Source organism: Acinetobacter pittii ANC 4050 (assembly GCF_000399685.1).
GTDB lineage: Bacteria > Pseudomonadota > Gammaproteobacteria > Pseudomonadales > Moraxellaceae > Acinetobacter > Acinetobacter pittii_E.
Window position 1 is genome coordinate 740,538 of sequence record NZ_KB976987.1, and the last position, 115,343, is coordinate 855,880.

Annotated in this window: 110 protein-coding genes (2 of these 110 cut by a window edge); 70 read left to right on the forward strand and 40 right to left on the reverse strand. The window is 39.0% G+C overall.

Features of this window, described 5'->3' with window-relative positions; translation table 11 throughout:
* Positions 1–550, forward strand: partial view of a type I methionyl aminopeptidase gene (map, locus tag F931_RS07390; RefSeq protein WP_016140765.1) — the 3' portion only. 245 nt of this gene lie to the left of the window's left edge; only the last 550 of its 795 coding nucleotides appear in the window; its start codon lies beyond the left edge, outside the window; the stop codon is at positions 548–550.
* 49 nt (positions 551–599) lie between these two features.
* On the opposite strand, the gene ltrA is transcribed toward map, so the two are convergent.
* Positions 600–1,499 (reverse strand): LysR family transcriptional regulator, encoded by a 900-nt coding sequence (ltrA, locus tag F931_RS07395; RefSeq protein WP_016140766.1) that lies wholly within the window; start codon positions 1,497–1,499, stop codon positions 600–602.
* 234 nt (positions 1,500–1,733) lie between these two features.
* On the opposite strand from ltrA, the gene F931_RS07400 reads away from it, so the two are divergent.
* Complete coding sequence (locus tag F931_RS07400) at positions 1,734–2,057, forward strand: hypothetical protein (protein WP_016140767.1); 324 nt, start codon at positions 1,734–1,736, stop codon at positions 2,055–2,057.
* Positions 2,058–2,105: 48 nt separating this feature from the next.
* On the opposite strand, the gene grxD is transcribed toward F931_RS07400, so the two are convergent.
* A complete protein-coding gene (gene grxD / locus F931_RS07405) occupies positions 2,106–2,447 on the reverse strand; it encodes a Grx4 family monothiol glutaredoxin (RefSeq protein ID WP_002120913.1) in 342 nt (113 codons plus the stop codon).
* A 227-nt stretch (positions 2,448–2,674) separates the two neighbouring features.
* Here grxD and argD point away from each other — a divergent pair, with 227 nt between their 5' ends.
* Complete coding sequence (gene argD, locus F931_RS07410) at positions 2,675–3,883, forward strand: aspartate aminotransferase family protein (protein ID WP_016140768.1); 1,209 nt, start codon at positions 2,675–2,677, stop codon at positions 3,881–3,883.
* A 56-nt stretch (positions 3,884–3,939) separates the two neighbouring features.
* On the opposite strand, the gene F931_RS07415 is transcribed toward argD, so the two are convergent.
* From F931_RS07415 to F931_RS07425, 3 genes are all read right to left on the reverse strand, one after another.
* A complete protein-coding gene (locus tag F931_RS07415; RefSeq protein WP_016140769.1) occupies positions 3,940–4,371 on the reverse strand; it encodes a CBS domain-containing protein in 432 nt (143 codons plus the stop codon).
* A gap of 147 nt (positions 4,372–4,518) precedes the next feature.
* Positions 4,519–4,893 carry a DUF2750 domain-containing protein gene (locus F931_RS07420; RefSeq protein ID WP_025470290.1) on the reverse strand — a complete coding sequence of 125 codons (375 nt, stop codon included), beginning with the start codon at positions 4,891–4,893 and terminating at the stop codon, positions 4,519–4,521.
* A 288-nt stretch (positions 4,894–5,181) separates the two neighbouring features.
* Complete coding sequence (locus tag F931_RS07425) at positions 5,182–5,415, reverse strand: SEL1-like repeat protein (protein ID WP_002121063.1); 234 nt, start codon at positions 5,413–5,415, stop codon at positions 5,182–5,184.
* 216 nt (positions 5,416–5,631) lie between these two features.
* Here F931_RS07425 and F931_RS07430 point away from each other — a divergent pair, with 216 nt between their 5' ends.
* From F931_RS07430 to F931_RS07450, 5 genes are all read left to right on the forward strand, one after another.
* Positions 5,632–5,991, forward strand: coding sequence for a hypothetical protein (locus tag F931_RS07430; protein ID WP_016140771.1), 360 nt, complete (start codon positions 5,632–5,634; stop codon positions 5,989–5,991).
* 99 nt (positions 5,992–6,090) lie between these two features.
* Positions 6,091–6,417: a hypothetical protein gene (locus F931_RS07435; RefSeq protein WP_016140772.1), complete on the forward strand. Its 327-nt coding sequence runs from the start codon at positions 6,091–6,093 to the stop codon at positions 6,415–6,417.
* Between the two features lie 119 nt (positions 6,418–6,536).
* Positions 6,537–7,649, forward strand: coding sequence for a signal recognition particle-docking protein FtsY (gene ftsY / locus F931_RS07440; RefSeq protein WP_016140773.1), 1,113 nt, complete (start codon positions 6,537–6,539; stop codon positions 7,647–7,649).
* 188 nt (positions 7,650–7,837) lie between these two features.
* A complete protein-coding gene (locus tag F931_RS07445; RefSeq protein WP_016140774.1) occupies positions 7,838–8,434 on the forward strand; it encodes a nitroreductase family protein in 597 nt (198 codons plus the stop codon).
* Positions 8,435–8,647: 213 nt separating this feature from the next.
* Positions 8,648–9,319, forward strand: coding sequence for a YccT family protein (locus F931_RS07450; protein WP_016140775.1), 672 nt, complete (start codon positions 8,648–8,650; stop codon positions 9,317–9,319).
* Between the two features lie 65 nt (positions 9,320–9,384).
* Here the strand turns inward: F931_RS07450 and F931_RS07455 are convergent, their stop codons facing one another.
* The 8 genes from F931_RS07455 to F931_RS07490 all read right to left on the reverse strand — a co-directional run bounded on the left by F931_RS07455 (position 9,385) and on the right by F931_RS07490 (position 15,062).
* Positions 9,385–9,684, reverse strand: coding sequence for a cyd operon YbgE family protein (locus tag F931_RS07455; RefSeq protein WP_080649446.1), 300 nt, complete (start codon positions 9,682–9,684; stop codon positions 9,385–9,387).
* On the reverse strand, positions 9,685–9,786 hold the full coding sequence (gene cydX, locus F931_RS07460) for a cytochrome bd-I oxidase subunit CydX (protein WP_000270276.1): 102 nt from the start codon (positions 9,784–9,786) through the stop codon (positions 9,685–9,687).
* A 10-nt stretch (positions 9,787–9,796) separates the two neighbouring features.
* Positions 9,797–10,942, reverse strand: a complete 1,146-nt coding sequence (gene cydB, locus F931_RS07465; protein ID WP_016140777.1) for a cytochrome d ubiquinol oxidase subunit II — start codon at positions 10,940–10,942, stop codon at positions 9,797–9,799.
* Positions 10,939–12,525, reverse strand: coding sequence for a cytochrome ubiquinol oxidase subunit I (cydA, locus tag F931_RS07470; RefSeq protein ID WP_016140778.1), 1,587 nt, complete (start codon positions 12,523–12,525; stop codon positions 10,939–10,941). The genes cydB and cydA overlap by 4 nt, the downstream gene beginning before the upstream one ends.
* Positions 12,525–12,719, reverse strand: coding sequence for a cytochrome oxidase putative small subunit CydP (gene cydP, locus F931_RS07475; RefSeq protein ID WP_016140779.1), 195 nt, complete (start codon positions 12,717–12,719; stop codon positions 12,525–12,527). The genes cydA and cydP overlap by 1 nt, the downstream gene beginning before the upstream one ends.
* Positions 12,720–13,098: 379 nt before the next feature.
* Entirely contained in the window at positions 13,099–13,707 is a 609-nt protein-coding gene (locus F931_RS07480; protein WP_016140780.1) for an OB-fold-containig protein, read from the reverse strand.
* Between the two features lie 25 nt (positions 13,708–13,732).
* The gene (locus F931_RS07485) at positions 13,733–14,041 is read right to left on the reverse strand and encodes a Rieske (2Fe-2S) protein (RefSeq protein ID WP_002121079.1); all 309 of its coding nucleotides are present in this window, start codon (positions 14,039–14,041) and stop codon (positions 13,733–13,735) included.
* Positions 14,042–14,057: 16 nt separating this feature from the next.
* Positions 14,058–15,062: an adenosine kinase gene (locus F931_RS07490; RefSeq protein WP_016140781.1), complete on the reverse strand. Its 1,005-nt coding sequence runs from the start codon at positions 15,060–15,062 to the stop codon at positions 14,058–14,060.
* Positions 15,063–15,431: 369 nt separating this feature from the next.
* Here F931_RS07490 and F931_RS07495 point away from each other — a divergent pair, with 369 nt between their 5' ends.
* Both F931_RS07495 and pldA read left to right on the forward strand, forming a co-directional pair.
* Complete coding sequence (locus F931_RS07495) at positions 15,432–18,371, forward strand: insulinase family protein (RefSeq protein WP_016140782.1); 2,940 nt, start codon at positions 15,432–15,434, stop codon at positions 18,369–18,371.
* Positions 18,372–18,391: 20 nt separating this feature from the next.
* Positions 18,392–19,543: a phospholipase A gene (gene pldA / locus F931_RS07500; RefSeq protein WP_016140783.1), complete on the forward strand. Its 1,152-nt coding sequence runs from the start codon at positions 18,392–18,394 to the stop codon at positions 19,541–19,543.
* A 37-nt stretch (positions 19,544–19,580) separates the two neighbouring features.
* On the opposite strand, the gene ntpJ is transcribed toward pldA, so the two are convergent.
* The 3 genes from ntpJ to ilvA all read right to left on the reverse strand — a co-directional run bounded on the left by ntpJ (position 19,581) and on the right by ilvA (position 23,279).
* Complete coding sequence (gene ntpJ, locus F931_RS07505; protein WP_016140784.1) at positions 19,581–20,918, reverse strand: TrkH family potassium uptake protein; 1,338 nt, start codon at positions 20,916–20,918, stop codon at positions 19,581–19,583.
* Between the two features lie 18 nt (positions 20,919–20,936).
* On the reverse strand, positions 20,937–21,587 hold the full coding sequence (trkA, locus tag F931_RS07510) for a potassium channel family protein (RefSeq protein WP_016140785.1): 651 nt from the start codon (positions 21,585–21,587) through the stop codon (positions 20,937–20,939).
* Between the two features lie 144 nt (positions 21,588–21,731).
* A complete protein-coding gene (ilvA, locus tag F931_RS07515) occupies positions 21,732–23,279 on the reverse strand; it encodes a threonine ammonia-lyase, biosynthetic (RefSeq protein WP_171067912.1) in 1,548 nt (515 codons plus the stop codon).
* Between the two features lie 101 nt (positions 23,280–23,380).
* Between ilvA and rpiA the strand changes: the two genes are divergently transcribed.
* Complete coding sequence (rpiA, locus tag F931_RS07520) at positions 23,381–24,052, forward strand: ribose-5-phosphate isomerase RpiA (RefSeq protein WP_002046900.1); 672 nt, start codon at positions 23,381–23,383, stop codon at positions 24,050–24,052.
* A complete protein-coding gene (locus tag F931_RS07525) occupies positions 24,052–24,732 on the forward strand; it encodes a M48 family metallopeptidase (RefSeq protein WP_016140787.1) in 681 nt (226 codons plus the stop codon). The genes rpiA and F931_RS07525 overlap by 1 nt, the downstream gene beginning before the upstream one ends.
* Here the strand turns inward: F931_RS07525 and F931_RS07530 are convergent.
* Entirely contained in the window at positions 24,729–26,249 is a 1,521-nt protein-coding gene (locus F931_RS07530) for a hypothetical protein (RefSeq protein WP_016140788.1), read from the reverse strand. The two genes, F931_RS07525 and F931_RS07530, sit on opposite strands and share 4 nt — an antisense overlap.
* 183 nt (positions 26,250–26,432) lie before the next feature.
* On the opposite strand from F931_RS07530, the gene argC reads away from it, so the two are divergent.
* The 6 genes from argC (at position 26,433) to aroF (ending at position 32,876) form a co-directional block, all read left to right on the forward strand.
* Positions 26,433–27,488, forward strand: coding sequence for an N-acetyl-gamma-glutamyl-phosphate reductase (argC, locus tag F931_RS07535; RefSeq protein ID WP_080649447.1), 1,056 nt, complete (start codon positions 26,433–26,435; stop codon positions 27,486–27,488).
* Positions 27,489–27,563: 75 nt separating this feature from the next.
* A complete protein-coding gene (locus tag F931_RS07540) occupies positions 27,564–28,322 on the forward strand; it encodes a DUF6776 family protein (protein ID WP_079284188.1) in 759 nt (252 codons plus the stop codon).
* A 9-nt stretch (positions 28,323–28,331) separates the two neighbouring features.
* Positions 28,332–28,745, forward strand: a complete 414-nt coding sequence (clpS, locus tag F931_RS07545; RefSeq protein ID WP_002121129.1) for an ATP-dependent Clp protease adapter ClpS — start codon at positions 28,332–28,334, stop codon at positions 28,743–28,745.
* Between the two features lie 9 nt (positions 28,746–28,754).
* A complete protein-coding gene (clpA, locus tag F931_RS07550) occupies positions 28,755–31,031 on the forward strand; it encodes an ATP-dependent Clp protease ATP-binding subunit ClpA (protein WP_016140791.1) in 2,277 nt (758 codons plus the stop codon).
* A 3-nt stretch (positions 31,032–31,034) separates the two neighbouring features.
* Positions 31,035–31,397, forward strand: a complete 363-nt coding sequence (locus tag F931_RS07555) for a YnfA family protein (RefSeq protein ID WP_016140792.1) — start codon at positions 31,035–31,037, stop codon at positions 31,395–31,397.
* A gap of 423 nt (positions 31,398–31,820) precedes the next feature.
* Positions 31,821–32,876, forward strand: a complete 1,056-nt coding sequence (aroF, locus tag F931_RS07560; protein ID WP_016140793.1) for a 3-deoxy-7-phosphoheptulonate synthase — start codon at positions 31,821–31,823, stop codon at positions 32,874–32,876.
* 48 nt (positions 32,877–32,924) lie between these two features.
* On the opposite strand, the gene bioH is transcribed toward aroF, so the two are convergent.
* Positions 32,925–33,842 carry an alpha/beta fold hydrolase gene (bioH, locus tag F931_RS07565; RefSeq protein ID WP_016140794.1) on the reverse strand — a complete coding sequence of 306 codons (918 nt, stop codon included), beginning with the start codon at positions 33,840–33,842 and terminating at the stop codon, positions 32,925–32,927.
* A 2-nt stretch (positions 33,843–33,844) separates the two neighbouring features.
* Complete coding sequence (locus F931_RS07570; protein WP_016140795.1) at positions 33,845–34,405, reverse strand: PadR family transcriptional regulator; 561 nt, start codon at positions 34,403–34,405, stop codon at positions 33,845–33,847.
* 135 nt (positions 34,406–34,540) lie between these two features.
* Here F931_RS07570 and fadH point away from each other — a divergent pair, with 135 nt between their 5' ends.
* The 4 genes from fadH (at position 34,541) to F931_RS07590 (ending at position 38,914) form a co-directional block, all read left to right on the forward strand.
* Positions 34,541–36,565, forward strand: a complete 2,025-nt coding sequence (fadH, locus tag F931_RS07575) for an NADPH-dependent 2,4-dienoyl-CoA reductase (protein WP_016140796.1) — start codon at positions 34,541–34,543, stop codon at positions 36,563–36,565.
* Between the two features lie 72 nt (positions 36,566–36,637).
* Complete coding sequence (locus F931_RS07580; RefSeq protein ID WP_016140797.1) at positions 36,638–37,045, forward strand: nuclear transport factor 2 family protein; 408 nt, start codon at positions 36,638–36,640, stop codon at positions 37,043–37,045.
* 38 nt (positions 37,046–37,083) lie between these two features.
* The gene (locus F931_RS07585) at positions 37,084–37,800 is read left to right on the forward strand and encodes an SGNH/GDSL hydrolase family protein (RefSeq protein WP_016140798.1); all 717 of its coding nucleotides are present in this window, start codon (positions 37,084–37,086) and stop codon (positions 37,798–37,800) included.
* 19 nt (positions 37,801–37,819) lie between these two features.
* The gene (locus F931_RS07590; RefSeq protein WP_016140799.1) at positions 37,820–38,914 is read left to right on the forward strand and encodes a YheT family hydrolase; all 1,095 of its coding nucleotides are present in this window, start codon (positions 37,820–37,822) and stop codon (positions 38,912–38,914) included.
* A gap of 63 nt (positions 38,915–38,977) precedes the next feature.
* Here F931_RS07590 and F931_RS07595 read toward each other — a convergent pair whose 3' ends face one another.
* The gene (locus F931_RS07595) at positions 38,978–39,823 is read right to left on the reverse strand and encodes a metal-dependent hydrolase (protein ID WP_016140800.1); all 846 of its coding nucleotides are present in this window, start codon (positions 39,821–39,823) and stop codon (positions 38,978–38,980) included.
* A gap of 242 nt (positions 39,824–40,065) precedes the next feature.
* Positions 40,066–40,542: a hypothetical protein gene (locus tag F931_RS07600; RefSeq protein WP_016140801.1), complete on the reverse strand. Its 477-nt coding sequence runs from the start codon at positions 40,540–40,542 to the stop codon at positions 40,066–40,068.
* Positions 40,543–40,765: 223 nt separating this feature from the next.
* Here F931_RS07600 and pyrG point away from each other — a divergent pair, with 223 nt between their 5' ends.
* The 3 genes from pyrG to eno all read left to right on the forward strand — a co-directional run bounded on the left by pyrG (position 40,766) and on the right by eno (position 44,644).
* Positions 40,766–42,403, forward strand: a complete 1,638-nt coding sequence (gene pyrG, locus F931_RS07605; RefSeq protein ID WP_016140802.1) for a CTP synthase — start codon at positions 40,766–40,768, stop codon at positions 42,401–42,403.
* A gap of 30 nt (positions 42,404–42,433) precedes the next feature.
* On the forward strand, positions 42,434–43,291 hold the full coding sequence (kdsA, locus tag F931_RS07610) for a 3-deoxy-8-phosphooctulonate synthase (protein WP_016140803.1): 858 nt from the start codon (positions 42,434–42,436) through the stop codon (positions 43,289–43,291).
* Between the two features lie 63 nt (positions 43,292–43,354).
* Entirely contained in the window at positions 43,355–44,644 is a 1,290-nt protein-coding gene (gene eno / locus F931_RS07615; RefSeq protein WP_002121066.1) for a phosphopyruvate hydratase, read from the forward strand.
* A gap of 83 nt (positions 44,645–44,727) precedes the next feature.
* On the opposite strand, the gene F931_RS07620 is transcribed toward eno, so the two are convergent.
* Positions 44,728–45,405: a DUF421 domain-containing protein gene (locus F931_RS07620; protein ID WP_016140804.1), complete on the reverse strand. Its 678-nt coding sequence runs from the start codon at positions 45,403–45,405 to the stop codon at positions 44,728–44,730.
* Positions 45,406–45,712: 307 nt separating this feature from the next.
* Entirely contained in the window at positions 45,713–46,393 is a 681-nt protein-coding gene (locus F931_RS07625; RefSeq protein ID WP_016140805.1) for a hypothetical protein, read from the reverse strand.
* 369 nt (positions 46,394–46,762) lie between these two features.
* On the opposite strand from F931_RS07625, the gene chuA reads away from it, so the two are divergent.
* From chuA to F931_RS07725, 20 genes are all read left to right on the forward strand, one after another.
* Entirely contained in the window at positions 46,763–48,943 is a 2,181-nt protein-coding gene (gene chuA, locus F931_RS07630) for a TonB-dependent siderophore receptor (RefSeq protein WP_016140806.1), read from the forward strand.
* Between the two features lie 315 nt (positions 48,944–49,258).
* Complete coding sequence (ftsB, locus tag F931_RS07635; RefSeq protein WP_005069056.1) at positions 49,259–49,648, forward strand: cell division protein FtsB; 390 nt, start codon at positions 49,259–49,261, stop codon at positions 49,646–49,648.
* Positions 49,614–50,330: a 2-C-methyl-D-erythritol 4-phosphate cytidylyltransferase gene (ispD, locus tag F931_RS07640; protein ID WP_016140807.1), complete on the forward strand. Its 717-nt coding sequence runs from the start codon at positions 49,614–49,616 to the stop codon at positions 50,328–50,330. The genes ftsB and ispD overlap by 35 nt, the downstream gene beginning before the upstream one ends.
* 342 nt (positions 50,331–50,672) lie before the next feature.
* On the forward strand, positions 50,673–51,344 hold the full coding sequence (locus F931_RS07645) for a 3-oxoacid CoA-transferase subunit A (protein ID WP_016140808.1): 672 nt from the start codon (positions 50,673–50,675) through the stop codon (positions 51,342–51,344).
* Positions 51,345–51,362: 18 nt separating this feature from the next.
* The gene (gene pcaJ / locus F931_RS07650) at positions 51,363–52,016 is read left to right on the forward strand and encodes a 3-oxoacid CoA-transferase subunit B (RefSeq protein WP_016140809.1); all 654 of its coding nucleotides are present in this window, start codon (positions 51,363–51,365) and stop codon (positions 52,014–52,016) included.
* 12 nt (positions 52,017–52,028) lie between these two features.
* Positions 52,029–53,240, forward strand: a complete 1,212-nt coding sequence (gene pcaF / locus F931_RS07655) for a 3-oxoadipyl-CoA thiolase (RefSeq protein WP_016140810.1) — start codon at positions 52,029–52,031, stop codon at positions 53,238–53,240.
* Between the two features lie 2 nt (positions 53,241–53,242).
* Positions 53,243–54,601 (forward strand): 3-carboxy-cis,cis-muconate cycloisomerase, encoded by a 1,359-nt coding sequence (gene pcaB / locus F931_RS07660; protein ID WP_016140811.1) that lies wholly within the window; start codon positions 53,243–53,245, stop codon positions 54,599–54,601.
* Positions 54,598–55,383 (forward strand): 3-oxoadipate enol-lactonase, encoded by a 786-nt coding sequence (gene pcaD, locus F931_RS07665; RefSeq protein WP_016140812.1) that lies wholly within the window; start codon positions 54,598–54,600, stop codon positions 55,381–55,383. The genes pcaB and pcaD (F931_RS07665) overlap by 4 nt, the downstream gene beginning before the upstream one ends.
* Before the next feature lie 42 nt (positions 55,384–55,425).
* Positions 55,426–56,781, forward strand: a complete 1,356-nt coding sequence (gene pcaK, locus F931_RS07670; protein ID WP_016140813.1) for a 4-hydroxybenzoate transporter PcaK — start codon at positions 55,426–55,428, stop codon at positions 56,779–56,781.
* Between the two features lie 15 nt (positions 56,782–56,796).
* The gene (gene pcaC, locus F931_RS07675) at positions 56,797–57,210 is read left to right on the forward strand and encodes a 4-carboxymuconolactone decarboxylase (RefSeq protein ID WP_016140814.1); all 414 of its coding nucleotides are present in this window, start codon (positions 56,797–56,799) and stop codon (positions 57,208–57,210) included.
* Positions 57,211–57,220: 10 nt separating this feature from the next.
* Entirely contained in the window at positions 57,221–57,946 is a 726-nt protein-coding gene (pcaH, locus tag F931_RS07680; protein WP_000077913.1) for a protocatechuate 3,4-dioxygenase subunit beta, read from the forward strand.
* Between the two features lie 14 nt (positions 57,947–57,960).
* Complete coding sequence (gene pcaG / locus F931_RS07685; RefSeq protein WP_016140815.1) at positions 57,961–58,590, forward strand: protocatechuate 3,4-dioxygenase subunit alpha; 630 nt, start codon at positions 57,961–57,963, stop codon at positions 58,588–58,590.
* A gap of 69 nt (positions 58,591–58,659) precedes the next feature.
* Positions 58,660–59,487, forward strand: coding sequence for a type I 3-dehydroquinate dehydratase (gene aroD, locus F931_RS07690; protein WP_080649625.1), 828 nt, complete (start codon positions 58,660–58,662; stop codon positions 59,485–59,487).
* 19 nt (positions 59,488–59,506) lie between these two features.
* Entirely contained in the window at positions 59,507–60,961 is a 1,455-nt protein-coding gene (gene quiC / locus F931_RS07695) for a right-handed parallel beta-helix repeat-containing protein (protein ID WP_016140817.1), read from the forward strand.
* A gap of 61 nt (positions 60,962–61,022) precedes the next feature.
* Positions 61,023–62,342: a carbohydrate porin gene (quiX, locus tag F931_RS07700; protein ID WP_016140818.1), complete on the forward strand. Its 1,320-nt coding sequence runs from the start codon at positions 61,023–61,025 to the stop codon at positions 62,340–62,342.
* An 82-nt stretch (positions 62,343–62,424) separates the two neighbouring features.
* Complete coding sequence (quiA, locus tag F931_RS07705; RefSeq protein ID WP_016140819.1) at positions 62,425–64,854, forward strand: glucose/quinate/shikimate family membrane-bound PQQ-dependent dehydrogenase; 2,430 nt, start codon at positions 62,425–62,427, stop codon at positions 64,852–64,854.
* A 653-nt stretch (positions 64,855–65,507) separates the two neighbouring features.
* Positions 65,508–65,966 (forward strand): DUF6438 domain-containing protein, encoded by a 459-nt coding sequence (locus tag F931_RS07710; RefSeq protein ID WP_080649628.1) that lies wholly within the window; start codon positions 65,508–65,510, stop codon positions 65,964–65,966.
* Between the two features lie 135 nt (positions 65,967–66,101).
* Positions 66,102–66,515 carry a YeeE/YedE family protein gene (locus F931_RS07715; RefSeq protein ID WP_016140821.1) on the forward strand — a complete coding sequence of 138 codons (414 nt, stop codon included), beginning with the start codon at positions 66,102–66,104 and terminating at the stop codon, positions 66,513–66,515.
* 4 nt (positions 66,516–66,519) lie between these two features.
* Positions 66,520–66,933 (forward strand): DUF6691 family protein, encoded by a 414-nt coding sequence (locus tag F931_RS07720; RefSeq protein ID WP_025470291.1) that lies wholly within the window; start codon positions 66,520–66,522, stop codon positions 66,931–66,933.
* Positions 66,934–66,937: 4 nt separating this feature from the next.
* Positions 66,938–67,804 (forward strand): MBL fold metallo-hydrolase, encoded by an 867-nt coding sequence (locus F931_RS07725; protein ID WP_016140823.1) that lies wholly within the window; start codon positions 66,938–66,940, stop codon positions 67,802–67,804.
* A gap of 93 nt (positions 67,805–67,897) precedes the next feature.
* Here F931_RS07725 and pcaU read toward each other — a convergent pair whose 3' ends face one another.
* The gene (pcaU, locus tag F931_RS07730) at positions 67,898–68,710 is read right to left on the reverse strand and encodes an IclR family transcriptional regulator PcaU (RefSeq protein ID WP_004701378.1); all 813 of its coding nucleotides are present in this window, start codon (positions 68,708–68,710) and stop codon (positions 67,898–67,900) included.
* A 42-nt stretch (positions 68,711–68,752) separates the two neighbouring features.
* Complete coding sequence (leuO, locus tag F931_RS07735; RefSeq protein ID WP_016140824.1) at positions 68,753–69,673, reverse strand: LysR family transcriptional regulator; 921 nt, start codon at positions 69,671–69,673, stop codon at positions 68,753–68,755.
* Positions 69,674–69,761: 88 nt separating this feature from the next.
* Here leuO and F931_RS07740 point away from each other — a divergent pair, with 88 nt between their 5' ends.
* The 4 genes from F931_RS07740 to F931_RS07755 are packed head-to-tail and all read left to right on the forward strand — an operon-like array spanning position 69,762 to position 73,597.
* Complete coding sequence (locus F931_RS07740) at positions 69,762–71,003, forward strand: acyl-CoA dehydrogenase family protein (protein ID WP_016140825.1); 1,242 nt, start codon at positions 69,762–69,764, stop codon at positions 71,001–71,003.
* 17 nt (positions 71,004–71,020) lie between these two features.
* Entirely contained in the window at positions 71,021–72,142 is a 1,122-nt protein-coding gene (locus F931_RS07745) for a phosphotransferase family protein (RefSeq protein ID WP_016140826.1), read from the forward strand.
* A complete protein-coding gene (locus tag F931_RS07750; RefSeq protein ID WP_016140827.1) occupies positions 72,139–72,837 on the forward strand; it encodes a histidine phosphatase family protein in 699 nt (232 codons plus the stop codon). The genes F931_RS07745 and F931_RS07750 overlap by 4 nt, the downstream gene beginning before the upstream one ends.
* A 16-nt stretch (positions 72,838–72,853) precedes the next feature.
* The gene (locus tag F931_RS07755) at positions 72,854–73,597 is read left to right on the forward strand and encodes an SDR family oxidoreductase (protein WP_016140828.1); all 744 of its coding nucleotides are present in this window, start codon (positions 72,854–72,856) and stop codon (positions 73,595–73,597) included.
* A 35-nt stretch (positions 73,598–73,632) separates the two neighbouring features.
* Here F931_RS07755 and F931_RS07760 read toward each other — a convergent pair whose 3' ends face one another.
* The 3 genes from F931_RS07760 to F931_RS07770 form a co-directional block, all read right to left on the reverse strand.
* Positions 73,633–74,889 (reverse strand): OprD family outer membrane porin, encoded by a 1,257-nt coding sequence (locus tag F931_RS07760; RefSeq protein ID WP_016140829.1) that lies wholly within the window; start codon positions 74,887–74,889, stop codon positions 73,633–73,635.
* 109 nt (positions 74,890–74,998) lie between these two features.
* Entirely contained in the window at positions 74,999–76,348 is a 1,350-nt protein-coding gene (locus F931_RS07765; protein ID WP_016140830.1) for a spinster family MFS transporter, read from the reverse strand.
* 390 nt (positions 76,349–76,738) lie between these two features.
* The gene (locus tag F931_RS07770) at positions 76,739–77,206 is read right to left on the reverse strand and encodes a MarR family winged helix-turn-helix transcriptional regulator (RefSeq protein WP_025470292.1); all 468 of its coding nucleotides are present in this window, start codon (positions 77,204–77,206) and stop codon (positions 76,739–76,741) included.
* A 149-nt stretch (positions 77,207–77,355) separates the two neighbouring features.
* On the opposite strand from F931_RS07770, the gene F931_RS07775 reads away from it, so the two are divergent.
* From F931_RS07775 to pad, 14 genes are all read left to right on the forward strand, one after another.
* A complete protein-coding gene (locus tag F931_RS07775; protein WP_016140832.1) occupies positions 77,356–78,465 on the forward strand; it encodes an amidase in 1,110 nt (369 codons plus the stop codon).
* A 36-nt stretch (positions 78,466–78,501) separates the two neighbouring features.
* Entirely contained in the window at positions 78,502–79,650 is a 1,149-nt protein-coding gene (locus F931_RS07780) for an acyl-CoA dehydrogenase family protein (protein ID WP_080593013.1), read from the forward strand.
* 27 nt (positions 79,651–79,677) lie between these two features.
* Positions 79,678–80,037, forward strand: a complete 360-nt coding sequence (locus tag F931_RS07785; protein ID WP_016140834.1) for a hypothetical protein — start codon at positions 79,678–79,680, stop codon at positions 80,035–80,037.
* A gap of 10 nt (positions 80,038–80,047) precedes the next feature.
* A complete protein-coding gene (locus tag F931_RS07790) occupies positions 80,048–80,575 on the forward strand; it encodes a nuclear transport factor 2 family protein (protein ID WP_016140835.1) in 528 nt (175 codons plus the stop codon).
* Between the two features lie 29 nt (positions 80,576–80,604).
* The gene (locus F931_RS07795; RefSeq protein WP_005069110.1) at positions 80,605–81,882 is read left to right on the forward strand and encodes an aromatic ring-hydroxylating oxygenase subunit alpha; all 1,278 of its coding nucleotides are present in this window, start codon (positions 80,605–80,607) and stop codon (positions 81,880–81,882) included.
* Positions 81,883–81,892: 10 nt separating this feature from the next.
* Positions 81,893–82,378, forward strand: coding sequence for an aromatic-ring-hydroxylating dioxygenase subunit beta (locus F931_RS07800; protein WP_016140836.1), 486 nt, complete (start codon positions 81,893–81,895; stop codon positions 82,376–82,378).
* Positions 82,379–82,388: 10 nt separating this feature from the next.
* Entirely contained in the window at positions 82,389–83,126 is a 738-nt protein-coding gene (locus tag F931_RS07805) for an SDR family NAD(P)-dependent oxidoreductase (protein ID WP_016140837.1), read from the forward strand.
* 34 nt (positions 83,127–83,160) lie between these two features.
* Positions 83,161–84,114 (forward strand): PDR/VanB family oxidoreductase, encoded by a 954-nt coding sequence (locus F931_RS07810; RefSeq protein ID WP_016140838.1) that lies wholly within the window; start codon positions 83,161–83,163, stop codon positions 84,112–84,114.
* Positions 84,115–84,159: 45 nt separating this feature from the next.
* Positions 84,160–85,116, forward strand: coding sequence for a p-hydroxyphenylacetate 3-hydroxylase reductase component (locus F931_RS07815; protein WP_080649450.1), 957 nt, complete (start codon positions 84,160–84,162; stop codon positions 85,114–85,116).
* A 198-nt stretch (positions 85,117–85,314) separates the two neighbouring features.
* A complete protein-coding gene (feaR, locus tag F931_RS07820; protein ID WP_016140840.1) occupies positions 85,315–86,229 on the forward strand; it encodes a transcriptional regulator FeaR in 915 nt (304 codons plus the stop codon).
* A 207-nt stretch (positions 86,230–86,436) separates the two neighbouring features.
* Positions 86,437–88,752 (forward strand): primary-amine oxidase, encoded by a 2,316-nt coding sequence (tynA, locus tag F931_RS07825; RefSeq protein ID WP_080649451.1) that lies wholly within the window; start codon positions 86,437–86,439, stop codon positions 88,750–88,752.
* Between the two features lie 143 nt (positions 88,753–88,895).
* Complete coding sequence (locus F931_RS07830; protein ID WP_080649630.1) at positions 88,896–90,113, forward strand: hypothetical protein; 1,218 nt, start codon at positions 88,896–88,898, stop codon at positions 90,111–90,113.
* A gap of 65 nt (positions 90,114–90,178) precedes the next feature.
* On the forward strand, positions 90,179–91,786 hold the full coding sequence (gene alkJ / locus F931_RS07835; RefSeq protein WP_016140843.1) for a GMC family oxidoreductase: 1,608 nt from the start codon (positions 90,179–90,181) through the stop codon (positions 91,784–91,786).
* 43 nt (positions 91,787–91,829) lie between these two features.
* The gene (gene pad / locus F931_RS07840) at positions 91,830–93,317 is read left to right on the forward strand and encodes an NAD-dependent phenylacetaldehyde dehydrogenase (RefSeq protein ID WP_016140844.1); all 1,488 of its coding nucleotides are present in this window, start codon (positions 91,830–91,832) and stop codon (positions 93,315–93,317) included.
* Between the two features lie 70 nt (positions 93,318–93,387).
* Here the strand turns inward: pad and pac are convergent, their stop codons facing one another.
* From pac to catB, 8 genes are all read right to left on the reverse strand, one after another.
* A complete protein-coding gene (pac, locus tag F931_RS07845) occupies positions 93,388–95,850 on the reverse strand; it encodes a penicillin acylase family protein (protein WP_016140845.1) in 2,463 nt (820 codons plus the stop codon).
* 260 nt (positions 95,851–96,110) lie between these two features.
* The gene (pcaD, locus tag F931_RS07850) at positions 96,111–96,890 is read right to left on the reverse strand and encodes a 3-oxoadipate enol-lactonase (RefSeq protein WP_016140846.1); all 780 of its coding nucleotides are present in this window, start codon (positions 96,888–96,890) and stop codon (positions 96,111–96,113) included.
* 10 nt (positions 96,891–96,900) lie between these two features.
* A complete protein-coding gene (gene pcaF, locus F931_RS07855) occupies positions 96,901–98,115 on the reverse strand; it encodes a 3-oxoadipyl-CoA thiolase (RefSeq protein ID WP_016140847.1) in 1,215 nt (404 codons plus the stop codon).
* Between the two features lie 417 nt (positions 98,116–98,532).
* Positions 98,533–99,186: a 3-oxoacid CoA-transferase subunit B gene (catJ, locus tag F931_RS07860; protein ID WP_016140848.1), complete on the reverse strand. Its 654-nt coding sequence runs from the start codon at positions 99,184–99,186 to the stop codon at positions 98,533–98,535.
* Between the two features lie 18 nt (positions 99,187–99,204).
* Positions 99,205–99,876 (reverse strand): 3-oxoacid CoA-transferase subunit A, encoded by a 672-nt coding sequence (gene catI, locus F931_RS07865; protein WP_016140849.1) that lies wholly within the window; start codon positions 99,874–99,876, stop codon positions 99,205–99,207.
* Between the two features lie 135 nt (positions 99,877–100,011).
* Positions 100,012–100,932 carry a catechol 1,2-dioxygenase gene (gene catA, locus F931_RS07870; RefSeq protein ID WP_016140850.1) on the reverse strand — a complete coding sequence of 307 codons (921 nt, stop codon included), beginning with the start codon at positions 100,930–100,932 and terminating at the stop codon, positions 100,012–100,014.
* A gap of 161 nt (positions 100,933–101,093) precedes the next feature.
* Positions 101,094–101,384 carry a muconolactone Delta-isomerase gene (gene catC / locus F931_RS07875; protein WP_000897236.1) on the reverse strand — a complete coding sequence of 97 codons (291 nt, stop codon included), beginning with the start codon at positions 101,382–101,384 and terminating at the stop codon, positions 101,094–101,096.
* Between the two features lie 23 nt (positions 101,385–101,407).
* On the reverse strand, positions 101,408–102,514 hold the full coding sequence (catB, locus tag F931_RS07880; RefSeq protein ID WP_016140851.1) for a muconate/chloromuconate family cycloisomerase: 1,107 nt from the start codon (positions 102,512–102,514) through the stop codon (positions 101,408–101,410).
* Positions 102,515–102,614: 100 nt separating this feature from the next.
* Between catB and catM the strand changes: the two genes are divergently transcribed.
* Together catM and F931_RS07890 are read left to right on the forward strand one after the other, a co-directional pair.
* Positions 102,615–103,529 (forward strand): LysR family transcriptional regulator, encoded by a 915-nt coding sequence (gene catM, locus F931_RS07885; protein ID WP_016140852.1) that lies wholly within the window; start codon positions 102,615–102,617, stop codon positions 103,527–103,529.
* A gap of 81 nt (positions 103,530–103,610) precedes the next feature.
* Complete coding sequence (locus tag F931_RS07890; RefSeq protein WP_016140853.1) at positions 103,611–104,405, forward strand: TorF family putative porin; 795 nt, start codon at positions 103,611–103,613, stop codon at positions 104,403–104,405.
* A 71-nt stretch (positions 104,406–104,476) separates the two neighbouring features.
* Here F931_RS07890 and pdhR read toward each other — a convergent pair whose 3' ends face one another.
* Complete coding sequence (gene pdhR / locus F931_RS07895; protein ID WP_016140854.1) at positions 104,477–105,193, reverse strand: FadR/GntR family transcriptional regulator; 717 nt, start codon at positions 105,191–105,193, stop codon at positions 104,477–104,479.
* 83 nt (positions 105,194–105,276) lie between these two features.
* The gene (gene ilvD / locus F931_RS07900) at positions 105,277–107,010 is read right to left on the reverse strand and encodes an IlvD/Edd family dehydratase (RefSeq protein ID WP_016140855.1); all 1,734 of its coding nucleotides are present in this window, start codon (positions 107,008–107,010) and stop codon (positions 105,277–105,279) included.
* Positions 107,011–107,179: 169 nt separating this feature from the next.
* Here ilvD and abaQ point away from each other — a divergent pair, with 169 nt between their 5' ends.
* From abaQ to F931_RS07915, 3 genes are read left to right on the forward strand one after another with little or no spacing between them, the layout of a single operon-like run.
* Complete coding sequence (gene abaQ / locus F931_RS07905; RefSeq protein ID WP_016140856.1) at positions 107,180–108,484, forward strand: multidrug efflux MFS transporter AbaQ; 1,305 nt, start codon at positions 107,180–107,182, stop codon at positions 108,482–108,484.
* Between the two features lie 10 nt (positions 108,485–108,494).
* Entirely contained in the window at positions 108,495–109,493 is a 999-nt protein-coding gene (araD1, locus tag F931_RS07910) for an AraD1 family protein (RefSeq protein WP_016140857.1), read from the forward strand.
* Between the two features lie 10 nt (positions 109,494–109,503).
* On the forward strand, positions 109,504–111,078 hold the full coding sequence (locus tag F931_RS07915) for an aldehyde dehydrogenase (NADP(+)) (protein ID WP_016140858.1): 1,575 nt from the start codon (positions 109,504–109,506) through the stop codon (positions 111,076–111,078).
* Positions 111,079–111,307: 229 nt separating this feature from the next.
* Here F931_RS07915 and F931_RS07920 read toward each other — a convergent pair whose 3' ends face one another.
* Together F931_RS07920 and gcvA are read right to left on the reverse strand one after the other, a co-directional pair.
* On the reverse strand, positions 111,308–112,219 hold the full coding sequence (locus F931_RS07920) for a LysR family transcriptional regulator (RefSeq protein WP_016140859.1): 912 nt from the start codon (positions 112,217–112,219) through the stop codon (positions 111,308–111,310).
* A gap of 153 nt (positions 112,220–112,372) precedes the next feature.
* Positions 112,373–113,257, reverse strand: a complete 885-nt coding sequence (gene gcvA, locus F931_RS07925) for a transcriptional regulator GcvA (protein ID WP_016140860.1) — start codon at positions 113,255–113,257, stop codon at positions 112,373–112,375.
* A 120-nt stretch (positions 113,258–113,377) separates the two neighbouring features.
* Here gcvA and F931_RS07930 point away from each other — a divergent pair, with 120 nt between their 5' ends.
* Positions 113,378–114,082: an SDR family oxidoreductase gene (locus F931_RS07930; RefSeq protein WP_016140861.1), complete on the forward strand. Its 705-nt coding sequence runs from the start codon at positions 113,378–113,380 to the stop codon at positions 114,080–114,082.
* Positions 114,083–114,153: 71 nt separating this feature from the next.
* A protein-coding gene (locus F931_RS07935) for an MFS transporter (protein WP_016140862.1) crosses the window boundary here: on the forward strand, positions 114,154–115,343 show its 5' portion. It continues 16 nt past the right edge of the window; 1,190 of the gene's 1,206 nt are visible here — the first part of the coding sequence; its start codon is at positions 114,154–114,156; its stop codon lies beyond the right edge, outside the window.

Genomic DNA, 115,343 nt, shown 5'->3' on the forward strand with positions numbered 1-115,343 from the left:
TGGAATTCCATCGCCGAATAAAATTTTAAAAGATGGCGATATTATCAATATTGATGTCGCAATTATTAAAGACGGCTACTTTGGTGACACGAGCCGTATGTATTTTGTGGGTAATGTAAATCCACAAGCAAAAAAACTTGTCGAAACAACTTATGAGGCGATGGTTGCTGGTATTCATACCGTTAAACCGGGAGCTACATTAGGTGATATCGGTTACGCTATTCAGACAGTTGCCCACCGAGAAGGGTATAGCATTGTTCGAGAATATTGTGGGCATGGGATTGGTAAGGTTTATCATGAACAACCCAATGTTCTACATTATGGACAGCGTGGCCAAGGTTTGGTTTTAAAGAAAGGGATGGTCTTTACCATTGAGCCGATGATTAATGCGGGCAGACCGCAAGTGAAAGAGTTGAATGATGGATGGACTGTCATTACCCAAGATCTTTCGTTATCTGCTCAATGGGAACATATGGTGGCTGTAACTGATACAGGCTTTGAGCTATTAACACCTTGGCCTGAAGGTGTAGGAAATTATCCTGCAATTTGAAAATAAAAAAAGTTCGATAATTATCGAACTTTTTTTATTTTAATTTATTTTAATGCTCAGAAAGATGTTCTACCAAATAATCGATAAATACTCGTACAGCAGGTAGCAACCCTCGGCGTGATGGATATACGGCATGTAATATACCGTGAGGCGCTTTCCATTCTGGTAATATTTGTACAAGTTGTCCAGATTTTAGAAAATCTTCTGCTGCGCTTTCTGGGAGTAAAGCGATACCACAGTTTTGACTCGCCAATTGCGCCAACATGTGTATGTTTGTACCCATTATGGTAGGGCTGACTTTGATTTTCTTTTGCTGATTGTCTGGTCCATGCAAAAGAAATTGCTGATCAAGGTGCTCTTCAGAAAGACTTAAAATACGATGTTCGCTTAGCTGCTCAGGGGTTTTTATATCACCAAACTCATTTAAATAGGCCTGACTTGCAAATAGACTCTGTTCTATCAGAGCAAATTGTCTAAGAACTAAACTTGGGTCATCATCTAGTTTTGAGCGAACTCGTAGAGCAATATCAATTCCTTCATTAATCACATCTACTCGACGATTGCTGACCATAAGTTGCAAACGAATTTCTGGATATTTTTTTAGGAAAGCAGGCAAAATTTTAGGAAGTTGATTTTGAGCAACATCAACTGGAACACTAACTTTAACAACGCCTCTGGGTTGAATACTTAGGTGATCAACCAGATCATGTGCGGCTTGTGCAGCATTCATCATGACTTGAGCATGTCTATAAATATCCATCCCAATATCTGTAACAGCAAAATGACGTGAACTACGTTGAATGAGGCGAACCCCTAAGTTTTCTTCTAAACTATACACGCGACGACTTAGTTTTGATTTTGGTATATCCGTTACACGTTCAGCAGCACTAAAGCCACCATGCTCAACAACGAGAGCAAAACAATAAAAATCATCAAGATCAGTGAGCATTAAAATATCCTATTTCTGCAACACCAACGATTTTACATTATTATTTTTGCAACAATAATTCTTAAACTAAATTATTTGTAATTAATTAGCCCTCTAAATAAAAATAGAATTTTGAAATTATATTGTAATTACGTTGTAATTTTAACGTGTATTGTTTTAACTAATGTTCTAGCCTCTTATAGAAGTTTTAATTAATTTCTTTTAAACTATAATTTTTCTCTACTCTCAAATTTCATGCCTTATCAACTGATCGAACTTAACGATGCCTCTGCAAATATTGAATGTCCATTTTGTAAACAAGCGATAATTGACTGGGCGCAAGAACAATATATTCAGCCGTGTGAACATACTTTATTTATTGCTATGGATTTAGGATTTGAATTTGTTGCTGATCGATTTGAAGAAGGTATGAATCAGAATGTAGATGAGTTGCACGAAGATCCGAATATGAATGTATTTGAAGCTTTAACGACAACTAGTTATGAAAATCTAATTATTTTGAAGTCTGATTTAGGCGTAGAAAATTTATTTCGCTATGTTGGGGTGAGTGATCGTTAAATTCGAGAGTAATAAAAAAGCCAATCTTTTGATTGGCTTTTTTATTATTTACGCTTCTGGCGCTGCGCTGTATTGTTCAACTAATGGTTTTAATTCGCCATTTTGGAACATTTCAAGCATGATATCGCTACCGCCAATAAGTTCACCATTTACCCAAAGTTGCGGGAATGTAGGCCAGTTCGCAATTTTTGGTAATGTTGCACGAATATCAGGGTTTTCCAAAATATTTACATATGCAAATGGACGACCAATTTGACTGAGCGCCTCTACAGCACGTGCAGAGAAACCACATTGTGGAAACTGTGGAGTGCCTTTCATGTAAAGTAAAACGGGATGCTTCGCAATTTGATCGCGGATTAACGCTTCAGTATCACGTGCTTGTTCAGTCATAAATAGATCCTCAACTAATCTAGCAGCATTATAGGGGGTGTTTACATCGCTTTGCAAACCACCTGATTACTTAAAGTTGCATTGAATATTCAATATTTTATTGTATAAACCGAAGTGATAGCAAAAAGCGGACGAAATTTTAGATAAATGAATGATGAGACTTTTCATCAGAGCCAGTTTTTGCTTATATAAACCCTTCTAACAATCTCATACAGACAGAGTTCGTCATGACTGATATTACCCTAGCCCCAATACAACCTGATCAACCATCACATTTAATGGCTACTTATGGCCGCCAAGCGATCAGTTTTGTACGAGGCCGAGGGGCATATTTATATACCGAAGATGGCACAGAGTATCTAGATGCTTTAACGGGTATTGCTGTATGTGGTTTAGGTCATGCACATCCAGTCATTGCAGAAGCGATTGCAGAACAAGCTGCAACACTTGTCCATACGAGTAACTTATTTGAGATCCCTTGGCAAACTGCTGCTGCTCAGAAGCTTGCTGAAGTTTCAGGAATGGAAGAGATCTTCTTTTCAAACAGTGGTGCTGAGTCAAATGAAGGAGCGATTAAAATTGCTCGTAAATTTGGTACTCAACAAGGCATAAGTTCACCAAAGATTATTGTGGCAGAGCAATCATTTCATGGCCGTACTTTAGCAACACTTTCAGCCACTGGTAATAAGAAAGTACAAGATGGTTTTGCTCCCTTAACTCATGATTTTATTCGTGTGCCATTTGGTGATGTAGAAGCAATTCAAGAAGCTGCTTTACAGCATCCAGATATTGTTGCGATTTTGATTGAGCCAATTCAAGGTGAAGGTGGTATTAATACAGCACCTCAAGGTTTTAGCTATCTTGAAGAAGTCCGTATCCTATGTAATCAGCATAACTGGCTCATGATGCTAGATGAAATCCAAACTGGTAATGGCCGTACAGGTAAGTATTTTGCGTATCAACACACAAATATTGTGCCCGATGTTCTTACGACTGCGAAAGGTCTTGGTAATGGCTTTCCAGTAGGAGCGGTCATGACACAAGGTAAAGCTGTAGGTTTATTAGGACCTGGTAGTCACGGTTCTACTTACGGTGGAACTGTGTTGGGTTCTCGTGTGGTTTATACGGTAATTGATACAATCCAAAAAGAGAATGCTGTAGAAAATGCAGCTATAGTCGGTGGTTATATTGTTGATCAATTACGTGCTCAATTGGCAGATAAAAATGTACAAGTACGTGGCTTTGGGATGATGATTGGTATTCAATTACCTAAAGACTGTGCTGAGCTCGTTGCAATTGCTCGTGATCAACATAAGCTGATTATTAACGTTACAGCAGGTTCTGTAGTGCGTTTATTACCCCCAATTAATATGACTCAAACACAGGCTGATGACTTGCTAGAGCGCTTAGTCTCTTTAATTAATAACTACCTTTAAGTTTTGGTATTAATAAAAAATGGGCATATAAATGCCCATTTTTTTATGTGAAGTAATTATCCAGAAATGTACTGTTTTAACTGCTCAATGAGGTTTTTCTGGTCTTCCATTGCAGCTTTTACTAAGTCACCAATAGAGATAAATCCAACTAATTTTTCATTGTCTAGTACAGGTAAGTGACGTAAGTGGCGGTCTGTCATGAGTTGTAAACACTCTTCAACCGTATTGTTTAGGCTTACCGTAATGACTTTTGATGTCATAATTTCAGCAACTGTGGTGCTATATGAAGAACGTTCCATCAGTGTCACTTTTCGCGTGTAGTCACGTTCAGATAAAATTCCGACAACTTTTCCGCCGTCTGCTACGACAAGTGCACCAATCCCTTTATCTGCCATGATCTTAATTGCTTCAAGGACAGTGGCTTCTGGAGAAATTGTAAAAATATCTTGCTCTGATTTGTTTTTGATTACTTGTGCAACGATTGTCATTTCTTCTGTCCTGTGTTTTATCATTTTGTTTTAAATTAGCTTGATTTTATAAAAATGCAAAGACTTGATAGTCATTCAAATATAAGTTTTGCATTCAAGCGTTCAAAAAGCATTCTATATTGATTGCTAAAAAGCTAAAGAAAAAGTTTAAGCTCCTTGCCAATGGGGATGTTTAAAAAAGAAATGATGCATTTGCTGAGTAGATAGCTTTAATTTTCTATGAGATGAATTAAACAAAGCAGGAGTGACGTTAAGTCGAGTTAAGGTGGGTAATAAAGACTCATGGAAATCTTTAGGGGTAATTCTTCTAGGTTTGTAATGTGGCCAATGCTCTTTTGCATAGCGATGTGCCTGCAATCCGTTAAGCCAAAAAGGGAAAATAAAATCTTCCTGATCTGATTTAATTGCCCATCCTTGATGAAATAAACCCCAAAGAACCCCGCAGTACATCATGGTTCTTAAAATATAAATCTTAATCATCAAGTCTCTTGAAACCGGTTGTAGATTACTTAAACTATTCATTGTGAATTTAATGGTTCTTAACTTGTCTTGCTTATTATAAAAAAATCAGATGACATTTCAGTTTAAACAGGTATCAAATCGTAAACAAATATTCCAGCTATGAAATTCTGTTCATTTACTTATAGTGTCTGAAGTTTTAAATCAATTGATAACTTTGGTTTTTTATAGGTATAAAAATGCCACCTGAGTAAGACAAAGCGATTAAAGCTTTGGTGAAGCGCAAGAAGAGATAAGTTGATAAATTTGGATTTTACAGGCATAAAAAAACGCCACCTAAGTGACGTCTCTTTATGCTTGCATTGTGGCTAACTTTTGCCAATATTGTGCTTTAAGTGAGTCACGTTCAACCCGGAAACCTTGATAATACAATTCTGCTAAAAACAGAGCGGCTTTACCGTGCCCAGCGCGAGCAACTTCTTCTAACTGTGCAACTGCATCCTGAAAATTCATTTGAGAGTGAATTGTGTTTACTGCAGTTGCGTATACATGTTCTAAATCATGATGAGAGATACGTTGAATCATATAAAACTCCTTATTGTAATTATGATTACTTTTTCTAAAGGCCTGTGCCTTTAAATTAATTTAACTTAGTATTGTTAAACTAATATTACAAATTAATGGATTTGTCAACTATTGGTGCAAACCACTTTATTCACTATTAGGATACATGATTAAACATTATTCACAAATAATTTTGAGTAAAATCAATATGAGAATAAAAGACAAGGAGAATAAAATATGACAAATACTATCGACGGCTTTGTTTTTGATACTCCACCTAGAGAGGAACAAATCATAGAACTAGCCCATTATCATCGTAAACTATTAGATGAAGCGATCTTTCATCAAGAGATCCATTTAGGGGATTATTGTCTTGCTCAGCGCAAAAGAGTATTTGATTTTGCTCGGCATTTGGAACCAGCACAAAAAAACTGGTTTTATCAAGTGTATGATGGCGAATTGAGAAAAATTGCTGATGAAGACGAGTTGCATCCAGCAGATGCAGAAGAAGGATTAAGTGTCTTTGCCATGTTTTTAGTCTTGGTGATTATTGCGGCAATTTTATACTTTTCTGTCATTCGTTCACTAATAAGCTAAGTATTATTATCCAGTAAGGTACGATTCTTGGCCTTACTGGATGTTTGATCTTGTGCTTATGAGTATTGAACCCTACACTACACTAATTCGAGGTAGGTCATGCTCATATTCAAACAAAATTTCCTTAAATTAAAGTCTGAGTTAAAAATTGATCAATGTTTTAACCTATTTGTGGTTATTGTCATTGGCTGTATTTTTGTGCTGTCATATTTAGCATTACTTCGGCCTATTAGTCCGAATCAATATCAACGAATTGTACAACTCTCTCATCAGGCAACTTATCCAAGAACTCAAGATATGGCTGAGTTACTTATGACTCAATCTGAAATTCATAGAGCAGAGTATTTAAAGTTAATGCATGCATACCAATTTGAAGGTGCTCATATTAAGCAATACCCAGCACTAGCCCAGGAAGATATGCAATAAATTGGTTATCGAGATAAATCTTGGTTTCCAAAGCTTTTTGAGCACTATTGTGGCAGGCAAAAGTTTGAATTTATGCTAAACTTTATCTTTTTTAACACGCTGCTTTTCAAGGAATCCGCATGGAGCAACAATCGAATATGCAAAATAAATTCTTGATAGATGCTGAGATCGGTGATGACGATGTCACATTACCTAATTTACCTGCTATCGATGTTCCCATCGTTGAATCTCCTGTTAAATCACAAGAAAATATTGAAGTAGCCAAAGTTGAATTAGCTCCTTCAGAAACAGCGGTCGAACAACCAAAAACTGGTTTCTTTGGCCGAATGAAAGAGGGTTTAACCAAAACTCGTCGTAATTTCGCTGATGGTATGGTCAATATCTTGATTGGCGGAAAGGAAATTGACGATGAATTACTTGAAGAAGTTGAAGAGCAATTACTGGTTGCAGACATTGGTGTCGAAGCAACTAAAACGATCATTACCAATTTAACAGAGCGTACAGCTCGTGGCGATTTGATCTATTCTCATTCTTTATATAAAGCCTTACAAGAAGAGCTGGTTGCTTTGTTGGCTCCCCGTGTGAAACCTTTGCATATTGACCCTAATAAATCACCGTATGTAATTTTGATGGTTGGGGTAAATGGTGTTGGTAAAACTACTACTATTGGTAAGTTAGCTAAACGTTTGCAAGGGGAAGGTAAAAAAGTGATGTTGGCTGCTGGGGATACGTTCCGTGCCGCAGCGACTGAACAATTACAGATATGGGGTGAACGTAATGATATCTCAGTAGTGGCGCAAGGCCACGGGGCTGATAGTGCTTCTGTTATTTTTGATGCTTTTGAAAGTGCTCGTGCTAAAGGAATTGACGTATTAATTGCAGATACGGCAGGTCGTTTACATAATAAGAGCAATTTAATGGAAGAGCTCAAAAAAGTTAAACGTGTTATGAAAAAAATTGATGCCACTGCACCTCATGAAATTATGTTGGTGGTAGATGCGGGTACAGGGCAAAATGCGATTAACCAAGTACAAGAGTTTGATCAAGCTGTAGGTTTAACGGGTATTACCATTACTAAGTTAGATGGAACTGCGAAAGGTGGTGTGCTCTTTAATATTGCCAGTCGTACCCATGTGCCAATTCGTTTTATTGGTGTAGGTGAAAAAATTGATGATTTAAGACCATTCTCGGCTAAATCTTTTGTTGCAGCACTATTTGAAACTGATAAGTAAATTGTTTATTAATCTTAAAAAGCTTCACTAAATCGTGAAGCTTTTTTTATATCTATATCTTTTTTTATTGTTGCGAAAATAAAACGAACTGTCATATTTTTAATGCTGATTATAAAAAATGACTTTAATACACTATATTCATTCCCAAACAACGACTCTTGGTCAACCAATAGATAGGAAATAACAAAATGTCTACTTTCTTAGATAAAATTAAAAACCGTCGTACTATTTATGCAATTGGTAAAAATGTTGCATTAGACCGCACAAAAATTGAAGAAACAATTCGTGAAGCGGTTAAACATAGTCCTTCATCATTCAACTCACAATCTTCACGTGTCGTGACTCTATATGGTGAGTCACATGCTAAATTTTGGAATTTAGTTCGTGAAGCATTACGTAAAATTGTTCCTGCAGATTCTTTTGCGGGCACAAATGCAAAAATTGATAGCTTTGTTGCTGGTGTTGGTACGGTTTTATTTTACGAAGACCAAGCTGTTATTAAAAGCTTACAAGAGCAATTTGAATTATATGCAGACAACTTCCCAGTTTGGTCTGAGCATTCAACGGCAATTGCACAGTTTGCGACTTGGACAGCACTTTCAGAGCTAGGCCTAGGGGCATCTTTACAGCACTATAACCCGATTGTTGATGCAGACGCAGCTGAAGCATTTGATATTCCTGCAACTTGGAAATTACGTGCTCAATTAGTATTTGGTTCAGTTGAAGCACCAGCAGGCGAAAAAGCATTTATTAATGATGCTGATCGTTTCAAAACTTTTAATTAATTAAAAGTTAAAAAGAGCACCTATTTAGGTGCTTTTTTATTTTTTAGAATGAGTAGATAGGTTAACCAAATTAAAAGCTAATAAAATGCAGGTAGATATTTCAAAATAAAAAAACAAGAAATTAGCCTATCACTGTACTGTCATAAAATAGTCACAATCATATTGCATATTGCTCATGATTTAATAGCTTATCAAACACAGAGAAAGAGACAGATGACTTTAAGATTAGGTGTTGCTGCAATTGGTTTATTACTCAGCGGTTCGGTATTTTCAGCAGTTACAATTACAGCACCAGAGGAAATTGTAATCCTTGCGGTGAATGGTCAGGAAGTCAACTCTGGATTATTTCGTTCATCTAAAAATAATTATAAAGTTGATGCAGGGGAAACGAGCTTAAGTGTGCGCTATCAAGAATACTTTGAGCATTTAAATGGTGAACATGACATTATTAAATCTGGAGTAGTTACGATTCAAACTCCAGCACTCCAAGATGGGCAAACTTATAAGCTTGCAATGGTAGATGCACCAAAACAATTTGAACAAGCTAAGAAATATGCGGAGCAGCCAACAGTGGCTTTGTATAGTGCAAATAATGAATTAATCGTAAAACAAACTGGTGCAAACAATGAGGCAAAACCTTGGTTTGCAACGGGTTTATTAGGTAAAGTTACTGACTTTACGACTAAATCATCAAAATCACAGCCTGAGGCAGTGTATGTATCTGCTAAGCCTACTTCCGCTCAAGTTGTTGTGCCAACTGCAACGTCTATGCCAGTAATGGGTGTAGCGCAAACGAATGATCAACGTTTAGTTGAAACTTGGCAGAAAGCTTCTAAAGCTGAGCGTCAAAAATTTATGGCGTGGTTAGCTGAACAATCGCATTAATTTAATATTAGTACCCATTACATTAGTTGAAATGAAAAAGGACCTCAGATGAGGTCCTTTTGGATTTAGGTTAGAAACCAGATGTAATAACCTAGAAGCATGAGAGGCCAAGCCACCCATGGGCTAAATAGCCATTTCCATAACCAGAAGTTGGGTACGAAACCCACTCCATAAATAAAGCCACCAGAAATACCAATCATCACCAGCATAAGCTGGCTATGATTGTAGTGTCCATTAGCATCTAGCATGAGTGAAGGATAAACCAACAAAATTGCAGCAAGAGGCAATGCCAACAGAAAAGAAAGGGCTATTGCAAATGCTTGAGCTTTTCGATGATTTGATGCTGTCATTGCTTTTGCCATCAATTATTCCTCATCTAAATTTTGATGGTGTTCGATATACAGCGCGCTGAGTACACCCGCAAAACATGCCATCAAAATGCCTAGGATCCATGCGAAATACCACATAGTTTTCTCCTTAATACAAGCTATGCGAGTTTGACTCGATATGTTTGTTAGTGATGACTCCCCACATTTTGTAATAAGACCAACTGGTATAGATCAAAATGAGAGGAACAAAAAGGCAGGCAGCGACAGTCATAACGCCTAAAGTCAGATGACTTGAGACAGCATCCCACATCGTCAAACTGGAGTTAGGGTTGATACTAGAGGGAAGCAGAAATGGAAATAGAGCAAAGCCAGCAGTTAAAATTGCTCCTACAATCATTAAACTTGTGCCAGTAAAACCTAAACCTGCTTTTGCTTTTGAAGATGCAAAAATTGCAATAATTGCACCTAATATGGCAATAACTGGAGCAACTTTAGTCATTGGATAGGTGCTGTAATTGTTCATCCAACCCGGGTTACCATTGGTAATTACTTCTTTAGCTAAGGGGTTAAGCGCAGCATTTGGATCTATGGCAACAGCATAGCTATAACCGGGCACTTGTCCAAAATAGAGCCATGCTCCAATCACAAGGAAGCAAATTAAAAATACAATTGCCATAATTTGAGTGGCTTTGGCAGAGCGTTGTTTTAAAGCTTCATCTGTACGCAACATGAGCCATGCACCACCATGTGCACAAAGCATAGATAGACTCACAACTCCGCAAACTAAGGCAAATGGGTTGAGAAGCGCAAAAAAGCTACCTGAATATTCAGAGCGTAATGTGCTATCTAAACTAAAAGGAATGCCTAAGAACAAATTACCAAATGCCACACCAAATACAAGCGCTGGAACGGCACCGCCAATGCAAAGCCCCCAATCCCAAGAATTACGCCACTTGGTATTGTCTAGTTTAGAACGATAATCGAAGCCGACTGGTCTTAGGAAGAGTGCGAATAAAACCAACAACAGTGCCCAGTACATACCAGAGAAGGCAACGGAATAGACCATTGGCCACGCAGCAAATAGTGCACCACCTGCGGTGATAAACCAGACCTGATTACCATCCCAATGCGGGGCAATGGTATTGATTGCAGCACGGCGCTCGCTATCAGTTTTTCCAACGAAAGGCATAAGAGCCATAGAACCCATATCGAAGCCATCAGTTAGAGCAAAGCCGATCAGTAGTACGCCAACTAATACCCACCAAATGATTTTTAATAATTCATATTCAATCATGATAAGGCCTCCCCATTAACAGCTGCTTTCGATTCTTGCTTTTCAAAATGATATTTGCCAGTGTGCAGGGAACTTGGCCCTAAACGAGCAAATTTGATCATTAAATACATTTCAATAATTAAAAGAGCGGTATAGAACGCTGCTAAAGCAAGGATTGAACCCCATACATCTCCAGTACTTAAACTAGAAGTAGAGAGATGAGTTGGTAAAATCTCACCAATGGACCATGGTTGACGGCCACCTTCAGCTACATACCAACCAGTTTGTGCAGCAATCCAAGGAAGCGGCAGCGCAAACAATGCGTATTTAAGTAACCAAGGTTTGTTTTCAGCATTTCTTTTGGCTACCGCCCAAGTTGCTAAAATGAAAAGTAATAGCATTAAAAAGCCAGAGGCAACCATTGCGCGGAAAGAGAAAAATAGTGCTGTAACATTTGGAACTGTATCTTTTACAGCGGCTTTAATATTTTGCTCACTTGCATCAACTACATTGGGTGCATATTTCTTAAGAAGTAGGCCATAACCTAAATCTTTTTGATTTTTTTCAAAAGAAGCCAATAACTCTGGTGAGCGATCACCTGCACGCAACTTTTCAAGGTCGGCATAGGCAAGCATACCGTTGCGAATACGAACTTCATGTTGTTGCATGAGATCTTTAAGGCCAGTAACTTCTTTAGTTGTTGAACGAGTTGCAATTAAACCTAACGCATATGGAATTTTAACTGCGTAATCTGTCCGCATTTCTTCATGGTTTGGGACACCAAATAAAGTAAATGGAGCAGGAGCAGGGTGAGTATCCCATTCGGCTTCAATCGCAGCGAGTTTAGTTTTTTGAACATCTCCTAACTCGTAGCCAGATTCATCGCCTAACAAAATTACTGAAAGTGTAGATGCAAGACCGAAAATTGCAGCAATTGCAAATGAACGACGCGCGAATGGTAGATCGCGTTTCTTAAGTAAGTAATAACTTGAGATAGCCAGTACAAAAATTGCACCAGTTACATAACCCGCAGATACAGTGTGGACAAATTTCACTTGAGCTACTGGGTTAAAGATAAGCGCGCCGAAATCAACTAATTCCATACGCATCGTTTCAAAGTTAAATGCAGCACCTACCGGGTTTTGCATCCATCCATTAGCCACTAAAATCCAAAGCGCTGACATATTAGAACCTAGAGCGACTAACCATGTTACGCCTAGATGCTGAACCTTACTTAAACGATCCCATCCAAAAAAGAATAACCCAATAAATGTAGACTCAAGGAAGAATGCCATAAGGCCTTCAATTGCTAATGGTGCACCAAAAATATCACCTACATAATGTGAGTAATAAGCCCAGTTTGTTCCAAACTGAAACTCCATTGTTAAACCAGTGGTTACCCCTAAAGCAAAGTTAATACCAAATAATTTTCCCCAAAATTTAGTCATATCCTTGTAAATTTCTTTACCCGAAATGACATAGGTGGTTTCCATAATGGCAAGGATAAATGCCAAACCTAAAGTTAAAGGGACGAAAAGAAAGTGATACATTGCGGTCATCGCAAATTGAAACCGCGAAAGATCAACCACGCTTTCAGAAATCATCAACGTGTCTCCTTAATGTGGGAAATGTTATCGCCAGCAATATGCTCGGCGACCTGATTGTCAAAATTTTTGGGGATGGTGGGAGCATCAAACCAAATATGTTTAATCGTTAAAAGAAGCACTATTTTTATTATTAGAATAATAGTGATTTCTTTAATTAAACGGCTGTTAAGTTTTTTAAAATTAAGGCTCATAAATTAAACCTCATTTGATATTAATTTTATTATTAAACAAAATATAATAAAAATAAACATTAAATATATTTTAAATAAATATTTAAATAATTAAATTAAATAAAACAATGGCTTAATATTTGAAAATAAATACTTTACTAAAATAGTTTGAATTAATTATTAATTCCTACTAAAACACTTATAAATAAATTTTTTAAGTTGATTAAAATAGTTTGTTTTAAATTAATACCAACTAAAATGGTCTTGTATAATATTTGTAAATTTTATTTCAAACTAAATTAGTCAGGATAGTAAATAATTAATTAAAAAGGAAAATAATAAAATGCAGGCGTAATAAACCCTGCAAAAAATAATAAGGAAATAGAAAGTTGATTAGGGATTAATCGGGTGCAAAAAGATCGTTTGATACAGAAATTTTCTTAGCCACATAATGACTTTTATGGACTCTAACAAGAATCACCTGAGAGTATAGTTCGAGTTCGCCATACTCTGGTTCGACTTGAACGTAATGGAGCTGTCCAAATTCATCACGGACACGGGCTTGGGCAGAGAATCCAGGTCTGGCATTGCCGCTGGAAATCGTCGCTAATCGCCCTAAAAGATTATAGTTGGTATGGGTGAGCTTTGGTTTAATCACTTGGTCCAGACAGTGAATCATGAACACGGTAAAAAAGATGGCGATGACAAGCGCTGGGACGATTAAATAAAATGGTGTAATAAAATAATGCTGTATAGCAAAGAAAGAAAGCTGTAAAAAATAACCAGCAAAACTAAAATTGATGAGTAGAAAAACGAAAATTAAAGCTTTAGAAAATTTAACGTTAAGTAGTGGTGAGTTAGAAAGCCAAACAGGCGCAATTTTTTTGAGTAATTGACTTGGACGAAGTCCAATATACATACCAATGGTTTCTACCACGCTGAGTAATATCAAAGCCACTACACTTAGGTGAAATGGCATAAGATAATAATTGAAAAAGAAATCAGCCATGGCAGAAACTCTAATGTTGATCGCTTCAGTCTACGATGTAGATACCGCCATCTGAATGTACTTTAATCTCAACTTTATTTAAAAAATCACCTAAACATGGACCTGAGATACATTCACCTGTTTCCACAGTAAATAAAGCACCATGGGTAGAACATTGGATGTATTCTTGGTCTTGATCAAGAAATTGATTTTCTAAATATTCAAGCTCTGTTTGCAAGTGAGGGCATAAGTTTTGATAAGCATAGAATGCGCCGTCACGTTGCGTAATGAAAATAGTCGTTCCTTGTAGAGTGTCAAAAGCTCTAGCTTCACGCTCAGGAACTTCTTCCGTCATACAGATCCTTTCCATTTCAAGCACATTCCTTCTGAAAATTTTCAAGAAGTTTAGCATAATCATTAATCGCTAAACGTGGACCAAATTGAGAAACAACTTCACTCGAAATTAACACGGCTAACTGTGCAGCAGCATTCAAATCTTGATGATGATTTAGGGCATAAAGGAATGCGCCTGCAAATGCATCGCCAGCACCATTGGTATCAACTGCTTCTACGTGGCGACCTGCAACATGGAAATGTTGCGTAGGGCTAGAAACTAAAGCACCTTTAGCACTTTGTGTAATCACTACTGTATGATTTTTAAAACGTAATTGAGCAAGAGCATCTTCTACAGAAGTAGTATTTGTATACATTAAGGCTTCTTGTTCATTACAAAACAGTAAATCTACACCATCATCCATGAGTTCTTCTAAGCCCTCGCGAGCGTATTGAACCATTGCAGGATCTGAAAGAGATAAAGCAATTTTAACACCATTTGCTTTTGCAATTTCTCTCGCTTGTTTTACAGCTTTACGCGCTGTTTCACTTGTAGAGAGATAACCTTCAATATAAAGCCATTTTGATGTTTTTAATGGTTCAAAGTCGATTTGATCTTGAGAGAGTTCAGCAGTGATACCTAAATAGGTGTGCATGGTACGTTCAGAGTCAGGACTAATGAGTACCATGCAAGTACCTGTCACGCCTTCACTGATCGATTTTGGAGTAGTCTGGATCCCAGCTTCATTTAGACCTTGTAGATAAATTGAACCTAAATCATCATTACCAACACGGCAACCATAAAAAGCGCTTCCGCCTAATGCACTAAAGGCCACAGTTGTGTTTGCCGCTGAGCCGCCACTCGCTTGACCTTTGTAGTCTTGATGCTGTTTCAACTCTGCATAAAGAGCAGATTGAGTGTCACCATCGGACAACTGCATTGTGCCTTTTTGCAAGCCTTGCTGATTAAGAAAATCATCAGACACTTTAAATTCTTGGTCGATTAATGCATTACCAATTGCAAAAAGATCTACAGTTGCCATATGTGTTGTCACAAATAAAAAAATCAGGTAGGTAAGTTTACACCATTGCTTGGATTTGCTGTAGTTTGTTGAATAAAATTCAGTTAAATCAAAAATTAGTGGAAAGATATTGTTGTTAGAAGATTCTTTATATTAGAGAAATAAAATTAATAAGCTTTTTTATTCAATATCTATCTCATTCATAGAATTAAAAGCTTTTGTTCTGTTAGGATAAAACATCGATAGCTATGTGCTTGATATCAAAGCCGTGCTAACGAAAACTAATACTCAACAAAAACATAGTATTTTACTTGGCTTTTGTTCGCCAATCTCAAGCTGACTCAGGCTATAATGAGATTTATTGACTTATCCGATATGTTAGGAGATCACATGACTGTAGATGTCACTGAAACCATTTCTCAAACTGTTCACCCTGCGTTTCAGTTGCTACGTCAGCACCATGTTGAAGCATTAGATATTTTAGTGTCTGAATATAAGCATAAAGTCACAGGTGCGGTGCATTATCACTTGGCAACTGATTATGATGAAAATGTATTTCTTGTTGCTTTTAGAACACAACCTATGGACTCTAAAGGTACGGCACATATTTTAGAACATACGGCTTTGTGTGGATCTGAAAAGTTTCCGGTACGTGATCCATTCTTTTTAATGATTCGTCGTTCTTTAAATACATTCATGAACGCATTTACAGCGGCAGATTGGACTGCATATCCATTTGCTACTCAAAACAAAAAAGATTTCCAAAATTTACTTTCTGTTTATCTTGATGCGGCATTTGCTGCAAACTTGAATCCACTTGATTTTGCTCAAGAAGGTATTCGTATTGAACTTGAAAATGGACAACCTGTTTATAAAGGTGTTGTTTTTAATGAAATGAAAGGTGCGATGAGTGCGCCGTCTGACCAACTTTATCATCAGTTGGCTCATCATTTATTCCCTGAAACAACCTATCATTACAACTCAGGTGGTGATCCTAAAGATATTCCTGACCTAACTTATGAACAGTTAGTCGATTTTTATAAAGTACATTACCACCCAAGTAATGCTGTGTTTATGACCTTTGGTAATCAAACGGCATATGAGCTGCAAGAGCAATTTGAAAAACTAGCTCTACATAAGTTTTCTGCGGGTACAACTTTATATTCTAAGCCTGAAAAACGTTTAGCAGCGCCAATTGAAGTAATAGAGAACTATGGTGTTGATAGCGATGATTTAAAAGATAAGACTTATCATGTTTTATCTTGGTTATTACCCGAAGCAAATGACATTAAATTGCGTTTAGGAATGCGTTTAGTAGAAGGGATTTTATTAGAAAATTCAGCTTCACCTCTACGTCATTACTTAGAAACTTGTGGTTACGCTCAATCAACAGGTCCATTAATGGGCGTAGACGATAGTAATTTTGAAATGACTTTCTACTGTGGCGTTCAAGGCTCAAATCCTGAACATGCACAAAGCTTTAGAGAGGGCGTTTTAAATATTCTACGTGATGTTGCTGCAAAACCAATTGACAGTAATTTAGTCGATGCAATTTTGCATCAGATTGAGTTGCATCAACGTGAAATTAATGGTGATGGTACACCATATGGTTTAAGTCTAATTTTAAATGGTTTAAGTGGTGCGATTCACCATAGTGATCCAATCCAAATTTGGGATGTCGACAGCGCAATTGCACAGGTTAAAGAAGAGTTGAAGGACCCAATGTGGTTATCAAATCTGATTCAAACGCACTTACTTGACAATCCTCATCGTGTACAGATGACTTTAGTTCCAGACCCAACCAAGTCTGTAAAAGAGCAAGAAGCGGAAAAAGCACGCTTGGCAGCTATTGGTGAAAAACTAACAGACGCTGATAAGGCTGAAATTATTGCTAAGACCAAGGCTCTAGAAGAACGTCAGGATACGCCTGATAACCTTGAGTTATTACCGAAAGTAGGTTTGGAAGACGTACCGGCTGACTTGCATATTGTGCAGGGCCAGTTACGCGAAATTATTTGTAATCGTATGGATACACCGCTGAACTTATACCATGCGGGTACGAACGGTATTTATTATCAACAAGTACTTATTCAGATTCCTGAAGATATTGTGAAGTCACCTTACTTCAATTTGCTTTCTATTTTAATGGGTGAAGTAGGTGCAGGTGAGTATGACTATCTTGAACTGCAAAACTTACAAACAGCTGTAAGTGGTGGTTTAGGAATGGGTGCTTCATTACGTAGTAAAGTTGATGATAAAGATAAAATTAGTGCTTGGTTAACGTTAACGACCAAATCTTTGACTCAGAAATTTGATGCAATTCATTTATTAAAATTAGCATTTGAACAGCTTCGATTTGATGAAAAAGAACGAATTATTGAGTTATTACAACAACGTAAGACACGTTGGCAATCTCGTTTATCTGGAGCGGGCCATAGTTATGCAATGCAAATCGCATCGCGCAATATGAGTGCTTTGGCTCAACGTGACTATCAAAATACTGGTTTAGGCGCTTTGAACTGGTTAGGCGAACTTGTCGCTAAGATTACTCAAGATGATGCCGCTTATGACGAATTAATTGCGGAATTAAAACGTATTCATAGTAAGTTGTTGCAAGCCCCTAAACAGTTCTTACTTGTCTGTGAAGAACATCAATCTGAACGTTTGGTTGAAGAAATCCAGAATGTTTGGGATAAATTGAACGTTGATACAGCTACAGCTGAGTTAACTCAAGTAGAACAAGCTAATGATAATAATCATGAAGCATGGTTAATTCAGGCAAACGTTCAATTCTGTGCGTCTGCATATCAAGCCGTAGAAGTGTCGCATCCGGATGCAGCTCCATTAATGGTCTTGGCAGCTTATTTACGTAACGGATTCTTGCACAGTGCTATTCGTGAAAAAGGTGGTGCTTATGGTGGCGGCGCTAGTTATGATGGAAATGCGTGTTCATTCCGTTTCTTTAGCTACCGTGACCCACGTTTAGCAGAGACTTTTAAAGACTTTGAAGCAAGCGTGCAATGGTTATTAAATACAGAGCAACAACCTCATCAGCTTGAAGAAGCGATTCTTGGTTTAGTGGCAAGTATGGATAAACCAGGTTCTCCGGCAGGTGAAGCGATTACGGCATGTTATGCATTGTTGCATGCAAGAACACCAGCTTTCCGCCGTACTTTGCGTGAAAGATTGTTGCATGTGACATTAGACGATTTACAACGCGTTGCTCGTCAATATTTAGTTGAGCAAACTCCTGTAAAAGCTGTAGTTGCACCATTTGCAAAACGCGATGAATTGCAACAATTAGGTTTTACCATTCAACAAGTGAATTAAAATAAAAATTGGAGATGAACATGGCGTTCAGACAATTTGAACGCACATCTTTACAGCTAAGCATAGTAACTGTGCTTAGCTGTTTATGTGCGTCTGTGACATATGCTGACACCTTAACACCCGTAAACCCTGCGACAGTGAATGCATGTGTTGCACTTACTTCGAACGCCGACCGTCTGGCTTGTTACGATTCTTTATTTAACACATCAGCTCTACCTGCTGTGCAAGCCGCAGCAGCACCAGAGCCTGTTAAAAAAATCGATCAGCCTGCTGTTCAACCAGAAACATTTAAAGAAAAAGTTACTGATACAGTAAGTAATATCAAACTTATTGGAAAAGCACCTAAGCTTGAACCTACTACTTCTTTACTTGATCAACGTTGGGAATTGTCTGAAGAAAGTAAATTGGGTGTATGGAACATTCGTGCTTATCAACCCGTCTATTTACTACCTGTATTTTGGACCAGTGACAAAAATGAGTTGCCACATAGTCCCAACCTAAATAATACGGTGACAAAAGATCAAAATCTGAAATCAACAGAAAGTAAATTTCAGATTTCTTTGAAAACCAAAGCTTGGGAAAATATTTTTGGCAATAATGGCGATTTGTGGCTAGGGTATACGCAATCTTCACGTTGGCAGACCTTCAATGCTGACGAGTCTCGTCCATTCCGTGAAACAAACTATGAACCAGAAGCAAGTTTAATGTTTAGAACAAACTATGAGTTGCTTGGTTTAGATGGGCGTTTGCTGGGGGTTACCTTAAACCATCAATCAAATGGTCGCTCAGACCCATTATCTCGTAGCTGGAACCGTGTAATCTTTAACGTTGGATTAGAGCGCGGTAACTTTGCTTTAATGCTTCGTCCATGGATTCGTCTCGAAGAAGATAGTAAAGATGATAATAACCCTGATATTGAAGACTACATCGGTCGTGGTGATTTAACAGCTTTTTATAAGTGGAAGCAGAATGACTTCTCTTTAATGCTCCGTCATTCATTGAAAGGTGGTGATGACTCTCATGGCGCTGTTCAATTTGATTGGGCTTTCCCAATCAGTGGAAAGTTACGCGGCCATTTCCAATTATTTAATGGTTATGGTGAAAGCTTGATTGATTATAACCATCGAGCGACTTATGCCGGTTTGGGTGTGTCACTCTTAAATTGGTACTAAGATTCTATAAAAAGCCGCTTTTAAAGCGGCTTTTTTATTATCCAATTTGAATGTTGGCTTGAGGGTGTTTGAGCCGGCTCTTTTTAGGAGTAGCGATTAAATAGGCGAGTGTTAAAGGTCCGAGACGTCCAGCAAACATAAGTAGGCTTAAAATAAATAAACTACCATTATGTAAATCTGGTGTGATACCACGAGAGAGACCCACAGTACATGCTGCTGAAACAACTTCGAAAAGTAAATTCATAAAATCTGCTTTAGGCTCTAAAAGTAAAAGAATAAAGAATCCCATGAAGATGAGTATGCTTGTAATAGCAGTCACTGCTAATGCTTTGTAAGTCGTTTCGTGAGATACCGAATGATTGAATATTCTAATTTCATCCGTACGGCGTAAAAATGAAATTACACTCAGCACTAAGATGACAAAGGTTCCAACTTTGATTCCACCTGCTGTACTCAGTGAGCCACCACCAATAAACATCAATAACATCATTAGTAAGGAGCTACTGTTGGTCATTGCGCCAGTATCAATGGTATTAAAGCCGGAAGATCGAGGAACTGTTGCCTGAAACCATGCATTTAAAGCTTGATCACCTACATTTAACATGCCTAGAGTATGAGGATTTTGAGCTTCTAAGGCCCATATTAAAATAAAGGCAACAAGGTTGATAATTGCAATTGTTGTTAGAATAAGCTTGCTATTGGGCGTTAGTTTTTTCCATTTTTTGTTTTGTTTAATATCCATGAGTACTAAAAAACCAAGGCCACCTAAAGTGTAAAGTATGCTAATGGTTATACAAATAATATAGTTGCTTTGAAAGTTCATTAAACTGTTGGAAAATAATGAAAAACCCGCATTATTAAATGAAGAAATGCTGTAAAAAGCCGCATAGTACAAACCACGTGCAAACCCATATATTGGTGTAAAAGCAGTGGTGAGAATAATTGTACCAACCAGCTCAAAAATAAGAGTGTAAGTAACAACGCCCTTAGCAACAAAGGTAACCTTCGATAAGCTCGTTTGTCCGAGGCTATCCTGAGCCATCATTTGCTGTTTAAGACCAACTTTGGGAGACAAACTTAATGCGGCCAATATTGCAAAAGTCATAAAACCCAAACCGCCAGACTGAATCAGCAATAAAATAATAGTTTGCCCAAAGAGGGTAAAAGACTCATGAATATTCAAAACAGATAGGCCGGTAATTGTAACTGCTGAGGTGGCTGTAAAGAGCGCATCCATCCAGCTAACATTGCCTGTATTCGCAAATGGCAATTTAAGCAATAAAGTGCCAAAGGCAATAAAGCCTAAAAACCCTAGCGCTAAAAGTGAAGGAGGGCTTAAATTTAACGTTTTATGAGGCTTGGGATATATAGACATATTCTAGATTTCGTTTTCTTATAAGAAGCAATTAGAAAGTTTCTTTAACTGTGGTAAATGACCTTCTAGAATAAGAATATCATGTGTTTGCAAAGTGAAATTTTCTTCAGTTTCAAACAAAATCTGCTGTTGTCTTTTAACGAGCAAGGTTTTGACCTGTGGCGCTTGCTGCATAATGCCATATAGGTTAATACCATGCAGTTTTTCAGGGATTTCAATTTTTATAATGTAGTGATCATCTTCTAAAGACATATAGCGACTTACCATCGGATAGTTGAGGGCTTGAGCTACTCTTACTCCCATATCTTCTTCAGGATGAATAATTTTATTGATATTAAGGTGTGACAAAATGGTGTGATGAGCTTTGGTTTTTGCTTTTACCCAAATTTTATCAATTCCCAAATTTTTTAAGTTCAGCACACACAAAATACTGGCTTCAATATCTTCACCAATTGCGACCACAACTGCGTCACAATTTTGAATATTTAGTTCGTCAAGCACATGTTCATCGGTAGCATCAGCAATGACGGCATGCGTTAAAACGTCGGCAAGATTTTCGACATTCTTTTTTACCGTATCGATGCCAATAACATCATGATTTAATTTTGTGAGTTCTTGAGCTACCGTTGCTCCAAAACTACCTAAGCCAATGACTGCGAACTGTGCCATGTTGGTCCTTTTTTCCGATTTAGATCATTATTTTTAAGGATATTTTCTTTAAGATAAAGAGATGCAATGTAAAGATGGTAGAAATATAAAAAGATTGTATAAAAAAGCCGACAACTTTGTCGGCTTCTTCATCAAAATTAAAGATTATTTCAAGAAGCGTTTATAGCCGACGTTATCAGTAATTTCTGCATACGGATAATTAATCTGCTCAAGCGTTTCAATCAATCCATCAGGGTTTTGTTTCGCATCGGTTGCTTGTAAGCCAACTAAAACACGTCCTTCTGCTGCACCATGGTTACGATAATGGAAGAGGGTAATGTTGTGAGTTGGACCTAAACGAGTTAAGAATGTTAAGAGGGCACCTGGACGTTCAGGGAACTCAACGCGGAACAATCTTTCATCATCTAGATTTGCGTGGCCACCAATTAAATAACGAATATGTAGTTTGGCAACTTCATCGTCAGAAAGGTCATCTACAATATAATCTTGCTGTTTTAATTGTTCCAAAATTTCATGGCGCTCTGCATCTCCACCTTTCAAACTAATACCGACAAATACTTGCGCTTCCTCTGTATTGTTTGCTCGGTAGTTAAACTCAGTGATATTGCGACCTTGTAATGCACGGCAGAAGCCTAAGAATGCACCTTTTTCTTCAGATAGGGTAACCGCATAAATCGCTTCGCGTTGCTCACCTAACTCGGTACGTTCAGCAATATAACGTAGGCGGTCAAAATTCATATTGGCGCCGCAAACAATCGACACCATATTTTTATTGCTGATTTTGTGTTCGTGAATATATTTTTTAATACCCGCTAAAGCCATCGCACCAGAAGGTTCGACAATACTGCGGTTTTCATCAAAAGTATCTTTAATTGCTGCACAGATTTCATCTGTATTCACCGTGACAATATCAGGATCAACAATCGGGCCTGAATTATCAGATTTGCGCAAACGAATAATATCAAAAGGTAAAGCACCAATTTGGGCAACAGCCGTACCGTCTGCAAATAACCCTACATGTGGCAAAATTACACGTTCATTTGCTTCTAAGGCTGCTTTTAAACAAGCAGACTCTTCATATTCAACGCCAATAACTTTTACGTGCGGTGCAACTTCTCCAAGGTAAGCTGCTACGCCTGAAATAAGGCCACCACCACCTACAGCAACAAACACATATTCTACATCACGCCATTGACGTAAAATTTCATTTGCAATTGTGCCTTGACCTGCAATGACAAGTTCATCGTCATAAGGTGGAATAAATACAAGACCTTCAACTTCAGCACGTTGTTGAGCATATTTATTTGCGATATCAAAGCTATCACCATGTAACACAACTTGGCCGCCTAAGCGTTTAACTGCCTGAACTTTAATGTCAGGTGTTGTGCTTGGCATAACAATAATAGCGGGAATTCCTAGTCTTTGACCTGACAATGCTACGCCTTGAGCATGGTTGCCCGCAGAAGCACAAATCACCCCACGTTCAAGTTGATCTTTAGGTAATTGACTAATACGGTTATAGGCACCGCGTAATTTAAAAGAAAAAACGGGTTGTAAATCTTCACGCTTAAAACGAATTGTATTATTTAATTTTTGACTAATTCGTGGAGCTGCTTCGAGAGGTGTTTCAATTGCAACATCATAAACCGTTGCTTGTAAAATTTGTCGTACCACACGAGACAGCATGTTCATCTTCCCTATAACAGTTTAAAATAGGAAATTATTGTAGCAAACCCTTGTGCATTTGCGCCGTTTATTGGTGCATAAATGTCAAAAAATAGTTGAGTGATGTCATGAGTCTATATGCAACCCAAGATGAAAAGAAACAAGCTGCTGCGAAAGCTGCTTTAAAACACTTACCCAAAGGTGGCATTTTGGGGGTTGGGACTGGAAGTACCGTAAATTTTCTAATTGATTTATTACCTGAATTACAATTAGAAGCAGCTGTGGCAAGTTCTCAAGCAACTGCTGATCGTCTTAAAAAGCTTGGTATTGAAGTTGTAGACATGAATCATGTGGGTAGCCTAGATGCCTATGTTGATGGTGCAGATGAGATCGACCGTCATATGCATATGATTAAAGGTGGTGGTGCTGCATTAACACGTGAAAAAATTGTGGCATCAATTGCTAAGAAATTTGTGTGTATTGTTGATGATTCAAAATGGGTTGATCAACTTGGACGTGATTTCCCACTTCCTGTAGAAGTTATTCCAATGGCGCGTTCGGCTGTAGCTCGTAAATTGGTAAGTTTAGGTGGTGACCCAGTTTATCGTGAAGGTGTAGTTACAGATAACGGTAATGTAATTTTGGATGTTTTCAATCTTAATATTTTAAATGCTATTGAGCTCGAAAAAACAATTAATAATATTCCAGGTGTGGTAACTAACGGGATCTTTGCCTTAAATCCCGCAACGATTGCAATTGTTGCAACAAATAATGGTATTGAAGAGCGTACCGCACAGTAATGTCTGCAAAAATGCCAGAGATTAAAATCGTTCGACATGTAAGGGCAAGAAAATTGCGCTTACGTGTTGAGCCTGCTTCAATCCGCCTTACAGTTCCTTTATTTTGTAGTAAGAAGCAAATTCAGCATTTTTTAGCACAATCTGAACAATGGTTGACCGAGACGTGGAATAAACAACAAAACGTCCAATCGGCATCGATTGATATTCCTTCCGAAATTTATTTCTTTAATAAAGAACATCCGTTTCAAGTCATTGTTCAAAAACAGCACCGTATTTTTCAATTTGATTGGGAAACTAGTTGTTTATTTATTAAAGAAACGCAGCCATATTTGGCATTACAAAGTGCAGTTATTGCCTATGCGAAGCAAGAATTACCCGAGCTTTTAAAAGAGTTAAGTGAGCAGACTCATTTAGCCTATAGGGAGTGCACAATTCGCCGTCCGAAAACTCGGTGGGGAAGTTGTAGTAGTCAGCATAATATTATGCTACACGCGGGGTTGGTGCTCATGTCACATGAAATTGCTCGGTATGTGGCTATTCATGAGTTGGCGCATACCAAACATTTTGACCATAGTCCTGCATTTTGGGCAGAAGTTGAAAAATATGATCCATATTTTCAAAAACACCGCAGACAACTTAAATCAAATCCATTGCCTGCATGGTGGTATGTTTCAGCTTAACTAAAACTACATTCTAGTTGAGGTGTTTGTAAGTTATCGGGTGCTTTTCGGCTATCTAATCCTGCTTTGGCGCTGATAATTTTATTTGCTTTAATAGATAACTGTATAAAGTTGTATTGTTGCGTCGAGTTATTTGGTTCAGCTGAACTTGAATTGAGTAAATAACTTGAGCTCGCAGCATCTGTTTGCAATAAATTATCGGTACTATCAGCACTTAGAGCCACACGATAAATTTGTGAGCCTTTACTCATATCGATTTGACCATTCGCACGAAAATTAAGCTGACATCCAGTCGAGGTGTCTTCATAGTGACCAATTAAATAGTCTGTAGCTGGTAGGTTTGGATCTGATAGGTTAATGCTAGTTAAGCCTTGTTTGCATGGATAGGTTGATCCATTACAAGTCGCTGTGGTGGTAAACCCTACAGCTCTACGGTAATCTCCAGCACCGTCAATGCGAATAAATGTTGTTGAATTTACAGTAGGAACAATACCTGTATATTGTTTCTTTTGTAGAAGTTCATAGCCCGTTTGATCTAAAGACTGTTGTGAATTAGCCTGAGCCAATTGCAAAGTAGATGCTTTTAGGTTGGTTCCAAAGTAATCGCGCGTTACCTTTTGGTTGGCTGCAATATCTAACAGCGTATTTTTGATTGGATCAATATTATCTGGAGCAGGAGTGAAAATAGGGGTAAAGGATGTTTGATCCCCATGAAGTTTTTTCCCATCCAAAAAGCCATCTTTTAAATCGGTTGCTAAACTTTTAACGAGTTCTTGGTAGGTGCTTGCTCCACCGTGAATTGCTGACCAATATTGTAAATAGCCAAAGCTAAGGTAGCTATCCACATATGTGGTAGGTTGTTTGGTTGAATACTGCTGTAAATTTAAAATTGTTAATGGATTCGCTGGACTTAAACTAGGAATAGCGGGATCTTTAAATGCATTCATTAACGATTTGTAAACATCTTGAGAAGCTAAATCCACATGTAATTGTTCAATACGGGTTGGATCAACAGTCTCTTGGGGGAGTTGGCCTGAGCGTATGACCGCTCGTTGGTAAACCGCTTCACTACTTGGGCTAATGAATTGGGTTCTGCTACTTGCCGTATTCGGCGTAATAAATGCATGATAAATACCTGACAGATTTTGATACTGTGAAGTAAGTGGGTCAAACACTTGAGATGAGCTTTGAGTTGTAATTTCTACGCGATATAAACGATTCAATTTTGCAGTAGGAATTTTGACATTAAAACTATTTAAACTTGCAATTGAAGTATCCACTAAAACAGCGTTGTTGGTGTTGTCATATACCTTCAGTTGGATATTACGCATCTCTACAGGGGTTTTTAAAGTCACATCAGTTGTTGCTTCAGGTGTAGGGTCAACAGGCGTTGGAGTAGTTGGTGAGCTGCCTCCACTACTACCTCCACCTCCGCAACCAGTAAGGGCTACACTTAAAATTAATGTGCTCAAGCCAAGGTACGTGCGTAATTTTGTTTCTTTTGATTGTTGAAGCATCCTAGCTCTCCAAAAATTAATCTGGTATTTATTTGCTGATATTTATGTGGGTATGACAGTCCAGTAAGTGCTATCTGATTGTCACTAAAATTAAAAAATTAAAATTACCAAGCATGAAATGGTTTTGTAAGCTTGGACATCCTGTCATACTACTGCCCAAGTATAGATTCAAAAATTGAGGTAATGCACGTGATTTCTGTCGGAATTGTTGGTGGAACGGGTTATACAGGCGTTGAACTATTACGTATTTTATTACGACATCCTAAAGCGCAGGTTCGAGTTCTTACTTCACGTACAGAAGCGGGCAAACCAGTTGCAGATATGTTCCCTAATTTACGTGGACATACTGATCTTCAATTTTCAGATTTAAACATTGATGCATTAAAAGAATGTGATGTTGTATTTTTTGCAACTCCACATGGCGTTGCGATGCAGCATGCCAAAGAGTTGATTGCAGCTGGAACTAAAGTTATTGATTTAGCAGCCGACTTTCGCTTACAAAATCTTGAACAGTTTGAAAAATGGTATGGCATGGAGCATGCTTGCCCAGATGTATTAAAAGATTCTGTATATGGTCTAACTGAGTTAAACCGTGAAAAAATTAAACAAGCTCAAGTTATTGGTAACCCGGGTTGCTATCCGACGACTGTTCAATTAGGTTTAGCGCCACTGTTAAAATCAGCACAAACACTGATTGAAACTAAAAATATTATCATTGATGCGAAATCTGGTGTTTCTGGTGCTGGCCGTAAAGCAAGCTTAGGCATGATTTATAGTGAAAATGCAGATAACTTTAAAGCATATGGTGTTGCAGGCCATCGCCATCATCCGGAAATCGTAGAAGCTTTAGAAAATATTGCAGGACAAAAAGGTGGATTTGAAGGACTCTTGTTTGTTCCGCATTTAGTACCGATGATTCGCGGTATGTTGAGTACAATTTATGTAGATTTAACGGAAGCGGGTAAACAGACAGACTTACAATCTTTATATGAAAACTTCTATGCTAATGAAAAATTCGTAGATGTCATGCCTGCGAATAGTTCACCTGAAACACGTAGTGTACGCGGTGCAAATGAGCTTCGTATTGCTTTGTATAAACCACAACCAAATAAACTGATTATTTTGGCTGCTCAAGATAACCTTGTAAAAGGCGCATCTGGTCAGGCTGTACAAAATATGAACCTTATGTTTGGCTTTAGTGAAGATGAAGGCTTACAAGGGATTGGTTTATTACCATAAAAAACTCTTTTTTGCTTCACACACATTTAAATTTCGATTTAAATGTGTGTCTTGACTCTGATCTTGAACACTGAGATGACGATGCAAAACTCTGGACAGACGACTTCGGCAGAAAGTTCGTTGCAAAAGAAAAATTTTTTAAACACCAATAAGCCTTTATTTATTGGTGCTGCCATTTTAATGAGTGGTTGTTTTGCGCTCGGCTATACAATTGGGCACCGTCAAGGTTTAACTGTTGTTGGTTACGATGCAGATGCAGAGCAATTGGTTGAAGTAGTGCAAAAGCAAAAAACAGCTTTAGATGCAGTTAACAAAAGCTTAAACGCGGCAGTACAAGAGCGTGATGTGGCTGTGACCAATGCAAATGATCTGTTTGAAGCGCTTAATCAAGCGAATGCCGATAAAACTCAGCAAGAAGGTATGAGTAATATCTACCGTGAGATTTTGAGACAGCGTGGTGGTTTAAGCTTAACGATTCAAAATCTGGCCATTAAGCCTTTACCTGAAAATGCTTATGAATATCAGCTAGATTTAGTGCAAGTAAGTCCAAGTAAGCGCCGTGCTTTAGGATCGGTTGAAATAAGATTGATCAAAGATACTGAAGTTTTAGTGGTACCACTTGAAGCGAAGAACTTTAACTTTACTGACTTTGAACGTTTAACAGGTCGTTGGACGATGCCTAAAGGTTTTACGCCTCAATTTATTGAAGTGCGTTTAACAGGCGGCTCTGAAACACCAGTTATTAAACGTTTTAGTTGGCAGCGTGGTAAACCTGTCGAAACATCTTCTGCTTTTGTAGCAGAAATTCCTCAAGCTGAAGCAAATTCACAATAGTAACATCCTATGCGAACAAATAAGCGTCAAACAAACTTAAAAGATATCAAGGCTTCTTTTCAGCAGTCTGGCTATGTCGATTGGCACTTCCATCCACGCTTAAGTGATTCGCAAAACGAAGATCATGACGGAGAGGTTGTTGTACAAACAGCCCCTCCAGAACTCAAGCGTCCCCCATTATATGCAGTCGTATTAATGAATGACGATTACACCCCAATGGACTTTGTAATTGAAATTTTACAACAATACTTTGCAATGAATCTTGACCAAGCAACTCAAGTAATGCTAACAGTACACTATGAAGGTAAAGGTATTGCCGGAGTATATCCAAGAGACATCGCGGAAACTAAGGCAAACCTTGTTAATAATTACGCTCGATCGCAAGGTCATCCATTACTTTGCCAGATTGAGCCTAAAGCATAAGGGGGTTACATGCTCAGTCGTCAATTAGAAGTATCATTACGTTTGGCTGTTAGCATGGCTCGTCAAAAGAGACATGAGTTTCTTACAGTCGAACACTTATTATTAGCATTACTCGACAACGATTCAGCCGTGAATGCACTCAAAGCATGTGGGGCTGATATAGTTTCTTTGCGTAAAGAATTAGAAGAATATGTAGAACAACATACTCCTAAGCTTGGCGAAAATAGCGAGCAAGCTCCACATCCAACAGAAAGTTTCGACCGCATTTTGCAACGTGCTATTTTCCACGTGCAATCAAGTGGCGGCGATCGTACTGTTGAAGGTGCGGATGTTTTGGTCGCAATGTACTCAGAGCGTGATTCTTTTGCTGTGTATTTACTTAAACGTCATCAGATCAATCGCTTGACATTAACTCAATACTTGTCTCATGGGACACGTAAAGACGAAGTGCAGGTTGAAGAAGAAGTTGAAGATATTGAAGGTGAAACCAGCGCAGGCAATGCAGGGCCATTAGAGCTTTATACGCTGAACTTAAATGTTGAAGCGCAAAAAGGCAAAACTGACCCACTGATTGGTCGTGAAAAAGAAATTGAGCGTACAGCACAAATTTTGTGCCGCCGTCGCAAAAATAACCCATTACTTGTAGGTGATCCAGGTGTTGGTAAAACCTCGATTGCTGAAGGTCTGGCATGGTTAATTGTGAATGGTAAAGCACCTAAACCTTTAAGTCAGGCTGAAATCTATAGTCTGGACATTGGTGCATTGGTTGCTGGAACGAAATATCGTGGCGACTTTGAAAAACGTTTAAAACAACTGCTTAATGCATTGAAGAAAAATCCAAATGCGATTTTATTCATTGATGAGATTCATATGATCATTGGTGCAGGCTCAAGTATGGGCAGCACAATGGATGCTTCAAATCTCATTAAGCCAGCTTTAGCTAATGGTACTTTACGTTGTATTGGTTCAACGACTTTCCAAGAATATCGTCAGGTTTTTGAAAAAGACCATGCGTTATCACGTCGTTTCCAAAAAATTGACGTTAATGAGCCAAGTATTTCGGAAACGATTGATATTTTGCGTGGATTGAAAACTAAGTTTGAAGATTTCCACCACGTACAATATGACGATAAAGCCTTGGTATCAGCTGTAGAACTTTCTGCTAAATTTATTAATGATCGTTTCTTGCCTGATAAAGCGATTGATGTCATTGATGAAGCAGGTGCTCAGCGTCGTCTGAAAGCTGAAAGTGATGATAGCTTGATTACGGTAGAGAATATCGAGGATATCGTTTCTAAGATCGCTCGTATTCCGCCAAAAACTGTATCTAAAGATGATAAGTCAGTGCTTGAAAATCTTGAGCGTGATTTGAAACGTGTGGTGTTTGGTCAAGATGAAGCAATCACTGCATTAGGTTCAGCGATCAAATTATCTCGCGCTGGATTGAAATCACCAGATAAACCAGTGGGTAGTTTTGTTTTTGCTGGCCCAACTGGGGTGGGTAAAACCGAGGTTACTAAACAGCTGGCGAAATTGTTAGGTGTGGAGCTTGTACGTTTCGATATGTCTGAATATATGGAACGTCATGCAGTTTCACGTTTAATTGGTGCACCTCCGGGGTATGTGGGTTATGACCAAGGTGGTTTGCTCACTGATGCGATTCATAAAAATCCGCATTGCGTCTTGTTGCTTGATGAAATTGAGAAAGCACATCCAGATGTGTTTAATCTCTTGCTACAAATCATGGACCATGGTGCGTTGACGGATAACAATGGACGCAAGTCAGACTTTAGAAATGTGATTATTGTTTTGACTACGAATATTGGTGCGGAAAGTATTTCACGTGCGAGCATTGGTTTTACAGAACAAGATCATAGTTCTGATAACCAAGAGGCGATGAAACGTGCTTTCTCACCAGAGTTCCGTAACCGTCTAGATGGCGTTATTCAATTCAAAGCATTACCAACTACTGTGATTGAGTCTGTAGTCGACAAATTCTTAACTGAACTGCAAGCACAATTGGATGAAAAACAAGTTGTTCTTGATGTCGATCAAAGTGCACGAGATTGGTTAGCAACAAACGGTTATGATCGTTTAATGGGTGCTCGTCCAATGCAACGTCTCATTCAGGAACATTTGAAGAAACCACTCGCTGAAATGATTCTGTTTGGTGAACTTGCAGATCATGGTGGTAATGTGGCTGTATCAGTGAAAAAAGAAGATGGCAAAGCTGTCGGCTTGAAACTTGAAGTGTTTGAAGATCATCATACGGCAGAACCAGCGTAACTTATGTTAATTGATAGTCTTGCTATAACCCGAATACTTAGTGTATTCGGGTTATTTATTATCACAGCAATTGCTGAAATTCTGGGTTGTTATTTTCCTTATCTGATTTTAAAAGAAGGTAAGTCAGCTTGGTTGTGGATACCTACAGCCTTAAGTCTAGCTATCTTCGTATGGTTGTTGACCCTACATCCAGCAGCTTCTGGACGCATTTATGCTGCATATGGCGGTATCTATATTTTTACTGCGCTCATGTGGTTACGCTTTGTTGATCAGGTTGGATTAACCAGATGGGATCTATTAGGTGGTCTAATTGTGCTTTGTGGAGCGAGCTTAATTATTTTGCAGCCTCAAGGATTGATTCGCTAATAGGTAATTGAATCAAATCTTAAGCGAAAAAATAAGAAGTTTTTTCAAAAAAAAGACTTGTCAAACTCATCAACAATGCGTATTTTAGATTCAAGGAACATTTTTTAATATTTGAGATAAAGATGTTAAATCTATCTGTGAACACTAACGCTTACTATTATTTTTGGCAATTTAGATAGTTGCCTGAGCGTATTCGGGCATGAGAAAGTTGCCCATCATAGTTAATACCTGATCGGCAACCCCGATCAGGTTTTTTTATGCTTTATCTTTTTTGAATCGAGGAACTTAAAATGAACAACATGACTTATTCGTACTTTAGCAACTTTTATTGGTTTTACTTTTGCTTACCTTTACCAACGAATAGATCCAAAACGCTCAAATAAATGATCGGACTGAGTAGATTGCAGTCCCAAGGAAAAACCAATGAATGCCCTAAATACTTTACTGACTCAAACCAATACAAAAGAAACACCAGTTAGTTTACCTATCCAGTTAAAAGCGAAATATCCGCTTGCACACACTTTCGCACGTCAAATTGCCGAACACCGTCAAATTATTCAAAATATTCTTAACGGCAAAGATCATCGTCTAATGGTAATTACAGGGCCTTGTTCAATTCATGATCCAGTCGCGGTACTTGAATACGCTGAAAAACTGCAAAAACTACAAGAAAAAATAAAAGATCAAATTTTTATCATAATGCGCACATACATTGAAAAGCCACGCACAACTGTGGGCTGGAAGGGCTTCATGTATGATCCAAATTTAGATGGTTCATCAAATTTACAACTTGGTTTAGAAAAGTCTCGTGAACTGTACCTACAAATTATTGAAAAAGGTTTGCCAATTGCCAGTGAAATTTTAAGCCCAATGGCAACTGGGTATTTTGATGATTTATTAGCATGGGGGGCAATTGGTGCTCGTACCAGTGAGTCTCAGATTCATCGTGAGATCTCAAGTCATATGCCATACAGTATTGGTTTTAAGAATGGTACTGATGGTTCTATTCAGATTGCATTAGATGCGATACAGTCAGCACAAAATGAACATCAATTTTTAGGTATGAACCAACAAGGCTTGCCTTCGGTGATTCAGAGTGCTGGCAACCCATTACCGCACTTGATCTTGCGTGGAGCAAATCATGGTCCAAACTATGATTTAGCTTCAATTCAGGCGATACGCGAAAAGTACAAACAAAATCTACCTGCACTGGTGATAGATTGTAGTCATGGTAATAGTGGCAAAGATCCGTTGCGTCAGCCGGAAGTATTACAGCAAATCGTTGCTGAACGTTTAAAAACACAAGTTAGAGGGGTCATGATTGAAAGTCATTTGGTTGATGGTAATCAAAAGATTTCTTGTGATATGACTTATGGCCAGTCAGTAACCGATGGTTGCTTAGGGTGGGAAAAAACAGAGCAACTTTTGTTAAGTGTATCTGAGCAATTAAAAGCGAAAGTGTTAGCCCATTCCGCTTAATTATTTATTGATGTAAAAAAGGGATCTGTAAGTAGATCCCTTTATTTTTTAAGAAGCATGCTTGAGTTCGGATAAGAATGTAGTGATTTCATGTCCAAACTTTTTAGGCTCGGTTAATAGAGGTGTATGGCCTGAGCGTTCAAAATATATTGCTTTTGCATGTTCAACACTATGGGCAATCAGTGTTTGCCCAGTTTCTGGATAAAGTGTCGAATTGCGACCAATAAAGAAGGTGGTTGGACATGCTAATTGCTGAATCGCTTCGCGATAATCTTCATTGTGATAAAGATAATTTTCCACATACCAAAACAAGTAATCCAAACGTTGAATGGGTAATAAATATTTTTGTAGAAAAGGCTGTTTCAAAGCTGTTTTAAAAACTAAAGGACTAAATGGGTTACTACTTTGTAGTTCAATAAAATCTACCCAAAGACGGACCAGTTCTTGCCGATCTGGAAGCGATAGCTCATAAAGATATTTGGCATTTTTATGCTTTGCTAATAATTGATAGATATCATTTAATAATTGTTTGAACTGAGTGTGAAGAGGGCCAAATAAACCATATTCCCAAGTTGAATCTACTGATATCTTTGGTGTCTGGTCAATATGTAAATAAGCTTTTAACTGCTGAGCTAGTTGAGCGTGTTTCATGCCGTGCATGGCAGTTGTCGCGCCCATTGAATAACCCATCAAGATAAAGTTATTAAGTTTTAATTGATCTATTAAATGAGCAACGTCTTGCCAATGGCTAGAAATGGCATCTTGCTGGGGAATCGCACAATTTTTTGAACCACCGAATCCGCGCCAGTCTGGAATAATAAATTCATATTCTTTGCGGTTTGCATAAATAAAAGGTAGCCACTGCCAACTTTGCATGCCAAGGCCAGATAAAACCAAAACAGGCTCACCACGACCAACACGGCGTACAAATAAATTTTCCCGATCGGGCATGGTGTAATACGGCATGGCTATTCTCCAGATGCGTTATCTTGGGCAAAGCGTTTTAATTGAGGGATGACTTGTTCCAACCATTTGATCCATTCACTTTCCATCGTAATCCCAAGTTCTAAGATCATTTTGTGGATATATAACACACGGTCATTTAGATCATCGCTGTCTTTAAAATCTTTATCATAAATACTTTGATAAAGTTTAAGCTTCTCTTGATGTAAACCAAGATGTCTTAACAGTTCAGGTAATATCTGATTATTGCTCAATTGTGCTTCAGCACGCAATCTAACCATTAAATCATCACGAAGCTGGGCAGGTTCACTTTGTTGAGTCATCCATGAAGCCAGTTCGATGCGTCCCAGTTGTTCAACCTGATAGGTTTTTTTTCGACCATTATCCATTTCATTTTCTAAAGTGGAAACCCAACCTTTTTTTAGCATGTTATTGAGTTCACGATAAATTTGCTGGTGAGTGGCATTCCAGAAAAAGCCCATTGAGCGGTCAAAGCGGCGGGCGAGTTCAAACCCTGTACTTGGACGTTCAAGCAAGCTGGTCAATAAAACATGAGGAAGTGGCATGGCAATCCAGTTTGTAAGCAAAAGTAAAGTGTGACTCATGAGATTATGCAACATGTTGCATAAAAGTCAAAATTTGATTATAAATTTATGCAACAAGTTGCATTAGCAAGCTTATTGCTAGCCAGAGGAGAAAATATGTCAGCTTATCCACATTTATTAAAGCCACTTGATTTAGGCTTTACGACTTTAAAAAACCGTGTGCTTATGGGGTCTATGCATATTGGGTTAGAGGAAGCACCGCAAGGATATGAGCGCATGGCTGCGTTTTATGCTGAGCGTGCAAAAGGTGATGTGGGTTTAATTGTAACTGGCGGTGTTTCTCCAAATGATGATGGTGTTGTATTTAGCCACGGGACCAAACTAGATACAGTTGAAGAAGCTGAAAAACATAAAGTGATTACCCAAGCTGTCCACGAGGCTGGGGGCAAAATTGCTATGCAGATTTTACATACGGGTCGTTATTCTTATCAGCCAAACAATGTTGCTCCTTCAGCAATTCAAGCACCGATTAACCCGATTAAGCCTAAAGCTTTAAGTTCTGCCGAAGTACAACAAACAATTGATGACTTTGCCAACTGTGCCAAACTTGCTCAGTATGCGGGCTATGATGGCGTAGAAATCATGGGCTCTGAAGGTTATTTAATTAATGAGTTTATTGCAGCTCGTACGAATCATCGTGATGATGAATGGGGCGGTAGTTACGAAAATCGTATTCGCTTTCCTATCGAAATTGTAAAGCGTACCCGTGAATTAGTAGGTGAAAACTTTATCATCATTTATCGTCTATCTATGCTTGATTTAGTTGAAGGCGGCTCAAGTTTTGATGAAGTGATTCAGCTGGCAAAAGAAATTGAAAAAGCTGGTGCAACAATTATCAATACTGGTATTGGTTGGCATGAGGCGCGTATCCCAACTATTGCAACTAAAGTTCCTCGTGCTGCATTTACTTGGGTGACTGAAAAGCTTAAAGGTGAAGTTTCTATTCCTTTAATTACTTCTAACCGAATCAATACGCCTGAAATGGCTGAGCATGTATTGGCATCGGGTCATGCTGATATGGTGTCTATGGCACGACCAATGCTAGCTGATGCTGAGTTTGTTTTGAAAGCAAGTGAAGGCCGTAGTGATGAAATTAATACTTGTATTGGGTGCAACCAAGCTTGTTTAGATCATATTTTCTCAATGAAAATTGCAACCTGTTTAGTCAACCCTCGTGCGTGTTATGAAACTGAACTGATTTTTAAAGAAGCTCAGGTTAAAAAGAATATCGCTGTGATTGGTGCGGGGCCTGCGGGCTTAAGTTTTGCAGTATATGCAGCCGATCGCGGGCATCAAGTTAAAGTTTTTGAAGCAAGTCATCAAATTGGTGGTCAATTTAATATCGCAAAAACAGTTCCTGGAAAAGAAGAATTCTACGAAACTTTACGCTACTTTAGCCGTCAAATTGAATTGCGACCAAACATTGAACTTGTATTAAATCATCAAGCGACTTATGACGAATTAAGCCAAGCAAGTTTTGATGAAATTGTAGTTGCAACAGGCGTGACGCCTCGTCAATTACAATTTGAGGGAATTGATCATCCTAAAGTGCTGAGCTATTTACAAGTTTTAAAAGAGCGTGTGCCAGTAGGACAACGTGTTGCCATTATTGGCGCAGGTGGTATTGGTTTCGACACAGCTGAATACCTTACTCACGAAGGTGAAAGTGGCAGTTTAAATCCAGAAAAGTTCTATGAAGAGTGGGGAATCGATACTCAATATGAACATGTGGGTGGTTTAAAGCAGCCAAAAGTTGAGGCATCTGAACGAGAAATTTATTTACTGCAACGTAAAACTGCTGCTGTAGGTGCTGGTTTAGGTAAAACAACAGGTTGGATTCATCGCACAGGACTTAAAAACCGTCAGGTCAAAATGTTTGCTGGTGTGCAATATGACAAAGTAGATGACCAAGGTTTACATATAACGATAGACGGACAACCAAGTGTACTTGAGGTCGATCATGTTGTGATTTGTGCGGGGCAAGAGTCATTTACTGCAATGTATGATCAATTAAAAACAGATGGAAAAAATGTTCATTTAATTGGTGGTGCTAAAGAGGCAGGAGAGCTAGATGCAAAACGTGCAATACGCCAAGGCGCTGAATTAGCAGCAGTACTCTAAATTTTAAATGGGCATTTCTTTTAAAGAGAAATGTCCATTAATTCACTCGTCAAATTATAGGATAGAAATACAATGACACTTGAACCTACAAAACAGTCTTTAGAAAAATGGCATCAAATGGTTCAAGCCGGTAATTTGTCAGATCTAAATGATTTGCTGGCAGATGAGGTAGTTTTTCGCTCACCAGTTGCTTACAAACCTTATGAAGGAAAACAGGTTGTTTTCTTCATTCTTACCAATGTCATCCAAGTGTTCGAAAACTTTACCTATCATCGGGAGTTCTATACAGAAGATGGTGAAAATGTAGTACTTGAGTTTAGTGCCAATGTCAGTGGTAAATCATTAAAAGGTATTGATATGATCCGTTTTAATAACGAGGGCAAGATTATTGATTTTGAAGTAATGATCCGTCCAATGAGTGGCTTAGCAGCATTGGCTGAACAAATGGGTATAAGAATTGCCAAGTTTCAACCCCAATAATTTTAGTAAATAGCCTAAGTAATATAGAGATCAATAAAATGTGGTTAAAGCTTTCAACTGTTGCATTGTTGCCTGTCCTTTTTGTGCAGGGAACAAAGGTTCGTAAGAATACACCACGCTTGCTAGAAGCCAGTGGCGAAAGAGAAGGCATAGTGGGTAAGGGTAAACCCTTATCATTACTTATTTTGGGAGATTCTGCTGCTGCAGGTGTTGGAGTTGAAACCCAAAAAGATGCTTTATCTGGTGCGATTATTTCTGAATTGCAAAATCAATATTCAATACGCTGGAAACTGCATGCAAAAACAGGTAATACAACCAAGCAAGTTTTCCAAGCGGTACAGCATTTAGAGCAACAAAGTTACGATGTGGTTATTACGTCGATAGGGGTTAATGATGTCACAAAACTAACTTCAGCAAGTTCATGGATAAAACAACAAAAACAATTATTTCAATATATACAGGCACGTTTTCAGCCTAAACTCATTATTGTGTCTGGTGTTCCGCCAATGCAACATTTTCCAGTTTTACCCAATCCATTGGCTTGGTTGTTTGGAAAATATGCGGAAAAAATGAATCAGACACTAGATAAATGGTTAGAATCACAAAACCAATTTAGATTCATTCAATATGATATTGAGAGTTTTCAAGCGATGAATTTGCCTATGGCAAGCGATGGCTTTCATCCGAGTAAAGAAATTTATGCAATTTGGGGACAGCAGGTTGCAGCATTAGTGCGGCAATCATTTAACTCATAATCAGAGGTCGTGATTGGAAATGGGCATATCTACTTTAAATAAAATTAAAGCTTTCGGTTCGGAATTGTTTGATTCAGTATTAGGTGCTGAACAACCAAAAATCTATTATGACCCAAATGGGAAAATAAAAGATATTCTAGATAAATTGCCCCAGCTCAAGCAAAAATATCGTCCTACACCGTGGTTAAGCAATAACCATGTTCATCTTTTGTACTTTGATATTATTAGAAAAAAAACCATTAAACTTAAATATGATCGAATTGATCAGCTCACCATGAAAGATGGTGGCGTAACTGCCATCGCATGGTATGGGTATGATCTCCCTGCAGATACTCCAACAGTTGTTATTATGCATACCATTACAGGAACACCTGAAAGTATGCGTGAACTTGTGAAAGATATACATCATTATACGGGATGGAGAATAGCACTATGTTTACGCCGTGGGCATGCTGGTTTACCTATGCCTGTACCACAGATTTCTCTTTTTGGGTCAACGAGCGATCTTAAAGAGCAACTTGCACATATCCAAAACCTGTTTCCAAAATCAGATTTATACGCCGTAGGTTCCTCTGCGGGAACAGGATTATTGGTTCGTTATTTGGGTGAGCAAGGCGCAGATACACCATTTAAAGCTGCTTTTGCAATGTGTCCAGGCTACAACACGGAGATTGGCTTTAAGAATGTTCATCCGTTTTATAGCAAAATGATGACTAAAAAGTTATTTAAATATTTTATTCATCCTTATCAAAATACATGGAACCAACTATCTTCTATAGAAAAAGTTCTAGCGACCACAAGTCTAGAAGAGTTTGAAAAAGAATATTTTGAAATGGCTGGCTTTGAGGATTATCAAAGTTATTGCCAAGCTATTAATCCAATTTATGTATTTGAGAATGTCAAAATTCCATTGATGATTCTTAATGCTGAGGATGATCCTGTCTGTTCTATTAAAAATTTGGAACCTTATAAAGAAACGATTCAGCAAATGAGTAATATTGCGGTAATCACTACAAAAAAAGGAAGTCATTGTGGCTTCTATGAAGGTTGGAAAAGCACCTCCTGGGCTGCCAAATTAATATCAAATTATTTTATGGTCGAACATAAGCAATAACGGTAAATTTGCAATAAATTAAATAAAGCCCATTCAATAGATGGGCTTTATGATTTTATTTGGTCAAGATAAAAGTAAATTGGGATCTTTTAGTCCAATTTTGATTTTCGTGCTAGCAACGAGGTCTTTTTCGTCTGTCTGATTAGGATGAAAATCAAAGCGATAATAATCAAAAAATTTAGGGGTCAATGCTCTATATTGTTTACTAGCAAAACTAAAGAACTTACGCCAAGATTTAAAATTGAGAAGCTGATGATCTCGCTTCATTAAAATAAATTGATAAATTGTTGAAAAGCCCGTAATTAAAAATAGACTTAAAGTAAAAACTGTAATGCGCGGAAGGTAGGCGCTTAAGCCGCTTCCATATAAATGTTGATAGAGATCAAAGGCAACAGCTTTATGTTCTGTTTCTTCAATACTGTGCCATAGCCACAAATTACGTATAGTTGAGTCGGTCATTAACTCATTAACAGATTCCATCATGCTAACCACGAGTACTGCTGTGTAGTGTTCTAGACCTACGGTTACAAGCAAATTCCATTTTTTACTAAAAACTTTTTCAATCGTTTTTAAAACGATGCCAGTTACTTTTTCTAAAGATTGAGGATCTAAGCCATATTGCTGTGCACTTACATGAAAAGCATGATGTTCTTTAGAGTGCATAGCTTCTTGGCCAATAAAAGCACTGATTTCACGATCTAAGATTTCATTCGACTTTGCTTTTGCGCGTAAAGCTCGAACAGAGCGAACGAAATATGATTCACCTTCAGGAAACAACGTAGATAAACCCGTAAAATAGTGGGTGAAAGTTGGTTCGTTATTACACCAATAACGAGGTGTATTTTCAAAATTATAGTCCATACGACGGACCGGAAACGAGGCAGGCACACGGTTTAATACAGTATTCATTTTAAGCTCCAATCTTCTTTTAATTAGAGTTCCAAAAAGGAACTTGATAAAAAACTACATCGCTCTATATCTATCGTCAATGCTTTTTGGGGTCGAAAAAGTAGATTGTCCCTAATTGATATCTAAGGAAACTTTAAAGATAAATAGAAAGAAAAATTAAAACTTATTACTGAATTGATAATTTGAATAATAATTAAAAAGCCCAAACCGATAGTTCAATTTGGGCATATTCGAGAACGAACTTAGTTTTTAAGCGCTGGAGTAGCAGCAGCAATTGCAGCGGCAACAGCATCATCTTCAGTTTGAGATGGTTCAGCAGGCTTAGCTGGTTTTGACTGAACCTTTTCAGGTTTTGGCTCTGCTTTTGGCTCAGGCTTAGGTTCAGGTTTTGGTTTCGGCTCTACTTTAGGTTGCTCAGAAACTGTTGTTTGTGAACCTTGATCAGGTTGGGCAGGGCGAGTTTCACGGCGAATTTCAGTTGTCGTATTCGCTGTTTCTTCACGGTGAACTTCAACTTGCGGTGGTTCCTGAGTTTGAGCTTCTTCAGTTTGCACACTTTCTAAAGACTCAAATTTTGCAGGTTCAGCAGGTTTAGGTTCTGAAACAGCAGTTTCAACCTTTTCTTGCTCTTCTTCTTTAGGTGTTTCTTTTTTGACACATGCGGTTAACAATAGTCCAGCAGCAATTGCAGCACAGATTAAAAGTTTTTTATTTGCCATTGTCCTAAACAACATTTAATTGAGGAGCTGGCATTATAACAGCAAAAGAGAATGAAAAAATCATGTGAGATTGACCTAATTTTTTATTAAAAATGCTGATAGAATAGCCAGTTGTTTAATGATCTTTGAATTGATGCGGTTTGACTTTGCTTTATAGGGGCAGAGTACAGTAAAATTGCCAAACATTGTAGGCCGATTTCGGCTTGATTGTACGAGAAACTTAATGACCCATTTTATTTTTGTCACTGGTGGTGTAGTTTCATCGCTAGGTAAAGGTATTTCTGCTGCTTCAGTTGCTGCACTTTTGGAAGCCCGTGGCTTAAAAGTCACAATGGTTAAAATGGATCCCTACATTAATGTCGATCCAGGGACAATGAGCCCTTTCCAACATGGTGAAGTTTTTGTCACAGAGGATGGTGCCGAAACTGATCTAGACTTGGGTTATTACGAACGTTTCTTACGTCGTGCGAAAATGACCAAACTTAATAACTTTACTAGTGGTCGTGTATATCAGGACGTTTTAAACAAAGAACGTCGTGGTGACTATCTTGGTGGTACAGTTCAAGTTATTCCACATATTACTGACAACATTAAAGAACGCGTACTTCGCGCAGGTGAAGGCTACGATGTTGCTATCGTAGAAATTGGCGGTACGGTAGGTGATATCGAATCATTACCGTTTATGGAATCAGTTCGTCAGTTAATGGTTGAGCTTGGTCATAAAAGAACCATGCTTATGCATTTAACTTTGTTGCCATATATCAAATCTGCAGCAGAGCTTAAGACAAAACCAACTCAACACTCTGTAAAAGAGTTGCTTTCAATTGGTATTCAGCCAGATATTCTTATCTGCCGTACTGAATATGATGTTGATGCAGACACGAAACGTAAAATTGCTCTATTCACTAACGTAGAAGCACGTGCTGTTGTGGTATGTAAAGATGCGAAAACCATCTATCAAATTCCACGTGGTTTCTATGAGCAAAATGTAGATGACCTCATTTGTGAACGTTTTGGTTTCAATGATTTACCAGAAGCTGACCTAACTGATTGGGATAATGTAGTAGAAGCATTACTTAATCCAGAATACACGGTACGTGTAGCAATGGTTGGTAAATATGTTGAATTACCAGATGCTTATAAATCTGTGAATGAAGCATTATTACATGCTGGTATCAAAAATCGTGTGAAAGTACAGATTGACTATGTCAATGCTGAAGAGCTTGAAAGCCAAGATGTTTCTATTTTGCAAACAGCTGACGCAATCTTAGTCCCAGGTGGCTTTGGTGAACGTGGTACTGAAGGCAAAATGAAAGCTATTCAATACGCACGTGAAAACAAAATCCCATTTTTGGGTATTTGTTTAGGTATGCAATTGGCTGTAATCGAATATGCCCGTCATGTTGCTGCTATGCCAGAAGCATCTTCTACTGAGTTCAACCGTTCTACAAAATATCCATTGATTGGTTTAATTACTGAATGGTTAGATGAGCGCGGTGAATTACAACAACGTAGCCTTGAGTCTGACTTAGGTGGAACAATGCGTTTAGGTGCACAAAAATCAGAATTGGTTGAAGGCACAAAAACACGTGAAGTCTACGGTAAAGCTGAAATTACTGAGCGTCATCGTCACCGCTATGAAATGAATAACCGTTTCATCGAGTCGATTGAACAAGCTGGTATGAAGATTTCAGGTTACTCTTCAGCACAACATTTAGTTGAAACTGTAGAAATTCCTGAACATCCTTGGTTTATTGCTGTACAATTCCACCCGGAATTTACAAGTTCACCACGTGATGGACATCCATTATTTGCTAGTTTTATTGACGCTGCAAAAACACAGCATCAAAAAAGTAAATAATGCGATTTTAAATAAACTGGGAAAGTTTAAATGTCACAATTAAAACCACAAGAAGTTGTACGTTTAGGCGATATACAAATGGCAAATCATTTGCCATTTGTATTATTTGGCGGAATGAACGTACTTGAATCAAAAGATTTAGCTTTTGAAATTGCAGAAACTTATGTTGATATTTGCAAACGCTTAGATATTCCTTATGTATTTAAAGCGAGTTTCGATAAAGCAAATCGTTCTAGTCTGCATTCATTCCGTGGTCCTGGACTTGAAAAAGGTATCGAATGGTTAGGTGATATTAAAAAACATTTTAATGTTCCTATCATTACTGATGTGCATGAGCCATATCAAGCTGCACCTGTTGCAGAAGTAGCCGATATTATTCAGTTACCCGCATTCTTAAGTCGTCAAACTGATCTTGTTGAAGCGATGGCGAAAACACAGGCTATTATTAACATTAAGAAAGCCCAGTTTTTAGCACCTCATGAAATGCGTCATATCCTGCATAAATGTTTAGAAGCAGGAAACGACAAACTTATTCTTTGTGAACGTGGTTCGGCATTCGGGTATAACAATCTTGTTGTAGATATGCTCGGCTTTGACACCATGAAAGAAATGAATGTGCCAGTTTTCTTTGACGTGACACATGCGTTACAAACCCCTGGTGGTCGTTCTGACTCAGCAGGTGGTCGTCGTGCTCAAATTACAACTTTAGCACGCGCAGGAATGGCAACTGGTTTGGCTGGATTGTTCTTGGAAGCTCATCCAGACCCAGAACATGCAAAATGCGATGGACCTTGTGCATTACGTATGTCGCAACTTGAACCATTCTTGGCACAAATAAAAGAATTGGATACTTTAGTTAAAGGATTCAAAAAGTTAGACACCCATTGAGTTGTTTTATAACCCTTACGCTGCTTTAACCGCAGCTCATATTCATTCAAAGAGGAATTGTTCATGAGCCAAATCGTTGACATTCGTGCACGTGAAATTTTGGACTCTCGTGGTAACCCAACCATCGAAGCAGACGTAATTTTAGAATCTGGGGTTGTTGGTCGTGCATGTGCACCATCTGGTGCTTCAACTGGTTCTCGTGAAGCTTTAGAACTTCGTGACGGTGATAAATCACGTTACTTAGGTAAAGGCGTTCGTACAGCAGTTAACAATGTAAACACATTGATTCGTGATGCTTTGTTGGGTAAATCAGTTTTTGAGCAAAAAGACATTGATAACACAATGATTGCGCTTGACGGTACTGAAAACAAAGAAAAATTAGGTGCTAACGCAACTTTGGCTGTTTCATTGGCTGCGGCGCGTGCTGCTGCTGAAGAAAAGAAACTTCCTCTTTTCCAATACATTGCAGATCTTCGCGGTCAAACAATTTTGACAATGCCTGTACCGATGATGAACATCTTAAATGGTGGTGAGCATGCGGACAACACTGTTGATATTCAAGAGTTCATGATCGAGCCTGTAGGTTTTACTTCATTTGCTGAAGCTTTACGTGCGGGTGCTGAAGTATTCCATTCTTTAAAATCAGTTTTAAAGAAACAAGGTTTGAATACTGCTGTAGGTGATGAAGGTGGTTTTGCTCCTAACTTGCGTTCTAACGAAGAAGCAATTCAAATCATTTTACAAGCAATTGAATTGACTGGTTATAAAGCTGGTTCAGATATGATGCTTGCATTAGACTGCGCATCTTCAGAATTCTACAAAAACGGTCAATACGTTTTAGAAGGTGAAGGTAATCGTGCATTTACAAGCCATCAGTTTGCAGATTACTTGGCTGGTCTTGTAAATCAATATCCAATTATCTCGATCGAAGATGGTTTGGATGAGTCTGATTGGGAAGGCTGGAGCTACTTGACTTCAATCCTTGGTGATAAAATCCAATTGGTTGGTGATGACTTGTTCGTAACTAATCCTAAGATTTTACAACGTGGTATTGATGAGAAGGTTGGTAACTCAATCTTAATCAAATACAACCAGATCGGTACTTTAACTGAAACTTTAGATGCGATCTATCTTGCTAAAGCAAATGGTTATTCGACTGTTATTTCTCACCGTTCTGGTGAAACAGAAGATTCTACTATTGCTGATTTAGCAGTAGGTACAGCAGCTGGTCAAATCAAGACTGGTTCACTTTGCCGTTCTGACCGTGTTTCTAAGTACAACCAATTACTTCGTATTGAAGAATTGACTAAAGCTGCTTACCGCGGTAAAGCTGAGTTTAAAGGTTTAAACTAATCTTTAAATAAAAAGTTAAAATTAATTTTTTAACATTTTAAGGTGCTTTCTTCTGTTTTTAATAGGGAATAGCACCTTTTTTATTATCCTAATCGGCGTGTTTTCAAAGATTCAGCCCAACTATGATGTTTGCAGCGGGTACATTCTTGATCAATCTTATTTAAAATTTTAGTTTCACCACATTTCATACATGAATAGAAAGTATTAAGTTTTAGTACATCGGCTTTACAGTAGGCGTCAGGGAATAATGGCAGGCCCCATCTGACATCTTCATCCTCATAATAAAGTAAGCTCAAAATGCCGTCGGATTCCAACAAAGCTGTTCTCACTTGCCCAAGATGTTCAACATTTTGCTGACGCATTTCCGAGAAAAATTCATCATGTGAATATGTTTGTTTCTGGAAATCTTTGTAGACTAAAAGACCTTCTTTAACTACACATAAAGCTTTCCCTTCCAATAAATCCTCAATTTTTTTATTCTTCACCATGGCCCAGGTTACAAGTCGGTATAGAAAAAGAATAGCCATAAAAGCTACTAAAGCATGGGCAATAGGTAAGTCCTTAGTGAACATCGGGTCACCAGCGGCTGAACCTAAACATAAAATAATGGCAAGTTCAAAAAGTGAAAGCTGCCGAATTCCTCTTTTACCCGATAACCTTAAAAAACTGATAATAATAATAAACATCACAAAACAGCGAACTAAAATTTCTAAAACAAACTTCCAAGTCGTATCGCCGATGAAAATATTAAAAAAATCCATTTTTTTCTCCTTATTAAAATAGTTAGAAGAAATCCTTGTAAAATTTTTACCAAAGTAAAAAATAAAAAAATATACATTTTAAGTAGTTATTAGTTAAAAATTAGAAATATATGTGATTTTGTATGAATCTCACGTTTAAAAAAGATTTATAAAGGAGGCTGTAAAGTTGTGCGAGATAATAGTTGCAATAGAGTGGGAGACGCATTAGAAACTATATTCCAAGGCGTGCTTTCTTATTGTTAAATAAATTAAGCGGAATAACGGTGCAGGCTATAAATATGGTAGATCATAAGAATAAGAAGATCGATTAATGACAATCAGAGGTATAAGGGATCGCGTCTAAACGTGTCTGAAAAATAGAAGAGTTCATAACGTTTTCATACATTTGCTGATATGTTTTTTTGTGATCTTCTATGTTGTGATAATCGATAATTTCTTGGAGTTTATCTTTATATTCTATATGTCCAGCATGGAACATTGCTGCGTAGTGGCCCCATAAAGCATATTGATATCTCAAAGCAGCTTTGGGGATTAAATTTATCTCATTTAAGTAACTATTAGCGGTTTTTTCATAACATGCTTTTATTTCATGAGCATCTTTTTTCATTTTACTCAAGAAAATACATTGCATCTCTTGTAGCTTTGAACTTTCTGTTTTAGTGAGTATTTTTTCTGTGACGATATAAGCCTCATTTAGACAACCTAAATGTACAAGTATTTTACGTTTAGTTTTTAAAATATTTAAGTTGTCATCACTAGATGGCATCTTTTTTAATAAAGTTTTTAGTTTTAAATGAGCAGTGGCTTGGTCTTGTTTAGTATTTAGTCCATAAATAATATCATTATATTCATATATATAAGTGTTAATTGGTTTATATTGCTTTTGAATATCCTCCCTATAAATTATTTTTGATGGACTATCATCTGTAGGATTATTACAAGCGCTTAAACCTATGCTTACTAAAGAAAATACTAAAACTTTATACACTACAACTTATACCTTTATTCTCTTTTATGAGATTTGAGAAGAATAATAAAATATAAAAGAAAATACTGTTTAGTTTGTTATTTTTGAGTTAGTCCTAAGACTATTCTTAACATTGTATTCATTAATCTGAGGAGTAATAAATTTAAAAGATCTGGGGATTAAGCAAGTTTGGTAGGGAATGAGGGATATAAATAATTAGAAATATTGATAATTTTTTCTACATAAATAGGAATAATTATTAATATATTGTTGATAACAATTATCATTCGTGTTAGTTTTTGTGCCGAACTTTTGCTGTTATGTAACAAATAAAAAGCAGTAAAAGACTAGGGATCTCGCACAGCACACTCGTTATTATGGAATTTTCTTATGTACACTTCGCCCTTTGGAAAAGTATTTAGAGCTCATCCTTTAGCATTTGCTATGGCTTTAACTGTTCCTTCATTTGTTTATGCAGATGAGAAAAATGGTACAGCCACTTTAGAAACGATAAAAGTACAAGCAGAACAAGAAAATTCCGCTGTTACCGAAGGTTCGGGCAGTTACACAGCTAAAAGCGCAAATACTTCTACAAAATTAAATTTATCACTTCGTGAAACACCTCAATCGATCAAAGTTTTAACTCGTGAATATTTAGATGATCGAAAAATCGATTCTTTTCAAGATTTAATGAACAATATTACGGGTGTTTCAACTTCACGTACCGATGAGCGTCAAAGAGTTTATGCACGTGGTTTTGAGGTTGATTATTACTTAATTGATGGAATACCTAGTACTACGAACTTAGGCACTGGAGATTTAGATTTAGATATTTATGATCGTATTGAAGTCGTAAAGGGTGCCAATGGCCTAACCATAGGTGCTGGTAATCCAGCAATGGCGCTAAACATGATTCGGAAACATGCAAATTCAAAAGAACTAACTGGTAATGTCAGCACATCTTTAGGTTCGTGGAACTCTTGGAGTAGCTCAGCAGATGTTTCTACGCCACTTAATGCAGATGGATCATTGCGTGGCCGCATGTTTGTAAAACATTCTGATGAAAAATCATTTATGGATTTTTATGAGAAAGAACGCAATGTATTTTATGGTGCCCTTGATTATGATCTGAGCGATAAAACCAGTATGTCACTTGGGGCTACATATCAAGAGTTACATCGTGACGGTATCCGTTGGGGCGGAACACCTGCTTTTTATACTGATGGGACTCGTACCAATTTTTCTAGAAGCTTAACAGTAAGTGCACCTTGGACTTACTGGGATGTAAATACAACGGCAGTATTTGCAAACTTAAAGCAGAATTTATTTAATGACGTTAATTTAAATATTGCTTATACCTTCCGTAAGGAAGACACAGCTTCTATGTTGTTATATACAGCTGGAAAAGTAGACAAGGCAACCAATACCAGTCCATTAAAAAATGAAGATGGTAAGGATAATGTCTCAGTATATGGCGCAAAAGCTGCAAATGAAGAAAACAATATTGATATTTTTATCAATGCACCATTTACGCTTTTTAATCGTCCGCAAGAAATCATTATTGGTGGATCTTGGAATAAAAATGAGAAAACAAAGGATATTTTTGGTGGATCTAACACAAACCAAGACATTGAACAGTATTTAGGTGGACCACTTAACTATAATGATATGGCTCAAGAGTTGCTTCAGCCTGTTGTTTTAAACGGTAAAAATGCGCTGAATGAAACCACACAAACTGCTGCTTATGTTGCTGGTAAATTTCAGATTCTGGATCCTTTGAAAATTATTGCTGGGGCACGTTTATCTAACTGGGAATATAAGTCTGAAAATGATAAAGGTAACCGTGAATTTAACAATGAATTAGCACCATATGTTGGCGCTATTTATGATTTTGCCCAAGATCATTCTGTGTATGCGAGTTATACAGAAATTTTCAAACCTCAAGAACGTAAAGATGTAAATGATCAATATATTGATCCGATTACAGGTAAGAGTTATGAGGCCGGTTTAAAGAGTGAATGGTTTGGAGGGCGGTTAAATACGGCATTGTCAGTATTCCGAATAGAACAATCTAATTTTGCTGAGTTGATACCGGGAGTATTTATTGTCCGCAATGGTACACAAACTACAGAGCAGGCCTATCGCGCTGTAGATGGTGTTGAAAGTAAAGGTTTTGAGTTTGAAGTTGATGGCGAGATTAATGACAATTGGGGTATTAACTTTGGTATTGCTAATTTTGAAGCAAAAGATGCACAAGGCACAAAAGTTAATACGACAAACTCTCGAACAACCTCGAATCTATTTGTTAAGTACAAACTTGATCAATGGAGTGCAGGACTAGGTTTAAATTATAAGAGTAAATACTATACGGGTAGTGGAAGCTCTCGTATTGAGCAAGATGCGTATGTTTTAGCAAGTGCGATGCTTGGCTATCAAGTAGATAAAAATATCAAACTTCAATTTAATATCGACAATATTTTTGATGAAAAATATTATGAAGGTATTGGTGACAACTCAATGAATTGGGGCACACCACGAAATGCAACGGTGAGTGTTCGTTATAACTTCTAATTACTGGTTCTTTTAAATCTTTATTGATAAGTCCTCTTCGGAGGGCTTTTTTCTATTTATTCAACATAATTTCTTGATACACAGAATAGCTTTTATATACATAGAGTGATTTATAAGCAGTTGTACTTATAAATATGATTTCCCTTTCAAATTCCATTCATTTTTGACAAAATGAAACATGTCACAATGGTCAATTTAAAGTAACATGCGCATTAATAGTTTTGCACTGATTTTGCAGGAATTTTGCATGCTCTTTTTAAATTGTTATACAATACAAAAGCTTAATCAAAGTTTTTAATTAAAACTCTTAATGATATGTTAGAAGTATTTCGATCCACTTCAAGCAAACTGATATTGCTACTTGTTATTGTTTTAGTAGCTATACTGCAATATCAATTTTGGTTAGGTGAGGGTGGCTATCTCCCTCATCAGGCTCTCATGCAACAAATTCAGCAACAAGCTGAAGTTAATGAAGAGCTTAAAGAACGAAACCGTATTTTGGCAGCAGAGGTTTTTGACCTGAAAAATGGTACAGAAGCAATAGAAGAACATGCACGCCTTGATCTAGGTTTAGTTAAACCACATGAGACATTTGTTCAAATGAGTACAATTAGTACCCATTACAAGCCTATTTATATTGACCCGAACGCTAAAGTTGATTTGGAAACGAATGAGACACCTGCATCCCCAGATATCCCAGACTAAATTATGGGCAGTTATTCCCGCTGCAGGATCAGGAAGTCGTTTTTCTAAAACTGAATTGAAGCAGTATCAATATATTCAGAATACGACTGTTTTAGAGCATACTGTTCGGCGTATAAGTCAACTTCCATTAGATGGTTATATTTTGGCAATTGGTGCCCAAGATACCTTTGCCCAAACTCTTGCATTTCAAAATATAGATAAGGCGCAATTTTGTGCGGGTGGGGCGGAACGAGTTCATTCGGTATTAAATGCGTTAAATCATCTTTTAACTTTTGCCGATGAAAATGATTGGGTACTTGTTCATGATGCTGCACGACCTTGTGTAACAATTGACTGTTTAAATACCCTTGTTCAAACAGCAGTTGAGTCAAATCATAGTGCTATTTTAGCGATTCCTGTTCGTGACACGTTAAAGCAGGTCGAAGTAAATAATCATATTAACAAAACGGTAAGCCGTGATTTCTTATGGCAAGCACAAACCCCTCAAATTGCGAAAATCGGTAAACTTAAAAAAGCAATTGAATATGCTTTAGAAAATAACGTCGCTATTACCGATGAGGCAAGTGCACTTGAGTATATGGGTGAAACTGTACAAGTCGTAATGGGACGATCGGATAATATAAAAATTACCTATCCCGATGACTTAGAGCTTGCACGTTTAATTCTTCAGTCTCAATCTTAATTGCCTCTTTTTGTATTTGCTTAGAAGACAAAATATCTAAGCAAATCCATCTACATATCTCTTTATAAGATCTCATATTCTTTTACATTGATCAGTCCTACCATCTAGCAAGATGATACGAGTACTTTAGATAATGTTCGATCATCGAACAAAAAACATTTATACCGAACAAAACTATGGTCTGATAACTAGATCAAATTATAAAAATTATCAAGAATGTTTAGAAAGGGAAATCTAAGGGAAACACTCGGGATTGAGTGAAATATTTATCTATTCTTCTTGCCTCAGTGTGCCTACCTCTCTTACCTATCTCTTCTTCAATGAGCACAATGGAGTTGTCTAATGATTGACAAAAGTAAGTCCTCACTAAGCGAGGCACTATCGCAGATTAAAGATGGTGCAACCATTCTGATTGGTGGTTTTGGTACCGCAGGACAACCCGCTGAACTCATTGACGGACTGATTGAACTGGGTGTAAAAGATTTAACCATTGTCAGCAACAATGCCGGTAACGGTGATTACGGTCTAGCGAAACTGCTTAAAGCCGGTTCGGTTAAAAAAGTGATTTGTTCTTTCCCACGTCAGGCAGACTCTTATGTGTTTGATGAGTTGTACCGTGCCGGAAAGGTTGAACTTGAAGTGGTGCCGCAAGGCAATCTGGCTTGTCGTATTCAGGCAGCAGGTATGGGGTTAGGTGCTGTGTTTACCCCAACAGGCTTTGGAACACTTTTAGCTGAAGGTAAAGAAACCCGTGAGATTGATGGGAAAGATTACGTACTTGAATATCCGATCAAGGCGGACTTTGCCTTGATTAAGGCTTACAAGGGCGACCGCTGGGGCAATCTGGTTTACCGTAAATCTGCACGTAACTTTGGCCCGATCATGGCGATGGCTGCTGATGTCACCATTGCTCAGGTGTCTGAGGTGGTTGAGCTAGGTGGATTAGATCCGGAACACATCATCACCCCAGGTATCTTTGTACAGCATGTTGTACAAGTCTCACCCGCACAGTAAGCAATAAGGAGAAATAACATGAGCTACCAGAAACTCAGCCGTGACCAGATTGCAAAACGTGTGGCACAAGATATTCCAGATGGCGCCTATGTGAACTTAGGCATTGGTTTACCGACCAAGATCGCCAGCTACCTACCGAATGACAAAGACATTTTTCTTCATTCTGAAAATGGCCTATTGGCTTTTGGCCCACCACCAGCAGCAGGTGAAGAAGACCCTGAACTGATTAATGCGGGTAAAGAGTTTGTGACCATGCTTGAAGGTGGCAGCTTTTTCCATCATGGCGACTCATTTGCCATGATGCGTGGTGGTCACCTTGATATTGCCGTGCTTGGCGCCTTTCAGGTTGCAGCCAATGGTGACTTGGCCAACTGGCACACCGGTGCACCGGATGCAATTCCTGCGGTAGGTGGTGCAATGGATTTGGCTGTAGGTGCCAAGAAAGTCTTTATCACCACAGACCATGTGACCAAGCAAGGTGAACCAAAGATTGTCGCTGAGCTCACTTATCCGGTAACGGGTAAAAAATGTGTTGACCGTATTTACACGGATCTTTGCGTGATTGATGTGACCAAAGAGGGTTTAAAGGTGCTTGAGAAAGTTGAAGGTCTTAGCTTTGATGAGTTGCAGGCTTTAACGGGTGCAACTTTGATTGATGCGACTCAAGGGTAAGGAAGTAGGGAAATGACATTAAAAAACGCTTATATCATCGATGCCATCCGTACTCCATTCGGCCGTTATGCCGGTGGTCTTGCACCTGTCCGTGCCGATGACCTTGGCGCTGTGCCGATTAAAGCACTTATGCAACGCAATCCAAATGTAGATTGGGAACAGGTCGATGATGTGATCTACGGCTGTGCCAACCAAGCCGGTGAAGATAACCGTAATGTCGGTCGTATGTCAGCTCTCCTTGCAGGTTTACCATATCAAGTACCAGCAACCACCATTAACCGTTTGTGCGGTTCTTCACTCGATGCCATTGCCATTGCTGCCCGTGCCATTAAGGCAGGTGAAGCGAACTTGGTGATTGCGGGTGGTGTGGAAAGTATGAGCCGTGCACCCTATGTGATGGGCAAGTCTGACAGTGCTTTTGGCCGTAGCCAGAAGATCGAGGACACCACCATGGGATGGCGCTTTATCAACCCAAAACTTAAAGAATTGTATGGTGTAGACACCATGCCTCAGACTGCCGAAAACGTGGCTGAACAGTTTAACGTGAATCGTGCAGATCAGGACCAGTTTGCCTTGGCGAGCCAACAACGCACCGCAAGCGCGCAAGCCAAAGGCTTTTTTTCTAACGAAATCGTGACAGTTGAAATCCCTCAGCGTAAGGGTGATGCTGTTGTGATTGATACCGATGAGCACCCACGTGCATCAACTACCCTTGAAGGTTTAAGCAAACTTAAACCTGTTGTAAAAGCAGACGGTTCAGTTACTGCGGGTAATGCTTCAGGCATTAACGATGGTGCAGCAGCTTTATTGATTGCTTCTGATAAAGCTGTTCAAGCTTACAACTTAAAACCACGTGCCAAGATCATTGCTTCAACAGCTGTGGGTGTAGAACCACGCATTATGGGTTTTGCTCCGGCACCAGCCATTAAAAAACTACTTAAACAAGCCAACCTGACTTTAGAGCAGATGGATGTGATTGAACTGAATGAAGCGTTTGCTGCACAAGCTTTAGCAGTGACCCGTGATGTAGGTTTGCCAGATGATTCTGACAAAGTGAATCCAAACGGTGGTGCAATTGCATTGGGTCATCCACTTGGTGCATCAGGTGCACGCCTCGTGACCACAGCCTTAAACCAGCTTGAGCAAACAGGTGGTCGTTATGGCTTGTGTTCAATGTGTATTGGTGTAGGTCAAGGCATCGCTTTGATTATTGAGAGAGTCTAATTATGAGCCAGTTATATGCCAGCTTATTTTATCAAAAAGACGTCACTGACATCTTTAGTGACTCATCTTTAATCACATACATGATTCAGGTTGAAGTTGCGTTAACGCAAGCACAGGCAAAAGTTGGCGTGATTCCTCAAAATGCAGCTAATACCATTGCCCAAGTAGCTGAGCAGGCATTAGATAAGTTTGATTTTTCAGCTTTGGCTGTGGCAACTGGCTTAGCTGGAAATATCGCAATTCCATTTGTAAAACAACTTACAGCAATTGTTAAAGATGTTGATGAAGATGCTTCGCGTTATGTGCATTGGGGTGCAACCAGTCAGGATATTTTAGACACAGCTTGTATTTTGCAATGCCGTGATGCGTTGAACATTGTGGAAGTTCAACTTAAACAATGCTATGCGAGTGCGTTAGAACAAGCCAAGCAATATCGTCATCAAGTCATGATTGGACGTACATGGTTACAGCAAGCTTTGCCAATCACTCTAGGGCATAAACTCGCTCGTTGGGCTTCTGCATTTAAGCGTGACTTAGATCGTATCCAAACTATGAAATCACGTGTACTCACTGCTCAGTTAGGTGGTGCTGTGGGTTCATTAGCTTCTTTGCAAGATCAAGGTTCGCTTGTAGTAAATGCATTTGCTCAGCAGCTGAATCTAATCACACCGACAAGCACATGGCATGGTGAGCGCGACCGTATTGTAGAAATTGCAAGCGTACTTGGCATGATTGTTGGGAATACGGGCAAGATGGCACGTGATTGGTCTCTTATGATGCAAACCGAAATTGCAGAATTGTTTGAACCAACTGCAAAGGGTCGTGGTGGTTCATCAACTATGCCGCATAAACGTAATCCAGTGGCAGCAGCTTCAGTACTTGCAGCAGCAAATCGTGTACCAGCGCTGATGTCTAGTATCTATCAAAGCATGGTACAGGAACATGAGCGTAGTCTAGGTGCGTGGCATGCAGAATGGTTAGCAATTCCTGAAATTTTTCAACTTTGTGCTGGAGCATTAAGTCGTACTGGTGAAGTTTTACAAGGTTTCGAAGTTAATGCTGAGCATATGCAACGTAACCTTGAATGTACCAACGGATTGATTATGGCGGAAGCTGTAATGATGGCGCTTGCTCCAAAAATTGGACGTTTAAATGCTCATCATGTTGTTGAAGCAGCTTGTAAAACAGCAGTCGCACAAAATCAGCATTTATCTGAAGTTGTTAGTCAGTTAGATGGAGTAAAAGAACATTTTTCCCTAGCAGAAATTTTGGAAATTTTTAAAGCAGAAAACTATTTGGGCAACATTCAAGCTCAAATTGATGCTGTTTTACAAGAAGCACAAGGAGGAGACATAAAGTGAAACAGACTATTAGCAATCGCCAAGGAAAACAGCTCGCTGTCTATACCGAAGGTTTAAAAGATGCTCCAGCACTTGTGCTATCTAACTCATTGGGAACAGATCATGGAATGTGGCAGCCGCAAATAGATGAGCTAAAAAGTCATTTTAATGTCATTACATACGACACACGTGGTCATGGTGAAAGTGATGTAATTAGTGATACTACATTGCAAAACTTAGCGGAAGATGTTGTTGATATTTTAGATACCTTAAATATTGAAAAAGCTCATTTTTGTGGAATTTCCATGGGCGGAATTACAGGACTTTGGTTAGGTATTCATCATCCAGAGCGCTTTCTAACCATTACTGTCGCTAACTCTGCAGCCAAAATTGGACAGGCTGAGGCTTGGCTAATTCGAGCTGAGTCGGTAGAACAAAATGGTTTAGCTGAGTTGGTTAAAACTACGCATACACGTTGGTTTAGCGAAAAATTCGACTATCAGCATAATGTGGTTGCACAAACAACTATTCAAAGTCTAGCAAACACACCAGTACAAGGTTATGCCAATGCATGTCGTGCTTTAGCACATGCTGATTTAAGAGATGAGCTTGCACAAATCCAAATTCCGGTATTACTGATTGCAGGAACAGAAGATCCAGTGACGACAGTAGCAGATGCTGAGTTTATACAGAATGCAGTCAAGAACAGTCAACTTGCTAAATTGGAAGCATCACATCTTTCTAATATCGAGCAACCGCAAAGATTTACTCAGGAATTGACTAGGTTTATTCAGCAAATCTAATAGCTCAGTAGTTTAAAAGGAATTGGCCTTAAGGAGGCAAATATGGCGTCTCAGGATTACGCTGCACCAAATAAAAGTATCGATGCTCAAGCGCTGATTAATGATGCTCCACTTAGTAAATATCAATGGATGATCGCAATCATCTGTTTCTTAATTATTTTTACTGATGGTATCGATACTGCTGCGATGGGTTTTATCGCTCCAGCATTGGCTCAGGACTGGGGTGTTGATCGCTCTCAGTTAGGACCAGTAATGAGTGCTGCACTTGGTGGAATGATTATTGGAGCTTTGGTTTCTGGACCGACAGCTGACCGCTTTGGTCGAAAAATCGTTTTAGCTTTTTCGATGCTTGTGTTTGGTGGATTTACCTTGGCATCTGCTTATGCAACCAATTTAGATAGCCTTGTCGTTTTACGCTTTTTGACAGGTATTGGACTTGGTGCAGCTATGCCGAATGCCACCACATTATTTTCTGAGTATTGTCCAACCCGCATTCGGTCATTGCTCGTGACATGTATGTTTTGTGGATACAACTTGGGTATGGCTACAGGTGGTTTTATTAGTAGTTGGCTTATCCCGACCTACGGCTGGCACAGTTTATTTTTGCTCGGCGGCTGGTCACCTTTAATTTTAATGGTTTTAGTGATTGTGGTGTTACCTGAGTCTTACCGCTTTTTAATTGTGAAAGGTAAGAATCCTGAAAAAGTACGCAAAATCTTAAATCATATCGCGCCTGCTCAAATTCAAAATGCGACTGCGTTTCACGTGCCAGAAGAGAAAACCGAAACAGCTCAAAAGAAAAATGTCTTTGGAATTATGTTTTCTAAGCCATATGCGAAAGGAACACTTTTACTTTGGTTGACCTACTTCATGGGCTTAGTGGTTGTTTACTTGCTGACAAGCTGGCTACCAACGCTTATGCGTGAAACAGGTGCTTCCATGGAGCGTGCTGCGTTTATTGGCGGTTTGTTCCAGTTCGGCGGTGTAGTGAGTGCGCTGTTCATTGGTTGGGCGATGGATAAATTTAATCCGAACCGAGTCATTGCCATTTTCTACTTTGCCGCAGGTCTATTTGCGATTGCTGTTGGTCAAAGCTTAGGAAACTCAACATTACTTGCAGTATTGGTGCTTTGCGCGGGTATCGCAATTAATGGTGCGCAATCTTCAATGCCAGCGTTAAGCGCTCGTTTCTATCCAACACAGTGCCGTGCAACGGGTGTGTCTTGGATGACAGGTATTGGACGTTTCGGTGCAGTCTTTGGTGCTTGGATTGGTGCCGTACTACTCGGCAATGATTGGTCGTTTACCGCCATTCTCAGTTTATTACTAATTCCAGCGACCGCTGCGGCTGTTGCTGTATTTGTTAAATCACTTGTTGCGCATACCGATGCAACTTAATAGAGGTCTATCACAATGAATGATGAACAACGCTATAAACAAGGCATTGAAGTGCGGACTGAAGTTTTGGGTGAAAAGCATGTTGGTCGGTCTTTGCAAAACCTAAATGACTTTAACCAAGATTTCCAAAATTTTATTAGCCGTTACGCATGGGGTGAGGTGTGGTCTCGTCCGGGCTTATCACGCCATACCCGTAGTTTAGTCACTATCGCAATCTTATTGGCACTTGGCCGTGAAGACGAACTACGTATGCATTTACGTGCTTGCTTCAACAATGGCGTAACCAAAGAAGATTTAAAAGAGTTGATCTTACATAGCTCACTTTATGCAGGTTTACCTGCTGCAAACGCTGCAATGCATATGGCTGAAGAAGTCTTTAAAGAGTTGGGAATAGAAGTCAACTCAGTTGCAGCGAAAGAACAGGATTAAGGAGATAAAGATGTCACAACATAGCTGGGGTGCTTACGCCCAACGTAATACAGATGATCATCCACCAGCGTATACGCCAGGTTATAAAACAAGTGTATTACGTTCGCCAAAAAATGCATTGATCTCTATTAACGAGACTTTAACTGAAGTTACTGCGCCGCATTTTTCTTCAAATTTGTTTGGTCCAAAAGATAACGATCTGATTTTGAATTATGCCAAAGATGGTTTGCCAATTGGTGAGCGTGTCATAGTTCATGGTTATGTTCGTGATCAATTTGGTCGTCCTGTAAAAAATGCACTTTTAGAAGTATGGCAAGCCAATGCTTCTGGTCGTTACCGTCATCCAAACGATAAGTTTATTGGTGCAATGGACCCTAACTTTGGTGGTTGTGGTCGTACCTTAACTGACGAAAACGGGTTTTATATTTTCCGAACCATTAAACCGGGCCCATACCCATGGCGTAACCGTATTAATGAATGGCGTCCAGCTCATATTCATTTTTCTTTAATTGCTGATGGTTGGGCTCAGCGTCTGATTTCACAGTTTTACTTTGAAGGCGACACGCTCATCGATACTTGCCCGATCTTAAAAACGATTCCTTCTGAAGATCAACGTCGTGCATTGATTGCACTAGAAGATAAAAACAACTTTATCGAAGCTGATAGCCGTTGTTACCGTTTTGATATCACTTTACGTGGTCGTCGAGCGACTTACTTCGAAAATGAATTGACTTAATCGGGAGCACGAGCATGAATAACTGGAATTTTCAGGAATTAAAAGAAACTCCATCTCAAACGGGTGGACCTTACGTTCACATTGGTTTGTTACCGCAACAAGCAAATATCGAAGTTTTTGAAAACAACTTTAATAACCAGTTGGTACAAGACCAGACCAAAGGTGAGCGCATTCGTCTTGAAGGTCAAGTATTTGATGGATTAGGTTTACCACTACGCGACGTGTTGATCGAGATTTGGCAGGCCGATGCGAACGGTATTTACCCGAGTCAGGCAGATACACGTGAGCAAAAAGCTGATCCTGCATTTCAGGGCTGGGGCCGTACAGGTGCAGACTTTGAAACGGGTGTTTGGAGCTTTAATACAATTAAGCCGGGTGCTACAGCAGGCCGTAAAGGTTCAACTCAAGCACCTCATATTGCATTAGTCATTTTCGCTCGTGGTATTAACTTAGGTCTTCACACACGTGTTTATTTTGAAGATGAAGCTGAAGCAAATGCTAACGATCCAATTCTAAATAGCATTGAATGGGCACCACGTCGCCAAACACTTATTGCAAAACGTTCTGAACAAAATGGTGAAGTTGTTTACCGCTTTGATATTCGTATTCAGGGTGATGACGAAACTGTATTTTTTGATATTTAAGAAACACCTAAGGCTACACCTGATTATTCAAGGATGCGTGTAGCCTTTTTAAGGATGAACGATATGAACATGAAAACATTATTAAGCCTAAGTTTGCTTGCACTCCCATTTTTTACAGCACAAGTGAATGCTGAACCGGTTGTTTTAGCTGCTCAAACACAACCTGCCGCTACAGCCGTTAAAACGATTGTTCCGATTACCGCAAAAACTAAAGAAAAAGCTCTGGCACAAGCTCAAGTCATTGCAAATACGGCAGATGCTGATTTAGCAGAGTTCCGTATCGACTTACTCAGTTTTGCAAGTGATACAAAACAAGTTATTGCCTTGGGTCATGAATTGAAAAAAATTTTAGGCAATAAACCAATGATTGCCACAATTCGTACTAAAAACGAAGGTGGACAGCTTGCAATTAGTGATGCCGATTATGGTAAGACTTATCAGGCTTATTTAAAAAGTCCTTTCATGGATTGGTTAGATGTTGAAATGTTCCGTGATCAAAAAGTAGTTTCAGAGATTGTTCAAAAAGCACATCAAAAGAAAGTGCTAGTGGTCATGTCTAATCATGACTTCCAAAAAACGCCAAGCCAAGATGAAATTGAAAAACGCTTGTTAAAACAAGACCAGTTGGGCGCAGATATTCTAAAAATTGCTGTAATGCCAAAATCTAAACAAGATGTCTTCACTTTAATGAATGCAACTTTAAAAGTCAGCCAGCAAACCACTAAGCCATTATTGACAATGTCGATGGGGCAATTAGGTACGATTTCTCGTGTTGCAACAGCTAATATGGGCGGAAGTTATAGCTTTGGCATGATTGGTGAGGCTTCTGCACCCGGTCAAATTGATGTGACTAAGCTCAAACAGATTTTAAAAACCGTTCAACCAACAAACCCATAAATCATAAGGATATGATGAAATGAATACATTACGTTTAACTACTCTTGCATTAGGTTTGATGGTTTCAGGCATAGCTGCGGCTCAAACTTATGTGGTTGACCGTTATCAAGACGATAGCAATAAAGGCTCTTTACGCTGGGCAATTGAACAAGCCAATGCAAACCCAAGCGAAGCTAGCGACATTTTGATTCAAGCAGTAGGCAAAGCACCTTATGCGATTAAATTAAATAGTGCACTTCCTGAAATTAAAGCACCTGTCAAAATCATTGGTACCCAGTGGGATAAAACTGGTGAATACATCGCAATTGATGGTTCAAACTATATTAAAGGTGAAGGTGCGAAAGCTTGCCCTGGTGCAAACCCTGAGCAGTACGGAACCAATGTCCGTACCATGACCTTACCGGGGTTGGTACTGCGTGATGTGAATAATGTCACTTTGAAAGGTTTAGACATTCATCGCTTCTGTATTGGTGTATTGATTAACCGTTCAAGCAATAACCTCATTCAACACAACCGTATTAGTAATAACTATGGTGGTGCTGGTGTCATGTTGACTGGTGATGACGGGCAAGGTAACCCAACTGCAACGACGACCAATAACAACAAAGTTTTAGACAATATTTTCCAAGACAATGGTGATGGCTTAGAACTGACACGTGGTGCGGCATTTAACTTAATTGCGAATAACCATTTTGTTTCAACGAAAGCAAACCCAGAGCCATCACAAGGTATTGAAATTTTGTGGGGTAATGACAATGCTGTAGCTGGTAATAAATTTGAAAACTATTCAGATGGCTTACAGATTAACTGGGGTAAGCGTAACTATATTGCCTATAACGAACTGACCAATAATTCGATTGGTTTTAACATGACGGGTGATGGAAACATTCTCGATAGCAACAAAGTGCATGGTAATCGTATTGGTGTAGCCATCCGCTCTGAAAAAGATGCAAACGCAAAAATTACTTTGACTAAAAACCTGATTTGGGACAATGGTAAAGATATTAAGCGTTGTGAAGCTGGCGGTTCATGTGTACCAAATCAGCGTTTAGGCGCAATTGTATTTGGTGTGCCTGCACTTGAGCATGAAGGATTCGTAGGATCGCGTGGGGGCGGTGTAGTTGTAGATCCATCTAAACAACAAAAAACTTGTACGCAGCCAAATCAACAAAACTGTAATGCTCAGCCGAATCAGGGTATTAAAGCACCTAAGTTAACCGCTAATAAAGGTTCAGTGGCTGTAGAAATTAATGGTTTACCAAGCCAACGCTATCAAGTGGAGTTCTTTGGAAATCAAAATGCGGCATCAAAAGAAGCTGAGCAATATTTAGGAGCTGTTACCGTTGCTACAGATGCCGAAGGTAATGCAAAAGCGAATTGGAAGCCAACTGTAAAAGTTGCCTCAATTACAGCGAATGTAACTGATCGTTTTGGAGCGACGTCTGAACTTAGTTCGGCCGTACAAATTAAATAACAACAATAAGGGAAGCGCCTCGCACAGAGGCGCAGCATAGAAATGATAAAAGGGATTTGAAATGCCAAATTTAATGAAACTGAGTGTGTTAACAATCGCTGTATTAGGCAGTCAATTTGCGCTTGCTAATGAGCCGTGGTCACAAGATCGTCAATGGTTGCTTGGTGACTGGAATGGAAAACGCCAGCAGCTAGAGCAACAAGGTTATAAATTTACAGCTTCTATTATGAGCCAAGCTGCCACAAATTTAGATGGTGGTTATAACGATAGCAATACATTTGAAAATGCTGCGCAACTTTCTTTGGGTGCAAACTTCGATTTAGAAAAAATTGCTGGATGGAAAGATACAACAGCGAGCCTAGTCGTGACTAAACGTGACGGCAATGCATTAACTCTTGAGCGTATTAAAGACCCACGTTCTAGCCAATTGGGTAATGCTCAAGAGATTTATGGACGCGGTAAAATCTGGCGTTTATCTCAAGCATGGGTGAAAAAAGGTTTCGTTGATAACACCGTACAGGTCAAATTTGGTCGTATGGGAATGTCAGAGGACTTTAATAGTTCTCAATGTGAGTTTCAGAACTTATTGCTTTGCGGTGGACAGCTAGGAAAATCAATCGGTTCAATTTGGTACAACTCACCAGTCGGTGTTTGGGCGACAAACGTTAAATATCAATTTGCCCCTGAGTGGACTTTGGGATTGGGGGTGTATGAGGTCAATCCAGACAATATTAAAACCGAATCAAATAGTGATGGTTTTAATCTGGATATGAACAACGTAAAGGGCGCAACCATACCAGTTGAGCTTGCATGGAAACCAAAACTTACCGCTTTTAATGGTTTACCGGGTGAATATAAAGTAGGGGCGCTGTACTCAACCGCAGAAGCGAATGATATTAAGACGGCGGATAAAGTTCATGATGGAAAACAAAGTTTCTGGATTAATGCACAGCAACAACTGACGAATAAAGGCGAAGATCCGAAACGCGGTTTATATATCAGTTTTAACGGCGTTGTAAATGATAAAGCAACGACTTTTGTTCAAAGTACGCAACAGCTTGCTCTTTGGTATAAGGGGCCATTTGATAGCCGTCCAAATGATTCGATTGGTTTTGGTATTGCCAATTATGTGGTCAATGATCGTGCTAAAGATAAGCAGATCGCAACAAATGAAAGTCGTGGATATTATAGCTATGATGCACTTGCATCTGACTATATTCCAATTCAAGACGACGAACTAAATGTCGAGCTGAACTATACCTACCAATGGTCTCCGGCCGTCATGTTACGTCCAAACATTCAATATATCCATCAACCTGCGGGTGTAAAAGAGGTCGATGATGCTTGGGTGGCAGGCTTGAGTGTAAAAGTTAATTTTTAACAGTATTTATGGCTGGTTAGACATGGTTTAACTGGCTCAAATGCTTGAACTATTCGGGTTCAGTATATGTGGAGTAGGATCTATGTCTGAGTCAGATTCTAAGTTTCATATCTTATTCAAAATATGGTGTTTTATTTTAGGCTTAGCTTTATTGGCTACAGGTGTTTTTTACATTGTAGGCGGTGGAAAGCTAGTATCACTCGGCGGTTCTTGGTATTTCTTAGTTGCAGGGCTATTTATTACCCTTTCTGCAATTAGTATTTTCCGAAAAAAAGCGCTTGGTGTCTGGATTTTTGCGGCTGTCTTTGTTGGCACCGTAATTTGGTCACTGGTTGATGCGGGCTGGGAATTTTGGCCATTATTCTCGCGTTTAATGTTTCCTGCTGGTCTTTTTGCTGCTTTATTATTTACGCTACCTTCAATTCGACGCTACCAATTTCAAACCAGTTTGGCATCTTCATCTTATGCAGTAGGTGGATTAGTTGTTGTAGGTATGTTGATTGCGCTTTACCAGATGTTCCAACCGCATCCAACGGTAGCAAGTTCAGGTGAAAAGCTCCCTTTAGTGCCCGTTGACCCAGCTAAAAAACAGGTGAATTGGGAAAATTATGGAAATGATGCAGGCGGTAGCCGCTTTGTTGCTCTCGATCAAATTAACAGAGATAACGTTCATAAATTAAAAGAAGCTTGGCGTTTTAGAACAGGCGATTTTACAACGGGTAGTGGCAATGGTGCTGAAGACCAAATGACACCGCTACAGGTTGGAAATAAAGTCTTCTTATGTACACCACATAATAATATTTTTGCGATAGATGCTGACTCGGGCAAACAGCTCTGGAAAGCTGAAGTGAACTCGAAAGCCGATGCTTGGGAACGTTGTCGTGGTGTTGCCTATTTTGATTCAACCAAACCACTTGTTCAACCAACTTTGGCTGGTGCAAATGCAGTAACCGCGGTTGCAACAAATACGGCATGTCCACGTCGTGTATATACCAATACACCTGATGGTCGTTTAATTGCAGTCAATGCAGATAATGGTCAGCGCTGTGCGGACTTTGGTGTAAATGGAACGGTTGACCTGCTTGAAGGCTTAGGTGGTGGGACTAAGGCTCCACGTTTTGAGGTGACTTCTGCACCAACTATTGCAGGTACAACCATTGTGGTCGGTAGCCGTATTGCCGATAACGTAGCCGCAGATATGCCGGGCGGTGTTATCCGTGGTTATGACGTGATTACGGGTAAACTTCGCTGGGCGTTTGATCCACGTAATCTAGATCCTAACTATGTTCTTAAACCGGGTGAAACCTATAAACGTAGTTCGGCAAACTCTTGGGCTGCAATGTCTTATGATCCGCAAATGAATACGGTGTTCTTACCTATGGGTAGTTCATCTGTCGACATTTGGGGCGGTAACCGTAATCCGTTAGATCATAAATACAATACTTCTGTATTAGCACTTGATGCGACAACAGGTAAAGAAAAGTGGGTGTATCAAACTGTTCATAACGATTTATGGGACTTTGACTTACCTATGCAACCGAGTCTAGTCGACTTCCCATTAAAAGATGGTACGACTAAACCAGCTGTTGTGATTGGAACCAAATCAGGCCAATTTTTTGTGCTTGACCGTGTAACTGGTAAACCGCTGACTAAAGTGATTGAACAGCCAGTGAAAGCTGCGAATATTCCGGGTGAGCAATACAGTGCAACTCAACCACGTTCAGTTGAAATGCCTCAAATTGGTAATCAGACTTTAACTGAGTCAGATATGTGGGGTGCTACGCCATTTGACCAACTGATGTGCCGTATTAACTTTAAGTCAATGCGTTACGAAGGTTTATTTACTGCACCAGGTACTGATGTTTCATTAAGTTTCCCAGGTTCTTTGGGTGGCATGAACTGGGGTAGTATTGCTTTTGATCCAACTCATCGTTATATGTTCGTGAACGATATGCGCCTTGGATTATGGATTCAATTAATAGAGCAAACTCCTGAAGACATTAAGATTCAAGCGAATGGTGGGGAAAAAGTAAACACAGGTATGGGCGCTGTACCAATGAAAGGTACCCCGTATAAAGTGAATAAAAACCGCTTTATGTCAGCACTAAGCATTCCTTGTCAGAAACCGCCGTTTGGTACGATGACTGCGATTGATTTGAAAACTCGTCAAGTTGCATGGCAGGTACCATTAGGTACGGTTGAAGATACTGGCCCTATGGGAATTAAGATGGGCTTAAAAGCACCGATCGGTATGCCAACCATTGGTGGTCCGATGGCAACTCAAGGTGGTTTGGTTTTCTTTGCTGCAACACAAGATTACTACTTACGTGCATTTGATTCATCTACAGGTAAAGAACTGTGGAAATCACGTATGCCAGTAGGTAGTCAGGGCACACCAATAAGCTATGTTTCACCTAAAACAGGTAAACAATATGTGGTTGTTACCGCAGGTGGAGCACGTCAATCACCTGATCATGGCGATTATGTGATCGCTTATACTTTAGAACAGTAATTAAATAAGGCAAAAGAAAGAATTTCTCTTTTGCCTTTTATTTTTAATATATTTTTTATATAAAAGAAGAAAAGTAAATTCTATATTTTTAACTAGATAGCTTTACCAAGTAGTAAAAAAGTGCTTGAAGTTATTATCAAACTTAAAATTTTCTTAAAAGTTATTTATCTTGAACACTAGGCACAGCCGAACTATTAAGCATTTTCTTATAATGTTTTACCTATAAATAAAAGGCTGGGATTTATTAAGTTTTGTTTAACTTAAAGTTGTGAATTTTAATTAGAAATAAACATTATCAAGTTTTTGATAGAGAAAATTAGGGTATTTTTGTTGGAAAAATGAGCGTAAATATATACTTATATTATATTTATATAATTTATTGGGTTGCGTTAGAATAGTCGTCGCAGATTATTACTACCCAGTAATAATTTGTATTTCAGGAATTTAAGCTCTTTTTAGCTTAAGGCTCATCGCAAGATGAGCCTTTTTTTATGACTTGACGAAAGCTATTTTTAACTACTATTAAAATAGCCTAAGTAAAATTAAGCAAATAAATACTGATGAGAATCACAAAAAATAGTCTTTAATGACAAGAAGTGTCTGATTTGTTAAATTAAAGCCACTTGATAATAATAGGTGATACGATGAGATTTTTGGTTCTTGCAACTTTATCTGGTTTAGCTTTGATGGGTTGTGCTTCTGTTCAGCAAGCACCGAATACACAAGAGACAATTCGTTATGCTTCTAGTCCATGCTTTGGCGCATGCCCAATCTATTCTGTGGAAGTAACACCTACGGGTTTAATTCGTTTTGAAGGTAAACAATATACAAAAGCTATCGGTGTTAAAGAAATTCAAGGTAGCGTAAAAGATTATAAAAAACTTGCAGATGATCTAAAAACTTACCGACCTGAAACAGGTACACAAGCGAAAACTGGTGGATGTCAGCAAACTGCAACCGACATGTCTAGCTATTATATTTCATGGATTCAACCAAATGGTACAGAAACTAAGTTAAGCCATTATAAAGGTTGCATGTCTCCAGCAAATAGTAGACTTAATAAGATTATGGATAACTTGCCAGATCAATTAGGCATTAAAGATCTAATTTAATGACAAAAGCCCCAAAACTTTGGGGCTTTTTCTTGTTAAGAACAATTATAAACTTAAAAATTTTATTTTAAGTATTCCTAAACAAATCAGCGTATAATACAAATTATAAAAATATATATTGTTAAGAGTGGTTATATGTCAAATATTGTCTATGCCTTTGTAGGTGGTTTATTACTCGGCATCGCAACAGTTGGATATTTATATATAAATGGTCGTATAGCCGGAATTAGTGGATTACTTGCTCAAGTTATAAATCCTACTAAAGATATTTTTAAAAGTTCAGCATTTTGGTTTATTGCTGGGCTCGTGATTACACCTTTCATATATGGCTATTTCTATCAGCCTGAAATTGAAATTAAAGCCAATACATTTGCACTTATTTTAGCAGGTGTACTTGTTGGCTTTGGAACCCGGTTAGGCGCTGGATGTACAAGTGGGCATGGTATTTGCGGTATGAGCAGATTATCAAAACGCTCAATAGTGGCGACAGTAGTTTTTATGTTTGCTGGCATGTTAACGGTTTATATCATTCGTCATGTGCTGGGGTAATCCTATGAAAAACATTTTTTCTTTTATATTTGGTGGTTTGTTTTCATTAGGCTTAATGATTTCGGGCATGTCTAATCCTGAAAAGGTATTAGGTTTTTTAGATATCTTTGGGCAGTGGGATATTAGCTTAATGTTTGTGATGTTAGGTGCAATTTTTGTGGCATTTATTCCATTTCAAAAGGCTATAAAAAGCCCTAAAACACTTTTTAATGAACAAATTCAATTACCAACAAATACACAGATTGACCAAAGATTAATTGTTGGGGCTTTTATTTTCGGTATAGGCTGGGGAATAGCAGGGATATGTCCAGCACCCGCTTTAACGCTTATAGGGTTAGGATATTTTGAAGCGCTTTATTTTATTGTCGCTATGTTATTAGGAATGTTTATTTACCGAGTCTTAAATAAAGGAAATTAAACCTATGCAACAACCTCTAGTAAAAGATTTTTTTGATGAAAACACCAATACTTTTAGCTATGTTGTTGCAGATTTAGCGACTCATCAATGCGCAATTATTGATAGTGTGCTTGACTATGACGCAGCTTCGGCAACTACAAAAACAACTAATGCCGATCGTATTGTCGATTATGTTTTGGCTCAAAACTTTAAAGTGCAATGGATTTTAGAAACTCACGTCCACGCCGACCATATGACCGCGGCTCAATATTTAAAATCTAAATTGGGCGGTACAATTGCAATTAGTCAAAAAATCTCAATCGTACAAGAAACATTTTCCACTATATATAATTTTGATTTTAAAAAATTTAATGAAAATCAGCCTTTTGATTATTTGTTCGAAGATTATGAACATTTCAAAATAGGAGATATAGAAGCCTATAACATTCCTACACCAGGGCATACACCTGCTTGCTTAAGCTATGTGATTGGTGATGCTGTTTTTGTCGGTGATACTTTATTTATGCCCGATTATGGCTCAGCGAGATGCGACTTTCCTAAAGGAAGTGCTGCTGAGCTTTATGATTCCGTACAAAAGCTTTACCAACTTCCTGACGAAATGCGTATGTTCTTATGCCATGACTATAAACCCGAAGGTCGTGATGAATATATCTGTCAAACAAATATTAAGACTCAAAAGCAAAGCAACATTCATTTAAACCGACGCGTTTCTAAGGACTCATTCATAAGAATGCGCCAAGAACGAGATGCAACTTTGGCAATGCCAAAATTAATTTTGCCTTCCATTCAAATTAATATGAACGGTGGAAATTTTCCGGAACCTGAAGCGAATGGCATCCGTTATTTAAAAATTCCATTTAATTACTTCTAAAAATAGCCTAAGCAACTCTTTAAATTACCATCATTCTCTATAAATAGCCTAAGCAAAATAAATTTCATTTCAATAAAATAGCCTAAGCAAGATTTAAAGAACTTGCCTCAAATCCCGCGAAGTCTCTTGCAATAAAGGCAAAATGTGTTGAATTAAATATTCTTCAGTTGTTTTCATAGTAGGTGAAACAATATTTAAAGCTGCAACGACTTTAAAGTCTTGTCCATAAATCGGTACGGCGAGCGCATGAACTCCTAATTCATGTTCTTCACGCGAATAACACCAGTCTTGTTCTCGAATCTCTTTTAGTAACTCTAAAAATTTATCATTTTCGACATGGGTATATTTAGTTAAACGCTGAAGTGGATATTTTTGAAGCCAGTCGAGTTGTTCTTGTTGGCTTAAATGCGCCAGTAAAATTTTACCCGCTGAGGTCGCATGAGCAGGCAGACGGTTACCTAAGTGTAAGCCGTATGGATTTACACGGTCTGTTTGTTGGTGCGCGGCACTACGGGCAATGGTAATGGCTTCATACCCATCAAGTACCATCACGGAGTAAATGAGAGAAGTTTGGTTAGTTAACAGATTTAATAAAGGCTGAGACACTTTCGGAAGCTGGGCTGCACCCAAATAAGCTCCTGAAAACTTCAAGACTTTGGGAGTTAAATAATAATAATGTCCATCAGATTCAAGATAACCTAAATATTCTAAAGTTAATAAATGGCGTCTTGCGGCTGCACGAGTGAGTCCGGTTTTTTCGGCCGCCATCGAAATATTTAAACGATGTTGATTACTACTAAAGCTATCTAAAATTGCCATGCCTTTACCAATACCAGCAATGTAATCTTCATGACGAATCGTTTTTTTGTTGTCCTGATTCTGGATTATCCGTTCATCTTTACTCATTACTGGTCCTTGTACGATAGAAGCTTAGTAGATCAATGTGCTTTACTGAAAAAGTTTAATAATTTCATGTCGCAAAAATTGATGTCTTAAATTATCCCTTAAATCTTCGTGCCAAAACATACCCATTTTAATATTGGTTATCTCAAAAGGTAGGGAATGTAAGCAAATTTCAGGACTATAAGATAAATGCTGCAAAATCATACGTGGCATGGTCAGTATTGCGTTGGCTTGAGCACCTAAAACTTGTAGTGCCGTTGAGTAGTTCTGACAGCGCATAAATACATTTCTTGAAATTTTTTGATGTTGGTTTAAATAAATATCTTCAAGTAAGGCGCCTGTACGGCGTGACGAAACACCGATATGTCGACCACTAATATAGCTCGATAAATCGACTTCTTTAAGTTGACTGCAAATGACGAACTCATCTGTTACCAAATGATCAAAGGTAATTTTTGGAGATAAATATTGTTCTAGGTCAATCACAAAATCGAGCTGCTGTGTTGCCAAGTCCGCCATGATGTGTTTTCGATCTAGCTTCATACTGACAAACTGCAAATCTAAATTAAGATTTTGAAAGTGTTGAGCGAGTCTTGGAAGAATAATCGGCTCAATTTCATCATGCACGGCGATTTTTAAATTTTTTAGACTTGTTGGATCAAAGACGTGTTTCTGTTGGCTAATATTTTGAATGGTTAAAAGTGCTTGTTTAACAGTTGGATAAATCTGTTCTGCAAAAGGAGTGGCCGACATTTTATTGCCTACACGTATAAATACATCATCTTCAAGTTGTTGGCGTAATCGTTGTAAAGCATGACTTGCCGCCGACTGCGTAATATTGAGACTGCTTGCTGCATTTGAAATGCTTTTTTGCTCATAAATCGCAACAAAAAGTGGATATAAATTGATATCAATTCGATGAAAAAAGCTTAGGTCTAGGCCATGCAAGTTATGAATATTATTCATTAGATGTTATTCAATAAAATCATTTCATTCATATTAAGTTTCAAGTTATGTTGATGTAAAGACCAGCTAATGATGTAAAGGAAAAAGAATGTTTGAACTCTCAAAGAAAGCTCAGGACTTCACCGAGCGAACTAGAAAATTTATTTTAGAAGAAATAGAACCTGTCGAAGCAAAATTTTGGGAAGAAGTTCATGAGTTAAATCCAGATGGAAACTGGAAAAAATGGCAATGGCCAGAGCTCTTAGAAACTCTGAAATCTAAAGCGAAGGAAGCTGGCCTTTGGAATATGTTTTTACCCGATGAAAAGCTGGGCGCTGGGTTAACTGTTCAAGAATATGCGCATATAGCCGAATTAACTGGCCGTAGTTTATTGGCACCTACGGTTTTTAACTGTAATGCACCAGATACGGGAAATATGGAATTGTTATGGCGTTATGGTAGTGAACAACAAAAACAGCAATGGCTACAGCCTTTATTGGACGGCAAAATCCGTTCGGTTTTTTGTATGACTGAACCCGAGGTTGCTTCAAGTGATGCCACCAATATGCAAGCGACTGCCTTAATCGAAGGTAATGAAATTGTTTTAAATGGCAAAAAGTGGTGGTCGTCTGGCTTAGGTGATCCAAATGCCAAAGTCATTATATTTATGGCGCATACTCCAGATGAAACCAAAGACCGTCATCATCAACACTCTATGGTTTTAGTACCGATTGATACGGCAGGTGTTGAAATTCAGCGGATGTTACCTGTGTTTGGTGACTACGATGCACCGCATGGACATGGTGAAGTTCATTTTAATAATGTTCGAGTGCCTATCGAAAACTTTATTGGCGGAGCAGGGCAAGGTTTTGAAATTGCCCAAGGTCGCTTAGGACCAGGACGTATTCACCATTGCATGCGCTGTATTGGGGCTGCTGAAAAAGCGCTAGAACTTATGATTGATCGCGGCATGTCTAGAACGGCGTTTGGCAAAGAAATTTTAAAACTCGGTGGAAACCTCGAACGCGTGGCTGATGCTCGGGTCGCCATAGATCAAGCCAGACTTTTAACCTTGTATGCTGCTTATAAAATGGATACTTTAGGAAATATGGCTGCTTTAACAGAAATATCTGCAATTAAAGTGGTCGCTCCAAGTGTTTTAGAAAAAGTAGTCGACATGGCAATTCAGTTACATGGCGGTGCGGGTGTTTCAAGAGATACACCATTAACAGGTTTCTTTGCCCAAGCACGCAGTTTACGTTTAGCTGATGGTCCAGATGAAGTACATAAAGGCATGATTGCCAAATTAGAGTTGGCCAAACGTGGTTATGGTCGTCATAAGAAAGTATAAGTTTAAAGGAAGTGAATATGTCGGTAATTGATATAGGCGGTGAAGTACGTGAAGGTGAAGAGCTTGATATTGGGGCAGTTGAAAACTGGTTAAAAAGCCAAGGTGTTGAGTTGGTTGGTCCAGCAGTTGTTACTCAATATACAGGTGGGGCGTCGAATTGGACTTATCGTTTAAAGTATGAAAATACCGATTTAATTTTACGGCGTCCTCCAAAAGGAACAAAAGCGAAGTCAGCCCATGATATGGCCCGTGAATATATGGTGCAGAAAAATCTTGCGCCTTATTATCCAGTGCTTCCTAAAATGGTGGCACTTTGTCAGGATGAGTCGGTCATTGGCTGTGATTTTTATGTGATGGAACGCATTGAAGGCATTATTCCTCGTGCAAAACTACCGCCTGAGCTTGGTTTTAATGAAGATGATGTGCATCAACTTTGTGTAAATGTCATTGATAAGTTGATTGAGCTACATCAAGTTCCTTATGAGAACACGCCTTTAGCTGAACTAGGCAAAGGTGCAGGATATTGCCGTAGACAAGTTGAAGGATGGGATAAACGTTACGAGAAAGTCCGCACAATCAACGTTCCTTCTTTTAAATATGTTCGAAAATGGCTAAGCGATAATATCCCTCAGGACTCTACGACTTGTATTATTCATAATGATTGGCGTTTTGATAATGTGGTGTTAGACCCAGAACATCCAACAGAAGTGATTGGTGTGCTGGATTGGGAAATGGCGACCTTGGGTGATCCATTAATGGACTTGGGAAGTGCGTTGGCCTATTGGGTTGAGCCAACGGATAACATGATTTTTAGATCGACGCGCCGTCAGCCAACTCACTTAAAGGGAATGTTCTCTCGAAAAGAAGTGGTTGAGTATTATTTGCAAAAAACAGGTCTGAAACCTACAAATTGGGCTTTTTATGAAGTGTTTGGTGTATTCCGTTTAGCCGTGATTGCTCAGCAAATCTATTACCGTTATTACCATAAACAAACCCGAAACCCTGCTTTTAAAGATTTCTGGATTGTCATTCATGCACTACATATCCGAGCTTTAAAACTTATCGCGCAGCAAAAATTGCAAGAATCAGAATTTGCTCAGCAATCTCTACAGAAAATACAGGGTATTTTAAGAAGATGACCACAATTTATCTGGTAAGACATGGGCAGGCATCATTTGGTAAAAGTAATTATGATGAGCTGTCTGAAAATGGTGAAGCTCAAGCGACTTTATTAGGTCAATATTTTAAGCAAATATTGAAAGAACAACCGTATGTAGTTGCGGGAACTATGCAGCGCCATGAACAAACTGCAAAGCTCGCACTCAATGAATGCTTTCCAGATGCGGTGATTCATCATAATAATTTATGGAATGAGTTTAACCATCAGCAAGTTTTTGCCCGCTATGAACCGCGTTTTGAACAGCCTGAACTGTTAAAAGCTGACGTGGCGCAAGAACAAAACCCGCGTGCTTATCTTGCCAAAATATTTGAAGGCGCCATTGGACGATGGACTGATGGTGATTTTCATCATGAATATGATGAGTCTTGGCCACACTTTAAGGAAAGAGTCGAAACGGCATTACAACAACTTTGTGATGATTTGGCAAAAACTAAGCCTCGCTATGCAGTTGTTTTTACTTCTGGTGGTGTGATTTCCGTAGCAATTGGCAAACTGCTTGAACTGAGCCCCAATCGAACTTTTGCCTTGAATTGGGCAATTGCTAATACAAGCCTCACCACTTTGCGTTTGGTTGGAAATGAAGCTCAGGTGTTAAGTTTAAATGAACATCATTTTATAAAAGCTAAACGTCCAGATTTACTGACATGGATTTAAAAATAAGGATAAAAGCATGGCGAAGACAATTTTAATTACAGGTGCAAGTTCAGGTCTTGGCGCGGGTATGGCGCATGAATTTGCAGCCAAAGGCTATAACTTAGCAATTTGTGCACGCCGTTTAGACAGATTGGGAGATTTAAAAACTGAACTTGAAACTGAGTATGGGATTAAAGTCATTGCAAAAAGTCTGGATGTCACCAATTACGATCAGGTTTTTGAAGTATTTCGCGCCTTTAAACAAGAATTTGGCTATTTAGACCGAATTATTGTAAATGCGGGAGTCGGAAATGGCCGTCGTATTGGTAAAGGTAATTTCGAAATTAATAAGGCAACTGCTGAAACGAACTTTATTTCTGCTTTAGCACAATGTGAAGCAGCGGTTGAAATTTTTAGAGCACAAAACGCCGGCCATTTGGTGGTGATGTCATCCATGAGTGCTATGCGTGGATTACCAAAACATTTATCGACCTATGCGGCCAGTAAAGCTGCGGTGGCTCACTTGGCCGAAGGTATTCGTGCTGAATTATTGGATACACCAATTAAAGTTTCTACAATTTTTCCGGGTTACATCCGAACTGAAATGAATGAAGGCGCTAAACATTTGCCATTTGAAGTAGATGCCAAAACAGGATGTAAAGCTTTGGTCAAAGCCATCGAAAAACAACCTGTAAAGGCTTATGTGCCGCAGTGGCCATGGTTACCAATGAGTATTGCCATGAAAGTTTTACCTTTAAAGTTGGTCAATAAATTAGAATAAAAAATACCCCCTAAATTTTAGGGGGTATTTTTTATTTAGAACTTTTTGGTGTAATTGACAAAAAAGCGGTCTTCCCCAAAGTCATTACCATGTTTTACGTTGTAATCAATACGAATGTATTGCAGGGCAACGCCTTTTAAGAATGGTTGCTGGAACGCATAGTTTAAAATCACATTCGATTCAGTTTCATGGTTCTTTTCACCGTTGGCTGCTTTGAAGTCATGGCCGTAAACATATTTCACCATCGCATTTAAACCGGGTACATAATCTTTAAAGTCGTAGCCGTACATGACATGGTAAGACTTTTCATCTTCTTTAAAGAAACCTGTGGCATTCCAGTTAATGAAATAGGTTTCTGGTAAGAAGCCATCTGGTAGCGGGTAAGCCGATTCACCAATAATTTGTTGGTAACCTAAACCAAAGGTATGGTTTTTTACTTTAACGGTTTCAAGTAATCCGATGTTCTGCGCATCAATATCAAAAGTATTGCCGTCATCTTTTGCATTAAAGTACTTAAACTTAGAGGTAAGGGCAAAAGTTGGCTGCTTCCACGTATGTTCAAGTCCAACATAATGCTTGTTATACAGATCTTCCAAATTACCGAAGTAATATTCGCCCTTGAGTGACGGCGTGAATTGATATCGCAGGTCAATATAATTTAAGCCATCAGATTCTTTAGTAATTCCATTTGCCGTGAATGAAAACTTTTTAAAGTCTTCTTCATTACGTGGAGATACTTTTTCTACTCGGCCAATTTCAGCATAGAGCTGATCTGAAAGTTGCGACTTTAAGTTAGTTCCCCAATATGAAGTGAGTAACTGTCGGCTAGCATCAACAGCTGTTACAGGTAAATCTAGCCAGAGTTCACCGATACTTAAAAGAGTTCTGTCATAACCTAGTTTTAAAGTCGCGCCGTATTTTAGATAGTCTGATGCCTGAGATTGTGTTTCTTTATTAAAAGGCAAAACTGTGTCGGCGACATGTTTATCTGAACTTAGGCGCACGGCGTATTGGACAGAAGCATCGGCCCCAATCGTGATTGGCTTATCTGCTATGACTAATGGAGTGTCATGCATTTTTGATTTATAAAATAATGATGCTGCCTGAGACCAACTGCCGGTATCTTTGAGTGCATCGTTATCAAAATCACGATTGATATATGCATTTTTTAAAGTGAATTTCCATTCATCTTCAGTTTGCTGATTCGGATTTGCAGCCCATGAGCTGCTGCACATAAGTAATAAAGTAGTAACAGCTAAAGTGTGTGGTTTAAAACGGTGAAATAATTCCATAATCCATTTCCCAGATATATGCCTGTCCTCGGCAATACTTAATTTTGAATATTTCGGTACTCTCTATGTGTTTAGATAGAGAGTACTTTTTTGCAAAAGGTAAGAGCTATTAATTTAATTTTTCAAGTTTCATGCTTTCACTAAAGAATTTGCAGCCTTTAAAAAGCAGAATTAAAGCCACTACACAAGACAGACCACCTACAATAGATAAAGAAGAACCTACCATTAACGGACTACCAAAAACTTTATCTGTAATAATGGCTACCAATGTTGTACCAATACCGAGTCCAATTAAGTTACTGACCAAAAGGAAGAGGGCAGAAAGTCGTGCTCTAAATTGGTTGGGGGCTAACATTTGCAAAGCAGTTGCCGAAATCACTAAAGGGAAAGACGCAAAGAACATTGCAGGAATCAGTAAGCTGACTGAAAGCCAAAGCTGATCTGTTTGGGTAAAAAATGCAATTGGAATAATCAGGCCAACAATCCCAATCACACCTGTGAACATCGGTGCATCTTGACGACCTTTTTTAATAAACCAGTCGTTTAGCCAACCTGCACAAAACACACCTAATGTATTTGCAATTAATAGAATTGTGCCGAGCATATAACCTGTTTCAGTCGGTGCGAGTTGAAACTTTCGAATATAAAATGCAGGTGTCCAGCTAGTCAGGCTATAGAGCGCCATTGCATAAAAGGTAAAACCTAAATAGTGACAGGCAAAAGTTTTCGAATGTTTTTTAATAAACTGAAGACATTGTGTGAATTTAACTTGGTCGACTTGTCCATGTTGGTTGAGCTGTTGGCCTTTACGCGCAGGGTCTTTAACGGTCAAAATAAATAACAAACCAATAATAATGCCGGGTAAACCCACCACTAAAAAGGCAATTTGCCATGCTTTAAGTGCGCCTAATAGTGGAACTTCAATGAGTGTCACGCCTTTAAGCAAGTTAATGACATAACCGCCAACTAAAAAGGCAATACCGCCCCCTAAAAAAGCACCAATTGAATAAATCCCAACAGCACGGCCTAGTTTGTCCTTACTAAACATGTCACTAAACATTGAATAAGCAGCTGGAGATAACGCAGCTTCACCGACACCTACTGCCATACGGCTTAAAAATAGTTGAATAAAGTTTTTACTTAAACCACAAGTTGCCGTTGCTAGACTCCAAACAATAATCCCGATTGAAATCAGTTTTGGTCGTGAAAAACGGTCAGCAATATAAGCGAGTGGTAATCCCATAACCGCATAAAATAGTGAAAAGGCAAGACCATGTAACAAACTAAATTGGGTATCTGAAAGTTGGAGATCTGCTTTGATGGGTTCAATCATCAGCGCCAGAATTTGGCGATCAATAAATGAAAATATATATGCCAACATACAAAGTATCACCACATACCATGCATAGGCATTGCTTTTTTTCTGTGTCCTTTCAACAGCGATATTACTTTGGTTCATACACTTAATCCTTATGTATAAAACGCTTTAAAAAAATTGATATCTAACTTTTATTATTCCTCTGAAGTTTTCGATACTTTTCCCCCTTTAGATAAGAATAATAAATAGGTTAGAAATGAGTAATTTGGTCTCGTACAGACCGGAAGAGAGTGTCTAAATCCAATTAGGAAGTAATTGGGCTTTTAAGATCATGGAATTATTATTTTCTTTTTATATGTAAAATTCCATTACTTGTTGAGTATGTTAGAATACTTAAAAAGTATGTTAAGTAGAAATATACGAATATTTTACTGAGGTAATAATTTGATTCTATTTATTTTAATAAAGGAGCAGTTAAAGAAGATAAATTTTTAACTGCTCAAAAGGGCTAATTTTTATTGAAAGAAATATCTAACTTGATGGCATAAGATCAAATAATTTCTTTAACTGAGAATTTAAATTGTGCAATTCATCTTCTGAAAAAGCATTCAGGATGCCTGCCAAGGTGACCACACTAATTTGATTAATCTGTTCAACCAGCTCAATACCTTTGGCTGTTAATTTCACCATCGAGATGCGTTCATCGGAGGTAGAAGAGTAGACCTCAACAATTCCATCTTCTACCAACCGATATACAGCTTTGGTTGCGGTAGTTAATTTTAAAGTAGAAAGATTGGCGATGTCGGTGATACTGGCTTCCCCAAGAGCGTTAGTACTTAAAATAATTTTACGGCGTGTATTATCGATACCTAGTTTTTTTATTGATTTTTCAATCAGTTGTGAATACTTACCATTCACTTGGGAAACCCAAAAAAAAGGGAAGTTTTGAATACTCGACGGTTCTTTATTAGGAAGAAATTGTTCTAAATGATCAAGCATAGCTAAGCAATAACTTAGTGAAAAAAGGGTAATCCTATTATAAACAAAATTTTGCATATTTCCTTGAGAACAAATTATAAAAAATACTTGACAATTCCATTAAATTTTCCGATATTTTAATTAATGAATAAAAATACATGGAAAAGTGAATGAATATTGTTAGCCAAAGCGTGCACAAAGGAAGTGGCAAGCTCAAGGTGATGGTGAAGGACACAATTGATATTCAAGGTCTAAAAACCATTGCTGGCAGTCGAGCTTTATTAAATGTTGAACCTGCGCACGATGATGCTGAGGTGGTTAAAAACATCTTGCAAGCTGACTGCGAAATTATTGGTAAGACAAATTTGCACGAATTGGCTTTTGGTATTACAGGCATTAACCACGCTTTTGGTACACCTGTTAATCCTAAATATCCTGAACTTATTCCAGGTGGGTCTTCGAGTGGTTCGGCTGCAGCAGTTGCTGCAAAGCAAGCTGACTTTACTTTAGGAACAGACACGGGCGGCTCTATCCGTATGCCCGCTGCGTGTTGTGGAGTTTTTGGTTTAAAACCGACTTTTGGCCGTGTTAGCAGAAAGGGCGTCTATCCACCATCAAGTTCTTTAGATTGCGTTGGCCCTTTTGCAAATTCAGTCGAGATGATTGAAAAGGCCATGCAGATTATTGATCCAACTTTCAAACCTTCTGCATCTACTAATGCACCAAAACTTGCTGTTCTGGATGTCAAAGCAGATGAGGTTATTTGGAACTGTATCCATCAGGCACTTCAAAAAGCTAATTTACAGACCACTTTAGAAAAAGTTGAATATTTTGAAGCGGCTTTTGATGCAGGTATGCAGATTATTAATTATGAAAATTGGCAAGCTTTTGGTGAGTTAACTCAAACAGGCTTAGTTGGTTCTGATGTAAATAGTCGTTTATTAAAAGCTGCCGCAACAACTTTAGAGCAAGTGAAACAAGCAGAAGTTGTGAAAACGCAGCTGACCCAAGAACTTGATGCACTACTAGAAAAATATGATGCATTGGTTTTACCGACACTTCCACAAATTCCACCGAAAGTTTCTGAGGCTGAAAACACAGTCGCTTTTTTAAATCTTACGGGTTTAGTTCGACCATTTAATTTATCAGGACATCCAGCCATTTCAGTGCCACTTGAAACCAGTGAAGGGTTACCCGTGGGCCTACAGATCGTATCAAAGCATCAAAAAGATGAGCAATTATGCACTATAGCTAAATTTTTTGTTGATGCAATGCAATAAATTACAAGGAGTTAGATGATGAATAAGTTGTCTAAAATGGAGTTTGCTTCTCAAGACAAAGCAGTTGACTTAGATGCTTTGTGCCAAGAAATACGAGAGCGTGCCTGTACAGGTGAATTCGATAATCAGGCCTACGTGAGCCAAGATATTATCGAAAAACTTAAACAAATTGGCGTTTACCGTGCCTTGGTGCCTAAACGTTTTGGTGGTGAAGAATGGTCACCACGACAGTTTTGCGAATTGATCGAAACTTTATCTAAAGCTGATGGTTCGGTGGGCTGGGTAGCAAGTTTCGGCATGAGCCCTGCTTATTTAGGAAGTTTGCCAGAAGAAACGCTTAAAGAATTGTACCAAAACGGACCAGATGTTGTGTTTGCCGGAGGTATTTTCCCACCACAACCTGCTGAAATTACCGATGAAGGTGTAGTGGTTCGTGGCCGTTGGAAATTCTCAAGCGGTTGTATGGGGGCCGACATTGTGGGTGTAGGGATTTCACCACTTAAAAACAATGAAATGCAGGGCTTACCACGTATGGCCGTGATGCCTGCGAAAAAAGCCAAAATTGAAATGACTTGGGACACCGTTGGCCTAAAAGGTACGGGAAGCCATGATTTGGTGGTCGAAGATGTATTGGTCGAAAAGAAATGGACCTTTGTACGTGGTGAACCTTCAAAACTCAGCGAGCCATTTTTTAAATATCCGTCACTGTCTTTAGCGACTCAAGTATTAACTGTAGTTGGTATTGGTGTTGCAGCTGCTGCATTAGAAGAATTTGAAAAACTGGCGCCGGGTAAAGCATCTATTACGGGCGGGTCAGAAATTGCAAACCGCCCAGTGACTCAATATGAATTTGCTCAAGCTGATGCAGAGTTTCAGGCTGCAAAATCTTGGTTTTATCAAACCATGGATATTGTCTGGAATGAAATTATTGCTGGGCGTGAAGCCACTGCTGAACAAATTAGTGATATGCGTCTGGCATGTACCCATGCAGCGCGAGTTTGCGCCAAAGTGACCCGAAAAATGCAAATGCTCGCGGGTATGACAGCAATCTATACCAACAATCCATTTAGCCGTTTTGTAAATGACACCAACGTGGTGACCCAACATGCCTTTATGGGTGATGCGACCTTACAAAATGCAGGCTCAATTAGTTTCGGGTTAAAGCCAACCCCTGGTTATTTATAAGTTTTAATTTTTAAAAAGGATATTGAGATGGAAGCTAAAAAATCATTACGTGTTTTGTTCTGTATGGGTATTAACCAAAACTTTTTTGACGCCGAACCTGCTGAAGCAAAAGCAGTTTGGGCAGCATTTGGTGAAATGTGGAATGGCATTCATTACTTACCGGGCGTGCATGTTTTTGGAAATCTTGATGATGACCAAAGCATGGTTGGTCCAAGTGCGGGTTGGCCTTGGACAACTTATTTGCTTGCCGATGTTCCAGATATTGAAACCGTACATGCCGCATGTAACTTATTTAGAACGACGGTGGTGGGTGAAGGTCCATACAAACTTTGGAAATATTGCAAAGTTGAAGCTCGTGTTGGGCGCGAATTGGTTATCCAACGTTAAGGCGACCGCAATGACTGACAAAGTGAATATGGCAGAAATCTTAGAGCGACTAGAACAGTTAGAAGCGCACAACGCGATTCGTAATTGCCTGAACCGTTATATGGAAATCTGCGACGAGCTTAATGCAAATACAGACCTTGACGAGCTGATGAATCTTTTTGATCAAGACTGTATTTGGGAAGGTATTGGCGAGAAATATGCCAAATCTTTTGGTCGTTATGATTCTTGGCAGTCGATTTACGACATGTTTAAAAGCTATACCCAAAAAGAATCTCACTTTGTTATGAATGCACACTTTGTCAATTCAGAACAAATTTATGTAAACCAAGGCTATGCAAATGCTTCTTGGCTCATGTTGCAAACTTCAACCTTTAAAGATGGCCGTAGTCATCTGAATGCAGCAAAGCTCAATGTGAAATTTCAAAAGCAAGCAGATGGAACATGGAAAATTAAACATTTCCAAACACAGAATATTTTCAGTCGTCCCGTATCGCATTGGCACAGTGAAGCTGAATTGCCGGTACCTTCCCAGGAATGACCCAGGACATATTTAAAAGGACTATTGATATGAACAGTATTATCCCGACGCATAACATTGGCATTGATTACGATGCTTTGGTTCAAAGTGACCGTGCTCATACTTCTCTTTATAAAGATGAACGCATTTTTGATGAAGAAATGGAAAAAATCTTTTATAGCACTTGGGTGTGGGTTGCGCATGCCAGCGAAATTCCAGAAGGCGGAAGCTATAAAACCATTAATATCGGTAAACAGCCTGTGGTTGTGGTACGTGACCGTAAAAAGAAAGTCCATGTACTTTTAAACCGTTGCCGTCACCGTGCAGCAACTGTATGCGAACATAAGAAAGGAAAAACCAACAGTTTTGTATGTCCGTACCACGGTTGGAGTTATGCACTTGACGGTAGTTTGCGTGGTGTGCCATCTCCGGAAAGTTACGGCGATTGTTTAGATAAATCAGAATTACCGTTGGTGAGTCTACGTGTAGAAGAATATAACGGCATGATCTTCGCTTCATTTAAAGAAGACATTCAACCGCTTGAAGAGTTCCTTGGGCCAGCAAAAAAATGGATTGACCTGTTTATGAAACAAGGTGCAGGTTATCCAATTAAAGTGCTGGGTGAACACCGTTTCCGTTTCCCAGGTAACTGGAAAATCCAGCTTGAAAATACCACCGATGCTTATCACTTCCCGTTGGTACACAAGTCATTCTTAAGTTCTGTAGATGAAAAAACCGAAGAACTCTTTAACTTCGAAAACCAACCGGGCTTTGTTGAAGACTTAGGTAATGGTCACAGTGTTATGGTGATGATTCCTGAATTGGTTGATCTAGACGAAGAGCTTATGGAGCGACCAATTCAAGAGCGCTTTGAAGACTTGGCTCAAGCTTTGCGCGACGAAGGTCATGAAGAGTTAGAAGTACGCCGTATTGTTCGTGCAGTAGGTGGTTCTGGCTTTAACTTAAATTTATTCCCAAATATTGCATGTTCAATGGCGTTCTTCCGTGTGTTACAGCCAATTTCAGTTGCTGAAACAGAAATTCATCACTCGGTAATTACCATGGACGGTGGTCCGCAAATTGCCAACCAATATCGCTTACGTTTGCATGAACATTTCCAAGGCCCATTTGGTTTTGGTACTCCAGATGACTCAGAAGCTTGGGAACGCGTACAACACGGCGCCAATGCGGGTAATGATTTATGGATCATGCTCAACCGTGGTTTACCGGGCGAAGTCAAAACCGAAGATGGCTTAAAAAGTGATGTCAGTGCTGAAACAGGTATGCGTGCAGCCTATCAGCAGTGGAAAAAGATGATGACGGCTTAAGGAGAGAGCAATGAATATGAATCTGCAATTATTAAATGAAGTCACTGCTTTCATCTGGGCTGAAGCAGATATGTTAGACCACAGTGAATACCGCGAATGGCTCAATTTATGGAATGAAAAAGGCGTTTATATCATTCCAATTGATCCAAACCTAACGGATTACGAAAACAACTTAAATTATGCCTATGACGATAATCATATGCGTACTTTACGTGTAGAGCGTCTAGAAAATGGTGAGGCGATTTCTACAGCGCCTAAAGCAAATACGGTGCGTAGTGTTTCTCGTGTGCGCATTGTTCAAGATCAAGATGATGAAATCGTTTTGCGTTGTGCTCAAAACTTACGTGAATTCCGTAAAGAAAACCTTAAGCATTACACCGCAGATATTACTTACCATTTGACTCGCGATGCAGGTACAGGTTTTAAGATTAACCGTAAAATCATCAACTTGGTTAATTCGACCGATACCTTGGCTGGTATTAGCTACATTCTTTAGGAGCGGTAACATGAAACAGGTTGTTTTAGTGACAGGTGCTGCTTCTGGACTCGGTAATGTCATTGCTGAATATTTTGCGAGCCAAGGTCATCAAGTGATTTTGTCGGCAAGTACGCTTGAAAAAGCCGAAAATGCCAAGGCGCAAAGTCAATATGCACAAAATATGTTTCCAGTGAAATTAGATATTTCGGTCGAAGCAGATTTTCATGCTGCCGTGCAGTGGATTGAAGAGAAGTTTTCTAAACTTGATGTGTTGATTAACAATGCCACCGTCACCAAAGCAACGCCCGTATTAGAAATTACCGCAGCCGATTTTGATTGGGTGACCCAAGTCAACCAACGCGGCACCTTTCAGGCTTGTCAAATTATTGGCCAATATATGGCTAAAAAAGGCTATGGACGCATCATTAATATGGCGTCGTTAGCGGGACAAAATGGCGGTACTGCGACGGGTGCACACTATGCGGCAACCAAAGGCGCAATTGTGACGTTAACCAAAATTTTTGCCAAAGAGTTTGCGGCAAAAGGGGTGACGGTCAATGCGGTTGCACCGGGTCCAATGGAATCACCAATCGTTCATAGTGTGGTGCCAGACGAAAAGATGGAACAGTTCATCCAGAATATTCCGGTTAAGGCCTTAGGGAGTATGCATTTCATTGCTGAAACTTGTGGCTTGCTCGCGAGTCCAAATGCGGGATTTGTGACTGGTGCAACATGGGATATTAACGGTGGTTTATTCATGCGTTAAGCCACGTGCTTAACCATGAAAAGGGAGTTGAATCATGACTACACTTTATGATGTTGTCGTTAAAAATCGCCATGTGGAAGGTGGAAATATTGCAGTCATGGAATTTGAATCTGCAACTTCTACAACATTGCCAAAAGTTGAAGCAGGTGCGCATATTGATGTGCACTTACCAAATGGCATGGTGCGCCAATATTCACTTTGCCAAAATCCAAATGACGAAGGTAAGTTTCGTCTTGGAATTTTACGTGATCCTGAATCACGTGGTGGCTCAATCTCGGCTTTTGATGAAATTAAAGATGGCATGCAAATTCAGGTCAGTGAGCCAAAAAATTTATTTCCACTTTTAAAAGCGAAACATAGTGTATTGATTGGTGGTGGTATCGGGATTACGCCGTTAATTACGATGGCATATCAACTTGCACATGAAGGTGAATCATTTGAGCTTCACTACTGCGGCGCTAGCCCAGAAAACTGTGCTTTTGTTGATGAAATTAAAAATGGTGAGTTAGCCAAGTACACAACTTTTCATTTTAAATCCGAAGGTGCAAGCCATAGAGCATTTTTTGAATCTGCCATTAAAGATATTGACCTTGAGAGCCATATTTACACCTGTGGTCCAGTCGGTTTTATGGACTGGGTGATTAACCTTGCTACGACTCATAATTTTCCTGAGCAGCAAATCCACAAAGAATATTTCCAAGTTGAAACCGACACTTCTGGAGATTCATTTGAGGTGGTGGCTGAGCGTAGTGGAAAAATCATTATGGTTCAAGCAGGTGAAACCATTTTGCAGGCATTGGCTAAAGAAGGCATCGAGATTGAAATGTCTTGTGAGCAAGGCGTATGCGGAACCTGCATGTGCGATGTGATTGAAGGCGAACCTGACCATCGAGATGTTTATTTTACTGATGAAGAAAAAGCCAGCAATGAACAAATATTGGTGTGCTGTTCGCGCTCTAAAACACCGAGACTAGTTTTAGATATCTAATGCTCTCGCGATTTATATGGATGTAAGAAAAGGTTTAGGAGAAAGATGATGAATGTATTACAACAAATAGATGAGTTTACGGTCGATCCACTACAGTTCCGACGAGCATTAGGAAATTTTGCAACAGGCGTTACCATTATTACAGCACAAAATGCACAAGGTGAGAAAGTCGGTGTAACTGCAAATAGCTTTAACTCAGTGTCTCTAGACCCACCACTTATTTTGTGGAGTATTGATAAAAAATCGTCAAGTTTTTCAGTATTTGAAGAAGCAACTCATTTTGCAGTCAATATTTTATCAGGCACGCAAATTGAGCTGTCAAATAAGTTTTCTAGACGCAATATTGATAAATTTGCCGACACAAATTTTCAACTTGGCGCAGGACGCGCACCCATTTTAGAAAATTGTTCTGCAGTGTTTGAGTGCGAACGTTATCAAGTGATCGAAGGTGGTGACCACTGGATTATTATTGGTAAGGTCGTCCGTTTCCATGACCAAGGCCGAAGCCCGCTGGTTTACCATCAAGGTGCATATTCTTGTGTAATGCCGCATCCGAGCCTTCAAGTTAAACAAACTGAACAGAACGGCGTAGACCAAACACATTATGGGCACTTATATAATAATGTCTGCTACTTGATGAGCCGAGCTTTTAAAGCCTATCAAACTGACTATATTCCTAAGCAAATGGCTTCTGGGTTCCGTACCAGTGAATCACGTCTCTTGCTCGTTTTAGCCAGTGGTACTGCTTCAAGTAAAGAAGATTTACCGCGCGATATTGCTATGCCAATGCAAGAAGTTGAAAGATCGGCTGAAATTCTAAAATTTGAAGGGTTACTGGTCGATCACGATAATTTGTATGCATTGACCGAGAAAGGTAAACAAACGGCGCAGTATTTGTTTGATATTGCCGACAGTCACCAAAATGAAGTGTTTAAAAAATATTCTGATGAGCAAAAGGATATTTTTATTACCATGCTGCGAGATTTTGCAGGTGTAGCATAAGCCCCATTAAGCTGATAAATTGAATTGATTTATCAGCTTCTTTACATCTAGCTGACTATCAATAAAAGAATTCCATGGACAAGGAATTTTTGGCACATAATTTGTTTATCAATAAAACATGATTGCAAATAAGCCAAGACAGTGAACTACAGCAAAAGAAAAGTCTTGAGCTGTGGCGCGTGTATAGAGAGGTAAGGGATGAACCAATATGTAAGTGATGCATTACTCACATGGACGCACCACATTAAAAATGTGTGCGGTAATTTTGAAACCGATTTTGATGGAACCCGTAATTTATTCATTGGTGAGGTTCAATGCTTTTTATTGGGTGATACCGAAATTGCTTTTATCAAAAACAATGCCAATAAAATTGTCCGAAAAGCCGATGAAATCGACCGCGTTAATAATCGTTTTTGCTTTTTGATTTTGCAGTATTCGGGAAAAATGCTGCTCGAATATAAAAATGAAACTTTAACTCTGAATGAAGGCGATATTGTGTTGGTCGACCCAGTCGAAACCATTTCGATGTATCCACAAGGCTTGGTAAGCCAGATTTCCGTCCATCTCTCACGTGAAAAATTACTTAAAGAAAATATTAGTACCGAATATTTTGGAAAACTGATTACGCAAAATATGAGTGGTTTTTTACTAAAAAATATTTTGAAAAATATGTCCCCCGAAAATATCAAACTTTGGTACGCAACCGAAGATGGTAATGCTTTTGAAGATGCCCTAATTGCCTTAATCAAACCCACAATTAATTATAAAAATATTAATAGCTCCAATAACCTGATGGAAAAAGCCGAGCGTTTTATTATTGAGAACTTAGCAAAACCAGATTTAACCCCTAAATTAATTGCAGAGCATATTGGAGTATCACTACGACATCTCTACCGTTTATTTCTTCAAGAAAATTTATCTATTAACAAATATATACAGCTCAAACGCCTAGAAAAAGTCAAAGCAGATTTACTCGATAAAAGAAATAAACAAAGCTCAATTACCCAGATTGCCTTGAAATGGGGTTTTTGGGATGGTGCTCATTTTTCAAAAATCTTTAAGAAGACTTATGGCATTTCTCCTAAAGAATTTAGAGAGGGTATGACAGTTTAAATTTTCATCTCTGAATGTCATTTTTAGACAAGTTCTAGGTCATTCTTGAACAAGCTAGCCCCATGCAAGTGTGTTGAAATTAAATTAATTAGAACAGGTTAGATGAGCTTAATAAGCATAGAACTATTAAGTTTATTTAATAAATTTCACACATAGGAAAGTGCATTTTAACTGTCTGACTCAGATGGTTCAGGGATAGAGAAAAGGATGAAACCAATGCGTAAACAACGATTATTGAATGACATACAAAAGATATTAGCGCTTAACTTATCAATAGCTGCAAGCTTTTGGGGATTAAATACTCAAGCTTTTGCTCATGGTGGAAAAGCTGAAATGGTATCTCTTTACCAAAACATGAGTGAGCAAGGCGCTAAAGTTGTCAAAGACGATTTTACTAATACTTATATGATTACCAAAGGCTCTATCGTGGTAAGAGCCAAGCCAAATTCAGATCAGGTTTTAGTGAATGGAAAACCTCTAAAATTAAGCGTCCCACTATTAATTAAAGATAATAAACCTGTTATTGGAAAAGACTTCTTTAATGAAGTATTTCAGTCTGGTTTAGATCAAACTTTTAAAGTTGAAAATACGTTTCATCCACTCAATAGTTTAAATTCTGACGAAATTAAAAAGACATTTGATGTCATTAATCGCTCAAAATATGCCTATAAAAATATGCGTTTTGCCGAATTAAAACTAAAAGAACCAGAAAAAGCCAAAGTTTGGGATTATTTTATTAATCACAAAGAATATAAAGACGCTCGAATTGCATCTTTCATTTTGTTAAAAGGCAATCAAGCGATTGAAGGTGAAGTTAACCTTAACACTCAGCAAGTCACAAAATGGAATGTACTTAAAGATACTCATGGAATGGTCTTGCTCGATAACTTTGAAACTGTACAGCGCGTGATTGAAGCGAGTAAAGAATATCAGGATGCTTTACGCAAACGTGGTGTAACAGATGTTAAGAAAGTCATTACCAATCCATTAACCGTTGGATATTTTGGTGGTAAAGATGGTTTGGATAAGCAGCTTAACGTTTTAAAAGTTGTGTCGTATCTAGATACTGGCGATGGTAATTATTGGGCACATCCAATTGAAAACTTGGTGGCTGTGGTTGATTTAGATAAAGAAAAGATTATTAAGATCGAAGAAGGGGCCATGATTCCTGTTCCGATGACGGATCGACCTTATGCCACTAAAAATACCAAACCACCGAAAATCAAACCGTTGAACATTAGTGAACCCGAAGGTAAGAACTTTTCTATTACAGGACAAACAGTACATTGGGGTAATTGGTGCTTCCATGTCGCACTAGACTCTCGTGTTGGCCTGCAGCTTTCAACCGTGACATATAAAGATAAAGGCGTAAAACGTAAAGTCATGTATGAAGGTAACCTTGGTGGAATGGTGGTTCCATATGGTGACCCTGACATGGGATGGTACTTTAAGTCTTATCTGGACTCTGGTGAGTACGGAATGGGAACACTCACATCAGCCATTCAACTTGGAACCGATGCACCGGAAAATGCGATTTTACTTGATGCAGTGATTGCAGACTATAAAGGCCAGCCACAAGTAATTCCAAATGCCATTGCTGTATTTGAACGTTATGCAGGACCTGAATATAAACATCACGAAATTTTTGGCAATCAGGATGCCAGTGAAGCTCGCCGTGAACTTGTCGTGCGCTGGATTAGTACAGTGGGTAACTACGATTACATGTTTGACTGGGTATTTTCCCAAAATGGTGTAATTGGAATTAATGCGGGTGCAACAGGTATTGAAGCTGTTAAAGGCGTTAAATCACGCACCATGCATGACAGTACCGCCAAAGAAGACACCAAATATGGAACTTTAATTGACCATAATATTGTGGGTACAACGCATCAGCACATCTATAACTTCCGCTTAGATATGGATGTAGATGGGGAAAACAACAGCTTTATGCATATGGACCCTGTAGTGAAAGCCAATGACAAAGGCGGTGTTCGTACAAGCACGATGCAAATCGATAGTAAAGTCATTACCAACGAGCAAAATGCGGCTGAAAAATTTGATCCATCTACCATTCGATTACTGACTAATTTCAATAAGGAAAATAAATTAGGTAATCCGGTTTCTTACCAATTGATTCCGTTTGCAGGTGGAACACATCCTGTGGCGAAAGGAGCTAATTTTTCTAAAGATGAATGGTTATTTAAACGTTTGAACTTTATGGATAAGCAAATTTGGGTGACTCAGTACAATCCAGACGAACGCTACCCTGAAGGGAAATATTCAAACCGTTCAACTCATGATACAGGGTTAGGACAGTTCATTGGTAACAACGAAAATATTGAAAATAAAGACCTTGTGGTGTGGATGACAACAGGCACAACCCATGTGGCACGTGCTGAAGAATGGCCAATTATGCCGACAGAATGGGTTTATACCCTAATCAAACCTTGGAACTTCTTTGACAACACCCCGACTTTAAACTTGGGTGAAGAAGAGCAAAGCACGCAGCACGACCATCACTAAAGACGTGTATCACGCGAGATGGGTAACGAAATGGTTACCCACTCTTAGCGTCTGGTAGACCATTCACAAAAAAGGAATTTTGTATGAAAACTCTACTTTCTCAAGTTATGAGAGGGACTCTCTTTGTCTCATTTTTTTCAACTGTGCATGCTGGCGAGCTTGAAATTAAACCGACTTTTGAAGCAACTTTTGGAGCTTTTAGTAGCGGTAAAAGCTATAACGGCGAAAACCTAGATGATGAAAGAATCAATTGGCAAGAAGGTCATCTTAAATATGGTGCTAAAGGACAATACACCTTTAAAAACAATCAACTCTATGCAAGCTTAAGTGGTATTAGCTCAGCAACATTTGGCGATGGCGATGCAGGCCAAAATAGTAATGGTAAAGAACGCAAAACAGATGTGAATGAATGGATTTTGGGTTTTAAAGATGGCACCAATAAAGATGAGTTAACGACCTATGATCTAAGTATTGGTCGACAAAATATCATGATTGGTGAAGGTTTTTTCATCGTGGGTGATGCAGTAAATCTCGGTAAAGTGCCTGCAGATGGCGCCCTTGATCGGGGCGGAGCATATTATCTGGCAGCTCGTCGAAGCTTTGATTTTACAAGTTTGCTTCAATACAAACTGCAAGAGAATACCACGCTAAAGTTGGCTTATTTAAAATCCAATAACAAAGCACAACTTTCATCTGAACTCTTTGTAACCGACCTGATGTATCAGCTTAAAGATAAGGGCATTGGATTTACTTATTTAAACGTATTAGACCTTGAAGATGCTGAACATGTTTCAGGGCGCGAAGATCTTAAAAATTATGCTTTACGTTTGAATTATCAACCTTTGCCTGAGCTACAAGTTAAAACTGAGTTTGTTGTACAAGATAAAAAAGATAGTCAAGAAAATGCTGGCTATTTAGCGCTGAACTATAACTTTTTATCTTCAAAATATACGCCCTCTTTAGGTTACCGTTTTAGCCATTTTTCTGACCAATACGATCCGATGTTTTATGGAAATATACTCGAATTTGGTGGCTGGGTTCATGGGGAGGTTGCAGGAAACTATGCAGGTCCATTTAATAAAAATGCAGATATTCACCAAGTTTCTTACAGAATGAATATAAAAGAAAATTTTATGTTAGGTGCTTTGGCCTATAAGTTCAAAACAGTTAATGAATCTTTAACTAATGTAGATGGACATGAACTGGATGTATTTTCGGTTTGGTCGGTTAATAAAAAATTCAACGTTATTCCTTTAGTGGGACTCTATAAACCGAAACACGATATCCATAGTGGTGGTACTCAAAACTACGATGACAAAACTAATGTGTATGCACAGTTAATTTTGCAATACATCTATTAAATCAGAGCAAAGGAGACCGTGTTTATTGACGGTGCATTCATAAAAATAAACTTAGGTGAAATCAGATGAATAAACAATATGACTATATCGTGATTGGTGCAGGCTCGGCAGGTTGTGTGGTTGCAGCACGGCTGTTACAGGCCAAAGCAGGGCGCGTTCTTGTTTTAGAGGCAGGAAGCCGAGATAGCAGTATGTTTCATACCATACCTGCCACGGTGGTTAAAGTATTCCAGCAAAAATCATGGCAATACATGACCGTCCCTCAGAAATATTGTAATCATCGTGAAATGATCCTTGCACAAGGAAAAGTGTTGGGAGGCGGAAGCTCGGTCAACGGAATGATCTATTGCCGAGGCCAACGTCAGGATTATGATTTATGGGCCACGGAATGGGGATGTAATCAGTGGTCTTATCAACATGTACTGCCTTTTTTTAAAAAAGCAGAAAAAAATGAAAGTCTTGCTAATGAATATCACGGACAAGATGGCATTTTACCTGTCAGTGAAAACCGCTATCGCCATCCTTTGACACTTGCTTGTATTAAAGCAGGTCAGCAAATGGGTATGAATTATGTCAATGATATTAATGGTTGGGATCAGGCAGGTGTAGGGTTTTATCAAACCACCACTCAAAATGGTTCACGGGCGAGTACCTCAAAAACCTATTTAAAGTCAGTCGAAAACCACCCAGACCTCACGGTGATTACTGATGCCTTAGTCCATAAAATTGAAACTCAAGGTGATCAGGTTACTGGGGTGACTTATAGCGTTGGAGGAAAATCACCGATTACTGTACAAGCTCAAAAAGAAGTTATTCTAAGTGCTGGTGCAATTGGTAGTCCTAAAGTTTTATTACTTTCGGGAATTGGTCCAAAACAGCATTTAGATGAGATCGGCATTGAATGTATTCGTGATCTACCCGTAGGTGAAAATTTTCATGATCATTTGCATATGTCGGTTAATGCAACGGTAACAACCAATAATAGTCTGCTCGGTGAAGACCAAGGTTTAACCGCCGTACGGCACTTTTTACAGTGGTGTTTTACACGTTCAGGATTGTTGACCACCAATATTCTAGAAGGTGGTGGTTTTATTGACACCAACAATAACGGTCGGCCTGATGTCCAATTTCATTTTTTACCTGTGCTGGATAATTTCGATAATACCCCGGGTGAAAAATCAGTGGCTCAAGCACATGGCCTTACGATTAAGGTCGGACATGTACAGCCAAAAGCACGTGGGACTTTACGTTTAAGTAGTAAAGATCCTAAAGATTTACCTGTCATTGATCCTAATTATTTAGGTCATCAAGAAGATATTGACGCCAATATCCGTGCGGTACAGGCCGGACTTCGCCTATTACAACAGCCTGCATTAAAAGCAATTGTCAAAGAAGTGATTGAGCCTGCAAATATCGATCATGATGATATTGAAGCGATTGATAAATGGATGCGCCAGAATATTAAAACGGTTTATCACCCCGCTGGTAGTTGCAAAATGGGCAATGCTCCGCAAGATTCGGTCACAGATCAGACCCTAAAAGTCCATGGTTTTAAAAATTTACGTGTGGTGGATTGTTCTATTTGCCCACAAGTTCCAAGCGGTAATACCAACGCAATTGCCATCATGATTGGAGAACGTGGTGCAGACTTTATTTTGAATCAGGTCGCGTAGTTGCTGTCATATCAATATTTAGAAATGAAAAGAGGAAAAGAAAATGAGTGTAGTTCAGATTTTAGAAAGCGTACAGCAATTTATGGCGCGACAACATGGACATTTTATTAATGGAAAATTGGTTGCTGCCGAGCTTTTAGATAAAGTGGATATTGTAAATCCATCCACTGAACAAGTTGTTGCTCAAATTAGTGTTGGTAGTCAACAAGACGTCGAAAATGCGGTGAAAAGTGCTGAACATACTTTTCAAAACGCTTGGGCTGAAACGACACCGTATGAGCGTGGCGTTAAACTGAACAAGCTAGCAGACTTAATCGAGCAATATGGTGAAGAGCTTGCACAGCTCGAGACGTTGTCTACCGGAAAACTTATCAATATTTCCCGCCATCTTGAAGTCGCACAATCTGTTATTTTCTTAAGATATTTTGCTGGTTGGGCAACTAAAATTAATGGTCAAACCATGCAACCCTCTATTCCTTCTATGCAAGGTGAGAAATATACAGCCTTTACTTTAAGACAACCAATTGGCGTAGTTGCAGGGATTGTGCCTTGGAATTTTTCATTGATGATTGGTGTTTGGAAAATTGGTTCAGCTTTATCAACTGGCTGCACCATTGTGCTTAAACCGAGTGAGTTTGCCAGCTTATCTTTATTACGTTTAGCTGAACTTGCTATAGAGGCAGGTATTCCAGCGGGTGTGATTAATGTAGTAACAGGTAAGGGGGAGACGGGACAATATTTAATTGAGTCACCGCTCGTTAAGAAAGTCTCATTTACAGGTTCAGTGCCGACAGGCATTGCGATTGGTAAACTCGCGATGAGCAGCGATTTAACCCGTGTAAGTCTGGAGTTAGGCGGTAAAAATGCGATAGCTGTTTTGGCTGATGCAAATATTGATGAGATTTTACCGACTTTGTTGCAAGCAACTTTTGTACATCAAGGACAGGTTTGTGCATCCCCAGAACGGTTTTTTGTACACCGTACAAAATACGATGAATTGGTGGAAAAACTCTCTAAAGCTCTCTCTGGTTTCAAAATTGGATCGGCCATGGATGAGGGAAGTATGTTTGGTCCACTTTCTAACCAGCCACATTTTCATAAAGTAAAACATTATTTAGATATGGCAAAAGCCAACAACCAGATTATTGCTGGAGGTGAGGCTTTAGATCAGACTGGTTATTTTGTACAGCCGACTTTAATTTCCTTTAAAAATACGGATGATCCTTTATTTTCAGAAGAAACCTTTGGCCCAGTGGTCGGGGTAATGCCATTCGAAACTGACGAAGAACTTATTCAGTTGATGAACCAGTCTCGCTTTGGTTTAACCGCAAGCATCTGGACAAATGATTTATCTAAAGCTTTACGTTTAATTCCTAAGATTGAAGCAGGTACTCTATGGGTCAATATGCATACGTTCTTAGACCCATCAGTTCCATTTGGTGGGGTGAAAGCTTCGGGAATTGGCAGGGAGTTTTCAGATGCATTTATTGAAGATTACACCGAATTAAAATCTGTCATGATTCGGTATTAAGCCAATAAGGAGGTTTGTCATTTCATCAATAACAAACCTCTGCTTTTAACATAAGAATTGGACTAAAAAGTTAGTAACTTAAAGTGATGCTTTGTTGAGTTGAGTGGTCGATTTCCTTTTGACTCACCGCATCCTCTTTACATTTATAACTTTCAAATAAAGGAAGTTGATCTGCAAAGTGGGCATCAGGTTTTCCATTTTGATTGATAAACCCACTTTGTCCTGGGGCCAAAATCGAACACATGGTGACTTGATTTGGATTTAAGATCACTCTAAACGTAGCACTTCCCGTATTTCCATAAGTGCTGAGCTGTTGTTCATGCGATGGATCAGCCCAAGGAATGCCTACCGAATTTTTGCTGGAAAAGCCCATGGTTGCCACCGGAATTTTCCAGTCATTCGGGTCAGTCGAGTGATATTGTTTTGAAAGTTCAGTCAGTGCGTTTTCTAAAGCTTTTAAGACCACCTCATCTGCTGTTTGTCCTTTTAAGAAATCAACATTCTGAGGAACGCTTGCCTGTTTTCCTTGCAGGGTATTCCAGATTAATTTTGATGCACTCGCTGGTTGTGCGCTTCGTGGATCATTATTTACTGGATAAAGCGTATCGGTATAGCGCTTATAAATATTTTCTGAAAGGTTAGGTTTGAGTACCAGTTCAATCATTTGATTAAGCCATGCACGTGTAATTGCTGGTGCTGCACCTTGATAATATTTCTCTTCGCTATCAGGACGTAATTTAAGATCCCAACTAGCAAGTAACGGAGCAACTTTTTTGGCTAAAGGTGAGGCATTAGGGCTTTGTGCTGCTTGAATCATATAAGGAACAAAATAACGCGCATTTAAATCTGACCATGCTGCTGTTTTATTAATATCCCAAATTTCTTGCTGACTCAGTTTTGGTTTACTTTCTAAAGGTTCAAGCAGTTCATTGACCCGATCTACATAAGAAAAGTTTGACGAATCTGAACGTAAACCAGCATAGGCTTTGTTATTCCAGCTTGTGACATAGCCTTTTTGTGGGTTGTATTCTTTAGGGTTGTGTGAGAAGTCATAAAAACCTTGCCACTCCATTGAACCATCACCTTTAGCTGGAAGCTGAATATGCTGGTTTTCAGGGCGAATAGGTAAACGACCTAAAGCAGCAACACCAATATTATTTTTAGTATCGGCATAGAACCAAGTGATAGAAGCCGCTACACGTTTGGCTTGAGCAAGAAACTCATTCCAATTTGAAGCTTTCGCTGCATTTGCCCAGCCTAATAAGGTTTCAATTTCTACGCCTTCCCAGCTACGTTTTTGTGCGTACGCCGTATGGTTATTTTCATCCCATGTACTTACAAAACCTTGTTTACTCTTATAAATATCTAAAACATGGTCAGCCTGATTCTTAACTTTTATTTTTACTTGCTTGTGCTCAAATGGAATATAACTTCCTTTATATAAATATTCTTTTGAATTACTTGGGTTTAAGGTGAGTTGATAAACATCGTTGGTATCGAGTGAGCCTACCGTAGAACCCCATGCTATTTTGCCATTAGTTCCAAATAAAATTGCAGGTAAGCCAACAGGAGTAATACCTGTCAAATTATAGCCGGCTCCATGTAAACCAATACCGTAGGTGATTGCAGGCGTATACCATCCTTGTTGTGGACCATTATATAAAACTGCTTGGCCTTCAATGGTCTTATCGCCTTTTAAGACCCATGCATTACTGGCGGTAGGTACGCCGTCTACCACACTTTTACCTAAAGCAATGCGAGCTTGAGCTAAATAGGTTTTGGCCGCCTTGTTTGAAATAGGGCTAATGTCTTTAAGTATTTGTTGTTGACGTGCTATAAGCTGTGGTTTTTGTGCAGATTGGATAATGGTGGGAGCACTTGGGTCATCTAGCCAACGTAATTGTTGATAGACTTTGAGGCCTTCTTCTTGACCTTTTTCTTTTTGCAGTTGCGTGAGTAAATCTAAATTTGATACTTCCGAGCTTGCTGAAAAGAAGCGATTTAAAATTAAGCCCACCCAAACCATAGCAATGTCTTCTGGTTGCCATGTTGATGGTTTAAAACCATGATCTGTAAACTCTTTAGGCATAAGAGCTGGATCTGCTAAAACTTCTTTAACCCGTTTATTAAAACCTGCGGCATAACCTTCAAAAATTGCTCGGTCTTCTGGTGAGAGGGCGGCGAGTTGCTGTTTAATATTTTCTGGATCAAAACGGCTATGTGTCGCAATATCATATTGAAGATAGTCGGAACCGAGCACTTCAGCAACTGTACCTTGTCCTGTACGTTTTGACATTTCCATCTGAAATAAACGATCGGTCGCTACTGAATAGCCATAACCATAGAAAAGTCCATAGGTGTCATTTGCATAGACATGGGGTGTACCGAATTTATCGCGCTTAATTGTGATTTGTTTTTGTGTCGGTGTTGGGTCTAAACTTGACGAAAAATTACAACCAGCTAGAAATACACCTAAAAGTAATGTTCCATATTTAATTAAAGGGCGTGTAGGGTGAGGCCGAGAGTTCAGCATAGGTATGTTCAATTTAGATATCCTTACTTTCATTATGATGTAGAAGTGAACGATTTAAGAATCTTCTTAGATTCACGTCACTGATGAACAAGCCCTGTTCATGAATTTAAAATACTGTTATTTATCCATGTAATTTTCCATTACATTTGAGGTATATATTTATACCTTCTCGAACAAGTTATTTAGTTTTTTATTTTGAAAGAATAAAAAAGGCCATGATTGGCCTTTTTCGAAATGTATAAATTTTATTGACAGCAAAATTAGTTCACTAAAAAATCCTTTAAGATTTTATTAAAAGCTTCTGGTTGCTCTACATTGGAAATATGAGAAGCATCTATTTCTGCAAGTTTTGCTTGTGGAATGCGTTGCTGCATAAATTGGCCATCTGCAACGGTAGTTACAGGGTCTTGAGTTCCAGCAATTACTAATACTGGAACTTTAATATCTTTCAACTGCTCACGGACATCCGCTTTAGCCAAAGCCTCACAACAATTGGCATAACCCATTGCGCTGCCAGCACTTAAGTCGTTACACAGGTTGTTGACAATTGAAGGATGACTTTGGATAAAGGGATCTGTAAACCATCGCGAAGCTGCTGTAGCTGCGATCGGTTGTAAACCTTGTTCACGCACTAATTTTGCACGATCAAGCCATGCCTGTTCTTGCCCAATTTTAGCGGCAGTATTTGCCACAACAACATGACTAAAGCGGTCAGGGTAGTGAATTGCAAGCCATTGCCCAGTTAAACCGCCCATTGAAATACCACAAAAAGCAGCTTTAGTAATATTTAGATGATCAAGTAAACGGACAACATCTTCAGCTAATTGTTCTACAGTGTATGGGCCGTCAGGTGTGGATGATGAACCGTGACCACGTGTGTCATAGCAGATTACAAAAAACTGATCTTTCAATTCATTAAACTGTTTTTGCCACATACCATAATTGGTGCCTAAAGAATTGGAAAACACCAGAGCAGGGGAAGATGGCTCACCAAAGGTTTGATAATTAATTTGTGCATCGGCAGATTGAAAAGATGGCATTTGTTTCTCCTTAAAGTGCTTCAACACGTTCAATAATGAGTGCAATTCCTTGGCCTACACCAATACACATTGAACATAAGGCATAACGACCACCTGTTTGCTCAAGCTGGTTTAAGGCTGTGGTCACGAGGCGCGCACCTGATGCACCAAGTGGATGACCTAAAGCAATTGCACCACCATTTGGATTTACTTTATTGCTATCGTCTGGCAAACCTAAATCACGGGTCACTGCTAAAGCCTGTGCAGCAAAGGCTTCATTCAGTTCAATTACATCCATCTGATCTAAAGTCAGGTTGGCTTGTTTAAGTAGTTTTTTAATGGCTGGTGCCGGAGCAAAACCCATAATGCGTGGTTCTACACCCACCGCTGTTGAAGCAATGATCTTGGCACGTGGTTTGAGGTTATAAGCTTGAACAGCTTCATCAGAAGCAATCAATAAAGCTGCTGCACCATCGTTAATACCTGAAGCATTACCCGCAGTGACGGTGCCGTCTGCTTTGACAACAGGTTTAAGTTTGCTTAAAGCTTCAAGCGTGGTTGATGCACGTGGATGCTCATCGGTATCAATCACAACAGCATCACCCTTAAGCTGAGGGATTTCAACTGCCACGATTTCTTTAGAAAAAAAGCCTTTGGCTTGCGCGCTTGCGGTGCGTTGTTGGCTCACCAAGGCAAACTGGTCCTGATCTGCACGATTGACGTTAAACTGTTGAGCGACGTTTTCGGCAGTCTGGGGCATGGTGTCTACACCATACAATTCTTTAAGTTTAGGGTTAATGAAACGCCAGCCCATGGTAGTGTCTTCGATCTTCTGGCTACGGCCAAAAGCACTATCTGACTTACCCATCACATAGGGTGCACGGCTCATGCTTTCCACACCACCTGCAATTACCAAGTTTGCTTCACCTGCCTTAATGGCACGGGTAGCAATCGCAATGGCATCGAGAGAGGAACCACATAGACGGTTAATGGTGGTTGCAGGCACCTGATACGGTAAACCTGCAAGGAGAGCTGACATACGGCCCACGTTACGGTTATCTTCACCGGCTTGGTTGGCACAGCCGTAGATCACATCATCGACCTGTTCCCAATCTACATTTGGATTGCGTTGCATGAGAGCTTTAATCGGTACAGCGCCAAGGTCATCGGCACGGACAGGTGCAAGGCCACCGGCATAACGGCCGAATGGGGTACGGATGGCATCGATGATATAAGCGTTTTTCATTCTAACTTTTGTCCTTTACTTCAGGCCTTTTTAGCCATTCTCCGTAAGTATTTCGCGGTGGCGACATGGATGTCGCCGTGTTGCTCAGCACAACAAGGAAGTTGTGTCTGAGTAACAAAGGTTTTTGGTTACTTTTTTAAAAAAGTGACACGAATTAGCTGGTGGTATCTTGCTTAAACCAATAAGACCCCGTTGTGATGATTTATAAATTTTCATATCAACGAATAACATCACGGCTGTAATTTACTGTGATATCCATAGGCCTGTTGTATAAGCGTTACCTTACTTTTGAAAGGTCAAAAGTAACAAAAACCTTTGTTGAACAGAGGAGGCTTCCTTGCCTCCCTGTCCAACGGGCGACATCCATGTCGCCTGTCACCATAGTGAATGTTGCAGTAATTCTTTGCCCTATAAACCTTACCCTTGAGTAGCATCAATCAAAGTTGCACCCGTTAAAGCCTGTAACTCATCAAAGCTTAGACCTTCAACCTTCTCAAGTACCTTTAAACCATCTTGGGTCACGTCAATCACACACAAGTCGGTGTAAATACGGTCAACACATTTTTTACCCGTTACCGGATAAGTGAGCTCAGCCACAATCTTCGGTTCACCTTGCTTGGTTACATGGTCTGTAGTGATAAAGACTTTCTTGGCGCCTACAGCCAAATCCATTGCACCACCTACCGCAGGAATTGCATCCGGTGCGCCCGTGTGCCAGTTGGCCAAGTCACCATTGGCTGCGACCTGAAAGGCGCCAAGCACGGCAATATCAAGGTGACCTCCACGCATCATGGCAAATGAGTCGCCATGATGGAAAAAACTGCCGCCTTCAAGCATGGTCACAAACTCTTTACCCGCATTAATCAGTTCAGGGTCTTCTTCACCTGCTGCTGGCGGTGGGCCAAAAGCCAACAAACCATTTTCAGAATGAAGGAAAATATCTTTGTCATTCGGTAGGTAGCTGGCAATCTTGGTCGGTAAACCAATGCCTAAGTTCACATAGGCGCCATCTGGAATATCTTGTGCCACACGTTTTGCAATCTGGTCACGGCTGAGTTTCTGGTAGCTCATGTTATTTCTCCTTATTGCTTACTGTGCGGGTGCGACTTGTACAACATGCTGTACAAAGATACCTGGGGTGATGATGTGCTCCGGGTCTAATCCGCCCAGTTCCACAACTTCAGACACCTGAGCAATGGTGACATCCGCAGCCATCGCCATGATCGGGCCAAAGTTACGGGCTGATTTACGGTAAACCAGATTGCCCCAGCGGTCGCCTTTGTAAGCCTTAATCAAGGCAAAGTCAGCTTTGATTGGATATTCGAGTACATAGTCTTTGCCATCGATCTGGCGGGTTTCTTTGCCTTCAGCTAAAAGTGTTCCAAAGCCAGTTGGGGTAAACACAGCACCTAATCCCATACCTGCTGCCTGAATACGACAAGCCAGATTACCTTGCGGCACCACTTCAAGCTCGACCTTGCCGGCACGGTACAATTCATCAAACACATAAGAGTCTGCCTGACGTGGAAAAGAACAGATCACTTTTTTAACCGAACCGGCTTTAAGCAATTTCGCCAGACCATAATCACCGTTACCGGCATTGTTGCTGACAATGGTTAAATCTTTAACACCCAGTTCAATCAGTCCGTCAATGAGTTCAGCGGGTTGTCCTGCGGTACCAAAACCACCAATCAGAATGGTTGCACCATCTTTAACCTGCGATAGTGCCTCGCTTAGTGAGGACTTACTTTTGTCAATCATGTGGGAAACCTTAGAGCATGAGGTAACGTGATGTTATTACTACCGCTAAAAATTTATTTAAATTCTTAATGGTAGTAATAAATGGACTAAGTTTTGTGAGTCAAAAGCGAACTTTTAACTCACATATACTTTCAATTAAGCACTAGCACGACGACGTTCAACTTCAGTTGAAGGAGCAGCAGCGACATCTTTAACAAGTTCGATGTTAAATGTGATGTGTTTGAAAGCGTGATCTAAACCACGGCGTTGAATTTCAGCTGGGTCAGTCACATCAACTGCTGTTGCCACTAAACCATCACGAGTAGCAAAGGCAAAGTCGTCCCATAAGTACTCATCACCCTCAATGTTGAATTGAGTTGTAAGCTTGCGGTAACCCGGCGCAGAAACGAAGTAGTGAACATGAGATGGACGGTTACCATGGCGGCCTAATTTGTTAAGAAGGGCTTGAGTTGTGCCTTCTGGCGGGCAACCATAGCCTACTGGCATCGTAGTTAATGCTACATACTTACCATCAGCATCAGTCAAAATACTACGGCGTAAGTTGAAGTCAGATTGAGACTTATCAAAGAATGAGTAGTTGCCTAAACTGTTGGCATGCCATACTTCAACTTTGGCATTTTCAATAGTATTGCCATCAGTATCTGTTACCTTACCTTCAATAATTAAGGTATCGATTTTGCCTGTTTCAGTACCATCATCCATACGCGCAAAACCAACAGATTCAGGTGCACCAGCTACATAAAGTGGGCCTTCAATGGTACGAGGTGTGCCACCCGTAACACCAGCTTTTGCATCAGCTTCATCTGCACGTAAATCAAGATAGTGTTCTAGACCTAAGCCAGCTGCCAAAAGTCCAAGTTCGTTTGCTTGACCAGCATCGGTAAAATATTCCAAACCTTTCCATACTTCTGATGGTTGGATGTCTAAGTCTTCGATGGCTTGAAATAAATCCCCGAGAAGGCGCACTACAATTTGTTGAACACGTGCATCGACTTCGCCTTTTGCAGTGTCGACATTCATTTGTTTTACAAGCGCATCAATTTGTTGACGGTTCATACTAAAACTCCTTAAGTATGCAATACGGTTTTGGGTGGCAGAGCTGCGGGCATTTTGTTTTGCTAGCAAATAGTGTCTACCACGTTCCTTGTTACCTTTTGAATCAGTGTATTTAGTTTTTGAGTGTGCTTCAGACCACACACTCAAACTATTTTCTTAGATTACGAATCATCATCACGAACAGAAGAAGGGTGGCGATTAAGCGCCATCACTTCGATGTTCATGTAAGGATAAAGTGGTAATCCCTGTAAAATGTTATGCAACTCTTCATTACTCTCAACATCAAAAATACTGATGTTTGAATATTGGCCTGTAATACGCCAGATGTGGCGCCATTTACCTTGACGCTGTAAGTCTTGCGAATAGGCTTTTTCAACAGCCTTAATTTCATTCGCTTTGTCGGCTGGCATATCAAGTGGAATATGCACATCCATACGTACATGAAATAACATGGGAAACTCCTTATCCTGTTGCCTTAACGACGTAACTTTTCAACTTTATCTTCATCAATTTCAATGCCTAAGCCTGGAGCTGTTGGCAAGTGCAATTCAAAGTTTTCGTAGCGTAGTGGTTCTTTCAAAATTTCTTCGGTAAGTAATAATGGACCAAATAATTCAGTACCAAACGCTAGTGTTTCAAAGGTTGCAAACGCATGAGCAGAGGCCATGCTACCTACAGGGCCTTCAAGCATGGTACCGCCATAAAGATCGATTCCTGCTAAACCTGCAATCTTAGCAACTTCACATGCTTCGATCAGACCACCTGATTGTTCAATCTTCACCGCAAATACATCTGCACCATGACTTTTTGCAATACGATATGCGCTGTCAGGGCCAGTTAAAGCTTCATCTGCCATAATTGCGACATCAAAACGACGCGTTAAACGAGCAAGTGCTTCAGTATTTTGAATAGCGCAAGGCTGTTCAATTAAATCAATTCCACCATCTTGTAGCTGTTGAATACCTTGAATACATTCCAACTCTGACCATGCACGATTTACATCGACACGTACACTAATATCTGCACCTAATGCTTTTTTAATTGCAATCACATGATCAACATCATGTTGCAAAGGGCGTGAGCCGATTTTGAGTTTGAACGTGTTATGACGTTTTAACTCAATCATTTTGCGAGCTTCAGCAATATCTTTTTCTGTGTCGCCAGATGCGAGCGTCCAAAGTACAGGTAAACTATCACGCAGACGGCCACCTAAAACTTCACTTAACGGTACGCCTAGTCGTTTTGCTTGAATATCAAGTAGGGCAGTCTGAATGGCACATTTCGCAAAACGGTTACCATTAATATTCTTACGAATCAGTTTTAGTGTTTGTGCAACATTTAAATCTTTAACTGATGCGAGTAATGGTGCAAAGTAAGTATCAATATTGGCTTTGACACTTTCAGGACTTTCTTCACCATAGTTCAGTCCACCAATGGTGGTCGCTTCACCCCAACCGACAATACCATCCGTGGTCGTAATTTTAACGAGCACCAAAGTCTGAGTACGCATGGTAGTCACAGACAGTTGGTGAGGACGGATAGTTGGAATATCCACAAGTATGGTTTCTATGGTTCTATACATGAAGTTTCAACTATTACGAACTTGTTTACATACCATAGAAGAATGTAATAGCCTAAAATAGATATAGAACGGTATTTTAAGATACTAAAAAGGTATATTAATGGAATTAAGACATCTACGTTATTTTGTTACCGTTGTGGAAGAACAAAGTCTCACAAAAGCGGCTGAGAAGCTTTTTATTGCCCAGCCACCACTCACACGACAAATTAAAAAACTAGAAGAAGAATTAGGTATTGATTTGTTTGTGAAAGGTTCACGTCCATTAAAAGTGACAGAGGCAGGGCTGTTTTTTTACCAACATGCTGTTCAGATTTTAACGCATACGGCTCAAGCTGCTTCGATGGCTAAAAAAATGAAGCTGGTCGAGAATGTTGTTAAAGTTGGCTATGTGAGTTCGCTTCTTTATGGGCGATTACCGCAGGTCATTTATCTATTTAGACAAAAAAATCCTGACATTCATGTCGAGCTTATTGAATGTGGTACACGAGATCAGGTCGAGGCTCTAAAGTTAGGTAAAATTGATTTAGGTTTTGGTCGATTGCCGATTAGTGATCCTGCCATTAAGAGACTTTTACTTCGAAAAGAAAAATTAAAACTGGCGATTCATAAAAAACATCCTTTAAGTGAGTTCCAAGAATCAGGAATTTATTTATCTCAAATTATCAATGAGACAATTTTTTCTTATCCAACTACACCTAAGCCGAATTTTTCGACCACTATTCAAGCTTTGTTTACCAAATTAGGTCTTGTTCCTGCTAAATTGACTGAAGTCCGCGAAATTCATATGGCACTTGGCTTAGTGGCATCTGGAGAGGGTATTTGTATTATTCCTGAAAGTGCCTGCGATATTGGAATGAAGAATTTAACTTATTTAAATATCTTGGACTTAGAAGCTTATAGCCCTATTTCTCTATCTATGCGTAACATGGACCAAAGTTCTTATATTCCTAAAATCTTAGATTGTATTGAAGAGATCTATAGCCAAGAAGAAGTGTCTAGAAATTTAAATTTATAACTTTTTAATACGTTTTAAATTGAATTATCATGTTATTTTTAAACTTTAAGATTATAGGTAATATTTAAAAGGAATTATTGAATGAGAAAAATTTTAGGGATAGCTTCTCTCATTATATCTACCGGTGTTGTACATGCTGAACAATTAAATGAACAAGAAAAAATTTCTCCATACAGTGCTAATGTCACCTTTGCAAGTCAATATATATCACGTGGTTTTCAACAAACTTGGGGCAAACCAGCATTACAAATAGGTCTCGATTATACCAATCCAAATGGATTATTTGTGGGAACTTGGGCATCGAATGTAAGTTCTAACTATTTACGAGATGCTTCAGTTGAGTGGGATTTTTATACAGGTTATATCAAAACTTTCGATAAGTTTTCGGCCGGAATGACGGTTTTTTATTACTACTATCCGGGAGCTGAAAGCACGCCTGAAACAGGGAGTACCAGTTATAACTATGGCGAAATTGTACCTCAAATTGGTTATGGACCTTTGATTCTTAAATATTATATTACCTATACCCCAGATTATGCAGGCTATAACTCCGATACGATGGGTGGCCCAGCAGGTAAACGTTCACGAGGAACAACTTATTTAGATCTGACTTTTACTCAGCCTATTAATGAGTCTTGGACTTTTGGTGCTCACTATGGCTATGAAAAAATTAAAAATTTCTCGGAAGCTAATTTTCAAGATATGAAAGTCGAACTAATTAAAGATTTAGGTGATGGCTGGACTACTGGCTTAGCCTATACCAAAGCTTGGGATAAAGATGGGTTCTATAAGAAGTATAGTAATGGTGAATCCGATGCACCCATTTCAAACCCGATTGATTCGACATTTACTGTCTCAGTTAAAAAAGTGTTCTAACTAATTTATAAATAAAAAAGCCTGATGACTTAATTTTGAGCATCAGGCTTTAAATAATAAATATATAAAAATTATTTTTTAATTAAATCGTAAGCCATTTTGGTGTCGTCCAGCTGAACAAGTGAAGCATGGCGAGCAGAGAGCGGATCTTTATTTTCAATTGCGGTTAAAATCGCTTTATGTCTAGGTAGTGAATGGCCTTGTAAATTTGGACGTAGACTGGTGACTTGAATTGATTGCTGTAAAGGTAAGACCAGCATTTTTGACATATAAGCCAGCAAGTCATTATGCGTTGCTTTGGCAATTGCTAAGTGAAATTGAATATCTGGCTCTATAAATTCTTCAACTGTTGTCGCTTTTTCCATCCCATCATAGGCATTTTTAATGCGTTCAATATCTTCTTCGTTTGCCGTACTTGCCGCAATATAAGCAAGCTCAGGTTCCAAAACGCGTCGTACGGTAGAAAGGGTTTTAAAAAACTCATGTTCAGGCGTCGTTTGAATCAACCAAAACAATACATCCGGATCGAGCAAATGCCATTCTTCTTTAGGCCTTACTACAGTTCCAATTTTTGGTCTTGAGTAAGTTAAGCCTTTCGCGTTTAAAACACGGATTGCTTCGCGAAAGACAGGACGGCTGACTTTATATTCCTCACATAAATCAACTTCACTCGGGAGCTTTTCATTTTCTGAGATTTCACCAGAAACAATTTTTAATCCCAATTGTTGAACAATTAATGCATGTTGGCTTTTGCTTGGAATAGGATTTTTATAGTCAGCTTTACTCATATTTCACTATTACGACATGTTGAATATCCTATGGTATAGATGACCTTGTGTTTTAACAAGATCATCTTTTTCAAGAATAAATATTAATGGGAATGACGTGGAACTTCTGAGCCTCGGCAACCGACCAAGAAATCAAAATCACAACCTTCATCTGCTTGTAGAACATGTTCTACATAGAGTTTGCGGTAGCCGCCAATAAAACTTGGCAGTGCTGGAGGTGCCAAATTCTCAAGACGTTGCTTAAGTTCTTCATCACTCACTTCCAGATGAAGTTTTCCTTCATAGGCATCGAGTTCGATAAAGTCACCATTTTGAACTACGGCTAAAGGCCCGCCAGCCATAGCTTCAGGGGCAACATGTAAAACCACGGTGCCATACGCTGTACCGCTCATCCGTGCATCGGAAATACGAACCATGTCGGTAATGCCTTTGGCTAAAATCTTTGGGGGTAACCCCATATTGCCCACTTCCGCCATGCCCGGGTAGCCTTTAGGGCCAGCATTTTTCATGACTAGAATACAAGTTTCATCGACATCAAGGTCTGGATCATTAATGCGGGTTTTATAATCATCAAAGTTTTCAAATACGACTGCACGACCACGGTGCTTCATCAGTTCAGGTGTTGCAGCAGAAGGTTTAAGCACCGCACCTTTAGGCGCTAAATTACCGCGTAAAATACACATGCCGCCATCTTGTCGAATTGGATTGTCTATTTTCCGAATCACTTCATCGTTATAAATAGGTGACTGCTGGCAATTTTCCCAAATGCCTTGACCATTTACGGTTAAAGCTTGTGGATGTGGTAAGAGATTGGCTTCGCCCATACGACGGATTACAGCCGGCAAACCACCGCTATAATAGAACTCTTCCATGAGAAAACGACCCGAAGGCTGCAAGTCAACAATCGTTGGCATACCTCGGCCGACACGGTTCCAGTCATCGAGTTGTAAATCAACCCCAATACGTCCAGCAATTGCCTTTAAATGAATCACGGCATTGGTTGAACCACCAATAGCGGCATTGACTTTAATGGCATTTTCGAAAGCTTCTTTGGTTAAGATTTTAGAAAGACGTAAATCTTCATGAACCATATCAACAATACGCATGCCAGAAAGGTGAGCTAACACATAACGACGAGAATCTACCGCTGGAATGGCTGCATTGTGTGGTAAAGAAGTGCCTAAGGCTTCTGCCATACACGCCATGGTAGAAGCAGTGCCCATGGTATTACATGTACCCGCTGAGCGTGACATACCAGATTCGGCAGAAAGAAATTCATTTAAATCGATTTTGCCTGCTTTTAACTCTTCATGCATTTGCCAAACGATAGTACCAGCACCAATATCTTTACCTTTGTGCTTACCATTCAGCATTGGCCCACCAGTTACTACAATGGCAGGAATATCACAGCTTGCGGCACCCATTAATAATGCAGGTGTAGTTTTGTCACAACCTGTTAGTAACACCACACCGTCAATAGGGTTACCACGAATAGCTTCCTCAACATCCATACTGGCTAAGTTACGTGTAAACATGGCAGTAGGACGTAAATTCGACTCACCATTTGAAAATACCGGAAACTCAACAGGGTAGCCGCCAGCTTCTAAAATCCCTTTTTTTACGTGTTCGGCAATTTTTCGAAAATGGGCATTGCATGGTGTGAGTTCAGACCACGTATTACAAATCCCAATAATCGGTTTGCCTTGAAACTCATGATCTGGAATTCCTTGGTTCTTCATCCAACTACGATACATAAAGCCATTTTTATCCGTTGTACCAAACCAGGCAGCCGAACGAAGAACTTGTTTGTTATTCATACAAATTTCCCTATATAGTATTACTATTAGAACTAATTAAATTAAAAATACACCATAAATTTTATTTTTAAAAGGTTTGAAATTTAAATAGTATTACTATATTTTAAATTGAAAGGATAATTTACGAGCAAGATGCTCTATAAGTAAATAATAGGAAATGGAGTCGAACATGGATTTCGAAAAGGATGTAATACGGACGGTCACGTTTAAGCTGATACCTGCATTAGTCATACTATATCTGGTGGCCTACATTGATCGTGCCGCTGTTGGGTTCGCTCATTTGCATATGGGTGCCGACGTCGGAATTGGTGATGCAGCCTATGGTCTAGGAGCAGGCTTATTTTTTATTGGATATTTTCTTTTTGAAGTTCCAAGTAATTTGCTTTTAGACAAATTTGGTGCCCGTAAATGGTTTACCCGCATTTTATTGACATGGGGTTTAATCACCATGGCTATGGCGCTCATTGAAGGGCCGAAAAGCTTTTATCTCTTACGGTTTTTACTTGGTGTAGCGGAGGCAGGCTTTTTCCCGGGCGTTTTATACCTCATCACTCAGTGGTATCCCGTGCGTCATCGCGGAAAAATTATGGGAATGTTTGTGCTTTCACAACCCATTGCCATGATGATTGCGGGGCCTTTAGCTGGTCTATTACTTGGAATGGATGGCATTGCAAACTTACATGGTTGGCAATGGTTGTTCATTGCAGTCGGCTTACCTGCGGTTTTATTGGCTCTACCAACATTCCTGTGGTTACCCGATAATATTGATAAAGTGAAATGGTTAAGCATTGAACAAAAACAATGGCTTAAAAATGAACTTGTTAAAGATGAAGCCGAATATGATCAAACCCGACATGCCAATCCCTTACATGCTTTAAAAGACAAACGCGTACTTTTATTAGCATTGTATTACCTACCAGTGACTTTAAGTATTTACGGTTTAAATCTCTGGTTGCCTTCTATTATCAAGCAATTTGGAGGTGGTACTGATCTTCAAATTGGCTTCTTATCTAGCATTCCCTACGTTTTTGGAATTATTGGATTATTAATTATTCCACGTAGTACCGATCGTCTAAATGATCGCTATGGACATTTAAGTTTTCTCTACGCACTAGGCGCTTGCGCAATGTTTTTAAGTGCTTGGCTAAATTCTCCAGTCATGCAGTTAGCTGCTTTGGCTGTGGTTGCGTTCTGCCTATTTTCATCAACTGCTGTGTTTTGGACATTACCGGGCCGTTTCTTAACTGGTGCAAGTGCAGCGGCTGGCATTGCCTTAATCAATTCTGTCGGAAATTTAGGTGGCTATGTTGGGCCGTTTGGCATCGGACTTTTAAAAGAATACACAGGAAATATGGCTGCAGGCTTGTATTTCTTATCTATCGTCATGCTTTTTGGTTTGATTTTGACTTACATCGTCTATGCCAAGCTCGAACGTCAAAAAACTCAAACAGTGAATATTCAAAAGCCTTTGTAAGGAATAAAACATGCAAATTATTCAATTTGAAAACCGTGCAAATCAACGTGCTGTTGCCAAAGTAGAAGGCAACATGGCATATCCGGTTAAAAATATTCAATCGGTTCGTGATTTAGCACTTTTGGCAATCCGCAATAAAGTTTCATTAGAGCAACAAGTTGAGACATTAGGGTTTGAATCAGAGACCTATGATTATTCATCTTTATTAGCAGATTTAAAGGTACTGCCGCCTTTAGACCATCCAGACCCAACGCATTGTTTAGTTTCCGGTACAGGTTTAACTCATTTAGGTTCTGCATCAGCACGCGACAAAATGCATCAGCAAAATTTAAGCGATGACAGCTCAGTGACCGACACCATGCGGATATTTCAATGGGGACTACAAAAGGGCCGTCCGCCAGAAGGTCAAGTCGGTGCACAGCCAGAATGGTTCTATAAAGGTGACGGTTCAATTGTGGTAAGACCGGGAGCGGAGTTGCCTTTACCTCCATTTGCTGAAGACGGTGGCGAAGAACCTGAAATCGCAGGCCTATATGTGATTGGAGAAGACTTAAAGCCTTACCGAATCGGGTTTGCGCTAGGCAATGAATATTCTGACCATGTAATGGAGCGCCGTAATTATCTATATCTGGCCCATTCAAAATTACGTTTTTGTAGTTTTGGTCCAGCTTTACGAACAGGCGAATTACCGAAACATTTAGTGGGAACGAGTCGTTTGCGCCGTGATGGACAAATCATTTGGGAAAAAGAGTTTTTGTCGGGTGAGGACAATATGTGCCATAGCTTGGCAAATCTGGAATATCACCACTTTAAGTATCAACAATTTTTAAAAGCAGGGGATGTTCATATTCACTACTTCGGTACAGCCACTTTATCTTTTGCAGATGGTATTCAGGCACAAGTCAACGATGAGTTTGAAATTGAAATGAAAGAATTCGGTCTTCCCCTTAAAAACAAACTTGCTCATACACAAGCAGAGCTACCGATCGGTTCAGTTATAACACTTTAAGGAATTTAAAATGGTCATTGGACACAACTTTATTGGCGGTTCACGTAGTGCACAAAGTACAACTTTATTGAAAAGTGTGAATGCAACAACTGGTGAGGCTTTGCCTTATGAGTTTCACCATGCAACCGAACAGGAAATTAATCAGGCCTGTGAAGCAGCTAGCCAAGCTTTTAAAACTTACCGCCATACTTCACCTGAACAGCGTGCTACTTTTTTAGAAAATATTGCCGATGAACTCGATGCCTTGGGCACCGATTTTCTAGAGACTATTTCGCAAGAAACCGCTTTGCCACTTGCCCGTTTACAAGGTGAACGTGGCCGTACCAGTGAGCAAATGCGTCTGTTTGCTAAAGTGTTGCGTCGTGGTGACTTCTTAGGGGCCCGTATTGATACAGCTTTACCTGAGCGTCAGCCCTTACCTCGCCCAGACCTACGCCAGATTAAAATTGGTGTTGGCCCTGTGGCAGTCTTTGGGGCAAGTAACTTTCCACTCGCTTTTTCAACTGCGGGTGGCGATACTGCTTCGGCACTCGCCGCAGGCTGCTCTGTAGTGGTGAAAGCGCATAGTGGTCACATGGCGACAGCAGATTTTGTAGCTCAGGCAATTGAACGTGCCGTAGAAAAATCAAATATGCCTAAAGGCGTATTTAACATGATCTATGGTAATGGTGTGGGTGAACCTTTAGTGAAACATCCTTTAATTCAGGCTGTGGGATTTACGGGTTCACTTCGCGGTGGCCGAGCTTTATGTGACATGGCAGCAGCCCGTCCACAACCGATTCCAGTCTTTGCGGAAATGAGCAGTATTAACCCGATGCTGATGTTGCCGGAAGCCTTGAAAAACCGTGGTGAAAAAATTGCACAGGACTTAGCCGACTCAGTTGTTTTAGGCTGTGGTCAGTTCTGTACCAATCCGGGTTTAATTTTAGGTATTAAATCAGCTGAGTTTAGCCAGCTCATTAACAACCTAACTGAAATTATGGGTGACAAACCTGCACAGACTATGCTGAATGCCGGAACCTTAAAAAGTTATACCGCTGGTCTTGAGCATTTAACCCAGCATCAAGGCATTGAACATTTGGCAGGTCAAACCCAGCAAGGCAATCAGGCACAGCCACAACTGTTTAAAGCTGATGTGGAGCTATTACTTGCAGGTGATCAGCTTTTACAAGAAGAAATCTTTGGTCCCACAACAGTGGTGATTGAGGTTGAAGATAAAGCCCAACTCATTCAAGCTCTACAAAGCATGAATGGACAGCTGACTGCAACTTTGATTGCCGATGAAGCAGACTTCACGGAGTTTGCAGATGTGGTTCCTATGCTAGAAGAAAAAGCAGGCCGATTACTTATAAATGGTTATCCAACGGGTGTTGAGGTCTGTGATGCCATGGTGCACGGCGGACCATATCCAGCAACCTCAGATGCAAGAGGTACATCAGTTGGAACCTTGGCCATTGACCGTTATTTGCGCCCGGTCTGTTACCAGAACTACCCGCAAAGTTTATTGCCGGAAGCCTTAAAAGACAGTAATCCATTGCAGATTTTAAGACTAGTCAATGGTGAGATGACCAAAGCAGCGATCTAATAAAATAAAAAAAGAGACCACTCGTTGGTCTCTTTTTATATTCTGAATAATAAATCTATAGCGGAGTAGGCAAATTAAGCACGACCTGAGCATCGTCAATAACATCTAAGCGGAGAATTATCTAGCGTAGATTTTATATATAAATAAGGTCAGAAAAGTTAAGATCTTCGCCTTTTTTCTCATTCCTAAAAAACTTATCTAGAGTAGTAAAAATATATAAAAACTATATTCATTCAATTTTAAGATTAATTTTCTCTAAAAAGTAATTAAGGATCATATTGTTTGATTTACTCTTTTTAGTTATCAAACAAATTTTCGTGTTATAAAAAATTTCTGAATTTAGAATAGGCGTTATTGTCTGATCTATTACCCATTTAGAAGCATAATGTTCAGGAAGAAATCCAAGGAAATTTCCTGTCAAAATTAAAAATGCTATACCTTCTCTATCTGTGGCAGTAGCCTTACAATTAAGTAGTTTATGAAAATCAATAGCTTCTGTAGTTAGATTGTAGTTTGGGACTACAGCATCCCATCTTTTTAAATCATTTTTTGATAATAAATTGGGTGAGCAAAAGAGGGGATGTTGATTACCACAATAGAGATAAGATTTTTCTTCGTATAAATCAAAATAATCGAGGCCAGAAAGGGAAGTAACAAACGGAATAGCCCCAACATGAAGACGGCCATCTAACACCTTACTCTCAATATCTGAAAGAGTGCTCATACTAATATTTATTTTTACATCAGGATGTTCACTACTTAACTGCCTTAATGTATTAGTAATATTACAATTGGGCATAGTGACTAAATTATTGATAATTCCAATATTAAATTCACCTTTAAGTTTGTTGTGTATTTGGTTTACCTTTACCCGGAAATCTTCAATAGACGCTAAAAGTATCTCTATATATTCTAATAGTTGTTTACCTTCTTCTGTTAGAGCAAAACCGGCTCTACCTCGTTGACATAATCTGAAACCGACTCTTTGCTCTAAGTCACTTATATTTAAGCTAATAGCAGATCGGCTAATGCCCAGCATACTTTCAGCAGAGGTAAAGCTACCACATTCACAAACACTTTTAAAAATCTTTAAAAGCTTTATATCAGCATTGCTAATTTGCTGTAATTGCTTGAGTTTCATGTTGTGACTTTTTGCACTACGTAAATTCAAATTTATCAAACGTATAGTTGATTGTGAACTTATTATCTCAATATTTAATACTTCATTTGAAAGCAGTTATTTAGAAAGGTGACTAAACTAAATAAATTGATTTTTAATCGAATATTTTATTTTTCAATTTAACTGATCCAATAACCAATTACGAACTTTAGCTATAGCTTCAGCATTGATAGAATATCGAGGAGTAACTAAATAAAATCCAGTTTCCATTTTTAGCTCTTGCTCAAAAATTTTAATGAGCTTACCAGTTTCTATGTCGGAACTAACAAATATAGGATTGCTTAATGTAATACCTTGTGCAGCAACAGCAGCATCAATAGCAAGTAAAGTTTGATTAAAACGGATATTTTTAAATAGTTTTTTAGTTTTTTTAACTTCTAATTTTTCTAAAAAATGGGGCCAAAGATTATTGGCATCGTGTAGTAAAGTATATTGATATAAATCATTTAATTCTAAAGCCTGATCTTTTAAAGGGACTAAATTAGGGCTTGCAACAGCGATAAAAGAATCTTGTAAAAGTAACTCAGTGTGAAGGCCAGCACCAAAGGGAGGTCTACCATAGCGAATTGCTAAATCGACTCCATCATTTTGAAAGTGTGAAATTCTTTCTGTGGCCAAAATCTGTAAATCAATATTGGGGTGAATTTGTGTAAACTGATTAAGACGGGGAATTAACCACTTAGATGCAAATGTCGGGGTTACACTAATAGTAATATGTTTATTTGAATGGCGAAATGATTGGGTTGCTTCAAAAATCAGATTAAAAGCTTGAGTAATGCTATGAGAATAGTTTCTGCCGTTTGGGGTTAAAGCTACTCCTTTAGAATGTCTTTCAAATAATTTTGAACCTAACTCTTCCTCTAGGCTACGGATTTGTTGAGCTATTGCACTTTGAGTAACATTTAACTCTTCTGCTGCAAGTTTAAAATTTAAATGTCTACTTGCTGCTTCAAAAGCTTTTAATGCATTCAGTGATGGTAAGCGATTGAGTTGATTCATACTGTAGTTTTTCTACATTCAATAGAGAGAAAAGGTAAAGTCAGATGAAGAGTTCACCATGATATTCTATTTAAAATATTAAGATGTGTATGGTTTTAGCACTTCTAGAGGATAGCATATATGACTGTAGAAAAAGTAGCGTTAATTATGGCTGGTGGTAGCGGTATGGGAGCGGCTGCTGCACGACAATTAAAAAAAGATGGCTATCATGTAGGTATTCTTTCTTCATCGGGAAAAGGCGAAGAAATTGCTAAAGAGCTTAATGGCATTGGCGTAACAGGAACAAATCAATCAACTCAAGATATAAGTAACCTTGTTGAGCAAGCTTATCAAAAATGGGGAAGGGTTGACGTATTAGTTAATAGCGCAGGGCATGGCCCTCGTGCTCCAATTTTAGAGATTACAGATGATCAATGGCATTTAGGTTTAGACACTTATCTCATGAATGTCATTCGAGCAACTCGTTTAGTTACTCCAATTATGGAAAAGCAAAATTCGGGCGTTATTATAAATATTTCTAGCGCGTGGACATTTGAACCAACCGATATGTTTCCAACGTCAGCCGTTTTCCGTGCTGGCTTAGCTTCATTTACTAAAATTTTTGCTGATAAATATGCAGCGAATAATATTCGTATGAATAATATTTTACCTGGATGGATAGATAGTCTTCCTGAAACGGAAGAGCGTCGCAAATCTGTACCACTACAAAGATATGGTACTAGTGAGGAAATTGCTGCAACGATCAGTTTCTTGGCTTCCAAAGGCGCTGCTTATATTACGGGTCAAAACATCCGTGTAGATGGAGGTGTCACTCACTCTGTCTAAATATGTTTCATCAAATGAGTTGGTTAAGCCTCGTAAAATAATTTACGGGGCTTTTTAAGTGAGTAAAAAAGATGGCAGCATTGACTCTAGGGAAACAGTCTAATTTAGACGTGACAAGGAAAATCATTTCAGTCGTTATTTTTACAGCTTTTGCTTATTTATCGGTAGGATTACCCTTAGCAGTTTTACCAAAATTCATTGTAAAAGATCTTAATTTTGCCCCTTTTTTAGTTGGCTTAATTATCAGTTTACAATATCTAGCAACGCTATTAACCCGCCATAGTGCTGGTCAACTTGTCGATAGAAAGGGCTCCAGATATGTAGTTCTTTTGGGGTTAAGTTGCTGTGGATTAAGTGGAGTATTCGCTTTTTTAGCACTATGGTTAGTTTCATATCCATTAGTCAGTATTTTCTTACTCGCGATTTCAAGACTATTTTTAGGTAGTAGTGAAAGCTTTTGCAGTACTGGAGCGACTCTCTGGGGAATGCAATTGGCAGGTCCCAATGAAACCTCACGTGTAATTTCATGGAATGGTGCAGCAACATATTTATCGATGGCAATTGGTGCTCCATTAGGCGTTTTTTGTAATGCGCAATTTGGTCAATTTGGATTCGCCATTTTGACTATAATTTTAGCTATTGTTGGTTTTTTTCTTGCTTATAGAAAGACAACAATACGGACTGGGAATGTTCGACCAGTAAGCCTACCAATTTTATCAGTACTTTCTAAAGTTTGGGTTTTTGGTTTAGGCCAAGCAGTGGGTACTCTTGGTTTCGGTGTGCTCTCAACTTTTGTAGCTTTATTTTTCTTGGAAAAAGGTTGGAGTAATGCGGCACTTGCTTTGAGCTTATTTAGTATTGGATTTGTAGGGGTCAGATTTATTTTCTCTAACACCATTCAAGTTTTTGGTGGCAAGAATGTGGCTCTATGTGCATTTTTTGTTGAAGCTATTGGTTTATTAACAATCTGGCAATCAGGTGACCGAATAATTGCTTATGCAGGAGCATTTCTTGTAGGAACTGGTTTTTCTATGGTTTTTCCAGCAATGGGTGTTGAAGCAATGAAAAAGTTTAATGATCAAAATAAAGGAGTGGCTTTAGGAGTTTTTACAGCTTTCTTTGATATTGCTTTATTGCTAATTGGCCCGATTGCAGGTCTATTAATCCCGATTATCTCGGTGCAAAATCTTTATGGAGTTATGGGTTCTATAACTTTATTATCAATCATTCTTTTATATTTTTTATTCCGTAAAGACAGTAA

Excerpts from the sequence above, each read along its gene's own strand:
- ltrA (WP_016140766.1), bottom strand. The coding sequence starts at position 1,499 with ATGCTCACTGATCTTGATGATTTTTATTGTTTTGCTCTCGTTGTTGAG.
- F931_RS07400 (WP_016140767.1), top strand. The coding sequence starts at position 1,734 with ATGCCTTATCAACTGATCGAACTTAACGATGCCTCTGCAAATATTGAA.
- grxD (WP_002120913.1), bottom strand. The coding sequence starts at position 2,447 with ATGACTGAACAAGCACGTGATACTGAAGCGTTAATCCGCGATCAAATT.
- argD (WP_016140768.1), top strand. The coding sequence starts at position 2,675 with ATGACTGATATTACCCTAGCCCCAATACAACCTGATCAACCATCACAT.
- F931_RS07415 (WP_016140769.1), bottom strand. The coding sequence starts at position 4,371 with ATGACAATCGTTGCACAAGTAATCAAAAACAAATCAGAGCAAGATATT.
- F931_RS07420 (WP_025470290.1), bottom strand. The coding sequence starts at position 4,893 with ATGAATAGTTTAAGTAATCTACAACCGGTTTCAAGAGACTTGATGATT.
- F931_RS07425 (WP_002121063.1), bottom strand. The coding sequence starts at position 5,415 with ATGATTCAACGTATCTCTCATCATGATTTAGAACATGTATACGCAACT.
- F931_RS07430 (WP_016140771.1), top strand. The coding sequence starts at position 5,632 with ATGACAAATACTATCGACGGCTTTGTTTTTGATACTCCACCTAGAGAG.
- F931_RS07435 (WP_016140772.1), top strand. The coding sequence starts at position 6,091 with ATGCTCATATTCAAACAAAATTTCCTTAAATTAAAGTCTGAGTTAAAA.
- ftsY (WP_016140773.1), top strand. The coding sequence starts at position 6,537 with ATGGAGCAACAATCGAATATGCAAAATAAATTCTTGATAGATGCTGAG.
- F931_RS07445 (WP_016140774.1), top strand. The coding sequence starts at position 7,838 with ATGTCTACTTTCTTAGATAAAATTAAAAACCGTCGTACTATTTATGCA.
- F931_RS07450 (WP_016140775.1), top strand. The coding sequence starts at position 8,648 with ATGACTTTAAGATTAGGTGTTGCTGCAATTGGTTTATTACTCAGCGGT.
- cydX (WP_000270276.1), bottom strand. The coding sequence starts at position 9,786 with ATGTGGTATTTCGCATGGATCCTAGGCATTTTGATGGCATGTTTTGCG.
- cydB (WP_016140777.1), bottom strand. The coding sequence starts at position 10,942 with ATGATTGAATATGAATTATTAAAAATCATTTGGTGGGTATTAGTTGGC.
- cydA (WP_016140778.1), bottom strand. The coding sequence starts at position 12,525 with ATGATTTCTGAAAGCGTGGTTGATCTTTCGCGGTTTCAATTTGCGATG.
- cydP (WP_016140779.1), bottom strand. The coding sequence starts at position 12,719 with ATGAGCCTTAATTTTAAAAAACTTAACAGCCGTTTAATTAAAGAAATC.
- F931_RS07480 (WP_016140780.1), bottom strand. The coding sequence starts at position 13,707 with ATGGCTGATTTCTTTTTCAATTATTATCTTATGCCATTTCACCTAAGT.
- F931_RS07485 (WP_002121079.1), bottom strand. The coding sequence starts at position 14,041 with ATGACGGAAGAAGTTCCTGAGCGTGAAGCTAGAGCTTTTGACACTCTA.
- F931_RS07490 (WP_016140781.1), bottom strand. The coding sequence starts at position 15,062 with ATGGCAACTGTAGATCTTTTTGCAATTGGTAATGCATTAATCGACCAA.
- F931_RS07495 (WP_016140782.1), top strand. The coding sequence starts at position 15,432 with ATGACTGTAGATGTCACTGAAACCATTTCTCAAACTGTTCACCCTGCG.
- pldA (WP_016140783.1), top strand. The coding sequence starts at position 18,392 with ATGGCGTTCAGACAATTTGAACGCACATCTTTACAGCTAAGCATAGTA.
- ntpJ (WP_016140784.1), bottom strand. The coding sequence starts at position 20,918 with ATGTCTATATATCCCAAGCCTCATAAAACGTTAAATTTAAGCCCTCCT.
- trkA (WP_016140785.1), bottom strand. The coding sequence starts at position 21,587 with ATGGCACAGTTCGCAGTCATTGGCTTAGGTAGTTTTGGAGCAACGGTA.
- ilvA (WP_171067912.1), bottom strand. The coding sequence starts at position 23,279 with ATGAACATGCTGTCTCGTGTGGTACGACAAATTTTACAAGCAACGGTT.
- rpiA (WP_002046900.1), top strand. The coding sequence starts at position 23,381 with ATGAGTCTATATGCAACCCAAGATGAAAAGAAACAAGCTGCTGCGAAA.
- F931_RS07525 (WP_016140787.1), top strand. The coding sequence starts at position 24,052 with ATGTCTGCAAAAATGCCAGAGATTAAAATCGTTCGACATGTAAGGGCA.
- F931_RS07530 (WP_016140788.1), bottom strand. The coding sequence starts at position 26,249 with ATGCTTCAACAATCAAAAGAAACAAAATTACGCACGTACCTTGGCTTG.
- argC (WP_080649447.1), top strand. The coding sequence starts at position 26,433 with ATGCACGTGATTTCTGTCGGAATTGTTGGTGGAACGGGTTATACAGGC.
- F931_RS07540 (WP_079284188.1), top strand. The coding sequence starts at position 27,564 with ATGACGATGCAAAACTCTGGACAGACGACTTCGGCAGAAAGTTCGTTG.
- clpS (WP_002121129.1), top strand. The coding sequence starts at position 28,332 with ATGCGAACAAATAAGCGTCAAACAAACTTAAAAGATATCAAGGCTTCT.
- clpA (WP_016140791.1), top strand. The coding sequence starts at position 28,755 with ATGCTCAGTCGTCAATTAGAAGTATCATTACGTTTGGCTGTTAGCATG.
- F931_RS07555 (WP_016140792.1), top strand. The coding sequence starts at position 31,035 with ATGTTAATTGATAGTCTTGCTATAACCCGAATACTTAGTGTATTCGGG.
- aroF (WP_016140793.1), top strand. The coding sequence starts at position 31,821 with ATGAATGCCCTAAATACTTTACTGACTCAAACCAATACAAAAGAAACA.
- bioH (WP_016140794.1), bottom strand. The coding sequence starts at position 33,842 with ATGCCGTATTACACCATGCCCGATCGGGAAAATTTATTTGTACGCCGT.
- F931_RS07570 (WP_016140795.1), bottom strand. The coding sequence starts at position 34,405 with ATGCCACTTCCTCATGTTTTATTGACCAGCTTGCTTGAACGTCCAAGT.
- fadH (WP_016140796.1), top strand. The coding sequence starts at position 34,541 with ATGTCAGCTTATCCACATTTATTAAAGCCACTTGATTTAGGCTTTACG.
- F931_RS07580 (WP_016140797.1), top strand. The coding sequence starts at position 36,638 with ATGACACTTGAACCTACAAAACAGTCTTTAGAAAAATGGCATCAAATG.
- F931_RS07585 (WP_016140798.1), top strand. The coding sequence starts at position 37,084 with ATGTGGTTAAAGCTTTCAACTGTTGCATTGTTGCCTGTCCTTTTTGTG.
- F931_RS07590 (WP_016140799.1), top strand. The coding sequence starts at position 37,820 with ATGGGCATATCTACTTTAAATAAAATTAAAGCTTTCGGTTCGGAATTG.
- F931_RS07595 (WP_016140800.1), bottom strand. The coding sequence starts at position 39,823 with ATGAATACTGTATTAAACCGTGTGCCTGCCTCGTTTCCGGTCCGTCGT.
- F931_RS07600 (WP_016140801.1), bottom strand. The coding sequence starts at position 40,542 with ATGGCAAATAAAAAACTTTTAATCTGTGCTGCAATTGCTGCTGGACTA.
- pyrG (WP_016140802.1), top strand. The coding sequence starts at position 40,766 with ATGACCCATTTTATTTTTGTCACTGGTGGTGTAGTTTCATCGCTAGGT.
- kdsA (WP_016140803.1), top strand. The coding sequence starts at position 42,434 with ATGTCACAATTAAAACCACAAGAAGTTGTACGTTTAGGCGATATACAA.
- eno (WP_002121066.1), top strand. The coding sequence starts at position 43,355 with ATGAGCCAAATCGTTGACATTCGTGCACGTGAAATTTTGGACTCTCGT.
- F931_RS07620 (WP_016140804.1), bottom strand. The coding sequence starts at position 45,405 with ATGGATTTTTTTAATATTTTCATCGGCGATACGACTTGGAAGTTTGTT.
- chuA (WP_016140806.1), top strand. The coding sequence starts at position 46,763 with ATGTACACTTCGCCCTTTGGAAAAGTATTTAGAGCTCATCCTTTAGCA.
- ftsB (WP_005069056.1), top strand. The coding sequence starts at position 49,259 with ATGTTAGAAGTATTTCGATCCACTTCAAGCAAACTGATATTGCTACTT.
- ispD (WP_016140807.1), top strand. The coding sequence starts at position 49,614 with ATGAGACACCTGCATCCCCAGATATCCCAGACTAAATTATGGGCAGTT.
- F931_RS07645 (WP_016140808.1), top strand. The coding sequence starts at position 50,673 with ATGATTGACAAAAGTAAGTCCTCACTAAGCGAGGCACTATCGCAGATT.
- pcaJ (WP_016140809.1), top strand. The coding sequence starts at position 51,363 with ATGAGCTACCAGAAACTCAGCCGTGACCAGATTGCAAAACGTGTGGCA.
- pcaF (WP_016140810.1), top strand. The coding sequence starts at position 52,029 with ATGACATTAAAAAACGCTTATATCATCGATGCCATCCGTACTCCATTC.
- pcaB (WP_016140811.1), top strand. The coding sequence starts at position 53,243 with ATGAGCCAGTTATATGCCAGCTTATTTTATCAAAAAGACGTCACTGAC.
- pcaK (WP_016140813.1), top strand. The coding sequence starts at position 55,426 with ATGGCGTCTCAGGATTACGCTGCACCAAATAAAAGTATCGATGCTCAA.
- pcaC (WP_016140814.1), top strand. The coding sequence starts at position 56,797 with ATGAATGATGAACAACGCTATAAACAAGGCATTGAAGTGCGGACTGAA.
- pcaH (WP_000077913.1), top strand. The coding sequence starts at position 57,221 with ATGTCACAACATAGCTGGGGTGCTTACGCCCAACGTAATACAGATGAT.
- pcaG (WP_016140815.1), top strand. The coding sequence starts at position 57,961 with ATGAATAACTGGAATTTTCAGGAATTAAAAGAAACTCCATCTCAAACG.
- aroD (WP_080649625.1), top strand. The coding sequence starts at position 58,660 with ATGAAAACATTATTAAGCCTAAGTTTGCTTGCACTCCCATTTTTTACA.
- quiC (WP_016140817.1), top strand. The coding sequence starts at position 59,507 with ATGAATACATTACGTTTAACTACTCTTGCATTAGGTTTGATGGTTTCA.
- quiX (WP_016140818.1), top strand. The coding sequence starts at position 61,023 with ATGCCAAATTTAATGAAACTGAGTGTGTTAACAATCGCTGTATTAGGC.
- quiA (WP_016140819.1), top strand. The coding sequence starts at position 62,425 with ATGTCTGAGTCAGATTCTAAGTTTCATATCTTATTCAAAATATGGTGT.
- F931_RS07715 (WP_016140821.1), top strand. The coding sequence starts at position 66,102 with ATGTCAAATATTGTCTATGCCTTTGTAGGTGGTTTATTACTCGGCATC.
- F931_RS07720 (WP_025470291.1), top strand. The coding sequence starts at position 66,520 with ATGAAAAACATTTTTTCTTTTATATTTGGTGGTTTGTTTTCATTAGGC.
- F931_RS07725 (WP_016140823.1), top strand. The coding sequence starts at position 66,938 with ATGCAACAACCTCTAGTAAAAGATTTTTTTGATGAAAACACCAATACT.
- pcaU (WP_004701378.1), bottom strand. The coding sequence starts at position 68,710 with ATGAGTAAAGATGAACGGATAATCCAGAATCAGGACAACAAAAAAACG.
- leuO (WP_016140824.1), bottom strand. The coding sequence starts at position 69,673 with ATGAATAATATTCATAACTTGCATGGCCTAGACCTAAGCTTTTTTCAT.
- F931_RS07740 (WP_016140825.1), top strand. The coding sequence starts at position 69,762 with ATGTTTGAACTCTCAAAGAAAGCTCAGGACTTCACCGAGCGAACTAGA.
- F931_RS07745 (WP_016140826.1), top strand. The coding sequence starts at position 71,021 with ATGTCGGTAATTGATATAGGCGGTGAAGTACGTGAAGGTGAAGAGCTT.
- F931_RS07750 (WP_016140827.1), top strand. The coding sequence starts at position 72,139 with ATGACCACAATTTATCTGGTAAGACATGGGCAGGCATCATTTGGTAAA.
- F931_RS07755 (WP_016140828.1), top strand. The coding sequence starts at position 72,854 with ATGGCGAAGACAATTTTAATTACAGGTGCAAGTTCAGGTCTTGGCGCG.
- F931_RS07760 (WP_016140829.1), bottom strand. The coding sequence starts at position 74,889 with ATGGAATTATTTCACCGTTTTAAACCACACACTTTAGCTGTTACTACT.
- F931_RS07765 (WP_016140830.1), bottom strand. The coding sequence starts at position 76,348 with ATGAACCAAAGTAATATCGCTGTTGAAAGGACACAGAAAAAAAGCAAT.
- F931_RS07770 (WP_025470292.1), bottom strand. The coding sequence starts at position 77,206 with ATGCTTGATCATTTAGAACAATTTCTTCCTAATAAAGAACCGTCGAGT.
- F931_RS07775 (WP_016140832.1), top strand. The coding sequence starts at position 77,356 with ATGAATATTGTTAGCCAAAGCGTGCACAAAGGAAGTGGCAAGCTCAAG.
- F931_RS07780 (WP_080593013.1), top strand. The coding sequence starts at position 78,502 with ATGGAGTTTGCTTCTCAAGACAAAGCAGTTGACTTAGATGCTTTGTGC.
- F931_RS07785 (WP_016140834.1), top strand. The coding sequence starts at position 79,678 with ATGGAAGCTAAAAAATCATTACGTGTTTTGTTCTGTATGGGTATTAAC.
- F931_RS07790 (WP_016140835.1), top strand. The coding sequence starts at position 80,048 with ATGACTGACAAAGTGAATATGGCAGAAATCTTAGAGCGACTAGAACAG.
- F931_RS07795 (WP_005069110.1), top strand. The coding sequence starts at position 80,605 with ATGAACAGTATTATCCCGACGCATAACATTGGCATTGATTACGATGCT.
- F931_RS07800 (WP_016140836.1), top strand. The coding sequence starts at position 81,893 with ATGAATATGAATCTGCAATTATTAAATGAAGTCACTGCTTTCATCTGG.
- F931_RS07805 (WP_016140837.1), top strand. The coding sequence starts at position 82,389 with ATGAAACAGGTTGTTTTAGTGACAGGTGCTGCTTCTGGACTCGGTAAT.
- F931_RS07810 (WP_016140838.1), top strand. The coding sequence starts at position 83,161 with ATGACTACACTTTATGATGTTGTCGTTAAAAATCGCCATGTGGAAGGT.
- F931_RS07815 (WP_080649450.1), top strand. The coding sequence starts at position 84,160 with ATGATGAATGTATTACAACAAATAGATGAGTTTACGGTCGATCCACTA.
- feaR (WP_016140840.1), top strand. The coding sequence starts at position 85,315 with ATGAACCAATATGTAAGTGATGCATTACTCACATGGACGCACCACATT.
- tynA (WP_080649451.1), top strand. The coding sequence starts at position 86,437 with ATGAAACCAATGCGTAAACAACGATTATTGAATGACATACAAAAGATA.
- alkJ (WP_016140843.1), top strand. The coding sequence starts at position 90,179 with ATGAATAAACAATATGACTATATCGTGATTGGTGCAGGCTCGGCAGGT.
- pad (WP_016140844.1), top strand. The coding sequence starts at position 91,830 with ATGAGTGTAGTTCAGATTTTAGAAAGCGTACAGCAATTTATGGCGCGA.
- pac (WP_016140845.1), bottom strand. The coding sequence starts at position 95,850 with ATGCTGAACTCTCGGCCTCACCCTACACGCCCTTTAATTAAATATGGA.
- pcaD (WP_016140846.1), bottom strand. The coding sequence starts at position 96,890 with ATGCCATCTTTTCAATCTGCCGATGCACAAATTAATTATCAAACCTTT.
- pcaF (WP_016140847.1), bottom strand. The coding sequence starts at position 98,115 with ATGAAAAACGCTTATATCATCGATGCCATCCGTACCCCATTCGGCCGT.
- catJ (WP_016140848.1), bottom strand. The coding sequence starts at position 99,186 with ATGAGCTACCAGAAACTCAGCCGTGACCAGATTGCAAAACGTGTGGCA.
- catI (WP_016140849.1), bottom strand. The coding sequence starts at position 99,876 with ATGATTGACAAAAGTAAGTCCTCACTAAGCGAGGCACTATCGCAGGTT.
- catA (WP_016140850.1), bottom strand. The coding sequence starts at position 100,932 with ATGAACCGTCAACAAATTGATGCGCTTGTAAAACAAATGAATGTCGAC.
- catC (WP_000897236.1), bottom strand. The coding sequence starts at position 101,384 with ATGTTATTTCATGTACGTATGGATGTGCATATTCCACTTGATATGCCA.
- catB (WP_016140851.1), bottom strand. The coding sequence starts at position 102,514 with ATGTATAGAACCATAGAAACCATACTTGTGGATATTCCAACTATCCGT.
- catM (WP_016140852.1), top strand. The coding sequence starts at position 102,615 with ATGGAATTAAGACATCTACGTTATTTTGTTACCGTTGTGGAAGAACAA.
- F931_RS07890 (WP_016140853.1), top strand. The coding sequence starts at position 103,611 with ATGAGAAAAATTTTAGGGATAGCTTCTCTCATTATATCTACCGGTGTT.
- pdhR (WP_016140854.1), bottom strand. The coding sequence starts at position 105,193 with ATGAGTAAAGCTGACTATAAAAATCCTATTCCAAGCAAAAGCCAACAT.
- ilvD (WP_016140855.1), bottom strand. The coding sequence starts at position 107,010 with ATGAATAACAAACAAGTTCTTCGTTCGGCTGCCTGGTTTGGTACAACG.
- abaQ (WP_016140856.1), top strand. The coding sequence starts at position 107,180 with ATGGATTTCGAAAAGGATGTAATACGGACGGTCACGTTTAAGCTGATA.
- araD1 (WP_016140857.1), top strand. The coding sequence starts at position 108,495 with ATGCAAATTATTCAATTTGAAAACCGTGCAAATCAACGTGCTGTTGCC.
- F931_RS07915 (WP_016140858.1), top strand. The coding sequence starts at position 109,504 with ATGGTCATTGGACACAACTTTATTGGCGGTTCACGTAGTGCACAAAGT.
- F931_RS07920 (WP_016140859.1), bottom strand. The coding sequence starts at position 112,219 with ATGAAACTCAAGCAATTACAGCAAATTAGCAATGCTGATATAAAGCTT.
- gcvA (WP_016140860.1), bottom strand. The coding sequence starts at position 113,257 with ATGAATCAACTCAATCGCTTACCATCACTGAATGCATTAAAAGCTTTT.
- F931_RS07930 (WP_016140861.1), top strand. The coding sequence starts at position 113,378 with ATGACTGTAGAAAAAGTAGCGTTAATTATGGCTGGTGGTAGCGGTATG.